Source organism: Methylobacterium sp. Leaf91 (assembly GCF_001422815.1).
Classification (GTDB): Bacteria; Pseudomonadota; Alphaproteobacteria; order Rhizobiales; family Beijerinckiaceae; genus Methylobacterium.
This window is the reverse complement of sequence record NZ_LMMP01000002.1, coordinates 57,672-171,502: the sequence shown is the minus strand read 5'-3', so window position 1 is coordinate 171,502 and position 113,831 is coordinate 57,672. Positions and strand designations below refer to the sequence as shown.

The following is a 113,831-nucleotide window of genomic DNA, read 5'->3' as shown; positions in this document are numbered from 1 at the left end:
ATCCCTCCGGTCCCGTGTGCCGCCATCACCGGTTCCTGAGGTGCTCTACGAAGTCTCCCAGGACGACGGGTCGGTCCTGGGCACCCTGGAACTGGCATGGCCGGCCATCAGGCGTGGCGTCGTGGTCGATCCGGCCCTGGTTGGGGCGTTCCCCGGCTGGACCGTGGTGGTCTACACCGGTCAGGAAGACGTCCTTTCGGACGCGATGGGAGCGGCGGCATGACCGTGAGGAACCGCGAAGTCCACATCATGATCGACGCGTTGCTGGCCCAGAACCGGCTGCCTCGCGGCGTTCAGGACAAGGCCGCCAAGCTCATTCTGCAGTTGAAGAACGATGCCGGCGGAAACGGGATCAACTTCGAAAGCATCGAAGGGGCCCGGGACCGGCACATGAAATCGGCCCGTATCGACCAGGGCCACCGGGCCATCGTCTACGACCGCGCCGGAGCCCTCATCGTCATGTGGGTCGACAAGCACGACGATGCATACCGTTGGGCGCGCAATCGGGTCGTCGACGTCAATCCGATCACTTCTGCCGTCCAAGTCACCGACATGAGCTTGGTGGAGGCTCCGGCGACCGCGATGCCGACGGCTGCCACGACGCCTGCCGCGGCTCCGCGAAAGCCGCTTTTTGATAGAGTGAGCGACGCCGACTTCCTGCGTCTCGGCCTGCCGGAAGCGCTGCTTCCCGCCATCAGGGGAATTCGCGCCGATGCCGAGCTGGAAGAGGTAGGGAAGGGCATACCGGCGGACGCTTACGACGCCCTCGTTTGCCTGGCCGCCGACTTCTCCGTGGACGAGACCATGGAGGAGCTCGGGCGGGGCAAGGGCAAATTTGTGACCGAGGAGGATTTCGCGTCCGCCCTTAAGACGGAGGAAAGCCGTAGAACCTTCTGGCTCGCCGAGGATGATGACGAGCTCCAACGGATGCTCGACGAGCCGCTGGAGTTCTGGCGCATCTTCCTGCACCCCTCACAACGTCGCCTGGTCGAGCAGGCATGGAACGGACCGGTTCTCGTTCGTGGCGGGGCTGGGACCGGCAAGACCGTGGTGGCGATGCACCGCGCTCGCCATCTGGTCCAAGCTCTCCTGACCAAGGGTGATGCCAAGGGGAAAATCCTCTTCACCACCTTCACCTCGAACCTCGCCGCGGACGTCCGCGCCGACCTCGGCAATCTCTGCTCCGCCGATCAGATGGCGCGTATCGAGGTCGTCCATCTCGATGGATGGGTGACGGATTTCCTGCGCAAGCAGGGCTATAAACGGGAAATCCTGTACTCGGACGATGGGCGTCAGAAGGAAGCCTGGGACCACGCCATCCGGTCCAAGGGCCAGGATATCGGTCTGAGTTCAGACTTCCTCCTCGATGAGTGGAGGCAGATCGTGCAAGCGAACGGCATCAAGGAACTAGGCGCCTACCTGCGGGTCCAGCGTGCCGGCCGCGGCACCCCCATCGACCGGCGGACGAAGGAGCGGGTCTGGGCGATCTTCTCCGCCTATCGGGCGCGTTTGGATGCCGAGGAACTATCGGAGCCGGAGGATGCCTACCGGGACGCTCGGGAGATCCTGCAGTCCAAGCCCGCGCTCCTTCCCTACCGTGCGGTCGTGGTGGACGAGGCCCAGGACCTTGGGATGCAGGCGTTTCAGCTGATCGCGGAACTCGCGCCGAAGGTCGATGGCGTGATGGCGCCCAGCGGCATCTTCATCGTCGGTGATGCACACCAGCGGATCTACGGTCGCCGCACGTCCATGACCAAATGCGGGATCAACGTCCGCGGCCGGAGCCGCAAGCTCCGCATCTGCTATCGCACCTCGGACGAGATCCGACGCTTCGCCGAGGCCATCGTCCAGGGCGTTGCGGTCGATGACCTCGATGAGGCTGCCGATGACCTCAAGGGGTATCGCAGCCTCTTCCACGGGCCGGAGCCCGAGATGAGCGTTGTGCGCTCCTCGGAAATCGCCATGTCCGAATTGGTCGCTTGGATCGCCCGTTGTAGAGAGAGCGGTATCGACCAGGGTGAAGTCTGTGTCCTCGGTCGCACGAACGAAACGGTCCGCGCCGCCGCCGAGGCACTTCGGAAGCTCGGCTTGCCGGTCGTGACGCTCGCACGGAAAACAGCTGACGACCGAGGAAAGCCCGGCGTGCGGATCGGGACCATGCATCGTGCCAAGGGGCTGGAATTCGCGGCCATCGCCCTCATCGACGTCAGCGACGGGGTCATACCGCCACGCTGGTTGCTGGACGCGGCTCCGGATGCCGCAATCCGACGTTCCCTGGTCGATGCGGAGCGTGCCTTGCTCCACGTATCCGCTACGCGTGCCAAGAAGCGGCTTCTGGTTCTGTCGGTAGGGAGAACCAGTGAACTGCTGCCTACCTCAATGACAATGGCTGCGTGATGACCTGAAGCGGGAGAATGCTTCTTCCGCATGTTCGCGAGATTCTGGCACAGAGCAAATTCGTTATCCGCACGCACCTCGAAACCCAAGCGCGATGGACCGCGGGGCCAAAGACATGAAACTCCGTGGAAGGCGACGTAGCGCTCCGCTCCGACACCTCCATCCGGGTGACTTCAGACACTGCGGTTTCCTCCGGGTTCCATCAATTCGAAACCGCCTTCAGGGCTTCCCGTCCCGCGTTGCGTATGATGGATATCGGTCGACGGTGCACTGGCCCCGCCCAGAGCCCTTGTTCGGCTAAGAAAGGGTCCTGTCCAGCCCGGGCCAGATCGCGACAGCTTTGCCGGCCAGGGATTGCGCACGCTCACGGATGGCTATCTCATCCCACTTCTCGACCTTCACAATGGCCGAGCTGAGGGCTAGGAGCGCATCCTCAAGGTCCGGTCGCTTGTCCTTCCATGGTCCATTAGAAAGGTGACTGTTCAACGGCTGGGTAACGAGGGTCAGGTTGCCTAACGTATCGAGGAGGGCGTCCCGTGCGGTCATGGCGTTTGCCAGCGCCGGGTCGGTGACGACCGCGTCATGGGATGGGGCATACTCCTCGTTCGGAAGCGGCCAGTGAGTGCGCCAGCCCTGGGGCATGACGTGCTCAATGGAAAGCCCCGGCGGGCGGCCGCCTTGTGCCTGAAATTTCGTCCGTGTGGCGAGCTCGATCTCCCATAGGATGTCCGCGATTCGCTCCTTGCGACCCATGTTGCGATAGATGGGAACAGTGGTGAGGGCGGCCGTAAACTCCGCGTCGTCAGGGAAGCGGACCGTGTAGGCGGCTGCATCTTCGAAGAATTTCTTGAACGATTGCAGCGATGCACCTTTGTCAAGAAAGATGGCGGACAGTCGCTCGAAGTTCTTGTTGTAGTTCTTCGGCGTCAAGCCGCATACTGCACGCCGCACGATGTAGGAGTAAATCAGTCTGTAGATGGCATGCTTTTCCGTGTCGTCGATTGCCGCGGCGGAGACCATAAAAATCGCCGGATAGATGACGGCGACTTCCCAGGTCGCGAGCTTTTCCCCCAACCAACCGAGCGCCGAACCGTCCGGACGTTCCAGAGTCCGGTATGTCGGCGCGTAGAGCGTCAGGGCGTCAAGCTCGTCGGCCACCGTCGTGAAACGCGGCGTCCCTCGGGGTCGTGCGAAATCCCGGTACTCCGCGTAAACCTCGCGGAGGGACGTCTCGCGACCGGTCTGTGCCGTAAGGGCGTGGCTCAGGAAATGGTCGATACGGGGACGGCGGGGTTTGGCCCGTGGGGCGTCCGCCTTCCAGAATGCCTCGTCCTCGAACACGGACCACTTTTCGTCGAAAAGATCCTGGACGGACTCGCCCTGGGCCTCGGCCCGATGGAAGATGTTGTTTCGAACTAAGTCCATCGCCAAGAGTGGCTCGGCCTTGGAATTGAGTGTCTCGAAGATGACCTGGGCGTCGTCGTCCTCGCCCAGCTGGATCACGACGAGCTTGAGATGCAGCAGCAATGCCTCCTGGAGCGCCTGTAGGCGTTGCTGCTGAATTTCTGCGACGTCGGGACCCTGCCTTTCCTGCTCATCCTTATCCTCATCCGCATCGACTATGCCGTAGCGAATATAGCGGTCGATCAGTTCGCGAAACAGCGCTACCGCACGCATCGGCTTGGGTGCCTGCCCCCAAATGAGGGTACCTTTCTTGTAGAAGTGCTGGGGATATTTCGCTTTGACGCTATCCCACATCTCGGTAAGCAGAAAGCGAAACAACTCCCGGTCCGCTGGGGTAGGAGAGAGCTTGAACTTCGCTTCCTTGTCCTTCTCACCAACTTTAGGGACGTTAAAGAGGTATCCCTGCAAGGTCACAGCCATATCCGCGAACCCTGCGCCATCGGCGGCGGCGCGCAGCGCCGCGATAAAGAGCTGGAAAGTCGTCAGGCGCTGCTGTCCGTCGACAACTTGCATTGTAGGCGTTTTCCCGACGGCGGTCGTTCCGGGCGCGAGGATCAGAGCTCCCATGTAGTGCTGGAATTTAGGCTTACCTGTTTGCAGCGCCTCCCCGGCCTTGGCGGCCACATCCTCCCAGAACTGTTTGAGGAGGTTGTCCCCCCAAGCGTATTGCCTTTGGTAAATGGGTACAATGTAGCAACGAGACTCGCCGAGCACGGTGATGACGGGATGATCCTTGACGTCCATTAGGCGCTCCGGCTCTCAGTTTTCTTACGACAGGTTTCGTTATTCGATACGGCGAAGGTCGTGCAGACGGTGGCGATAGGTAACGGCGCCAACTCCAGATCCTCCCGACTCGGGTTGCGTATCATGTTTCGTCGCAGATCACGGATGACGGTATAAATGTTTAAAGCCTCTGCGTGCAGACCGGATGGATAACATCCTGAAAGCTCACAGATAGGTCTCGATGGCTGGGTGCTGGCTCATTCCACTTTTTCTAAGAACCGCCATGGCCGCTTCCGCAACAGTAGTCTCCTGCGTCGTACGTCGCGGCCCCGGGAAGAAGGAGGTCGCGGCGTAGCGACTCCGAGGATATCGGTTAACGGATGCCAACACCTGCTACCCGTTACGAACCTCGGTAGTGTCTCAGTTTGAGTTTCGCAGCGACCAGCGAAGCGCTGTCTTTGCCGTGCAGCCGGCCGGACAGTACCCCCAACCATCCTGGACGTACCCGAGATGTCGCATAAGGTCGGCCACGATGGCGCCGGCAGATGCGGTGCCAAAATCATGTTTGTTATAGCGGTCGCCCAGCTCAGATTGAAGCATCTTATCAATTGCACACAGCGGCGGCATTCCTTCGGCGGACGCTTCCTGAACCGCCTTTCTTCCGGCCTCTGACCAAATCAAGTCAACCATTTTCAAATGAGTTGGATCACTAGAAGATAGGCCGCCCGAACTAAGTGGCAAATAATTCTTTTCTATTATATCAACTATATACTGGCCCGCCGGTTGTTTTTTGGCATTGTTGTACAATGCAAGTCGCCTTTCCGGCGTCCAGGCTTTTAGCTCGTCCAGCGTATATATCTTGGGTGCCATAGCAGTTTCTCATGCATCTCTTTTGGGCGGTGCGTGCTTATCGACCATTAGGGCATGGATCTCCTCGTAGGTCATCGCCACCGAACTCCAGTTCGAGTTCAAAGCGCGCTCATTGTCGAGCGGGTCATGCATGTCCCAATAAGATCCAAAAATTACTTCTGAGCCATCTGCACCCTTATAAAATACGCGGTAGCACGGCTTCTGACCCGACCCTGTTACGCCGATCTTCACAAACGCGTTGCCGTGCTGGTCCCTGCACTGCTGCGCTTTGTGCCGTGCCCCGGCGACGTAATTCCGCTGATTGGTCAGGTGCGGCCAGACGGTTGCAATTGTCGAGTCAGACGCGATCTTCGTGGGCATTATACTCTCCCTGCTTGGTGCCGAGCATACGCCCGCGAAAAGAGGATCGTGAGGGTACGGGCTGGGAACGTCGAGCGGCACGAGCGGAGCTCAAAATTCAAACCGAGACAATACTCGATCCTGAGGGGTCGGTCGCTTCAGGCGTCGAGCCGTTCGGCGCCGGCGTCGAAGAGGCCGACGGCCATCTGCTCGATCCGGTCGCCCCAAGCCAGGCGGTCAAGCCACCCCTTGGGGATGCCCGACGCGCCATACAGGGCGCCGGCGATCTGCCCCGCGACCGCAGCGGTGGTGTCCGCGTCCTCGCCGAGGTTAGCCGCGAGCAGCACGGCGTCCTTGAAGGTCGAGGTGCGGGAAACCGCCCAGAGCGCGGCGTGGAGGGACGCCACGACGTAGCCAGTGCCGCGCACCTCTTGGCGGGGCTGGCCGAGGCGGAAGCCGCGGACGCGGCCCGCGGCGGCCGAAGCGATGAGGTCCGGCAGGGAGCTACCGCGCACAGCCTGCGCGACCAGATCAGCAAGCACCTCGCAGGCGGCCACGACCTCAGGCGCGGCGTGGGTGGTACGGGACTGGTCCCGGGCGACACGCAGCATGGTTGCCCGGTTGCGCCAATGCCGAACCGCGACGGGCGCGAGCCGCATGATCGAACCGTTGCCGGCGGTGTCCGGCGCCGTCGACCCGGCGAAGGCGTTGCCGGTCCGCTCGAACCGGCGAAGGGCTGCGGCGGTCGTGGCCCCGATGTCGAAGCAGCCTCCAGTGCAGGAGTAGGTGCCCTTCCGGTGCCAGGAGACGAACCGGCGCATTAGATCCTCGGGGTCGAGGACTGGCGCAGCAAGGAGGCTGTCGCCTAGCGCGAGGGCCATCGCGGTGTCGTCCGTCCACTGCCCAGCCTCCAGCCCGAACGGTCCGCCCCCGACCATGTCGGCGAGCACGGACCGTTCGGGCTTGGGAGAGAACTCGATGGTCGTGCCGACGGCGTCACCGACCGCAAGACCGAGCATGGCGCCGACTGCGCGGTCCCGGGCATCGCCATCGTTAGGCCGCGGAAGGGCACGGTGCCGCCCCTGTCGCACCCAGGCTTCCTGAGCTCGGGTCTCGATGGCTCGCGGATCGCGCGCTTGGCGGACCGCGGCGATGGCGATCTCGTGGTCGGCGCCCATCTCGACCAGCAGCCGGGCGGCGACCATGCCAGCACGCCCGAGGCCGCCACGACAGTGTACCAGTACGCGGTTGCCCGCGGCGACCAGGGCGCGCAGCCGGGCCGAATGCCCGGGCCATTCGCGTTCGAAGGCTGCGTCTGGGACATCGCCGTCGCGGATTGGGAGGTGGTGCCACTCCATGAACCGGGCTCGCACCTCTTGTCCGATGCCGGCGATGCGGTAAATGTCGAGTTCGTCGGCTGGCATCAGGGTCACCACCGCCGAGGCGCCCCAGACGGCGACCGCGTTGAGGTCCTTCGCGAGGTTGCGGTCGTGGGCGCCTGTCAGGCTGGACGACTGCTTCTTACCCGGCGCGAAGGTGATGCCGATCATACCGTCCATGGTCCCGGCTGACAGTTCGGCGATGCGAAGTTCGTTGGTCATGACGCGTTCCCGTATGGCTGGTGACGGGGGAACGGTAGGCCCGGCTGGGTGCCTCGGCGGGTCGCGTCGGAATTTTCCGGATTAGGTATCGAGGGCGTGATGGGCGCGTTTGTTGGGTTTTATTGGACCTTCCCGGTGCGATGGGCCGGCTTCCTCGACCTGCCGGACGAGGCGGCGCGCGCCGCCGAGGCGAGCCGGACGGTCGCCTACCAACGCGCCCTGGCCCGCCGGTTTGTCGAGTGGGAGAACGGCAACCTCGCCCACGAGGTCGTATCCTTGGAGGTGAGCCCCGACCGGGGCACGTCGGCCATCGAGAGCGACGTCGTCAGCGCGGGGCACCTGTGCCGTAAGGCGGGCGCGACGCTCCTGCACGTGGACTTCCATAGGAACGGTGGGTGGCGACCGCATCCATTCCTCGGCGATGCGCTCTCGGCCCTTCAAGGCGCCGGGGTGCCGGTACTCGGTCTGCCGGCGGAAGGAATCATGCTCGACGGGCGGACCTTCGACCCAGCGGAGCACTTCTCGATTTGGCGGGTGCGCGACGCCGAGGAGAGGGACCGAAGGCGGCGTGAGGTGCCGGCCGCGCTCGCCGCGGCGCTTGCCGAGGTGCCCGAAGGCCGCGGACGCTGGAAGGCAGTAGCGTCCCTTCTGAACGCGCGGGGGGTGCCAACCTTCGGAGGTGGGACGACCTGGACGCTCGACAACGTCCGCAAAGCCACCAGAGATGTCGAAGCTGGCACCGCGGGTACGCCTCCGGGTTCGTGAGGAAGGGTCAAGCCACTCAAAAGGTAACGGGTAGCACCACCTGCCGACCGTTACGAAAGTCTGGCTTCGCCCAAGCGACAGACCTCTCAATCCTTGGTATTCTCGGCCAGCCGAACGCGGATCTCGCCGAGGGTGACGGGCCAGAAGCCGAAGCAGTAGACGCCGACGTCGGTGCTGGCGGTCGTGCCCGGCAGCGTGCCGTGGGAGTGCCCGTAGAGATGCAGGTCGCCGCGGTGCATGCGTGACCATACCCTGCAGGCATAGTGGAACTTGAACACGCCGGCCGGTGCTGCCGTCACTTGATCGAGCACCACCGTCTGGGCGACGTCTAGAGCCGCATCTGATCAGGTTGGGTCAAAAGCATTGTAGCCTGCGGCCACGAGGTAGTTGCGGCATTCGTCCGGTGTGAAGCGCGTGAAGGCCTGTTTGATGGTGTCGCAAAGTTCCGCGACCGTGCGAGCGGCCAGGGTACGCAAGCGAGCTTTGAGCTTGGCAAAGGGCAGTTCGATCGGGTTCATGTCCGGCGAGTACGCCGGCAGGTAGAGCAGCCGGGCGCCAGCCGCCTCGATGCGCTCGCGGATGCCGCTGACCTTGTGAGCCCGCAGGTTGTCGAGCACGACCGTGTCGCCCTGCTTCAAGGTCGGCACCAGGGTCTCCTCGACATAGACGCGGAAGCGGGCCCCGCTCATTGAGGGCATGCCAAAGCCAAACCGTGAGGGGCCCTGTCTCGATCCCGACCTTCACGGCGCCGGGTGCCCTACGCTTCAAAACGGCCGCGATAACCTCGGGATCTGTCCGCGACGTTCCAGCCCACACACGCTCGCCCGCCTCATCGACGACGCAGATCGCGGACTCCTTCATCGAGACGCCCAGTCCAACATAGCAGGTCATCTTGTGTCCTCCTCTTCGGGGGACGACAGGCTACCCCGAGAGCCACGCCCTCAATTATGCCATGTGGTTCACCTCCCAGCCCTCACGTCGCAGTAAGATATGCAGCCGCCGATAGCCGTAGCGCACCCGTACGGCAGCCAACTCCTTCAGTCGCATCGGCAGCGCGACCTGCGAGTCCGAGCGCTTCCTGTAGCGCTGAGATGAGCGGCCGAAGCCGGGGGCCAGATAAGCCCGACGCTAGCTGACGTCGCAGGTCACCTGCAGCTGATCGGTTACCTTGTGGCGAGCGGCGAGCCTTACCACTTTTGCTGACGCTGCCCTTCGGGTCGCTTCAGGACATCCTGCAACATCGCGCGGTCCAGCATTAGGTCGGCGACAAGCCTCATGAGCTTGCCGTTCTCGTCCTCCAGCTGCTTGAGCGGCCGAATCCCTGGCAAAACCATGCCACCGAACTGCTTCTTCCAGCGGTAGAACGTCGGAGCGGTTACTGCCATCTTCCGTCAGACCTCGTCCATCGATGCACCGCTCTCCGCTTGTGGCAGAGCAAAGGCGATCTGTTCATACGTGGAGCGTTAGCGAGGCATGGCATCCCCCCTTCACGGTTCAGGATGCCCAAAAAACCTGTGCTCAGTACGGACCAGTATGCTGGGTCAGGGTCATCAGGTGACATTGAGCTTGCCTCCATCTGCCGCTCCACGTCTCTAAACGCCCACAGAAAGGATATTGTTGTTAAAATTCATAATAGCATTTCCGATCCTCTGTTATGAGTATCCCGATTGTAAGACACTGACACAACTAATCCTCCCCTATTAATGCATGATAATCAATGGAACGTCGCCGCTTGTACCCCTACAAGTTTCCACATTTCGAGAAGCATGTTAAGTTCCACTATTAGTATCCGTATTCTCTGTGACCATGCAGTATCAGTCCCCAAACTTTCAAGAATTATAGAAAGTATATGCTTAACAAGCTCGACATCTAGTTGCTCGGTTTCCTCGCCGTTATCGCCATCGATCGTGCAGTCCAGCAGTTCAATTGCTGCGCGCACCTCATCAATGCAACTTCGATACGTGCCATCGATCGATTTCTCATCCATAGATGTAAAATGACGAAGCCCATCTATAAATGCCGCACGGATCAGATGACGAAGGTCTTCGGGATATCTTTCGTTCATGACTTTTGATCACCGTCTATTTATGGTTTCTATTGAGCTCGCTAGCTTTAGAATTTAGGTTTTCGTTCAACGTTTAATGTCTGATGTATCGACGATCGCAGACCTGTTAATATATAAAATTCGGCGACCGACAGACCAGTCGGAACCTATTATTAGTACTTCAGCAATATTTATATTAAAATAAGCTATTTTATAGCTTGTAGAAAGCTGCACCTTCACAGTGAAGTATCTGATCTATTGTCTGGCAATCCGGAATTCACCTGGCCACATCAGCTGCAACATTATTGAACAGCAGGAACCTAGAGTAATTGTTCTGGCGCATTATGGTGCCGGCCTAGCGGCAGGAGCCGCATGAGCGGTAGCCGCTTGTGCGAAAGTAGACACACATTGATATGCGAGTTAAAGGCGAACCGTGATCCAAAATACGAGTTGATGCTGCGCGGGTGTTTGTCCAACAGGTGAATACGAACTTCCGCAATTCCCACCATCGTCTGATCGAAATTACTCTGCGGTCATCCGTAGCGATTACACACCTGGATTCATCAGACCATAACTATCCGATTAGATCTTCATCATATGGTCCACGATTTCCGAAGTTTCTTCATGATTTTCTGAGCTTGAATTCGACGATCCGTTGGAGTGTTAGCGCTTTGCGCTGCCTGCAGAAGCAATATTTCAGCTTCGTCGAATGGAAGGTTCGCGCGTTTTAGTTCCTGACTAAGTATAAACAACTCGCTATCGCCATTCCCAGCCCTGGTGCCGTGCGTTGTCCAACGTTCCATTGCTCGATCAATCCTAGCCTGATCAACGGGCGGACGAGCAACATCCTGGCTATTGGATCGAGAAGATGTCACCTCTGTTTCAAAGACGCTGGTCTCGACTGGGATGGCGTGTTCAAGCCAGCTATCTACGTCGAGCGGCATCCTGCTAGCATCCTTGTGCTCCTTCCAAATTTTTCCTTTCGGGTCCCTTGGCTGGCACGGAAGGTAGAATAGCGACGCGGCATGGCGCTTCGACATATCGATTCCGTGTGCCTTCTGCCCAGGGCGCTTCTCGTCGCGCTTGGCGAGTGGATATCCAGAGTCCTTCACCACCTGAATGATCTGGTCGATAATAGACGTGTACTCCTTTGCCAACATTGAACGACTAGTTGGTATGTAAACCCGATACCGCGGCTCAGCCTTGGTTGAACTGAAGCTATTGAATGCCGCGATACGGAGCCCCGGGAAGATGGCCGCCAGTTCTTTGTGAGCTAGGTTACCAACATCGAAATCCAGCCAAACTCCATTAGCGTAAACAACGTTGTCGAGGCCCCGGCTTGTAGTCTCTGAAAACCCTGGATCAAAGATTGCAGGGCATATCAGATATTTGTCCTCCTTCGTAAGGTGTTTTTCTTTGTGTGACGTTTTCAACGCGGCGATAAATGTGTCGTCGTTCATTTCGGGCACAACGGCGACGGGATGAGTCGCCCTCATATGATCAAAGACTGACCCTCTACTTTTTCCTGTAACGCTATTTCTAAATCCTTCCTCTATAGTATTAACGTTACATGTTTTTTGCCCATTGCTATCCAGCCAAGGGGGGACGACCTCTTCGGTGTCGGCTGTGAAGTGACCCGCTTCGCCCATCATCATGGCGGCAAGCCGAGCCGTTTCTTCCTTCCTGCTGGACCGAAAAGCTTGAACCCGAGAAGTGACGTCAGCGAATTTACGCGTCCGACCACGCCGTGTTGCATAGCCAATCACGTCCAAGTCAACGTCCAGTTTCTCCACTGTTGAGCCAGGGAACAGCGTGTGTAGGTAGGTTGCTGACGCTAAGTCCGGAACCACGATCCGTTTAATACTTCTGCTATCCGGAACTCTCACTGAGCAACGGTTTACGGTCTGGTAAACTGATTCGTGATGGACCCCACAACGTACCTGTTCACCGGCGACGCCCAGCCACTCTAAAAATTTGAAATGATGCGGTGGAGGTAGTCGAGCAGAAAGGTAAACCACGTGATGGATATGCGAGAAACGATTCAGTCCGTGGGAGACTTGAGGGAGTTGCACAGCGGCATATCCCTCGAAGAGCGCAGCCGGGACGTCCTTATTAGCGACCCATGCGAACTGTTCTCCGTTCATCAGTCTCCCCGCAGCCGCGGCAATTAACCTAAGTGGCTTCCGGTCCTCTCGATCACGAAAGCGCTTGGACCAGTTTTCGGCGCTTGCATAATAAATGGTCATGAGGGTTCCGTTACGGTGTTCCTGGAACCGAAGCGCCTCAGTCAGTTCGGCGTTCTTGACGAAGGCGACGCCATCGCGCTTCCAGACACTGAAAAGCAGCGAGCGCTCGAAGTTTGCCCCCAGGAATGTTACATGCTTGAAATCGGCGAAGATCCTACTTCGAAGGACGCAGAAGATAGTTAGCTTGAGGCCATTGCTATGCTTTAGCCTATTGAAACTGGCGGAATTAACATAAGTCGTTAGATTCGGTGATAACACCTGTCTTGCCATTGGAGCGAGTTCTTTCGACAAGGCAGTATCAGAGGTGGATGCGAGTTTACTCAGCGCATTAGAATTTTTTACATGCAGCCTACTGTATGAAGGCCCCTGCGGCTCTAGCTCTACGTGATTCGTAAGATGCATATGCGTATCGGGCGCATTCGTCTCGAAAACCATGCATACCTGGGGAATCTCGTCTACAAATACGTTCCAATTAGCCCTGCCAGGAAAGTACGGTAGCCGCTCAAAGCTCGACCACGTAATGATGAGAACGCGCCCACCTTCCCGTCCAAGCTTAAGTTGCGCCAACACATTGCTTGTTACTCCATCCACCGTCCCGCTGTGCACTGCCTCGACATTGATTAAAGGCATAAGACCTTGAAGATCAACCTTTATTTGATTTATAAGCTCGATGGTGGGAACAATAATTAAGGACGCCTCGCTTTTCGTAGCAAGCAAGTGAGCTCTGCGTGTCATTGCCCAAGTTTTTCCTGCTGCAGCAGGAGCATTTACATAATGTAATATGTTCATTTCTCCTGCTTTCTTTCGATTTTTGTAGACAAGTAGCTACGATCTGCAGCGCTGGCGCTGTCAGTCATTTAGATCGCTATATCTATAAGTTTGCGGGGGTGGCTCTAGCTAAGCTAGAGTAATAATCTGAGCTCTTCGCCAAAATGCCTACTAAACCTTGTATATTATCACATACCGCGAATGTAGCACAGCCGCAACTACTTATTACCGAATTATTAAACGCCTTTTATCATACGTTTATACGTGCGTATCCATATGCTTCTTTAATCGTCCAGTTCGGCGTGAGTTTATATGGTCGGACACTGCGATTGCCAGCAAGATTGCGGTATCGATGACTTTTAAAATGCAGCTAATGCTCGGATGTATTTCTTTTAAGTGGCCCGAGCTTTTCTTCGCTCCACTGGTCCAACTCAATGAGCGGGTAAAGCACCATGCGGCCCACTTTCTGGAACCGGGGCCCACCCCCGGCAGACGCGAGTTTGGCGAGCGTGGACCTAGCCACGATTAGCCCGTGGCGCCGCGCGAGGTAAGCCGGAACCTCAGTGCGGCGGAGCCGAGGCTTTTCGGCCCCACAATCGAATAATTCTTGATTTGCCTCGTTGGCATTGCGGTGCGGTACATCCGGCATTTTTGTTTCCTAATACGAGCCGGTAAATCAGCAATTGCTGCTTTGGTTAGGCTCACGATGAAGACTGCTAGCCGCTCGGATGCGGCTCAGGTCACTTAAATGCCCTGAAGTAAGAATGCAATCTAACCTGCCGCTCTCACAAGCAAACAATGCTTGTTCACAAGTTAATTCCTGGCTATCAGATCCTTGTTCATCATGGCACTATGCACTGATGCGCACAGTTTCTCGCCATGAATCTTTCCATCGCTAACATCAACATATAGAAAGATTTTTTCGATAAAAAAGCCACACTTTTTATTGTCCTAAACTCTAAGAATTAGCTCTGAAGAACAACTAGTTGTGCGATGCTGGATAGTCCTACTCCTTTATCGCGCATATTGATGCGGCGTTCCGCCGCATTGGCTTGCGGCTGAAACTGTTGGGCCTTCCGCTGTCTAGGTCCGTTCGGACCAGCATTCAGTGTCCGAGGGCAACCCTCTGGATCGTATTCTAGGGGAGTAGAAATACTGCCCAATGCCGTTCTCTCCTAAAAAATATTAGGGCGACCCATGCTGCCAGCCCGCGAATAAATTCGCTCCGTAGGGCTACCTCGCCACGCTCCTAACGGACGCGAGCACATCCACCGATTGGCCAGGCTTATGCTAAGGGCCTGATCTCGAAGGTGGAACTCGAATGACAACCAACTCCGTTACCGATCTTGTAGGTGCGTTGACAGCGGACCTGAGGGTAACCGCTTCCACTAATCTCGAAGCGATCCAATTAGTCGCCAAGCGCATGAAACTGCTGGCGCTCAATGCGCTCATTGAGGCGACGCGTGCGGGCGAGAAAGGGGCGGGCTTCGGAGTTGTGGCGCAGGAGGTGCGGAGCGTCTCGGGCGAGGTCGAACAGCTTGCGGCCGAGCTCGGAGCTGGTCTCAGCGCTGGCGTAGACGAACTTACGCGGTCCGTGACGGACATCGTCGAGGAGGCACGGGCCACACGCTGCATCGATCTCGCCCTTAATGCCGTGGAGATCATCGACCGGAACCTCTATGAGCGCACCTGCGACGTGCGGTGGTGGGCGACCGATGCCGCAGTCGTCGAATGTGCCCTCGCCCCATCGGAAGCGTCACGGAACCACGCTTCACATCGGCTCGGGGTCATCCTCTCCGCCTACACAGTCTATCTCGATCTCTGGCTGTGCAGCCTGGACGGCAAAGTCATCGCCAATGGCCGGCCCGACCGGTTCGATGTGGTCGGCCTGGACGTGAGCCTGGAGCCGTGGTTCGCCTGCGCCAAGCCGCTGGCCTCCGGCGATGACTTCGCGGTGGCCAACGTGGCGCAGGTTGCCGCGCTCAATGGGTCGCAGAGTGCCACCTATGTCGCCTCCGTGCGGGAGGGCGGCGAGACGAACGGCAAGGCGATCGGCTTCCTCGCGATCCATTTCGATTGGGAGCCACAGGCGCGCACCATCGTCGAAGGTGTCCGCCTCGCGCCGGCGGAACGGGCTCATAGCCGAGTCATGCTGTTGGATGCGAACAACCGCATCCTTGCGAGTTCGGGGATGCGAGTCTCCCTTGGCGAGACCTATCCGCTTCGGGCAGGCAGCCTATCGCATGGGCACTATGTCGATGAGCGCGGCTGCCTGATCGCCTTCCACCTGACCCCAGGCTACGAGACTTATGAGGGGCTTGGCTGGCGTGGCGTCATCGAACAATTAGGACCTTAAGGTCGCCCTCCTCATGGGCACCGGTATCGGATCAGGGCGGCGAGCTGCTTGTCGCTTAAGGCCCTATGGAGGTGTGGCTTTCGCGGGACTTCCCGTAAGGCCCGCCACATGGCATCGGCGGCAACCATGCCCAAAAAGTCCGCTCACTTTGCGTTTCTCATTGCAGTCCGTCAGCCAGACGGGGCCGATCATATCTATGCGATTTTGGCGCGGTCAGTGGACGAGGCAATCAGAGTAGCTGCAGCACAAGAGCCGGAAGGGCCTGCACCACGGCACGTCGGATCGCTAGGCTCCCACACCGTCAAGCGGATCAAGCTGGAGATCGGCGAGGCACGGATCATCTGATGCTCCCTCGCGCAGCCAGAGCTTCGCGTGACCATCCTTCATCTCTGGGCCTATGGCTTGCATTTGCTGGATGCCGAGCAGGGGGCAAGATCTGATGCGGGAGCTCTATGCCAGCTCAAATGGCGACCGGTGGCACCTCGTGATTGAGGAATCCACCGGACACACGTTTGTCCGACACGCCGCCAACGAGGCCTCCGGGGGGCATACCGTAGACATGGCCCTGCCCATCTTCCTGAGTCTCGACAGGGGCGGCCCAGAGCATCAAGCGCTCTGGGCTATGATCCGTATCCTCGTCAGCAGTAGCGGATTGAGGCAGGGCTGAGCCCGCCATTGCATGGGTCGGTGTCGGGCTTGGAGGGCGCTCGACGCCCCTTAGGCTGCGGCAGCCTTGCGTGGCCGACCTGCCTTTTTGGGCTTCTCAGGAGCCGGAGCGGCCTCTTCTGCGATGGCCTCTTCCGGTGCGGCGGACTTCGCGTTGGCTACACCCTTGCGCTGCTGTCCAAGACCGAGCTGCTTAGCCAGGGCGGACCGTGCAGCGGAATAGTTGGCCGACGTCATGGGGTAGTCGGCCGGCAGGCCATACTTCGCCCGGTAGGCTTCTGGGCTCAGTCCACGGATCGTCAGATGTCGACGAAGCGTCTTGTAGGGCTTGCTGTCCTCGAAGCTGATCAGGCCGTCAGGCGTAATCGATTTCTTGATCTGCGAAGGGGTGGGCTTCTCAATACCGTCCGTGGGAGCAGAGGCCGATCCGCCGGCGGCCAAGCCGCGGATCGCGGCATGCACGCTGTTTAAGATGTTCGGAAGCTCTGACGTAGGGAGCGAATTATTCGAGACATATGCAGAAACAATGTCAGCCGCGAGCGCGATATAATCGCTCGCGATATTCTGCGGGGCATCAGTCATTTGGTACTTTCTCCGTGATCGATCTTTAGCTCCTAGATCACAGAAAGAAACAAAATCAACAGCCCGGATGTGTTATCAGGCACACAGATCGGAAGAATCCACCATGAGTAACAATCTCTTGCCGCCTGGGTTAGATACATCTCTCGATGCTGACGATTTACCGGGCTTCGCTTCGGACGATCAGGGAATGCCTTGCACCCCGAAGGTAGCAGCTCCGCTTACGACACGGACGAAAGGTTCCCGCGCGATCGCGCGGGAAGAGGCTCAGGCTGCAGCGAGGGCGGGAAGGGCTACAGATGCGGCCATTCTCCGTGCGCAGGTCCAGCGTGGCTTCAGGCCTCCGCAGGGCAAGGAGTTCAGCGTGGACGTGGAAGGTTTGATGCTGATCGGGCCCGCCGGCGGGATCGGCGTGACATCGCTTATGGCACGCACCATGGAGATCCTGACCGCCCCCGGCCGCCACGCGCCGGAAGTGCTCCTGCCGGCGGGGTGGCGCGACATGAAGCATTTGCAGGAAGGCTTCGAGGCGTTCGAGCCAAAATTTGGCGTGCTCGGCTTGCGCTTCAGCCGGGCACCAACGGGTTGGCGGATCAACCCATCCCCCTCGGGCTCGAAGTAGGCTAGGCCTACGTCACCTGCGACTTGATCTCCCGCCTCGAGCACCGGATCGACGATATGGTGACGTCCGTACAGGACGAGATGCGCAAGACGCGAGACGCCATGCTGCTGGCGTTCTTGGATCGACCGCCTCGGTAGCTGATCAATACCCACACCCTCGCCTAACCGCCTTAGGGTTAGCAATGCCTGAACGAGGCCGAGGATTTTGTATTCACTTCTGAAACCGGAGCGGCGAGTCATCCGTATCGGCGCGCATGACGAACGCGAAAGCCCGCCCGAGGCCTGTCCCCTTCTTGTCGGTCACAGCCAGCCGCCTCTATGCGGCTGACGCGGCTTGGGCTGCGGAGCTTGCGGCACGGTTTGGTGACGAGATGGTCAATGCAGTCTCGGACCAACCAGCGGGCCGTGGGGAAGAGGGAACCAGACTTCGCGCTCTCTACGATGCCCGAAGCCGCGCCCTGAGGGATTGGCTGCGCGTGCGTGGTCTGAACTAACCCCGCGAATCTACTTTCCTGATCTGCCTGCCGGAGGCGACGAACGACACACTGACGCTGATCAAGGCGGCGCGTGAAGGCGTGGCCCGCACTTGGCGCGAGGCACCGGGCGACCGGCCCTGGCGTACAGTAAGGCCGGCGTCATCACCACCGACCTCCAGCTGCTGGAGGAGCCCTGATCGGCCAGCTCGACCGCGAGCGGAGCGGGCCGCTGTTGGCCGCGATGGACGAGTGCAATCGGCGCTTCGGGCGCCGCGCCGTCGTGCCAGCGTGGGCCGGACTTGAGGCGAAGAGGACGTGGTCGACCAAGTTTGAGATGCGCAGCCCGCGATACACGACACAGGTTAGCGAGTTGCCTACGGCCCACGCGGTGATGTGAGAGCCTGGTGGCTCATCCACCGAGAGACCGCTACCGACCCTTTGCAGCCATTCCTGACCGTCTCCCGGAATGACCGCTCCGCCACCAAAGCTGCCGTGGAAGAGCTGACCGAGATCCGTGATCAGCCTAGACCATTCATTCGCCAAATCTGCCATTAGGGAACAGAAGCACGGTTATCATTAAGGCCGCGCAATTACACGCTGAAATAACTACGTCTTATTTTAGAATTATTAATAAATCAATTACTGACAGTCGACATCTATGACCATATAACCGCACTTATTTCCGCCCTGATTACTATGCGTCGTAAGCTTTGGCGATCCCTTTCCGGCGGCCTTGCACGCAATCCTTCCCAGCTTAGCGGACATGAGAAGATTGTGATCGCAGCCCACCCATTCATCAAAGTTGTATCTAGCCTTACACACATGTTCATGCTCACCAAAGCAGAGCACCATATCTGACGCGGAGGCATTGCTCACATAAGCTAGCGCGGTAACAGCGATTGCTATCAGTGCGGGTCTCATATTCAGGTTCCTTCAACTGCTCGCCCGAGAATGATTATTCGCCATTTATGCAAAATTTTGTGTCACAATTTTTCGTACCTTCCCCGGACGCGCCCGGCGGAACAGCACATTGGCGGCAGGTGACATATTTCACAGTACCTTTTGGGCAAGTAAAAGCTTCCGTCCACGTCCGCGCTATTGTGCAAGTCTGAGCAAATTTTATACGATTGTCGGCAGTCGCAGGCATGATGCTCGCTGCTATCAAACACAGGCCAGCAATTGTAATGCTCGAACCGTTTTGAGGCATCATAACCTCCTAGGAGTGTACCGTCCTATTAAAGCTGCTCTTATAAGCCCTGTCAAAGAGCAAAGCGTCGTGCAAAAATCAACATTCACGCCGCGCCTGTGAAGCAGCAGGCTTTCTGGGCAACGACACCGCAGCCGACCCGGGCAGGCGTTCCCGCTCCTGCCCCACGCGTCATGATATGCAATCGAGTCGTTGACTTATAATAATATATCCGTCTCCAGAGAACCGTAAGGCAAACTAGAAACGGATATAAATTTGATTGATCAAAAATTTTCATTAATTTTTGTGAATGTCTATGTTTATCCTCCGCGACCTGGCCCTGGCGTTGGCGTTGGCCTTGGCTCTCTCGGAGGCTTATCTGGCTTATCTGGCTTAACTGGGAGATGCCCCCTAAGTAATATTATTTTACTTGATGCTTTCGGCATACCGTCAACAAAAGTCGTTTCACGGCGAACTAGTATCGACTCAAGGGGGAGGCCCGGACAGTTTTCCGGATTAAGACCTAGTGAACTAAAATTTATATCGTATCCTATTGATTTACATTTATAAATATATTCAAGCTCATTTTCTAGAGAGTGAATTATAGATATATTGCTTTCTTCAAGTGATTTTTTCTGATTTTCACTGATATCAAAACTTTTTAGAATATGGTCAAGTATCTTGTCTCCTGATGTCGCTTCGTCTGATGCCGAAAGACTAAAGACGCTAGAGAAATTTTTTTCAAATTGGCCGTTCATAAACTCCGCAAAACTTACATCGTTTAAAGATGGCAACTGTGTGATAGATGACTTTACTGACATCTCGGCTGGTTTTGGCCCTGGCCCCCATGGCCATGGCCGACGTGGTTTATATTCGGATTGCTGAGTAACGTCAGAAGAATTCGTTGACATTGTATATCTCCCAGCGTGAGCGGGAATATTTACATATCACATTGCGCGCAAGTGTCGATATCTGAGATAGAAATAAAATTTTCTTCCGAAAGACGAATTACTATTTTTTGTCAACAAGCCTTGGTTGTACAATTTGGCCACAAGCGGAACGAGACCACGATATTCTAGAGTTCCTTGTCCTTTCTGAGAGATCAAATTCGTAATAGCAGGTTACAACAATCGTATTTTTTTGTAAGACAGATACCTCTTCGAATGCCCCATTTGTTGAATTGTTAGGTCCGTACCGAAGTAACCCTCGAAATTCGAAGCCTATATTCAACAAATCCGCCGCCGTGCATGGGACGAGCCGACCTACCGATAAAAATTTATCTGCTTGAGATGATTCGAGTATTAATCTATTGGGAGCACTAGGCACTACTTCAGCATTGATTGCGAGATTACTTTGCAATATATCAATCGTACACGCATTATCGTCGGCATATGCTGTCGTTGTGCAGGAAGAACTTAAAACACATATCGCGGCGATGTAGATGGCTATTCTCATTATTCTGCTCCATTGCTGAATTCAGATTAGTAAGAACGGGCGAATCATGGCGAGCAGTTAGCTTCATTGAGCTAACCATTTCTCGTTATTGCATAAAAATCATTTCATAGGCATTTATGTCAAATCCAGCTTATATCAAAATCAGGCACTTTAGCAATACGATATGTGTCGCTCCATTTCAGACGATAAGATTTATGAGCGGTGCGATCGGTCCTGTGACAACAACCGTTTTAGCCTGTGCAGAAATCTGATGCGCAATGTCCGGACTGGGTTGGATAGCAGTCACTCTGCGAGTGGCGCCTGAGGGCAGGAATCCACCCTTAGCAGTCATCCGACAGGTGGGGCCCAGCACTAAGTTCCAAGCTCACCCGCGCGGCGCTCGCCACCCGGCCGCCTTCGCCTCATCCTCCGAGCAAAACATGCGCTCGCCATCCTTTTCGCTGATCCGGGTCCGGTCGTAGTCGCGCGATCCGGGGACGTGGAAGACCTTCTCGCCTTTTCGGCTAATGTTCCCCTTGATCGCGCAGCCGCCGGCCTTGAGGGCCGGCTGCGGAGGCGTTGGGGCGGGGATAGGACCATCCGGGCCGCCCGGCGCCGCGAACCCCTTTGTCATGGCCCGTTCGCCCTTGCGCCAGTCCCCCGGCGCCGTGAAGGAGCCGGACCATATCCCGAGCTTCCCTGCCTTCGCGGTGTCCTCGGCAGCGACGTAGTCCTCGGAGTACCGGCGGTAGGCAATGGCGTGACCTTGCGCGACCAGCCAGCCGTTCAGGTCCTCCGCGCCCTTCCGGCAGACCGCGACGGTGCGCCCGTACTTGTCGGTATCCCTAGGATCGCAGGAGACGGGCGCAGAACCGATCCTGTCCGCTAATGCGAGGGCAGCGGCCTGTCCGCATCGGAAGGCCTTCCCTACCTTATCTTCGCATAGCTGGGCGCTTTCGGGCGCGTCGATGCCGTGAAGGCGGATGCGTGTACTGCCGATATCGAGGGTGTCGCCGTCGATCACCGAGGCCCGGCCGGTGACCGGCTCGGCCGCGAACGCAGGAGCCAGTGACAGGACGAAGACGAGGGCAGGAAGACGCATCGATTTCATCAATACCGGCTAGCGATCTGATCTGTTTGAATGATGGTGCACTGCAGCGCATATTCCTCTCATCAGACGGGGCGCAGGCCCTGAAACACCAGAGGGATTACTACCATGACCGTCCGTAAAATCATTCTTGCCGCTTTCGCCGCCATCATTCTGACCGGTACGGCAATGGCTGAGGATCGCGTCAACATCACGCCGACGCTCTACCGTGAACAGGCTCGCGTCACGGCATCGGTTCGTCCGGCTACCGAGCTGACGACCACGCCGTCCCTGACCCCGCGTGCCCCCGCGACCCGGCGCCTTGTGGCCGATGCAGAAGCCTCGGCCCGTTAAGACGGCTTCCCGGCCGGCTTGGTCCCACCACCAGGCCGGCCGCGATGCGATCCTTATTCTGCCGGATCGCGCCGCGCGCCTGTCGCCACCACCTTCATCATGGCGTCAGGCAGCGGGCGCTGTAGCTCAAGGGCGACCTCTGTCGGCGCCTCAAGCCACGTCCGCCATTCCTCCGGTGTCGTCAGCAGGACCGGCATGGCCTTCGGATGGACCGGGCCGACGATCCCATTCGCATCACAGGTGAGGAACGAGAACAGCCAGTGCTCGGCCTCCTCCCTGTCTGGGTTCTCGGCCTTGGTGCCGCGCACGCCGGTCCAGGGGCGCCAGATGCCGGCGAAGGCGAAGAGCGGCCGGTCGTCATTGAGGGCGAACCACGTAGGCGTTTTCTTCGGCTTGGTATCTGCATACTCGCTGAAAGAGGACACCGGGACGAGGCAGCGATATTCCGGCTTAAGCCAAGGCCGCCAGTGCGGGCTCTTCACGTTCCGGATGTTGGTGACGGGATGCTCCCCGTACTGCTTCGGTCCAGGGATGCCCCACCGAAACATCTCGAGGGCCCGCCTGCCATCCTCGATCCGCACGATGGGCGCCATCTGGTCGGGGAAGATGCCGGGCATCCTCGGCAGGTTGCCGATGCGGTCCTCCTCGACACCGAACGCCTCACGGATCTCCGCTTGTGACGTGACCAAGCTGTAGAGGTTGCACATCGTTCACGTCCTTAAGGAGATGATGACCGCCTCAACGGCATCATGGCCCCTAACCCTATGCACGTTGCCGGAGACCGTTGCGGTTGGCTGCAACCGCTATTCCCAATGCCGATACGGCAGGATGCAATCTGCATGGGTCATAAGACGCTAGCGGCCCGAAAAAAAACCGGCAATTGGCTCCAGCCACACTTCCCGGCTTGGCAGCTCGATGTCAGCAGCGATCATGTGTCCTAGGTCTTAACAGCGTGGTCACCCGGTGGTCACCGACCAACCTGCGTCAAAGCTCACCACTTCGATGCTGATGTCTAAGTCGCTGTAATGACGCAGTTAAAATGGTGCTGCTGGACAGGATTGAACTGTCGACCTCCTCATTACCAATGAGGTGCTCTACCACTGAGCTACAGCAGCCGATCGTCGCGACGCGTCGGCGACGAGCGGGGAGTTAGCGGATCGAACGCGGCTTGGCAATCACTTCTCGCCGCCTTTGATCGTTGCTGGTGAAACAAGCAGCCCTGTGTCCCTTTTGCACGCCGCGCGAATGATACCGGCGAGGCCGGATTCGGCGACAGCCTCGGCCGCGTCGGAGGGTGTGAACCAGCGATCCTCGCGCTCGCCCCGTTCCGGCCAGTGCTTCAGCTGCTTGCGGACCTCCAGAGGAAAGACCTTCACCTGGCAGAGTACGAAATCACGGCTCTTGAGCCGCTTCTCATAGAGGTAGAAGCCGAGCGGCCTCTTGCCGATCTCGCCTAGAAGCCCGGCCTCCTCATAGGCCTCGCGCGCAGCGGCCTCGTAGGGCTTGCGCCCCTTCATCGGCCAGCCCTTCGGGATCACCCAGCGGCGGCTCTCCCGTGAGGTGATCAGGAGAATCTTGAACCCACCATCCGACAGACGCCGGAACGGCAAGGCGCCGACCTGACGCCGGGGCTCCGTCTCACTCTCCACCAGGGCTGAACTCATGGAAGGGGAACGCCGCGATGCCGCATGGGTTCGATGGTTCCGCACGCGATCGGTTCGAGTTCAGCGGCCGGCCGCTTCCCTGCCTCGACGATCAAATTCGGAACTTTCGACAACCAGGTCATCGAGCACCCCTGCCCTGTGGCGTGAGGACCGGCACGCGGGAACGGGCAGGCGGAGAGAAAGGGAAGACCCGATGCGCCGCATGGCACGATGCCGGACGTGGCCGGCCTTTAACGGTAAATGAACGCTTACCTCAAGGTAAAACTTATCCGGCAAACCATATCGATAGCATAGGATAATAAGATGATATGGGAACGGAGCGTACAGCGCGATTGTGACAGTGCGACCACGACGGTCGGCAGACCGAACGGCGTCTCCGCTATGCCGGAGACGGCCTTCAGCCGGCGACGCTCAGGTTCTCGATCAGGGCGTTCAGGTCGGCCCGCATAGCCTGCACCTCCGGCTCTGACATGTTGAGCTGGCACATCACCGATTCCCGCACGAGCCGTGCCTCGGCCCGCAGGTCGCGCCCCTGCTGGGTCAGTTGGATCTCGACTTCGCGCTCGTCGCTCTGTCGCCGGTGACGGATCAGAAAACCTGCGGTTTCGAGCCGCTTGAGAACGGGCGTCAAGGTTCCGGAATCGAGACGCAGCCGGCGACCGATATCCGACACCGTGACACCGTCGGTCTCCCAGAGGACGAGGAGGACCAGATATTGCGGGTAGGTCAGCCCCATCCGCTCCAGCATCGGGCGGTAGGACCGGGTGATCCGGTGAGCGGCAGCGTAGAGGGCGTAACAGAGCTGATTATCGAGCAGCAAAGGGTCCGTCGTGGAGCCTGTATGCTCCTCCGGAGCGTCGACCATATACACCACGCGATCTATCCCCGGATCAGGCCGGCGCGATGCCCAAGCGGCGTCATCGGTTCCTCGCGCTTGGGTCTCGTACGTCGTACCGGGCCGTGACAGCCCACAACACGAAAGTCTCGCCATTTCATTCCGATTGCAAGCATTTACCCGATCGGTAAAGCGGACCCATGCTTCGATCGCGGCAGGCGGATGCGCCGGATCGGCCGAGCCGGGCAGCAGGATCGCCCCTCCAGTTACGATGTCGAAGGAATGACGCCGGAACAGCCTGTGACCGCCGCCTTTTTGGCCTGGGCGTGAGCGGGGGGAGCGGCCACAATGCCGTCCTCCCGCCTGTGACAGGATACCACGATGCAGCTTGTTCCTCCCGCTTACCGGCCCACCGGTCGTCCGATCGCCTTCGCCCTGGCTCTGAGCGTCGGATTGTCCCTCGCGCCGCTCCCAGCCATCGCTCTCGAAGGCCCGGCACCGGCCAAACCCGGTGAAGCGGCGGCCCCGGCCACGACGACAAAGCCCCGCGTGGTCATCGTCGCCACGGGCGGCACGATCGCGGGCGCGGGTGCGGATGCCGCCAACAGCGCCACCTATCAGGCGGCGAAGGTTCCGGTGGATAAGCTCATCGCCGCTGTGCCGGCCATCGCACAGGTGGCTGAGGTACGCGGCGAGCAGGCGTTCCAGATCGCCTCGGAGAGCTTCACCAACGCACAGTTGATTCAGCTCGCCAAGCAGGTCTCCGCCCTGGTCAAACGCGACGACGTGGATGGAGTGGTCATCACCCACGGCACCGACACCGTGGAGGAGACGGCCTATTTCCTCGACCTCGTGGTCAAGACCGACAAGCCCATCGTCATGGTCGCCTCCATGCGGCCCTCCACGGCGATCTCGGCCGATGGCGCCCTCAACCTTCTCGATGCCGTAGTGGTGGCTGGCGCGAAGGATGCCCGCGCCAAGGGCGTGCTCCTCACGATGAACGACGAGATCCAGGCCGGACGCGACACCACCAAGCGCGTCAACATCAAGCCCTCGGCTTTCTTCAGCCAGTGGGGACCCCTCGGCATGGTGGTGGAGGGCAAGACCTATTGGTTCCGCGCGCCGGTGAAGCGCCACGGCACCACCTCCGAGTTCGACATCGATTCCATCGATACCCTGCCGGACGTCGCCATCGTCTACGGCTCGGGCAACATGCATCCCGAGCCCTACACCTCCGCCGTCGCCACCGGCGCGAAGGCCATCATCCATGCGGGCACCGGCAACGGCTCGGTGGCCGGCTACCTCGTCGACACCCTGAAGGACATCCGCTCCAAGGGCGTGCAGATCATCCGTTCGTCCCGCGTCGGCGACGGCTTCGTCCTGCGCAATGCCGAGCAGCCGGACGACAAGTACGATTGGGTCGTCGCCCACGACCTCAACCCGCAGAAGGCCAAGATCCTCGCCGCCGTGGCCCTGACGAAGACGCAGGACACCAAGGAGCTTCAGCGGATCTTCTGGGAGTACTGAGCCTCCACCGCTCGCGCCACGTCTCAGCGCAGGAGGAAGCCCTCCGGCGCGAGAGGCGGCGGCGCGGGTTCACCCAATGCGTCGAGGACGATCCCCTCCACGACGCGGACCAGCGCGTCGAGAGGGAGATCGTTGGGCTCGGTGCCGAACGGGTCCTCCAACTCGTCTCCGAGGGCATCAAGGCCGAAGAACGTGTAGGCGACGAGTGCCGTCACGAGCGGCGTCACCCAGCCCAGCGTGCCCGCCAGACCGAAGGGCAGGAGCAGGCAGTAGATCCAGGCCGTCCGGTAGAGAAGCAGGGTATAGGCGAAGGGCAGCGGGGTGCCCTGGATGCGCTCGCACACGATCTGGACCTGGCCGAGAGCCGCGATCTTCTGCTCGAGGAAGCCGAACTGGATGTCGGTCAGAGCACCGGCCCGCTGTGTTCGTCCGAGATCGGCCGTGAGGTGCACGAGCACGGCGTCGGCGATGCTCGGGCGGTCGCGAAGGGGCGCGGCCTCCGCCTCGGACAGCCAGGGGGTTGCGGCCGCCACCTCGTCCTCGCGCCGCATTTGCGCGTGGAGGGCCTTGGCAAAGCCCATCACGCGTTTCAGTGCGCGGCTTCGCAACGCGTCGTGCCGCTCCTCGGGCAGGAGCGCCATCAGGAGCCGGGCGAACGCCCTCGCTTCGAGGATCAGCGTTCCCCAGGCTTTGCGCGCCTCCCACCAGCGGTCGTAGCAGGCGCCGTTGCGGAAGCTCAGGAAGATCGAGAGAGCCAGCCCGACCAGGGTGAAAGGCCCGATCCCCGCGCTCATCGGGAAAGGATGGGGCCAAGCCCGCTCGACAGCCACGACGACGATGGCCGCCACGGTGATGAAACTCACCTTCAGCGCGACCCGCGGCAGGATCGAGCCCTGGAGCGTGAAAAGCACCGCCATGAGATTGGGACGCGAACGGACGATCATCGACGACTTATGGTTTCGTTGGGGGGATCACCGGTCGAGGCCAAGGACCGGCATCCCCGAGCCTGCGTCACCCGGCGGCTCCCGGCAAGGCAAGCTCTCGTGACGAACGCGGACCAGCGACGAACCGCCCCAACGTCGTGCGTTCGAATGAGAGACACGAGGTTGGGACCGACAACGGTGGAACGAATCGCCACCAAAATTCGAAATGTTGAATACTTTCGACCTTCCCGCACCGCACAAGTGTTCAACCAATGACGCCGAGCCCTCAGGATTAGACGCAATCCTCACTGATCACTGGAAATGCCGGCAGTCCGGACATGAAAACTCGGGCTAACGCTGCACTGCAACAAGACGCGAACGCCGCGACTGGCGCTAGACCGGACCCTTGCGAAAACTGGACCGTATCTTTACGCTGCCTGCGCCAAACAAGACTTCCTCATCCACGGCATTATGCAAAATATCACTTGCGTTAGGGCCGGGATGCGGGAGGCGCTCTGAGGATAGACCGGTCGATGAAGAAAAATAAGGTGATCACGGCCGAGGAGGCGATCGCCCTCATCCGGCATGACGACGTCGTCACCACGACGGGGTTCGTCCAGAGCTGCATCCCGGAGGCGCTCCATGCCGCCCTGGAGAAGCGCTTCGTCGACACGGGCGCCCCGCGCGGCCTGACCCTGATCATGACCGCCGGCGCCGGCGACAGCAAAGGCCTCGGCACCGGCCGCCTCCACCACGAGGGCCTGCTGAAGCGTGTCATCGCCGCAAATTTCGGCCGCATGCCGAAAGTGGCCAAGGCCGCCCAGGACAACAAGATCGTCGGCTACAACCTACCCCAGGGCGTGATTTCGCAGCTCTACCGCGCCTGCGCCGCCGGCCAGCCCGGCCTCTTCTCCAAGGTCGGCCTGCATACCTATGTCGATCCGCGCCATGGCGGCGCCCGCGTGAACGAGGTGACGACGGACGAGATCGTCAAGCTCGTTGAGGTCGATGGCGAGGAATGGCTGTTCTACACCGCCACCAAGATCGACGTCGCCTTCATCCGCGGCACCTCGGCGGACCCGGCCGGCAACATCTCCTTCGAGAAGGAGGCTCTCACCCTCGACTGCCTGGCCCAGGCCATGGCCGCGCGAAACAATGGCGGCATCGTCATCGCGCAGGTGGAGCGCATCGTCGATGACGGCTTCCTGCTGCCCAAGGACGTGCGGGTGCCGGGCATCCTCGTCGATTGCGTGGTGCTGGCCGAGCCAGAGATGCACCGCATGAATTACGGCGTGCAGCACGACGCGGCGCTGGCCGGCCAGATCCGCGTGCCGGTGAGCGGCATGAAGAAGATGAAGCTCGACGCCCGCAAGATCATCGCCCGCCGCGCGGCTTTCGAATTGCCGCCGAACGGCGTGGTCAATCTCGGCGTCGGCGCACCCGAGGGCATCTCGGCGGTGGCCAACGAGGAGAAGGTGACGCCCTACATCACCCTCACCACAGAGGCCGGGGCCGTGGGCGGCGTGCTCGCGTCCGGGTCGAGCTTCGGCGCGGCGACGAATGCCGATTGCGTCATCGACCAGAACCAGATGTTCGACTTCTACGATGGCGGCGGTCTCGACATGACCTGCCTCGGCATGGCCGAGTGCGACCAGCACGGCAACGTCAACACCAGTGCGTTCGGCGGCAAGCTCAACGGCTGCGGCGGCTTCATCAACATCAGCCAGAACGCGCGGAGCGTGGTCTTCGCCGGCACCTTCACCGTGGGCGGCCTGGAGACCACGATCGAAGACGGCAAGCTGAAGATCGTCACCGAGGGACGCTCGCAGAAGTTCCTGCCGCAGGTGGAGCAGATCACCTTCAGCGGTCCCTATGCGCAGAAGCGGTCGCAGCCGGTGATCTACGTGACCGAGCGCTGCGTCTTCCAGCTCACCGACGAGGGGCTCGAACTCATCGAGGTGGCACCGGGCATCGATATCGAGCGCGATATCCTGCCCCATATGGGCTTCACGCCGATCATCAAGCACCCGGCGCAGATGGATGCCCGACTGTTCCGGGACGAGCCGATGGAACTGCTCTCGGACCTCCTCAACCTTAACCTGCCGGAACGGGTCAGCTACGACGCCGAGCGCAACATCCTCTTCCTCAACCTCGAAGGCTGGCACGCCCGCATCAAGAGCGACATCGACGACCTGCGCAAGGTCTTGGTCGATGCCTGTAAGAAGGCCGGCCAGCGGGTCAACTCGGTGGTCAACCATGACGGGTTCCGCATCAACGAGAACCTGTACGACGATTACGCCAGCATGATCCAATACCTGTCGGCGAACTACTATCTCACCACCACGCGCTACGCGACGAGCGCCTTCCTGCGTCTCAAGATGGAAGAAGCGCTCAACAATCGCGGCCTCGCCCCGCATGTCTTCGAGCGCAAGGAAGACGCTCATGCCTTCCTCGACGGCATGGACCGCAAGGTGCGGCGCGCCTCTACGGCCATCGACGCGGCGGCGTGAGAAATGCCGCCTCCAGGTAAGGCTCGGAGGCGGCGTACCGCTCGGGATGAACTGCAGCGTCATGCTGCGGCGACCGACCGCTCCGCCCACAGGGCGGATGCTCGGCCTTAAGCCTTTCTCAGGTTTCGGTTGCAATCACATCATCGACACCGCCCGCTCCTCTCGGGGAACGGGCGGGCAAGGTGATGGAGAACGCGTCCGTGGTTACGATCAAATCCTCGCTGCCTTTGGATGCGCATACGATCGACATTTATTCGTATGACGAGCAGGTCAGCTATTCCCATCAGGTCGAGACGGGTTTTCGCGGCTCGCTGAGCGAGGATATCTTCTTCGACATCGTCGGCTCCGGGTTCTCCTACGAGGCCGGCCCCTACCCCGTCACGGGCGTGACCAATGGCGTCACCCTGTTCTACGGCGCCAGTACCCTCCTGGAGATCCAGGGGCTCGCCATCACGGCCGAACAAGCCCTCTTCTATCGCGAGCAGGATGCCGGGAGCGTTCGGGCCGCGATTCTCTCGGGCGACGACACCCTCACCGGATCGAAATACGCCGATCTCCTCGATGGCTATGCCGGGGCGGATTCGATGACCGGTGGCGGTGGCGACGACGTCTACATCGTCGACAGTATCGGCGACCGGGTGTTCGAGCGTCCGATGGCGGGCAGCGACCGCGTCGAAGCCTCCATGTCCTTCTCCCTCGGTAAGCAGTTCATCGAGAACCTGACCCTGACGGGGAACGCGGCCATCAACGGCACCGGCAACACGCTCGACAACGTGCTTCTCGGCAACGATGCGGCGAACAAGCTCAAGGGTGGCGGTGGCGGCGACATCCTCGTGGGCGGCGCGGGTAAGGATACGCTCACGGGCGGCGTCGGCAACGACACCTTCGCCTTCTGGGCCATCTCGGACAGCCTTGCCGGCAAGACTTACGACACGATCACGGATTTTGCTTTGGGCCAGGACCGGATCGACCTCTCGGCGATCCAGGCGGTGACCGGTGCCGAGGGCGACCAGGGCTTCACCTTCATCGGCGATGCCGCCCTTGCCCAAGCCGGAGACCTGCATATGCGGGTGTCCGGAAGCTCCACGTTCCTCGAAGGCGATGTCGACGGGAATGGACGGGCGGATTTCCAGATCCTGTTGAAGGCCATCGTCGGCGGCCTTCAGGCGAGCGACTTCATCCTCTGATCCCGCGGGCGGTTCACGCCTCCGGCGTCGGCACGCCGATGCCGACATAGTGGAAGCCGTGGCGGGCCACGTCCTCGCCCCGGTAGACGTTGCGCAGGTCAACCACCACCCGTGCGGCCATGCTCTCGGCGAGCAGCGCCCAGTCGAGGGCGCGGAAGGCGTTCCACTCGGTGACGATGACGAGGGCGTCCGCCCCTTCGGCACAGGAATAGGGGTCGTCCGCATAGGCGATGTCCGGCATCAGCGCGCGGGCCCCCTCCATCCCCTCCGGGTCGTGCGCGCGGATGCGGGCGCCGGCATCCTGCAGGCCGGCGACGATGGAGAGGGACGGCGCGTCGCGCATGTCGTCGGTATTCGGTTTGAAGGTGAGGCCGAGGAGCGCGATGGTCTTGCCCCTCACCGAGCCGCCACAGGCGGTGACGATCTTGCGCGCCATCGCCCGCTTGCGCTGGTCGTTGACGGCGACCACCGCTTCCACGAGCCGGATCGGCGTGCCGCAATCCTGCGCGGTCTTCACCAGCGCCAGGGTATCCTTCGGGAAGCAGGAGCCGCCATAGCCCGGCCCCGCATGCAGGAATTTCGAGCCGATGCGATTGTCGAGGCCGATGCCGCGCGCGACCTCCTGGACGTTGGCACCGACCTGCTCACAGAGATCGGCGATCTCGTTGATGAACGTGATCTTGGTGGCGAGGAACGCGTTGGCGGCGTATTTCGTCAGTTCCGCCGTGCGGCGGCCAGTGACGAGGATCGGCGCCTGGTTGAGATAGAGCGGGCGGTAGACCTCGTTCATGACGCTGGCCGCGCGGGCATCGTCCGCCCCGATGACGATGCGGTCCGGCCGTTTGAAATCGCCGATCGCCGCGCCTTCGCGCAGGAATTCGGGGTTCGACACCACGGCGAAATCGGCATCGGGCCGCGCCTCGCGGATGATGCGCTCGACCTCGTCTCCGGTGCCGACGGGAACCGTGGATTTGGTCACCACCACGGTATAGCCGGTGAGCGCTGCGGCGATGTCACGGGCCGCCGCATAGACGTAGGAGAGATCGGCGAAGCCGTCGCCCCGCCGGGACGGCGTACCCACCGCGATGAACACCGTGTCGGCGGCGGCGACCGCGCTCGTCAGGTCGGTGGTGAAGGTCAGCCGGTTCTGGCGGACATTGTCGGCCACCAGCGTGTTGAGGCCCGGTTCGAAGATCGGGATACGCCCCTGCTCGAGCGCCTCGATCTTGGCCGGATCGTTGTCGACGCAACAGACCGTGTGGCCGAAATCGGCGAAGCACGCACCGGAGACCAGGCCGACATACCCCGCGCCGATCATCGCGATCTTCATCAGGCTCTCTCCTCGGCCGCCTCGATCGGGCGTCTCGACCAACCGTCTCTCGCCGCCGGCGGTGACAGATCCATGACGGATCGGGCGCTTGCCACCCTCGGCCCCACCGGACCGGGAGGATGGCGGACCATCACGTCGGTAGGTCTCGCTGCCTTCACCTCCGCCGGGCGGATCGATGGACCGGGGCTGTATAGCAGCCCCTCGCGGATGACAAACGAGAGGCCGGTTCGGTCACTCCGGGTCTCGGGGCGATCCCGGCGCGTGCGTCGCGGAGCGCAGCGTCCGCCGCCATGATACGATATCGGCCATGATCCTTCGCTTCATCCCGCCGGCCGCCGGCCGCAGACAGGTTTCGTCCCGCGCGACGCAGGTGCTCGCAGCCGCCGCGATGGCTCTGATGGGCCTCGTCTTCACCGTAGAGGCAGGCGCTGCCCGCCCCTTCGTCGATGCGGCCGGGCGCAAAGTGGAGGTGCCAGAGCGCGCGCGCCGCATCCTCGCCGCCGGTCCGCCGGCCTCGGTCCTGCTCTACACACTGGCGCCCGAGACCATGATCGGCTGGGTCCGCGCCCCCTCCCCCGACGAGGCCGCCTTCCTGTCACCGGAAACGCGTGGCCTGCCCGCTTATGGCCGGCTCACCGGCCGGGGCAATACCGCCAATGTCGAGGCCGTGCTCACTCTGAAGCCGGACCTCATCATCGACGTGGGCAGCACGGCATCGACCTATGCGTCCCTCGCCGACCGGGTGCAGGCGCAGACGGGCATCCCCTACATTCTCCTCGACGGCGGCATCGACCGGACGGGCGAGACCTATGCCAAGCTCGGCGATCTGGTGGGAGTGCAAGAGCGGGCCAGGGATCTCGCCGCCCATGCGGAGGCGATGATCGCCGAGGTGAAGGACCGGATCACCTCGATCCCTGCCGACAGGCGACCGCGCGTCTACTACGCTCGTGGGCCACGCGGATTGGAGACGGGGGTTTCGGGCTCGATCAATACCGAGCTCCTCGACCTGGCCGGCGCTCGCAATGTCGCGGAGGGCGGGGGCGCCACGGGGCTCACCACGATCTCGCCGGAACAGGTCCTGGCCTGGGACCCCGACGCCATCGTCACCCTCGACCCGGCTTTCCACCGGACCATATCCACCGATCCGCTCTGGAGCACGCTACGGGCCGTTCGCGCCGGCCGGGTCTACCAGACGCCGCGCCTGCCCTTCGGCTGGTTCGACTCGCCGCCGGGAATCAACCGCCTGATCGGCCTGCGCTGGCTCGCGGGCCGGCTGTATCCCGACCTCTTCCCCGAGCCGATGGAGAGCATCACGCGCGATTTCTACACGCGCTTTTATCATGTGGACCTCGACGCGGCGCAGCTGGAAACCCTGCTGAAGGATGCAGGAGCGGCCCGCCCGTGACAGCCTCCTCCCTGGCAGCCCGGCCCGCCTTGCGCCTCGCGGTGACGGGCGTACTCCCTCTCCTCGCGCTGGTGATGCTGGTCCTGGTGTCGCTGGCGACGGGCAAGTACTCCGTGCCCGTCGCCGATGTGGCGCGCATCCTCTGGGCGAAACTGTTCGGGCTGACCTCTTCCATCGATCCGACCGCGCAGATCGTCGTGCTGCAGGTGCGCCTGCCGCGCGTGGCGGCGAGCCTCGTCGTCGGCGCTGCCCTCGCTGCGGCGGGCTCGACCTACCAGGGCCTGTTTCGCAATCCCCTGGTCTCGCCCGATATCCTCGGCGTCTCGGCGGGGGCGAGCCTCGGTGCCGTACTCGGTATCTTCCTCTCGCTCCCCGTGGGTGCGATCCAGCTCCTCGCCTTCGCCGGGGGATTGCTCGCCGTGGGCGCGGTCTATGCGGTGGGCCTTGCGGTGCGGCGGCACGATCCGCTGCTCACCCTGGTGCTGGCCGGCGTCGCCATCGGAGCGGTGCTGGGCTCGGTGATCTCGCTGCTCAAGGTGCTGGCCGACCCCTACAACCAGCTCCCCGCCATCACCTACTGGCTGCTCGGTAGCCTCGCCTCCGTCAGCCTCGGCGATGTCGGCGCGATCCTGCCGGCAATGGTGCTCGGCCTGCTGCCGCTCGTCCTGTTCGCCTGGCGGATGAACCTGATGAGTCTCGGCGAGGAGGAGGCTCGTGCGCTGGGCGTGGAGACACGTTTGCTGCGGCCGTTGTTCATCGCCGCCGCGACGCTGGTGACCGCCGCCGCCGTCTCAGTCACCGGCGTGATCGGCTGGATCGGCCTCATCATCCCGCATGTGGCGCGTCTGATCGTCGGCCCGGATTTCCGCCGCCTGCTGCCGGCCTCCCTGCTGATGGGGGCGGGCTATCTCCTCGCGGTGGATCTCGTCGCCCGCACCGTCGCGCCCATCGAGGTGCCGCTGGGCATCCTCACCGCGCTCATCGGCGCACCGTTCTTCCTCTGGCTCCTGGCCACCGCGAAGGGGGGCTGGGCTTGAGCCTGGAGGTCCAGAACCTCGCTTTCGGCTACGGCGCCAAGCCCCTCGGCGAGGGCATCGACTTCACCTTAAAGGCGGGCGAGGTGCTTGGCCTTCTGGGCCCGAATGGCGGCGGCAAGACTACCCTCTTCAAGACCCTCCTCGGCCTGCTTCCGGCCCAGGCGGGGCGAATCCTCCTCGACGGCGAAGATGTGGCGACGTGGTCGCGGGCGCGGTTCGCGCGGAGCGTCGCCTACGTTCCGCAGGCTCATGCCGCCTTCTTCCCCTTCAGGGTTCAGGACGTGGTGCTGATGGGGCGGGCGAGCCGCCTCGGTGCCTTCGCGGCGCCCGGCAAAGCGGACGCGGCGATCGCCCTCGAGGCCCTGGCAACCCTCGGTATCCGGCATCTGTCCGAGCGGCGTTACACGGAGATCAGCGGTGGCGAGCGCCAACTCGTCCTCATTGCCAGGGCTCTCGCCGGGGAGCCGCGCTTCCTCGTCATGGACGAGCCAACCGCGAGCCTGGATTTCGGCAACCAGGCCCGCGTCCTCGACCAAGTGCGGCGCCTCAAGGAACGCGGCATGGGCGTCGTTCTCTCGACGCACGACCCCGACCACGCCTTCCTCTGCGATCGGGTGGCGCTCCTGCACGAGGGCCGGCTCCTGGCGCTCGGCAGACCGGAGGAAGCCGTCACGCCGGAGACCCTGCGCCTCCTCTACGGAGTCGACGTCGCCATCGTGCCCCTGCCGGGCGGCGGGCGCTTCATCTGCACGGCGATCCTGCCCCGCTGACGCGGCACACCTGTGGCCACCCGCGCGTTGCCCTGCCGACCTGCCGCGATGATGGGACGGGATGCCCGATGCCAGTGCTGGAGACCCCCGACGGCCGCTACATCGTCGTCAAGGGACGGCTCTGGCGGCGTACCAATCCGAACTTGAGCGAAGAGAAGCGGGAGCATCTCGTCAAGGCACTGATGGATGCGCGGCGGGCGGTGAAGGAGGCCAAGCGCTCGGGCGACGAGGCCGCTATGAAGCGCGCCCGCGCGGCGGTCGACGCCGCCAAGCACGGCCTCGGCGAGCGCGGCCCCGTCTGGTGGACGGACGGCACGCCCGACCAGAACCGCCGCATGGTCACGAACACGACCTACGCCGAATGGTATGCGGGGCTGGAGGCGGCATAGCGGAACCATCGCGTCATCCCACGATCGCTTCCGTCTGCATCGCCGATGGGAACACGAGATCCCGATTTGCGCGAGCCGGCGATGTCGGGAAGCGGAGCTTCAGCGCGCGAGAAGCTTTGCGCTGAAGCTGCCGACACTCAGGATCACGAGGGCGCAGAGCGCGAGGGCGGTGAACTGGCCGAGGCCCTGAAGCGCCGAGCCGAGGATCGCGACTCCCAAAGCCTGGCCACAGAAGAACGAGAAGGCGTGGAGCGAAACCGCCGAGGCGCGGGCCGTCGGTGCCACCTCGGTGACCTGCACCTGAAAGGTGTTGTGGAGCATGTAGAAGCCGAGGCCCAACGCCACCAGGGCCGCGCAATCCACCTGCCAGCTTGCCGCGCTGCCGATGACCAGAAGGGCGCCGGCGCAGATTACGCCTCCGCCGATCAGCATCCGCCGCATCCCGAGGAGGCGCAGGAGCACGGCGACGAAGGCCGAGTAGAGCAAACCACCGGCGGCGAAGCCCGCCAGTGCCAGCCCGGCCTCGCGGGGGCCGCCCTCCCCGCGCGCCTCGATCAACGGCGCGAGATGGGGAAAGATGCCGAAGACTGCGATGGCCTCCACGAAGACGGCGATGAACAGGACCCGCGCACGGGGGATCGCGACGATGGTGCGGTAGCGGGCCACCGCTTCGCCCAGCGCGAAGCGTTTGGGTGCCGCGCCGGCCGCCCATTCGAAGCCGAGGATCGCAGCCGCACAGCCGAGGGCCGCCACCGCCGCCGTGATGGCGAAGACGCCCTTCCAACCGACATCGGCCTCGATGAGACCGGCGAAGGTCGAGCCGGACAATTGGCCGAGGATGACAGCGACGAGGAACCGGCCAATGGCGACCTGTCGGCGCTCCAGCGGGATACGGTCGCCCATGAGGGCGAGCGCCAGGGGAATGACGCCGCCCGCCGCCGCGCCCGCCAGGATGCGGAGCCCGAACAGCACGGTGAGATCGGCCGAGACCGCGCATCCGGCAAGCGCCAGGGTGAGGATGCCGAGACAGACCGCGATGACCCGTTCCTTGCCCAACGAATCCCCGACCGGCCCGAGGATCGGCTGGATCAGCGCATAGGGCAGCGCGAAGGCCGTCGAGAGAAGTGCCACCGTATGCGGATCGCTCTGCAGATCGCGGGCGAGCACGCCGACGAGGGGCTCGATGGCCCGTCCGGCAAAGGTGCTGGCGAAGCCGGCGAAAGCCAGGATCACGATCAGGCGCGTGGTCGAGAAGGCCGTTGGCGCTACGGTCATACACACCCTCGAAACGGGGACGATCCGGCCGACCCTCGCACGAGCGTCCGCACGGGTGTTTTCCATACGCGGATCATGACGGCAAAGCGCGATGCGCCCGGTATCAGGCTTTCGCCGCCAAGGCATCGGCGAGATCGACGATCCGCTCGCGCCAGGCGAGGGGCCGGAGCCAGCGTTCGGGGATCGCCGAGGCGCCGTAGAGGGCGCCTGCGAGCTGGCCGGTGACGGCACCGACCGTATCGGCGTCCTCGCCAAGATTGACGGTCAGGATCAGCACGTCCTCGAAGGTCTCGGTGCTGCCGACCGACCGGAGCGCCGCCTCCAGCGTGTGGAACACGTAGCCGGACACGACGACAGATGATTACGTACCGCCCGTTGCGATACGTTATTCGGCGGGCATCGGCTCGGGTACGACGGGCCTTTTCGGTTGAGGGGCCACACGCTCCACCGAGGGCAGGACCTCGTCATCGACCCGCTCCTCCTCGGCGCGCTTGAGGATCTCTCGGGCCTCGTCGGCTTCGCGCTGGCGGCTCCAGAGGGAAGCGTAGACCCCGCCGAGATCGAGCAGGGTCGGGTGGTCGCCGCGCTCGACGATGACGCCCCGGTCGAGAACGATGATTTCGTCGGCATTCACCACCGTCGACAGGCGGTGGGCGATGACCAGGGTGGTCCGACCGCGGCTGACCTTGTCGAGGGCGTCTTGGATCTCGCGCTCGGTGAAGGAATCGAGGGCCGAGGTCGCCTCGTCGAGGACGAGGATCGGCGGGCCCTTCAGGATCGTACGGGCGATGGCGACGCGCTGTTTCTCGCCGCCCGAGAGCTTCAGGCCGCGCTCGCCCACCGGCGTGTCGTAGCCTTCCGGCAAAGCGGAGACGAACCGGTCGATCTGGGCGAGGCGGGCGGCCTCGCGCACCGCCTCGTCGCTCGCATCCCACTGGCCGTAGCGGATGTTGTAGCCGATCGTGTCGTTGAACAGCACGGTGTCCTGCGGGACCATGCCGATGGCGGCCCGCAGGCTGCCCTGCTCGACGGAGGCAATGTCCTGGCCGTCGATGAGGATGCGGCCGGATTGCGGCTCGTAGAACCGGAACAGTAGGCGCGACAGGGTCGATTTACCCGCCCCCGACGGGCCGACGATGGCAATCGTACGCCCGGCCGGCACCTCGAAGCTGACGCCGCGCAGGATCGGCCGTGCCGGATCGTAGGCGAAGCGCACGTCCTCGAACCGGACCACACCGGCCGAGACCGCAAGAGGTTTGGCGCCGGGCCTGTCGGCGATTTCCGGGTTGCGATGCAGGATCCGGAACATGTCGTCGATGTCGATCAACGCCTGTTTGATCTCGCGGTAGATCATGCCCATGAAGTTGAGCGGCATGGAGAGCTGGATCAGCATGGTATTCACGAGGACGAAGCCGCCGAGCGTGGTTCGCCCGGCCATGATGTCCCGCGCGGCGAGCCACATCACCACCGTCATGCCGATGGTGAAGATCAAAGCCTGACCGGCATTGAGCACGGCGAGCGAAACGTAGGTCTGGGTCGACGCTGTCTCGTATTTGGCCATGGAGCTATCGTAGCGTTCAGCCTCGCGGCGTTCGGCACCGAAATACTTCACGGTCTCGAAATTGAGCAGCGAATCGACCGCCTTGGTGTTCGCGTCGGTATCCGAGTTGTTCATCCGCCGGCGGATCTCGATCCGCCATTGCGTCGCCTTCCAGGTGAAGGCGAGATAGGCGGCCACCATGACGAAGACGACGAACGAGTAGAGCCAGTCGAACTCGTAGGCGAGGACGCCGATCACCAGCACGAACTCGACGATGGTGGGAACCAGCGTCAGCACCATCAGGCGCGAAAGCTCTTCGATGCCGCCGCGGCCGCGTTCGAGCACGCGGGTGAGGCCCCCGGTCTTACGCTCCAGATGGAAGCGCAGGGAGAGCCGGTGCATATGCTCGAAAGTCTGGAGCGCGAGGCGACGCACCGCATGCATCGCCACCTTGGCGAAGAGCCCGTCGCGCACCTGGGTGAGCAAGGCCATGATCACGCGTGACAGGCCGTAGAGCCCGATCATCAGCATCGGCGCCGCGAACAGGCCCGTGGGGAGCGTGGCGCCGAGGCCGTCCTTGTCCCCCACCGCCGCCACGAGGGCGTCGGTCGCCCATTTGAAGGTGAAGGGCGTCAGCATCGTCACGAATTTCGCGACGAGGAGGAGGCCAAAGGCGAGGAAGACGCGCCGCTGCAGGTCCGGCCGGGTATGGGGCCAGAGGTAAGGCCACAGGCGCCGATACGTGGCGAACAGGCCGGGACGCTCGGGCGGCGGCGTGCCGCCGTTCGCCACGGCAGTGGGATCGGTGGTCATTCAGACAGACTCGGGAGGATGAACCGGGAGTGGACGAACTCAGCCCCCGATATAGTCTCTCGAACCGTTCCAGACAGGCACCCGGCGGCGCAGGGCCGGGCTGCAGACTGCGCGGTACCGCGCCTCGTCTCAGCTACGACGCTTGTCCTCAGGCAGAGTCGACGCGCTCTCGGACGGCACGACGAAGATCTGGCCGGGATAGATCAGATCGGGATTACGGATCTGCGGCTGGTTGGCGTCGAAGATCACCGTGTATCGGGTCCCTCTTCCATAGACGCGCCGACTGATCTGCCAGAGGCTGTCGCCGCGCGTGATCCGAGCCGTGTTGATCTCCGGCACGAACACATTCTGCGGCGCGGCCGAGGGCTGGCTCGCCGGGGCCTGAGCAGATGTCGCGCCAGCCTCGCCGGTGGTGGGTCCCGGCTGCGACCGGCCGATCGTCATCGGAGACGCAGGCGCGCTCGGCGTGGCATCCTGCGGCGCCCCCTGAGCCAGACGCTCGGACGGGGATGGAAGGGTCCCGTATCCCTGGGCTCCGGCGAACTTGGCATGCGTCCTCGCCGCCAGCGCCGCGCTTGGCAAGGGCTTGTTCGGAAGAGCGGGTGGCGTCAGGGCCGCCACGCCGTTGGCCGGCGCCTCCTGCCCGATGCCGAGAGCGGGCTTTGCCGCGTTCGGCATGGCGAAGCCGACCTCGGACCGGTTCTTCACCTTGCCGGAGACCGGATCGACCTGATCGATGCGGATCCGATAATCCCCGGGGGCGACGCCGCGCCCGATCGTGAACGAGACACGTCCGTCGGCGCCGACACTGCCGGGGGCGATCAGCGTGTCGTTGATGTAGAGGCGCACGGTGGCACCGGCCGGCGCTTGTCCGGTCACGAAAAGGCGGCCGCCCTCCTCCGCATCGACGCTGACGACCTTGACCGGCACGGCATCCGGCTTGGCCGTTTCAGGCCTGGCATCTTCAGGCTTGCCAGCGTCAGGCTTGCCACTATCAGACTTGTCACTCCCAGACTTGGCGCTGTCGGTTCGGCCCGCGAGAGCCTTGCCGACGCTCCCCTTTGCGGCATCGGCGGAAGCCCGGCCCGCAGCGCCGGCCGGGGCCGGATCGGTGTCCTTCCGTACATTCCGCGCCACCTTGGCCGAAGCCGCATCCGTCGGACGATCCGGCTGCGACAGGACGACGGTAGGTTTGTCGGGCGAAGTCAGAGCGATGAGCGGTTTGGTGGTGCGGTCGGCGGACACCACAACCATGACGGTTTCCCGCGCCTGACGACCTTGTCCGTCGGCCCCGATGGAACTCAGTGTGATCTCGCTGCTACCGGCGGGGAGCGCAGGCGGGACGATGGCAAACTGGCCGGACGGGTCGATGAGCGCACGGGCAATCGGATGGTTGTCGCGTAGCATCTCGACCGTAGTGTTGGGCGTTCCGCGACCGGCGATCACGGTCTCGCCTGTCGGCTCGACGCGAATGATATCGAAGGTCGGGGCCTGCGCCTGGTCCTGCGCGGCGGATGGATTGCCCGTCTGTCCGGTGGCGCCCCGCCCCCCCGACGGCGACTTTCCCGGCGTCGTCGAAGCCCCCTCCTCGCGGCGCACGGGCGGCGTCACCGGCGAGCCGGCGGCCGCGGGCGATTCGGCCGCTCGCGATTCCGGCGTGCTGGTCTCATTCGACCGGGGCAGCGCCGCCGCAGCCACGGGCTGCTTGTCGCCCTGAACGCGCTTGACCATCTCGCCCGCGCCGAACAGCACGACGACCAGGGCGAATCCGGCCAGCAGGCCGCCGCCCGCGAGAATCAGGCCTCGCCGCCATTCCGCCGTCATGGCACCGCTCTCCTCAAATCCATCGACTTTGCGGCAGATAACATCGCCGGGTTTCGACTCTGGCTGTCGACAAAGCGTCGATTGATGGCGACATACTAGCCGACATGATCTCAACACCAAATCGCGCTTCCCCCCGAAAGGCGGGATCATTCACGAAATCAGCAGTTTGGCCCCTGGGCGGTGCCTGTCTGCCCCTCACCGTGGGAGGCTCGGCATGGCCGCGGTGAAGAATGTCTGCGTCTATTGCGGCTCGGGCTTCGGCGGCGATCCGGCCTTCGCCGAGGCCGCGGCGACGCTTGGCCGCGCCCTGGCGGATGCCGGGCTCGGCCTCGTCTATGGCGGCGGCAATGTCGGGCTGATGGGCACAGTCGCGCAGGCAGTGCTCGATGCCGGCGGCCATGTCACCGGCATCATCCCCGACTTCCTGAAATCGCGCGAGCGGATGCTCGACGACATCCAGGAGACGATCGTCGTCGGCGACATGCATACCCGCAAGCGCCTGATGTTCGAGCGGTCGGACGCCTTCGTGGCGCTGCCGGGCGGCATCGGAACCCTCGAGGAACTCGTGGAACAGCTGACCTGGGCGCAGCTCGGCCGGCACAAGAAGCCGATCCTGCTGCTCTCGATCGCCGATTTCTGGACACCCCTGCTGACGCTCCTCGACCATATGCGCGACCAGGGCTTCATCCGCGAGGGGCTGGAGCTGAACTACCTCGTGGCTAAAGACGCCGCCGAGGTCATCGGCCTGCTGCGCACCGAATCGACGGAGACCTCGCCGGAGGCGGAGGCTTTCGTGACCGAGCGGTTCTGACGGCTGAGCCACGCAGGTCGGGGGCCTTGATCCAAATCGGCATTTCGGCTCGAGGTTCTAATCCTTGGCGGCTTCGCGCAGCATCGCCTGTCGCAGGATCGCATTGAGCTTGGTCTGATAGCCGCGGCCGCCGGCTTTCAGCCAAGCCAGGACGTCGGCATCGACCCGTGTGGTAAGCTGCATTTTGATCGGTCGGTAGAACGGGTTGCGGACGGCACCCGCGAAGAAGGTCTCCGTGAGCGGTGGGATATCAGACCGGTCGATATCGTCATCCGGCAAGGCGGCCAGCGCTTCGATTTCGGCTCTCTCCGCAGCGGTGAGAGCCGGCGGATGATGAGGATCGAATTCATATCCGACGTGATCGTTATTGCTCATAGAACCTCCGTTCCCGTCAATCCGCCACCCGGGCCGAGATGATCCGGATTGTCTCCGAACCGTCCTCCTCGTCCGTGACGGTGCATGCGACCGCCAGAACCAGCAATCCGTCGACGAGACCGACCGTCAACCAGCGGCGCTCGCCGCCTTCGATCCGATCCTGCTCCATGAGCGCGTATGGATCGGCGAAGACGCGCGTGGCGATCGCGAAGGTGACGCGGTGCTTTCTGAGATTGCTCGCGGCTTTGACCGGGTCCCAGATGAAACGCAGCATCACCGCCTCGGTGTAACGACACTATTGTAATTACATCGAGGCGTCAGGTCGAGATGAACCAGCCTGTTCCGGACGCCGAAAGGCGGTCCGGACTGTTAGGGTCCGAACCGCCCGTCGCCGACCGCTCTGAATTCCTACCGCGTCGTCGGCAACAGCCAGTTCGGGAGCCACATGGCGATCCCGGGGACGAGGCAGAGGATCAGGATCGCCACGGCCATCAGGATCACGAAGGGCAGCGTGCCCCAGATGATGTCTTTCAGCGGGATGTCGGGGGCGATGTTCTTGATGACGAAGATGTTGAGGCCCACCGGCGGGTGGATCAGCCCCATCTCCATGGTGATGGTCATCACCACGCCGAACCAGACGAGGTCGAACCCGGCGGCCTTCAGCGGCGGCAGGATGATCGGCGCGGTCATCAGGATGATCGAGACCGGCGGCAGGAAGAAGCCGAGCAGGATCACGAGGCCGAGGATCGTCACCAACAGCACCCATTTGGACAGCTGCATCGCCACGATGGCGGCCGCCGCCGATTGGGAGATGTGCAGGTAGCTCATCACGTAGGCGTAGAGGAGCGACATGCCGATGATGAGCATCAGCATGGTCGATTCCCGCAGGGTCGCGGCGAGGATCGGATTCACGTCTTTCGGGCGCCAGACGCCGTAGATGATGGCGATGAGCCCAAGGGCCAGCAGGCCACCGAGGCCCGCCGTCTCGGAGGGCGTGGCATAGCCGCCATAGAGCGCCACCATCACGCCGGTGAGCAGGATCACGAAGGGCAGCACGCGCGGCAGCGTCGAGAAGCGCTGGCGCATGCTGTAGGTGTCCTCGGCCAGGATGGCCGAGGCGGTGCCGTGACGCTCATAGGCGTCTTTCGCGGCGGCGTATTCCGAGCGGAAGCGATAGACCGACCAGGCGGCGAACAGCCCGACCAGGAGCATGCCCGGCCCGATGCCGGCGAGGAACAGGCGTCCGAGCGACTGCTCGGCGGCTACAGCGTAGAGGATCATGGTGATGGAGGGCGGCAGCAGGATGCCGAGGGTACCGCCCGCCGCGATGATGCCGGCGGCGAAGCCCGGCGAGTAGCCGCGCTTCCTCATCTCCGGGATGCCCGCCGAGCCGATGGCCGAGCAGGTGGCGGGCGAGGATCCCGCCATGGCGGCGAAGAGCGCGCAGGCGAAGACGTTGGCGATGCCGAGGCCGCCCGGAATCTTGTGCATCCAGGCATGCATGGCCGAGTAGAGGTCCTGGCCCGCCCGGCTACGGCCGATGGCTGCGCCTTTCAGGATGAAGAGCGGGATCGACAGGAGGGTGATGGAGGCCATCTCCTCGTAGACGTTCTGCGCCACCGTATCGAGGGAGGCGCCGGGCATGAAGAAGAACATGAAGGCCAGCGCCACGAAGCCGAGCGCGAAGGCGATGGGAATGCCGGCGAGCATCGCGCTGAGCGTGGCGCCCGCATAGAGGAAGCCGATGGCCGCGACGCTCATGGGTGGGTGCCCGTCTTGAGGGAAGGTGCATTGAGATCGGCGCCGAGGCCGACCTTCGGATTGGCCCAGCCGGCCGCGCGCGGGCCGTAGGTCAGCGCCTCGATGATCTGCAATAGGAATTGCAGGCCGAGGAAGGTCATCCCCACCGCCATCAGCGCGTAGGGAATCCACAGGGGCGGGCCCCAGGAGGATTGCGAAACCTGGCCGTCTACCCAGGCCTCGTGCAGCAGGGTCCAGCTCTTCCAGGCGAAGAACGTGACGAACACGATGCTAATGATGTCGGCCATCAACAGGCGGGCGCGGTTCACACGGGGCGAGAGCAGGCCGCTCAGGGCCTCAATCGCCACGTGGCCGCGCTTGGCCTGCACGGCGGCGGCGGAGAAGAAGGTGGCCCCCACGATGAGGAACACCGCCATCTCGTCCTGCCAGTCGGTGGGCTCGTGCAGGGCGTAGCGCACGACCACGCTGTAGCTGAGCACGAGGCAGGCACAGACCAGGGCAATGCCGCCGAGCAGCATGATCACCCGGTTGATGGCCTTCATCCCCCTGTCGAGATGCCCGAGAATCCCGGGAATCCGGGGTTCGGGCGCGGCCGTGGCGGTCTCGGAAGCGGCCGAGGCCGCGTCGAAGGCGTGGCTCACGAGACCTGCTCCGCCAGCTTGAGGAGCTCGGCGCAGCTCGCGGACTTGCCCGCGAAGTCCTTCCAGGCGGTCTCGCGGGCGATGTCGCGCCACTGACCGAGGGTCTTCTCGTCGAGGTTCTGAACCTTGGCCCCGGCCTTGGTGAAGATCTCCTCGACCTTGGTGTCGTCCGCCTTGGCGCCGGCTTGGCCGAAGGGTTCGAGTTCGGCTCCGATCGCCATGATGAGATCCTGCTGGTCCTTGGGCAGGCGGTCGAACGCGATCTTCGACATCATGATCGGCTCGAGCATGAACCAGTAGGAGCGCTCGCGACCCGAGGTGAGAGACTTCGACAGTTCCTCCAGGCGGAACGAGATCAGGCTGGTGGAGGAGGTGATGACCGCATCGCAGGCGCCGGTCTGCATGGCGGCGTAGGATTCGCTCGACGGGATCGACAGGGTGGCCGCACCCGCCTGCTTCATCATCAGGTCCATTTCACGCGAGCCGCCGCGCACCTTGAGGCCCTTGGCATCCGCGGGCGCGTAAAGGGGACGCTCGCGGCTGGCGACGCCGCCCGATTGCCAGACCCACGACACGAGGAGGATGCCCTTCGAATCGAGGATCTCGGTGATCTTCCGGCCGACCGGCGCCTTCTTCCAGGCGATGGCCTGCTCGTAGGAACTCACCAGCGCCGGCATCAGGCCGATATTCATCTCGGCCACCTCGCCGCCCGCGTAAGGTGACGGGTAGAGCGACAGGTCGAGCGCGCCTTTGCGCATGGCACCGAACTGGGCGTTCGTCTTCATCAGGGACGAGCCCGGATAGACCTGCACCTCCAGCGCGCCCTTCGACCGCTCGGCCAGCATGGCGGCGAACTTCCGGCACATGCGATCGCGGAAATCGCCCTCATCGATCGTGCCGCCGGGGAACTGGTGGGAGAGCTTCAGTGTGGTGGCCGCCTGTGCCTTCAACCCCATCGACAGGATGGCGGGGGCGGCGAGGCCGGATGCGACGAGGGCGCGGCGTGTCAACGTCATGGCGTCTCTCCCATGCGGACCTTTGCGGTCTCGCTGTATTGCGGCGCAACATTTATACTGCAACGCCCATTCGATATACCAGCGAACTATGTCTTGTATATTTTGTCAACGCCCATGAATAATAGCGAATGCGAATTTCGATTGGAAACGCAAGGATAGAATCGCTATGAGCCGATCGCTCAGCCTCCGGCAGACGATCGAGACGGAGATCGTGGATGGCCGGTTGGCCCTCGGCTCACGCCTCGATGAAACCGAGCTTGCAGAGCGCTTCGGAGTCTCGCGCACGCCGATCCGTGAGGCTCTGCTGCAACTCGCGATGACCGGCCTCGTGGAGATCAAGCCGCGCCGGGGTGCCATCGTGAGCGCCCCCGATCCTGAGTTGCTCATCGCCATGTTCGAGACGATGGCAGAAATCGAGGCCTCATGCGGCCGGCTCGCCGCGCGCCGGCTGATTCCGGCCGACGAGAAGGCCCTGAAACAGGCTCTCGCAGCCTGTGCCGTAGCAGCGGCGGATGGCGACCCCGAGACCTACTACCAAGAGAACTACGTCTTCCATACAGTGATTTATCGGGCCTGCCGCAACGACTTCCTGTGCGAGCAGGCGCGGCTCCTGCACCGGCGCCTGACCCCGTTCCGCCGGATGCAGTTGCGAGCGCGCCACAGGCTCGGGCAATCCCTCGCCGAGCACGAAGCTATCGTCGCCGCCATCGTCGCCGGCGACGAGATCGCAGCGGCGGACCGACTGCGTGCGCACGTCATCGTGCAGGGTGACCGCTTTTCCGATCTAGTGGTCAATCTGCGCTCGATCAACAACGCAGCGTGAGATCGGCCTGATGACAACAGTCGATGTCTCTCATGAGGCTTTCGGGCGGGGGCAAAATAATCATTAGGGATTGCCCCCCATGGTTACGGCGCTCTTGCACAGACTCGCTCGTTACCCTGGACCGTTTCATGCGCCCCTCCATCAAGACAACGCTCATCGGCCTCTTCACCGCGCTCGCCATCATTACGACGGTGCAGGGTGTGGTTGCCTTGCGGAAGCTCGACGCCATCGGTGGCCGTATCGAATTGCTGGCCTCGAACGCGCTCCCCTCCGTCGATGCGGCCCATAGCCTGAGCGCGCTGGTCATGCGGACCCGCCTTTGGCAGTTCCGGTATCTGATGGCGGATGACGAGTCCGAGCGTGCCCTGAGCATCAAGAACGTCGGCGACATGATTCAAAACGCCGAGAAGGGCAGAGCAGCCTATCTTCCGCTCATCAGCTCGCCATCGGAACAGGCGTTGTTCGAGGACTTCTCCGCCAAATGGCAGGTCCTGCAGAAGGGTTGGAACGCCCTGCTCGAGATCGATACCAGCCAGCGCGCGTCGCTGACCGAGCGCTTTCGCGGCCCGATGAATGCCGAGTACCTCGCCGCGACCGCCGCCGCGCGCAAGCTCGTAGAGCTCAATGGGCAGGCCGGGACCGCCGCGAGCGTGGCGGCGCGCGAAGAACAGGCCGAGGCGGTCCTCACCACACGGACGATGCTCGCCATTTCCGTCGCCATGGCGCTGGCCGCCATGGCGTTCGCTCTCCTCGGCGTGTCACGTCCCATCGAGCGGATCACGGCGGCTATGCGTCGGCTGGCCTCCGGCGAGACCGATGTGGCGATCCCCGGTATCGGGCGGACCGACGAGATCGGCGCGATGGCCGGTACCCTCGACACGTTCCGGGACAATCTGGTGCGGACCCGTATCCTGGAAGCCGAAACCGCGCAGGCCCGTGCTGATTCAGAGACCCAGCGCAAGATCGCCGCCCTCGCGTTGGCCGATGGTTTCGAGAATGCGGTCGGCGATATCCTGACCCGCGTCTCGGCGGCGGCGACCCAGTTGCGCGCGACCTCCCAGAGCATGTCGGGCACGGCGACGCAGACCGCGCAGCAATCGGTGTCCGTGGCGGCAGCGGCGGAGCAGGCGGGCACCAACGTCACCATGGTGGCGGCGGCGGCCGAGGAGCTCGGCTCGTCCGTCATGGAGATCGGCCGTCAGGTCGATGGCTCCACTAGCTTGGCTCACCGTGCGGTGGAGGATGCGACGCGGACAGGTGCACAGATGAAGGATCTGAGCGATGCGGCCGCAAAGATCGGCGACGTCGTCGCGATGATCGCCACCATCGCGGGCCAGACCAACCTCCTCGCGTTGAACGCCACCATCGAGGCCGCGCGCGCCGGTGAGGCGGGCCGAGGCTTCGCCGTCGTGGCGGCGGAGGTCAAGGAACTCGCCAACCAGACCGCGCGGGCGACAGACGAGATCGGCAGCCAGATCAGCCGGATCCAGGGCTCCACCGGTCAGGCCGTCACGGCCATCGAGACCATCACGGCCCGCATCCGCGAGATCAGCACCGTTGCGACGTCGATCGCTGCGGCAGTCGAGGAGCAGGGTGCGGCGACGCAGGAAATCGTGCGCAACATCAACCAGGCCGCGGAGGGGACCGGCGAGGTGACGACCACCATCGCGGGCGTGGCGGGCGCCGCCGAGGAGACGGGCGCCGCGGCCTCCCAGGTCCTGGCTTCGGCCTCCGAACTCTCGCGCGAATCGGAGCATCTCAACGCGGAAGTGGCTCAGTTCCTCGCAACGATCCGCGCGGCCTGAGCAGCACCGCCCAACGTCGTTACGCCACGGCGTCCCGGGCCCCGGATAGAGGACCTTCGGGATTGCCCATCGCGGAATGCCGGGGTGATACCAAGTCCCGGTCCTTCACTCGCCGGCGCCGAAATTCTCGGCGATGACCGGGGTCTTCGAGCGGATATGGTCGCGCATGACCGTGGCCAGCGCCTCGCCATCGCGGGCGTGGAGCAGCGCGATCATCCGCTCATGCTCGGAGACGGCCCGACTCCATTGCTCGGCGGTTTGGTGGACAGCGTAGCGCGATCGCTGAATGCGGCCGGACAGGCTCGCATAGATGGTGCCCAGCACCGAGTTGCGGCTGGCCGCCATGATCGCCTCGTGGATCGCGCGGTTGAGCCGGAAATACGTGGCTTCCTCGCCGTCCTTCCAGGCCTTGACCATGTCGTGATGGTCCTGCTCGATGGCGGCGATCTCGTCGTCGCCGATCGTGCGGCAGGCGAGATCGGCGGCCGTCGCCTCGAGTCCGGCGATGACCTCGATCATCTCCTCGATTTCGGCCTGAGACAGGCTGGCCACCCGGGCGCCCCGGTTCGGCAGCAATTCGAGCAGCCCCTCGGTGGCGAGGATCTTGATCGCTTCGCGAAGCGGTGTGCGCGAGATGCCGAACCGCTCGGTAAGCTCGCTTTCATTCACCCGCGCGCGCGGTTCGAGCTCTCCCGACTGAATCAGATCCCGCATCCGGTCCACGACTTCGTCATGGAGGTAGCGACGATTGATCCCGATCGCCGAGTCGAGCTTTTCCATGGGGGCGTAGGTCTTGATGTTGGAGGGGCGATACTCTCCAGACGTGTAGGCGTCGGGCAACGGCCTGTCGAGGGAGTGCCCGATTAGTTGTTTTTATTGGCCTCACACAAATAACTTCTCTCCTGTGTGCAGCCTCCCTCCGGTCAGTGCACCTCCTCGTGCCAGGTCCGTCCATCCCGCTCGATCAGCGCGATGGCGGCGGTGGGCCCCCAGCTGCCGGCCGGATAGGCGCGGGGCGGCTCGGGCCGATCGGCCCAGGCCTTCAGCAGCGAATCGGCCCAGGCCCAGGCCACCTCCACCTCGTCGCGGCGCATGAACAGGGTGGCGTTGCCGCGCACCACGTCCATCAAGAGGCGCTCGTAGGCATCGGGATAGCGCTGCTTGAAGGTCTCTTCGAACGAGATGTCGAGATTGGTGGGGCGCAGCCGCATGCCGCCCGGACCGGGGTCCTTCGTCATCACTTCCAGCTTGATCCCCTCCTCCGGCTGAAGCCGGATGACGAGGCGGTTGGGCTCGCGCCCGAACGATTCGGCCGGGAAGATCGAGAAGGGAGAGGCGCGGAACTGCACCACGATTTCGGAGAGCTTCTGGGGCAGGCGCTTGCCCGTGCGGATGTAGAACGGCACGCCCGCCCAGCGCCAGGACTGCACCTCCAGCTTCAGAGCGACGAAGGTCTCCGTGCGGCTCTCCGTCTCGCCGCCGAGATCGGCGCGGTAACCCTGGACCGGCTTGCCGTCCACTGCGCCGGCCGCGTACTGGCCGCGCACGGTGACGGACTGGACATCGTGGGGCGTGATCGGCTTCAGCGCACGCAGCACTTTCAGCTTCTCGTCCCGTACCGAGTTGGCATCGAGTGTGAGCGGGCTCTCCATCGCCATCAGGCAGAGGAGCTGCAGCAGGTGGTTCTGCACCATGTCGCGCAGCGCGCCCGACGTGTCGTAATAGCCGGCCCGGCCCTCGACACCCACCGTCTCGCCCACGGTGATCTGCACGTGATCGATGACGTCCGCTGTCCAGAGACGCTCGAAGATCGTGTTGGCGAAGCGCAGGGCCAATAGGTTCTGCACCGTCTCCTTGCCGAGGTAATGGTCGATGCGGAAGATCTGCTCTTCGGGGAAGACCTCGCCGACCGCGTCATTGATGGCGCGGGCCGATTTCAGATCCTTGCCGATCGGCTTCTCCAGCACCACCCGCGATTTTTCGCCGATGAGGCCATGGACGGACAGGTTACGGCAGATGGAGCCGTAGAGGTCGGGCGAGGTGGCAAGATAATACGGCCGGACCTGGTCCGGCCGCTCCGCGAGCTTGGCGGCGAGATCCTCCCAGCCGTCGTCGCCGGCCCCGTCCACGGCCACGTAATCGAGGTGATCGAGGAAGGCGCCGAGCTTGTCCTCGACGAGATCTCGGGCCGGGACGAAGCGCTTGAGCGCATCGCGTGCGCGCTCGCGAAAGGCATCGGCGCTCATCTCCGAGCGCGATGCGCCGATGATGCGGCTGGTGCCGGGGATCTGGCCGTCCTTGTAGCGGTAGTACAGGGCCGGCAACAGCTTGCGCGTGGTCAGATCGCCGGTGGCGCCGAACACGACGCAATCGAAGGAAGCGACTGGGATGATGGTGGCCAAAGGGCGGCTCCCGTTCTGATATCCCCGATGACGGGGCTGTTGCCGTGGATCGCGTTCGTGAGGACCGACATCCGTCCCGTACCATGCAAGGCACCCGCCATAGCCGGGACCAAGCGCACGCCCAAGCTTCAACAGGCCAATCGGCCGATAAAAGGGCCGAGCTCCCGCTCAGCCCATATGGCGCTTGAAGGCATCCGCGTAATCGGGGTGCCAGCGCGAGAGCGCGGGCCGGTTCTCGATCACGTCGCCCGCCGTCCAGGCGATGCGACGTTCATCCTGGGCGCGGGTGGTCTCGTTGTCGGGGCAGAGGATGTAGAAGTCCCCGTGCCCCATCGCTTCGATCATGAACTCCACCGTCTGCTCCGGTGTCCAGGCGGCGTCGGGCTTCTCGGCCACGCCCCGCGCCCTGGTGAGGCCGGTATAGACGAAGCCCGGAATGAGGAGATGCACGCTGACCTTGGCCCCGTCGCGCCCGCGCAGGTCGTGAGCCAGGGCCTCGGCGACCACTTTCACGCCCGCCTTCGAGACATTGTAGGGCGTGTTGCCCGGCGGCGTGGTGATCCCCTGTTTCGAGCCGGTGACGATGATCGCGCCGGGTGCGCTCGCCTCGGCCATGGCGGGCGCGAAGGCCTGGATACCGTTGACCACGCCCCAGAGGTTGGTGTCGAGGATGCGCCGCCACGTCGCCTCGTCCGAGAAGAGGCGGCCGCCCGCTTCGATGCCGGCATTGAGCATGACGATGGCGGGTGGCCCGCCCGCCGCCTCGCGCAAGGCCTCCACGTCCTCGCGCCGGCCGACATCGGTGGGGCACGCCACAACCTGAGCGCCCGTCGCCGCAATCTCCGCACGCGCCGTCTCCAGCGTCTCGCCGGGCAGGTCGGCGAGGACGATCCTCATGCCCGAGGCGGCGAACCGCTTGGCGGCGGCGAGGCCGATGCCGCTCGCGGCCCCCGTCACGACGGCCGTGCCGCCACTCCGGATCGCGGGATGATGAATCATGGCCTGACCTCCTCGACGTTTCGGATTGGCCTGGAGGTAGGGCGAGGCGTCCCGATTTGTCAGGGCCTGCGGATGGGAATGGGTGGGAACTTGGTAACCATCCGGCCCGCATGATCCGGACCTCTCTGCTCACGAGGGTTGCCTGTGTCGTCGCGTTGCGTCGTGTTCCCGTCGATCCTGCGTGCCGGCCTGTCGCCGCTCGCGCTGATGCTGTGCCTCACAGGAGTTCGAGCCGAACCGGCTCCATCCCTTCCGGAGGCCCCACCCGCCACCGCCAAGCCTGCTGCCAGGGCCGAGTCCAGCCCGAAAACCGATGCGGCCCCGAAATCCGCACAAACATCGGGGAACGCGGCCCCGCAATCCGCCCCGCTGGCTCAGGGAGCGGAGCCGGCTCCGGCGGCGCCGAAGAAATCCCGGGAACTCCCTCCCCTCGTGGTGGCGCGGGTCTCTGACGATCCGGTGCCGACGCTTGCCCCCTCGACCTTCCTCGATACGTTCCGCATGGCGGAGCGCTACCAGGCCATCGTCGATGCCGGCGGCTGGGGCACGCTGCCCGCCGATCTGACGATCAAGCCGGGTGCCCGCGACCCGAACATCCCTGCACTCCGACAGCACCTCGTGCTCACCGGGGACCTGCCGGCCGGCGTGCCGAGTTCGGACCTGCTCGACCCCGTCCTCGTTTCGGCGGTGAAGGCGTTCCAGGCCCGCCACGGCCTGCCCGAGACCGGCATGATCGGCCGCCAGACAGTGACCGCCCTCAACGTGCCGGCGGCGACCCGCCAGCGCCAGCTCTCGGCCTCGGCCGCGCGGCAAATCGGCTCCAACTTTCCTTATGGCGACCGTTACGTGGTGGTGAACATTCCCTCCGCCGCCGTGGAGGCGGTGGAGAACGGCGTCGTCGTGCGCCGCTACGTGGCCGTGGTCGGCAAGCCCGACAAGGCGACGCCGAGGATCGAGGCGCGCATCACCGACGTGAACCTCAACCCGACCTGGACCCTGCCGGTCTCCATCATCAAGAAGGAGATCATCCCCAAGATGCGGAAAGACCCGGGCTATCTCGCCCGCGAGCGGATCCGCATCCTCGGCCCCGGCGGCGTCGAGGTCGATCCGACGACGATCGACTGGGCGGGCGAGAAGGCGGCGAATTACACGCTTCGCCAGGATTCGGGCCTCGATAATTCCCTCGGTCAGGTCCGCATCGACATGCCGAACAAGCAGGCGGTCTACATGCACGACACGCCGTCGAAATCGCTGTTCGCCCGCGAGGTGCGGTTCCACTCGCACGGCTGCGTGCGGGTGGCTCAGGTGAAGGAACTGGCGGGCTGGCTGCTGGAGGGTACGCCCGGCCCCAACGGCCCCGGCTCGACCTGGGGACCGATGGAGATCGAGGCCAACATCGCCACCAACGAGCGGGTCGACATCAAGCTGCCGAAACAGATCCCGGTGACCTTCGTGTATCTCACCGGCTACGCCACGCCGGATGGTCGCGCCCATTTCCGCGACGACATCTACGGCATCGACTCGCCAGCGGTACCGATGCGGGATGCGGTCATCACGGGCTCCATTACGCCGAAGAAGACGGCGCCGGTGGCACCCGCCAAGGCCATGGGCGACGCGCCGGTCCCGCCCGGCAGGATACCCACCCAGGCGGCGCGACCGGCCGCGAACTGATCGGATCAGCCGCGCTGCAGCAGCTCGATCCGAACCCCGTCCGGCCCATCGAGGAAGGCGGTGCGAAGCCCGGGGCGGACATCGGTGATGTCGATGACGAAGGCGACGCCGCGACGCTTCAGATCGGCGACCGTGCCGTCGAGGTCGTCGACCGCCAAGCCGATATGCTCGATACCCCGGTTAGGCGGCGTGGCAGAAGGGCCGGCTTCGGGTGCATGCTCGATGAAGAGGGTGAGCCCACCGAGGTCGAGGACGACGCGGGTCACGGTGGCGCCGCCGTCACGGGTGAGCTCGCGGGCGCCGAAGGTCTCCACGTAGAAACCGGCGGCCGACACCGCGTCCTGACTGCGAAGATGGAGGTGTTCGAAGCGGAAAGTCATGCGGTCCTCACTCTGTGCCGGGACTCGTCGCAGGCATCGAGCCCATGCTGTGTTCGAGACCTTGCCCGATCCCGGCGGATGCCCCAGCGGCTCAGGGATAGCTCGCAGAAGCCGCCGTCAACGGCTGGCAGGGGAGATCGCGATACAAGGCCCCGCCCGTGTCCGGGCGAGGCGGTCGGCGTGAGATGATCCTGCGGGATCAGGCCTTAGGAATCGAGGCCGGCATCCTCGTCGATATCCACGAGGAACACGATATCGGCGTCGTCTTCGCCGTCCTCGTCTTCGTCCTCATCGGGCTCTTCGGCGCTCTTGGCATGACGCATGTCGGGCTCGAACGGAGCGTCTTCCTCCGAATCGTCCTCGGCCAGAGCATCCTCGAAGATTTCGATCTCGTCCTCGGTGGCGGGACGGATCTTGAGCTCGGAGGTGCCGTTCCACAGCACCTTGCCGTCGCTCTTCATCGCCTGGATGTCTTCCTTGAAGCCGTCGCAGGTGAACAGGTCGCGAGCGGTTTCCTCGGTCCCGTTGATGACCGCGATGGCCACGCCATCGATATCGAGAGTGAACATCGCACAATCCTCGTTCTGGGCGCGCCGGAAGGCGGCCGCGTCGGTGTGGGAATCGTCAGCCCGACAGCCGCTCGTGTAGGGGCGAACGGGGCCGAGGCCAAGACCTCAAGCCAAGACCTCAAGCCAAGACCTCAAGCCAAGACCTTACACCAAGACCTCTCGCGTTGTCCGGGGCGGTGCTGCGCTCAGGCTCCACCGGCCGCCCGGCCGATCGCGCGCTTGACCACGCCCTGCACCTCGGGATTCGACAGGAACAAGTCGTGGTTGATGAGGCCGCCGCCGTAATCGGACGCATCCGCCACCCTTACGCCCAGGGCCTCCAGCCGCTCGCGGTCGGCCGCGCCCGCACGGACGACGCCGCCCGCGATGGCACCGGAGAGTTCCAGTGCGCGGTCGTTGGTCGAAGAGATCACCGTGATCTTCGAGACGTCCGGCCCCATTCGCTCCACCGCGCCGGTGAACAGGTCGATGTCGATATCGGGCGCCGCGAGGACGATGGCGCCGATCCGCGCCATCGCCGCCTCGCCGGCCTCGGCACGCAGCATACGGATGGTCTCCAGGGTCAGGAGAGTTCCCATGGAATGGGCAACGATGTTGATGCGCCCCCCGCTCGGTGAACTCGCCAGCGACTTCAGCAGGTCCTCGAACGCATCGCGTGACCACAGAGCGCTCTCGCGGTCGTAACCGTAATCGAAGGTGGCGGCCGCCGACGGCCAGGTGAACAGGCCCGATGCGCCCCTAAAATGTATGCCGTCGGAGAGTCGGGCTGCGCTGACTGCCGCCGAAGCGAAGCTCTCTCGGTAGCCGTGGACATAAATCAGCACGTCTCGCCCGAAGGCCGCCTGGGTGAAAGCCGCCGCCGCGCCCGCCCCGGTCTCCACCTGCGGCACGGCGGTCACCGCCCAATCGCCAGACACCACGGAGGAGACCTTGCCGATGAGCGACCGGTCCGGCGCTGAGAGGCGCACCTCGGCAAAGCTCAGGCCGCGGCCGCGCTCGGAACTGAAATACGGGCTCTTGGGCGGGTTGCCCACGGGCTTGCGCGTCGTTGCCACCAGCAGGATCGGGCTGACGTCGAGATTCGACTGGCGCTCGGGACCCGTCCCACCGGTGACGAGCCCGTCGGCGACGCAGCCGGCGAGGCCCGGCGTCAGGCTGGCAGCGCCCATGAGCGCGGCGGCGCGGAACAGCGAGCGGCGGGTCGGCAGGGATGCCCCAACAAGGTGGTTTCGGATCATGGCGTACTGACGGCCTCGTGACGGCCCGGCGCTTCAAGTCCCGGCCCCTCCTCCTACCGTGTCGGTGACGATCGTGACCATGGCAGGGCATGAGCGTGGCGGGGGCCGATGTGAATAGCGGGCAGAGGCCGGCCTGTGGCCGGTCGGGTACAGGCCGGCCAGCTCAAGGGGCACGTGCCCCCTCGACGAAACCGAGCCGGCCCGGCATGAAGGGCTCATGGCGCTTCCTCCCTCTCTCGACATCGACTCCCTGCGCGAACGGCTGCTCGCGGGCGACCGCGCGGCCCTGGCACGCGCGATCACGCTAGCGGAATCGAAACGGGCCGATCATCGCGCCGCAGCGCGCAGCCTCATCGATTCGGTGCTTCCCCAGACCGGCACGGCGATCCGGGTCGGCATCACGGGGGTGCCAGGGGTCGGCAAGTCCACCACGATCGACAATCTCGGCGCCAACCTCACCGCCGCCGGCCACAAGGTAGCGGTGCTGGCGGTCGACCCCTCTTCCAGCCGCACCGGCGGGTCGATCCTCGGCGACAAGACCCGGATGGCCCAGCTGGCGCTCGACCCGAACGCCTTCATCCGCCCCTCCCCCTCATCGGGCACCCTCGGCGGCGTCGCGGCCAAGACCCGCGAAACCATGCTTCTCTGCGAGGCCGCGGGATTCGACGTGATCCTGGTGGAGACGGTGGGCGTCGGCCAGTCGGAGACGGCGGTGGCCGACCTCACCGACTTCTTCCTCGTGCTGATGCTGCCCGGCGCCGGCGACGAGTTGCAGGGCATCAAGAAGGGCATTCTCGAACTTGCCGACATGATCGCGGTCAACAAGGCCGACGATGGCGAGGGCGAGCGCAGGGCCAACGCGGCAGCCGGCGAATACCGGGCGGCGCTCCATATCCTCAGCGCTCCGAGTTCGACCTGGACCCCGCCGGTGGTGACCATTTCCGGCCTCAACAACAAGCGTCTCGACGCCATGTGGGACAAGGTGGTCGACCACCGCAACAAGCTGACCGCCACAGGCGAAATCGCCAAGAAGCGCCGCGCTCAGGACGTGAAGTGGATGTGGGCCCTCGTCCACGAACGCCTGCACCAGCGGCTCGTCGGTTCGCCGGAAGTGCGCAAGCAGACGGCCGAGGCGGAAGCCGGCGTGGCGCGAGGCGAATCCTCCCCGGCCGCCGGCGCGGAGGCCATCGCTACCCTGATCGGGCTGTGACGCGGGGGCACCTCCTCGTCACCGGGTTCGGCCCCTTCCCCGGCATGCCGCGCAACCCGAGCGAGACGCTCGCTCGGCGGGTCGGACATCTCGGCCGGCATGGCATCGCCGGGATCCCGGTGCGCACGCTCATCCTGCGCACCGCCTATGTGGCTCTTTCCGAGTCGTTGAAGCCGGCCCTCGCCCAGAGCCCGGCCGCCGTGCTGATGATCGGCGTCGCCGGCCGCGCCAAACGGGTTCGCGTCGAGGCTCGCGCCCTCAACCGGGCAAGCCGGCTGTTTCGCGATGCATCGGGGCGGATTCCGACCACCCTGCGGCTCGACCGTCAGGGACCGACGCAGCGCGAAGCCCCCATCGCGGCCCGCGCCCTCGTCTGCCTGAAACGGCAGGGGATTTCGGCGATCCCATCCCGGAATGCTGGCCGCTACCTGTGCAACGCCAGTTACTTCCAGGCGCTGGCCGAGCCCTGCCCGGTTCTGTTCCTCCACATCCCACCCGTCCGGGCGGCATGGCGGCGATCCGCGTCGCCCGCGCGAAAACGGCGCGATCCCCTGGCGGTCCTTCCCAGGGCGGTATCCGAGGTGGGGCGTCTGCTGCTCATCGAAGCACGGGAGCGACACACCCCGTAAACCGCTCGCTCAAGAAAGTTGTCTTGCGATGGTGCGCTTGGCCGGTTCGCACGTTCTGTGACCATCGGATGCGGGCGCCACCTTGGGAGCGCCGCTCACGCATCTGCGATTCTGAAGGAGTTGACCCATGGTTGATACGGATCGAGTCGTCGGGACGGCCAAGGACCTCGGCGGCCGCGTGCAGAGCGCCGTCGGCGATGCCGTCGGATCGTCGCGGACCTCGGCGGAAGGCCGCTACCGCGAGGCGGAGGGTCGCGCCCAGGAGGTCTACGGTCAGGCCAAGGACACCCTTCGCGACGTGGCCGGCAACGTCTCCGACTATGCCGGCGACGCCTATGACCGCGGCGGCAGCTACGTTCGCGATGGCGCCCGCGCCGTGGAGAGCCGTGTCGAAGAGAACCCGCTCATCGCCCTCGTGATCGCCGGAGCCGTCGGATACGGCCTCGCCCTGCTCCTGCACGGCCGCCGCTGAACACCAGATTCGCTTGAAACGAGCCCGTCCCGTCGTGCCGACGGGGCGGGCTTTTCGCTGCGCGCTACTGCGCGGTCCAACCGCCATCCATGGGGATATTGGCGCCGGTGATCTGGCTCGCACCGTCGCTGCACAGGAACACGGCGAGGGCCGCCACCTGCTCCACCGTGACGAACTGCTTGGTCGGCTGGGCCGCCAGCAGTACGTCGTTCATGACCTGCTCCTTGGTCATGCCCCGTGCCTTCATCGTGTCGGGGATCTGCGCCTCCACCAGCGGCGTCCAAACATAGCCTGGCGAGATACAGTTCACGGTGATGCCATGGGTGGCGAGTTCGAGGGCGGCGGTCTTGGTCAGGCCGGCGATGCCGTGCTTGGCCGAAACGTAGGCCGACTTGAACGGTGAGGCCACGAGGGAATGGGCCGAAGCGGTGTTGATGATGCGGCCCCATCCCCGCGCCTTCATTCCGGGGATGGCGTATCGCATGGTGTAGAAGGCCGAGGAGAGGTTGAGCGCGATGATCTGCTCCCATTTCTCGGGCGGGAAATCCTCGATCGGCGAGACGAACTGGACGCCGGCATTGTTCACGAGCACGTCGACCGAGCCGAATGTGTCCTCGCCAAGGCGGATCAATCCCTCGATCTCGCCGGGCTTCGTCAGGTCGGCCGGGGAATAGGCCGCCTTCACGCCGAAATCGGTCTCGATCCCGGCGCGCTCCTTCTCGATATCCTCGGGCTTGCCGAAGCCGTTGATGACGACGTTGGCGCCCTCCTTGGCGAAGGCGCGGGCATAGGCGAGGCCGATGCCGCTGGTGGACCCCGTGACGATGGCGGTCTTGGATGTCAGGATCATGGAAGCCTCTCGGGTCATCTGGGCGATCAGGCGAGATAGTCGTGCAGCACCTGCCCGTAGGGCAAGGTGAAGTCGACGATCATGTGCCGGCCGCCGACGATGCGCTTCACCGGCAGGTCGGCGACCCGACAATTCACGTGCGGGATCAGGTCGAGGCGCGCCTCGCCGTCCCAGGCACCGTGAACGGTGATGTTCTCCAAGCGATAGCCGACGAGTTGGGCCACTTTCGGCGCGCCGGTCACGTCGGGAAGGAGCTTGAGGTTGACGTTGAGGCGGCCGAGGCCGGCCTTCACCGTGTCGAGCTCGTTCTCCAGGCTCTTGTGCTTGTAGGTCATGGTGCCCATCGCAACGCGCTCCTCGTCGTAATGGAGCGTGCCGGTGAGCGTGTCCTTCATAACCTTGAGGCGAGGCACGCCCCATTTCTTCGGGAAGCCCCAGATCTCGCGGCCAGCGGTGATCGGCGGCTCGTCGTCGAGATACATCTGGATCGAGAAGTTGCAGGCCTCGCCGTTATAGGTGGCGACGGCGCCCGATCCGCTCTCCTCGTAATCGCCGAACCCGGAGGAATCCGGCATCTTCATCCACTCGTAATAGACGAGGTTCTCGGGGTGGGGCTCCAGCGGCTCGGGCAGCGCCCGGCGCAGGGCCTCGGCATCGGTCTCGTAGGTGATGATGAGGTATTCGCGCCTGAGGAACCGATACGGCCCGCGCGGATAGCTCGGACTGAAGGCGGGCATCGAGGGAACTTGCAGGATCTCGTCACGGGTCATGGCGTATGGGCCTCCGGGATGAAGCGGTCGGGATGACGTCAGTCGCGGGCGTCCCGCGTCAGGTCGAACACGGCTACGCCGGTTTCGTCGTGCACTCGGTCGCACCAGGCTGGAGAGCGCAGAGAGCGGCGCATGTCACCGGCACCCGCCGCCCAATGCTCCAGCATGGTGGCGCGAGAGAACTCGTAATCCTTCGAGTTTCCCTCATAGGCTTTCCGCCGGTAGATCAGCTGCATCACGGTCGTGAAATTGGCGTGGGAGACCTGGCGCAGGTAGGCGACGTCCTCGTCGCTCATCAGCTCGGGCGGCAGCTTCTCGGCCAGCCGTCGGAACGCGGCTTTCGCACGGCGGGCTTCGAGGTTCTTGTCGGTGTTGAGCCGCGTGCGGCTCGAGAAGCGGATGTCTTTCTCGCGCTCGGCCGATTCGACCAGGGTGCGGGGCATCGGCCCGCGCGCGGCGAAGAGATCGACCTGATAGACCACGAGGTCACGGCTGCGCTCCTCGTCGAGGATGTATTGCAGCGGCGTGTTCGAGACGATGCCGCCGTCCCAATATTGCTCGCCGTCGATGGTCACCGGCGGGAAACCCGGCGGCAATGCCCCCGACGCCATGATGTGCTCGGGCGTGATGCGGTCGCAGCGATTGTCGAAATAAACGAAATTGCCGGTGCGCACGTTGACGGCTCCGATGCTGAGCCGGGTGCGCCCCTCGTTGATGAGGTCGAAATCAACCAGCCGCTCCAGCGTCGCCCTGAGCGGAGCGGTGTCGTAATAGCTCAGCGCCTCCGGGGCGCCGGGCGGATAGAACGTCGCCGGGGGAACGCGTGGCGTGAAGAAACCGGGGACGCCGAAAGTGGCGATCCAGTTGGCGCTGGCCTCGTTGAAGGCCGCACGCGCCTTCTCGCCGGGAAACCAGGGTGAGCCCATCACGCCGGACGAGACCTGCTCCCAGAACGCCCTCAGCCGCTCGACGCGGCGCTCGGGCGGATTACCGACGATCAGGGCCGCGTTGATCGCGCCGATGGAGATGCCCGCCACCCAGTCGGGCAGGATGTTCTCGGCCGCCAGCGTCTCGTAGATGCCGGCCTGGTAGGAGCCGAGTGCGCCACCGCCCTGGAGTACGAGGACGTGGGATTCGCCGCTGAGAAACGCTGTCACGGGCGCGGACCTCTCCATAGCGTCCCAGACGCCATACACACAGGCTGGAGAGTGGACGCCGAACGATGACGGCACCATGACCCAAGGCCAAGCTTAAGGCTATCGTCGTGTAGGGCGAAGGCCGGCTCTGAGAGCCAGGATGGTTGACAGGCGGTGTTCCTTCGCCAACACCCCCGGCCAATCGCGGCTTTTCCCGCCCGCCCCGGACGCCTTCCGTCGCCGTTGTCTCCGACACGGCATCCCGGCGCACCAATGGCGACGAACAAGGATCTCTGACCGATGTCGGTGACGCGCTCCTATCTCGATTTCGAGAAGCCGGTGGCCGAGCTCGAATCCAAGCTGGAGGAGCTGAGGACCATGGCCGCCCGCGACGGTGCGGTCTCCATCAGCGAAGAGGTCGGCCGACTCGAAGGCAAGGCCGCCGCCGCCCTGTCGGACATCTACGCCACGCTGACGCCCTGGCAGAAGACGCAGGTAGCACGCCACCCGCAGCGGCCGCATTTCATCGACTACTGCGCCGGGCTGATCACCGAGTTTACTCCCCTGGCAGGCGACCGCACCTTCGGCGAAGACCAGGCCATCGTCGCCGGTTTCGGCCGTTTCGAGAGCCGAGCCGTCTGCGTGCTGGGCCAGGAGAAGGGCTCCACCACCGAGAGCCGCCTGCGCCACAATTTCGGGATGGCCAAGCCCGAGGGTTACCGCAAGGCAGTGCGGCTGATGGAATTGGCCGATCGGTTCGGCCTTCCCGTCCTCGCCTTCGTCGACACGGCCGGCGCGTTCCCTGGCATCGAGGCGGAGGAGCGTGGGCAGGCCGAGGCCATCGCCAGTTCCACCGAGGCCTGTCTCGCCCTCGGCGTGCCCAATGTCGCCGTCGTCATCGGCGAAGGCGGCTCGGGCGGTGCCATCGCGCTTGCCACCGCCAACCGCGTACTCATGCTCGAACATGCGATCTACGGTGTGATTTCGCCTGAGGGTGCGGCCTCGATCCTCTGGCGCGACCAGGGCCGTGCGGCGGATGCGGCCACCGCCATGAAGATCACTGCGCAGGATCTGCTGCGCCTTGGCATCATCGATGGCATCATCCCGGAGGCGACCGGCGGCGCCCACCGCGGCCGCGAGGCAGCCATCGCCAATACGGGCAAGGCCGTGGCCAAGGCACTGGCCGAACTCGATGGTCTGAGCCCCGACGAGATTCGAGACCGCCGGGCCGCGAAGTTCCTCGATATCGGCCGTAAACTCTGATGCGTCGTTTTAGCGCATCCCTTCTGCGGAACCGTTGAAGAGTTTGTTAAATCCCGCCTCGGGACTGTTCGTGAAGCCCCGCTATGACGACGGGCCTAGGGCGCATCGCACAGAGAAATACCAGCGGAATCAAGTCGATTGCTCTCCGACTGGCATGCCTGAAAGTCGAGGCTCGACGACACTTTGCGGCAAGGTGTTGCCCACAATGAGGAAGCCACCGAAATCCACATCCTCACGAGCCGGCCATTTGCGTCTTCTTGCGGTAACAACCGGGTAAGTTTAACGACGCTATTGGGTTGGGGAGTGGCGTTCGACGGGCGAGATCCCGCGAGCGCATGAATGAGGACGGGGTTCCCCATGGCTTTGCGCCCGCTGGCTCTACGCCTGGCTACGGCTGCCGGTATCGTTGCGCTCGCTCTCTCCCTCACCGCTTGCCAGGACGGCTCGATGGGCGGCGGCGTCCCGTTGCGGGCCCTGACTCCCGTCCCCGCGAAAACCTTGGCGCTCATGGCGCAGAAGGGCATGGCGACGAACGACCCCATCCTGATCCGCGCTTTCAAGAAGGAAGCGGAGATGGAGGTATGGAAGCGTGGCGCGAACGGCCAATACGCGCTGCTCAAGACCTTCCCGATCTGCCGCTGGTCGGGCCAGCTCGGCCCCAAGACCAAGCAGGGAGACCGGCAGGCCCCTGAGGGTTTCTACACGGTGACACCGGGGCAAATGAACCCGAACTCGTCCTATTATCTCTCTTTCGATACCGGCTACCCGAACACGTACGACCGGGCCAACGGGCGGACGGGTAATTACATCATGGTGCACGGCACCTGCTCGTCCTCGGGCTGTTTCGCCATGACCGACGAATCGATGGGCGAGATCTACGCCCTGGCCCGCGATTCCTTCGCCGGCGGGCAGCGCGCGTTCCAGTTCCAATCCTACCCGTTCCGGATGACGGCGACGAATTTCGCCAAGTACCGCAACGACCCGAACGCGCCGTTCTGGAAGAACCTGAAGGAAGGCTCGGATTATTTCGAGGCCCTGCGCGAAGAGCCGCGCGTGAACGTCTGTGGCACACGCTACGTCTTCGGCGGACAGGATGTGGCGGCCGGCTCGTGCTCGCCGAAGGTGGATACGCTCGTTGCCGAAAAACGGGCGCGGGACAACCACGACATTGCCGAGCTCGTCGCCAAGGGCACGCCCGCGACGCGTGTCGTCTATGACGATGGCGGCCAGAATCCGGTCTTCCGGCCGCAGCCGCCCGCCTCGACGATGGCCTTCGCGAATTTGACGAAGAAGGAAGAGCCGGAGGCCCCCTACGACCCCAAGGAATATGCGCGCCATCATCTCGGTGAGGTGAGCCGGCCCGAGAGCCTGGCGGCCGGCGAGCGCGAGGTCGAGGTGGATGCCAAGGGACGGCCGGTGATGCTTGCCGCCGCCGAAGCTCCGATCCCGACCAAGGCCGCTGCGGCCGCCCTCAAGCCGGGGGCCGACAAGACCAAGTCCGGCAGCATCGTCGCGAAGACGGATGCGGCGTCCGAACCGCAGAAGCCGGCAGCGACGGCGCGCATCATGGTGGCCGATGCCGACGCGGATTCACCTGCCTACACAAAGGTTCTCGGCAGCCTCTTCACCGCGAAGGCTTCACCGACGCCCGCGACCCCATCGGCCAATGCCGCCACGATCCCGGCTGTCGCATCCGCGCCGGAAACGATCCAGACGGCACCGAAGGCTGGCAAAGCGCCCCATACTGGTCATGCGATCACGGTGCCGACAGTGACCGGCGCCGTGGGACAGAAGGCCAAGATCGCCGCCGACCCCGTGAAAACCGGCAAGGCCACGACGAGCGGTGCGCCGTCACCTGTTGCCAAGACGCCTCCGGCCAAGGATGCCGCGCTCAAGGAAACATCGGTGAAAGCCACGGCGGCCACACCGAAGCTCTGAACGGTAGCACTCTCTAACGGTCGTCGCACAAAAAAGGGCCCCGATCGGGGCCCTTTCACATTCACATCGCTGCTGCGATCACATCCGGTGCATGCGGCGGTGATGCATCATCCGGTGACGCATGTGGTGGCGGTGCATGCGCATGTGGTGACGGCGGTGCATCCGACGATGCATGCGGCGCTCAGCATGGTGCATACGCACGGGAGTGACGGTCTCGGAGGAGGTCACACCCATCGGGGCGCCGGGGGCGGCCGAAGCGCTCGTGGCGAGGCCGGCTGCGCCGAGGCTTCCGACCATGGCAAGCGCGAAGATCAATTTTCTCATCGGGCGTTTCCGTTCTCTTTAACCCGAGCTCCGCGCTCGGATTGATCTCCCAAGCTGGCGCCGGGGAGATGATTGCCGCACGCCGAGACGTGCGGCGGGTCCGGTTCGACCCGCCGCTGATAACACTCAAGTCAGAGTTTCGTTTCCTCGAAGGCCCGTACCCATTCCGCGCAAATGCCCGAACGGACGATATCGTCGAGGGTGAATTCGACGATCGGGATCGGCATCATGCGGCTTTTGACGAGATGGATCACGGTTCTGAGGCCCGACGTCTCGCGCAGGTCGGTCTGGGACACGTCGCCATTAATAATGACCTGGCAATCGTCGCCGATCCGGGTGAGGAACATCTTGATTTCGGCGGTGGTGGTGTTCTGCGCCTCGTCGAGGATCACGAGGCAGTTCTTGAAGGTGCGTCCGCGCATCACTTCGAAGGGGACCACCTCGATGTCGCCGGTCTTCATGGCGATCTCGTAGGCGGCGTCGCCCATTCGCTCCTTCATGGTCTCGGTGAGCGGGGTCACCCAAGGCGCGATTTTTTCCTCTAAGCTGCCTGGGAAGAACCCGAGCGAGCGGCCAGCGGGGACGTTGGGGCGGGTGATGATGACCTTGGAGATGCGGCGCTGGCGAAGCTGATCCGCGGCGCGGGTTCCAGCAATGTAGGTCTTACCGGTACCGGCCGGGCCGAGAACGATGACCTGCTTGTTGACGGCGAGAGCGTCCAAATACTCGGCCTGTCGCTCCGTGAGCGGTTGGATCGGGGCCAGGTTACGCTCGTCGTCGAACCGGGTGCGGTGCAGCCGCACCGGGCGGTCTTCTACCAGCTCAAGTCGCGTGCGCCGTCTTTTCATCGATCAACACTCCAACTGGACTTGCCAACTAGGGTTTAACTGATCTTCGACCTGCTGACGTCTTTTAACCTCGATAACTTTTCCTGCACGGCTACTTTTATCAACACTACGCCAATTCGAGAGCAGGTCTTTCAGTTCCGGATGTCGCCACGACGCCTGTGGACGACTGGCCTCGAAGATGATGCGGGCCCCGCATGCGCGACCCACGAATCACCTACGCACGCACCATGCCGCTCCCGTCGCGACAGGGGCGTGACAGCGCGAATTCTTGAGTGTGTGGCTGAATATCTCTCGGAAGACTCAGCGGCGACAGTTGAAGCGGGTCATGCGGATGGAGAGGGCGGGATGTCGGCGCATCCATCTCGACCATGACACTCCTGCCCTGCTGAAGGGCTGAACCGGCCGGACCACATCTCTTATCGAGCGTGGAGCCGGCCGGGTGCTTCAGCCGGGCTGGATGAAGCTGTCGAGAACCATCTTGCGGCCGGCCTTATCGAAGTCAACGGTCAGCTTGTTACCATCGACGGCTGCCACGTTGCCGGGGCCGAACTTGGTGTGGAAGACTCGCATACCATCCGAAAACGCGGAAGGCGCACCTGTCGACTTTGCCACGAGCTCGCCTTCGATCTGGCGAGGGCCACCATTGCCTCGTCCGGGCGGCGAGGACCGTCCGAAAGCTTGCCGATTCCCGCCTCCGAACTCCTGGTTGCCGGCAGTGTTGGCTTGCGCCCGCTGCCAGCCCGGCGTCGCGTAGGAGGAACCGAACGGCGCCGGGTTGCGGTCGAAGCGCGAGGCGCCGGCGGAGAAATGCGCCGGGGCGTCGACCACGTCGACGGCGTCGGCGGGCAACTCGTCGATGAACCGGCTCGGCACCGTCGAGGACCACAGCCCATGGATGCGCCGGTTCACCGCAAAGGACAGCTTGGCGCGTTTGCGGGCGCGGGTCAGGCCCACATGGGCGAGACGGCGCTCCTCCTCCAGCCCGGCGCGGCCGCTCTCGTCGAGCGCCCGCTGGTTCGGGAACAATCCGTCCTCCCAGCCGGGCAGGAACACGGTGTCGAATTCGAGCCCCTTGGCCGCATGCAGGGTCATCAAGGAGACCCGGTCCGCCCCTTCCTGCTCGCTCGCCTCCATCACGAGGGAGACATGTTCGAGGAAGGCAGCCATGTCGGGGAATTCCTCCATGGAGCGCACGAACTCCTTGAGGTTTTCGAGACGCCCGGCGGCATCGGCGGATTTGTCCTTCTGCCACATCTCGGTGTAGCCGGATTCCTCCAGAATGGTTTGAGCCACTTCCGAATGCGGCTGGGTACCGACCATCCGCGCCCACCGCGAAAAGCTCTCGACCAAAGCGCGGACGCCCGAGCGGGCGCGCGGCTTCAACTCGTCGGTCTCGATCAGGCTTCGAGCGGCCTGGAGCAGCGGCACGCGCTGCAAACGCGAATAGCCATGCAGGATTTGTAGGGTAGCGTCGCCCAGGCCCCTCTTCGGGGTGTTGAAGATGCGTTCGAAAGCGAGGTCGTCCGCCGGGTTCATGGTGACACGCAGATAGGCCAGCGCATCGCGAATTTCGGCACGTTCGTAGAATCGTGGTCCACCGATGACGCGGTAGGGCAGACCGAGCTGAACGAAACGGTCCTCGATCTCGCGCATCTGGGCCGAGATGCGCACGAGCACAGCGATCTCCGAAAGCGGATGCTGCTTGGCCTGCAGGCTCTCGATCGATTCGCCGAGTTGGCGCGCCTCTTCCTCCGAATCCCAGGCGCCCGACACAGTCACCTTCTCGCCGGCCACGTCTTCGGTGCGCAGGGTCTTGCCGAGGCGGCCTTCGTTCTTGGCGATGAGCCCGGATGCGGCGGAGAGAATATGACCGGTGGAGCGGTAGTTGCGCTCGAGCCGCACCACGGCCGCACCGGGGAAATCGTGTTCGAAGCGCAAGATGTTGTCGACCTCCGCCCCGCGCCAGCCATAGATCGACTGGTCGTCGTCGCCCACGCAGGCGACGTTGCGGTGCCCCTGCGCCAGAAGGCGCAGCCAGAGATACTGGGCGACGTTGGTGTCCTGGTACTCGTCGACCAGGATGTAGCGGAAGCGCTGCTGGTAATTCGCCAGCACGTCCGGGTTCTCGCGCCACAGCTTGAGGCAGAGCAGCAGCAAATCGCCGAAATCAGCGGCGTTCAAGGTCAGGAGCCGGGCCTGATAGGCGGTGTAGAGCGCGCCGCCCTTGCCGAAGGCGAAGGCCCCCGCCTCGCCGGGGGGGACCTGCTCCGGCAGGAGGCCGCGGTTCTTCCACCCGTCGATGGCCGAGGACAGGGCGCGGGCGGGCCAGCGCTTCTCGTCGATGTTCTGGTCGACGATGACCTGCTTCATCAGGCGCAGCTGGTCGTCCATCCCCAGGATGGTGAAATCCGATTTCAGTCCCACCATCTCGGCGTGCCGGCGCAGGATCTTGGTACCGATGGAATGGAAGGTGCCGAGCCAGGGCATCCCCTCGCCGGCCGGGCCGATGAGGGCACCGATCCGGTGCTTCATCTCGCGGGCGGCCTTGTTGGTGAAGGTCACCGACAGGATGTCGTAAGGCCGCGCCTTGCCGGTCGAAACCAGATGGGCGATTCGCGTGGTGAGCACCCGCGTCTTGCCGGTGCCTGCACCAGCGAGGACGAGGACCGGTCCTTCCGTCGTCTCGACGGCGCGGCGCTGCTCGGGATTCAGCCCTTCGAGATAAGGCGAACCCTGTGGCCTGAGGGAGGCCATGGCGCGCGCGGCGATAGAGGTCTGCGCGGCCTCGGCCGCCACGCCGGAGGCCGGCGCCGGCACAGGGGCCGTCGTCGCGTCGGGATGCTGTTTCATGTTGCTTCCCTGGACCAAAACGCGAACGACGTCGAGGGTTGGGACAAAAGGTCGGCCCCAGATGGGTGGCCGGGAGGGGAACCACGGTTTCCTCTCGGGCGTCGTCTCACCATACCGTGAACATCATCACCAGAGGACGTTCCATGCGTACCGCCCTATCCGCCATCTCGATGCTGACCGTTGTCGCCGGCCTATCCCCCGCCCTGGCCCAGTCGCCCGGCACGCGATCACTCAACGAAACCAACGACCGGCTCGCGACCCAAAGCGAGATTCGCGGCGTCCGGCATCAGCAGCAATTCGAGAACAATCAGATCCGCATGCAGATGCAGCGCAACGAAGTCACCCGTCCGGCCCCGATCGGCTCGGGACTGACGCCACGTCGCTGACCGGATCCGCTCCGGGAGGCATGCCCGGCAGCTGTTGACTGCAAGAAACGCCTCTGGCGCGGAACCGGTCACCTTGTGCTATGCCGCACAGGGTGGGGGCACGACCGGGCATGACGTCCGGTGAGACGACGTGCCCGCCCCATGGCAGTCCCGGAGACCGGGCCGGAGCGAGGCGGAAACCAAGACGGTGCGAGACATCCTGACCGCGCTGGCGGGCGCCGTCATCCTGATCCTCGTCGCGGCCCTGGCGGTCCCGCCCCTCGTGGCTTGGGAGAGCTACCGCACATTGGTGGACCGGACGATCGGCAGGTCGCTCGGTCTCGATGCGCGCACCGAAGGACGGATCGCCGTCAGGCTTCTCCCCTCGCCGCAACTGAGCGTCGATCGGCTGCGCATCGGCGGACAGGTCGACAAGCCAGCGTTGGATCTTTCGCTCGTCAAGGCCGAGATCGGTCTCACACCGCTGCTGACGGGTGAGGTCCGCTTCACCGAGACGCGGATCGGGCGAGCGGAAATCAAGCTCCCGATCAGCGACGACGACGCGGTCCGCCTTCCCGCCGATCTCTATCAGACGCTCGCCGACCAGGATCTCGCCATCGAGGACCTGTCCATCGGACAGGTCATCCTCACGACCGTCGTGCCGCTGAGCGGCCGCACCGATCAGGTGCGGGCCGAGACCGTGCATCTCTCGGCGCCCCAGCTCCTGGGCCCCTGGCGGATCGAGGGGACGAGCGGCGCGGTCGCCTTCCGGATCGCCACCGGCGAACCCGCCGAGGACGGCAGCGTCGCCGTGAAGTTCTCCGGCGGCGGCGATACCCGTCCGCGCTTCGAGGCCGACACTCGTATCCGACTCGAACCTGTGCCCGGCGAGGCTCCCGCACAGGGTAGCCAGCTGCGTGCGATGATTCCGAAGGCCGAAGGATCGGCGCGGGTCGTGGTCGGGCCGCCGGTTCAGGTGGCGGGCGCCTACCTGCCGTTCTCCCTGGGCGGCACGTTCAAGGCGCGGGGACCGGTGGTGCGGTTCTCCGACGTGAAGGCCGAAATCGATCCCGGCGGTCAGGCCATGCGACTGGCCGGAACCGGACGAATCGATCTGCGCTCCTGGCGGGCAGCACTGACCCTGGAGGCGCGCCGCCTCGACCTCGATGCCTTCCTGATTTCAACGGCCGGTCAGGCCATGCTGGCGCGCGGGATGCCCCGCGCCGGATCCGAACTGCCGATGATGGTCGATCTGGACCTCGCCCTCGAAAGCATCGGCCTCGGCCTCGACGAATGGACGAATCTCCAGCTGTCCGGCACGTTCGACCGGACGGGAGGCCTCGCGCTTCGGCGCTTCTCGGTGACGGCGCCGGGCAACACCGCCCTCACCGCATCCGGAGAGGTCGATACGCAACCGGCCCTGCGCTTCACGGGTAACGTCTCCCTGGATGCCGCCGCTTCCGACGGGTTCGGGCGGTACCTGCGCAAGTTCGGCCTCGGCGGCCCGGCTGTCGCGGTGATGGACGGGCGCCCGATTCAGGTATCCGCGGACGTCTCGACGGCGAGCCCGTCCTCGTCACTGCGAAACCTCCGGCTCTCCCTCGGCGAGGCGCGGATCACCGGCAACGCCCGCTATACCCAGGCCGAATCGGGCGGGCGCGGGCGCTTCGATGCTCAGCTTTCGGCGCAAGGAATCGATGTCGCAGCTCTGCCTTCCTTCGGCAGCGCCTTGTCCGGCCTTCACGACCACGACCTCGGCCTGACGATCCAGGCGCGGGACGTGCGCTACGGGCCGGCCGGGGCCCATTCGGGCAACGGAACCATCGCCGCCAGCATCCAGTCGGACGGAGCGAGCCTGAACGTCGGCAGCCTCGACGTCACCGACCTCGCCGGCGCCAACGCCAAGCTGTCGGGCCGGATCGCGCCGGATGGGTCAGGCCGTATCGCGGGCCGGATGTGGGCGCCGGTAGCCGCCCCCCTCATCGCCCTTCTCGACCGGACGTGGATGGCCGAGGCTCGGATGATCCCCGGCTTCCTGCGGGCGGGCAGCCTCGATCTCGCCGTGACCCTGGAGCGCGAGGCGGGTGCCGCCGACACCCTGCGCACCAGCGCCAGCGGAACAGCCGCAGGCGGCAGCCTCGGCCTCGACCTGCTCTCGCGGGGCGGGCGTATCGACAGCCTGTCCCTCGATCTGACGACGCCGCTCGCCGGACGTTGGTTCGAGCGCGAGGACATGGCCGCCCTGCGCAAGCCGGCGGCCCTGCACATCAGCGGAGCACGCGGTCAGCCCGCGCCCGACGGCTCGGTTCCGGCCCTCGGCCTCGATATCTCCGGCACCATCGCCGACCTCACGCTCGCAACGGTGAAGCCGGTCGTGCCCGGTCCGGGCCAGACCCCGCCGGAAGCCGGCGAGATCCTTTTGAAGACGCCGGATCTCGCGCCCTTCCTCGTTCTCGCCGGGAGCACGGATGCCCTACCCTCGCCGATGCCGGCGGAACTGCTCCTCGGTCTGTCGCGGGCCGGACGCGATGCCCATGCCGACGTCACCGGGCGGATCGCGGGGGCCACGGTCCTCGCCAATGTCAACCGATCGCCCGCCGGCGACATCTTCGGCAGCGTCGCGCTCGGCCGGCTCTCGCTGCCCTGGCTCGCCGCTTCCCTGATCGTCCCGCCCGACGCGAAGAAACCGGAAGCCGGAGACGGCGCACGGTTCGGCGCAGCGCCGGCTGTCAGACCGCCCATCGACCTTGACGTCAGGGTGGATAAGCTCGATCTCGGCCGGCGCTTTACCGCCGAAGGGGCGGCTTTCGGTGCCCGGCTCGACAACGGCGTCCTCACGATTCGCGACGTCAACGGACGTCTCGCCGGGGGACGCCTCGTCGGCAACATCACGTTGTCCCGGCAGGGTGGCGCGGCAGCGATCTCCGGGGAAGGCAGCCTGAGCGACGCCGCCATCGCGGACCTCGTCGGTCCGGGACCGATCTCCGGCCGGGCCAGCGCGACCCTTCGCTTCGGCGCTTCGGGCCAGAGCCTCGCGAACATGGCGAACAATCTGGGCGGAAGCGGCGATCTCAGCCTTACCAATCTGGTGCTTCCCGGCGGCGATCCGGGCGGGATCGAGCGCGCCCTGGCCAAGGCGCTCGCGGAAGACGATCCGCTCCGGGAGGGACGGCTCCAGGCCCTGGTGGCCGAGGAACTCGCCACCGCGCCCATGGCAGTGAAGGGAACGGTGAAGGCACCCGCGACCCTCTCGGGCGGCTCACTGCGTGCCGCGCCCCTCACCTTCGATCTCGGCGGACCGCGCTGGGCCGGTACCCTCTCCGTCGACCTGACGACGGGGCGGTTCGATGCACGCGGGACATTGACGGGTGGCGGCGCTCCGAAGGGCTGGACCGGAGGGATTCCCTCGATACAGCTCGCCTATTCCGGCCCGCTCGCGAAGCCCGACCGCAGTGTCGATACCGGGCCCCTGACCACCGGCCTCGCTGCCGTAGTCCTGCAGCGCGAACTCGATAAGATCGAAGTGTTCGAGGCCGATCAAATCGAGCGCCAGCGGCGTCGCGCCAGGATCGAGATGGACAAGGCCCGTGCCGCCGCCATCAAGGCGGCGGCCGAAAAAGCCGCAGCGGAGAAGGCGGCCGCCGAGGAGGCCGCCCGTCAGACGCGCATTCGCGCACTCGCACCGAACCTAGACGATGCCGCTCGCCGCGCCGCCGATGGCGTACCGGCCCCGGATGTCCTTCCAGGCCGGGTTGTCGAACCGCCCGCACCGCAGCCCTGATCGCGGCCGGTTTCAGGAACGAAGACGATCAGGGAACAGGCAGCGCGGCCCGGGCCGCCACGATTGCGTCGGTCAGCACGGCATTGGCGCCCTCGGCTTTGAGGGTAGCGAGGGGAATGACCTCCACGTCGGCGCAGGCCTGGACGACATGGGCGAGGTCGAACTGGACTGCGAGGCCACCCGCCTTCGCATCGAGCCAGACAGTCATCGCAGGCGGCCCATCGCCATCTGGCATCGATACCGCCTCCCGGCACTCGTCGTCGTCGGCATCCGCCTTCGCCTGACCGGTCCTGGGGCGATAAGCCTTGAGGTAGAGGTCGAAGAGCCGCTTGGAGGACAGGGACACCATCCTGCTTCCATCCATCTCGGTCTGGAGCGCGACCTTGCCGGTGAGAGCGGGCGGAAGCAGCGCGGTCCAATCGACGGGAGCACCGGAAACGAGGTCGTAGACGATCGCCGAGGTGCCGGTATTGGGATGTACGCCGCCGCAGAAGGCGCTGTCCGTCATCGTGTAGCTGAGGAAGCGGGGGCCCCGCATCGTCACGTCGATATGCCGGCCGTAATCGGCATGTTTGCCTCCCTGCGCCAGACACTCGGCCGCGGCTTTACGCGCCGCTCCGTCTAGGCGCTGAACGGCGGTGTTGATCCGCCGCTCGGCGTCGTCGACGGGGTTGGCGATCCGCGGCATCGCCGACAGATCCTTGGCGAGGTCGGGGGGAACCTCGAGGGCCACCGTCCTGTCCGCTGCCGCGCCCGGCACCAGCGTCGCCAGGAAGCACCCAGCGGCGGCAGCGGTTCGGATGAAGGCCGTCACGGCTGCAGGCTCTCGCTGCCACCAGCCAGCCCCGCCGCCCGGAGGGCGAAGGCATAGATCAGGGCCACTTCTTCCAGCCGGTCGAAGCGTCCCGCCGCCCCGCCATGGCCGGCTTCCATGTTGATCCGCATCAGGACGGGGCCTCCGCCGGTCATGGTGGCGCGCAGGCGCGCCACCCATTTCGCCGGCTCCCAATAGGTCACGCGCGGGTCGGTGAGTCCGCCGAGCGCCAGGATCGCCGGGTAGTTCTGCGCCGAGACGTTGTCGTAGGGCGAGTAGGACAGGATGCTCTCGAAATCCTCGACGCTCGCGCCCGGATTGCCCCATTCCGGCCATTCCGGCGGGGTCAGCGGCAGGTCGCCGTCGAGCATGGTGTTGAGCACGTCGACGAAGGGCACGTCTGCGACGATCCCGGCGAAGAGGTCCGGCGCGAGGTTGGCCACAGCCCCCATCAGCATCCCCCCAGCCGATCCGCCATGGGCGACGATGCGCCCCGACGTCGTGTATCCGGCGTCCGCCAGGGCGCGACCGCAGGCGACGAAGTCCGAGAAGGTGTTGGGCTTTTTGGCCCGCTTGCCGTCCATGTACCAGTGCCAGCCCTTCTCCGTTCCGCCGCGCACATGGGCGATGGCGTAGACGAAGCCGCGATCCACCAGCGACAGCAGGTTGGTGCGGAACGCCGCCGGCATCAGGGTGCCATAGGAGCCATAGCCATAGAGTAGCAGCGGAGACGAGCCGTCGAGGACGAGGTCACGACGGTGGAGGAGCGAGATAGGCACGCTCTCTCCGTCCGGTGCCGTGGCGAAAATCCGGCGTGTCACATAGGCGGCGGGATCGTGCCCGCTGGGGATGGTCTGGCGCTTGCGCAACTGACGGGCGCGGGTCGAACAATCGTAGTCGTAGGTCTCGGCCGGCGTCGTCATCGACGAATAGGTGAACCGGATCACCGCCGTCTCGAATTCATGGCCCGGCTGGAGGCCGAGGGAATAGGCTTCCTCGGCGAAGGCCACGATGTGCTCGTTGCCCTGCGTATCGCGGACGACGATGCGGGGCCGCGCATTCTCGATCTCGAGACGCACGAGATGCTGGGCGATGACATGCTGGTGGCGGATCATCACACCGCGCCGGTGTGGAATCAGATCGGTCCAATTGGCGCGGCCCGACGCACCGATGCGGGTGGTGACGATCTTGAAGTCCTCAGCCCCGTCCGCATTGGTTAGAATGAAGAGGTGGTTCCCCCAATTCTCCACGGAGTAGATGAGCAGCGGCTCCCGCGGCTGAACGCATAGCAGTGTTGCATCCGGCGACCGGCGATCGAGGAGATGCACTTCCGAGGTTTCGTGGTCACTTGCCGTGATGGCCAGGTAATCGCGCGATTGGGTCGTCTCGATATGGACGAAGAAGCCAGAATCGCGCTCCTCATAGAGCATGCTGTCGGCGGACTGGTCCGTCCCGACGACGTGATGCATGACGCGGGCGGGACGATGGTTCTCGTCCACGGCTACGTAATGGAACGACAGGCCATTCGCTGCCCAGACCACTTCGCCGGTGGTCGATTCGACGCGGTCCGGAAGATCCTGTCCCGTGCCGAGATCGCGGACGCGGATCGTGTGAAGCTCGGACCCCTTGGAATCCGCGCTCCAGGCAAGGCGAGCATGGTCGTCCGAATGCACCGCCGCCGCGAGCTCGAAGAAGGCGAGGCCCCTCCCCTCCTCGTCACCATCCAGCAGGACCACTTCGCCCTCCTCAGCCCCACCCGTACCGGCGGTCTCCGCCCCATGACCGGGGATCACCACCACCGTGCGCGGCCGGCGGCAGACGAGGGGATGCTGCCCACCCTCGCGATGCCGGGTGTAATAGGCGAATGCACCGTCCGGCTCGGGTACGCCGCTATCGTCCTCGCGGATGCGCCCGCGCATCTCCGCTACCAGCGTCTTCCGCAAGGGCTCGAGATCGCCGAGCGCGGCTTCCGTATAAGCATTCTCAGCATTGAGATGTTCGCGGATATCCGATGGAAGGGCACTAGGATCCTTCAGGACGTCGCGCCAGTTCTCGGCTTTTAGCCAAGCATAATTGTCGGAAATTGATCGGCCATGCACCGTGAATGTGTGCGGGCGCACGTCAGGGACAGGCGACTTGCTTTCCAGGTGGAAAAGATCGTCCATGGATACACCTGCAAGGTTGCCAAACATCGTCGGCTGAATAGCGTAGCGGCGATCAATTCGGCTCGTGATCGCCTTCGATGTCTGCATGTGTCCCAGCTGAACGCTGTGGGCAAGGTGGAGCGGAAAGTCTTTTCCTGCCGTCTTCGGCCGAACTGTGCCAGACCGGTCAACCGATCGGGAATGCGCGGAATCAGAATGCGTCCAATCATGCATGCATAAATGACGTCAAACTTGCGCCAATGCATGATCACGCTGAATTGAACTATTGTTCAAAAATCTTGATTCGGCATATCCAGAGGTTTGACTTATGTCTTGCAGGGCCAACTTGAATATCATAAAATGACTGACATGGCGATTACCATCTCCCATCATCATGGAACACCGCTGCGTGACGCCACGATGCCGAAAGTCAATGCCGTGGTTTGCCAAAACGCCTCTTGGCTCCTCGCCCGCATACTTAACAGACTGTTACCGGCATCGTGCTTAAGGGAACCGTTTAGACAATGAGCGACATTGAGAATTCGGCCGACTTCGTTGAACTGACGGTCGACATCGTCTCGGCCTATGTGAGCAACAATCCTGTGCCTGTCGGTGAGCTCGCACAGCTCATTACAAAGATCCACGCCTCGCTGACCCAGGTCGCGAGCGGTGAAACCGAGGCCAAAGTCGCAGCCGCCCCGCAGCAGCCTGCCGTTCCCGTCAAGAAGTCGGTGACTGCCGACCACATCATCTGCCTCGAGGACGGCCGCGTATTCAAATCGCTTAAGCGCCACCTTCGCGCGAAGTACGATATGAGCCCGGAACAGTACCGGGCGAAGTGGGGCTTGCCGTCGGACTACCCGATGGTCGCCCCGAACTACGCCAAGGCTCGTTCGGACCTCGCCAAGGCGATCGGTCTCGGCCAGACCCGGAACGGGACCTACGACGAAGCAGCGTAAATCGACCGGCCGGGCATTCGCGAAATCTCGCAGCCCGGCCATTTCCCGTTCCGCAGGAGCGGGGACTGTTCGTGCCCGTGAGCGGCGCTGAACAAAAGCCGCTTGCGCTAGGATATTTTTCCTTTATTTTTCCCTGGGCCAACGCGGCACCCGCTGTCACGCGCTAGGGAACATATCATGAACACATCCCGGATCGGCCAAACACGCAGCACCAGCCGTCGACCATTGTCGGTCAGTGTTCCGACGGAACTCAGCCGCGATGCGGCCCGCCTTCTCACGGCCCTCGACGTGGAGGGGGCCTACGCGTTGTCGGACCCTTTGGCCGAGGGAGACATCATCGTCCGCAACGGTGGCGACGGGATCTCGGTAAGTCGCGGGCGCTACCTCGCGCAGGCCGGTCAGACCCTCCTGTCCTGCGATCTCGCCGAACAGGCGGATGGGCGTCGTGCCAGGCTGACCATCAGCGCCGCGGGCCGGGCCAGGCTACGGCGGGAACGGGCCGGCCGGGACACCCCCTATCTCGCACAGCATCTCGATCTCGAAGGCCGCGGGGAACCGAGCCGACCGGTTCGCGACACATCGGAAAGTCCACTTGCCTGGATGGCCCGGCGGCGGGATCGGGACGGGACGCCCCTGATCGACGCCGCCTGTTTCGAGGCGGGCGAGCGGCTGCGACGCGACATGACCATGGGGGCAATGATGCCCCGGATGGGTTCGGACTGGAGCGGGGTCAAGGTGGATGGTGGGGGCCCGCGCGATCCCTCGGCTGGGTCGGACGCCATGCTGGCGGCCCGGCAGCGAGTCCGAGCGGCACTCAGTGCGGTAGGCAGCGACCTGTCCGGATTATTGATCGATCTCTGCGGCTTCGTGAAAGGCCTGGAGATGATTGAAGCCGAGCGCCGTTGGCCGGCGCGTTCGGCCAAGGTCGTCATCCGTATCGCCCTGGCGCGGCTGGCGGAGCATTACGGGCTGGAGCGGGAAGCAGTAGGGCCTAGCCAGTCACGCCTGCGCCTATGGCGTGACCGCGCCTGAAGGGCTCAGGCGGCCAGTTGCGCGGCATCCCGGTGGATACGCTCGGCCATGGCCCGAACTCCGTTGGAGCGCTTCGACGTCAGGTGGGCACCAAGGCCGATCTGCTTGAAGACCTGGAAAACGTCGACTTGGGCGATCTCTTTCGGCGTCTTTCCATCGTGCAACGCCATCACCAGGGCGATCAATCCCTTGGTGATGAACGAGTCGCTGGTTCCTCTCAAATGCAGACGCGGAGGCTGCTGCGAATGATCGACGTTAGAATCGACCCAAACCTGGCTTTCGCAGCCATGGACGCGATTCTGCTCGGTGAGCAGTTCATCAGGGAAGGGAGGCAAGGCACGGCCGAGTTCCATCAGATACTCGAGCTGGTCCGGCCCGTCGTCGAGGATTTCGAAATTGTCGATGATCGTTTCGATGGGCGGAAGCATAATGGCGGGCTGAACTCTTACGAATGCCGACACGGCGCGCTGTGAAGGCGCGGCCCGTTGCAGCCATATAGGAAGCGGGGGCTACCCAAGCGACCCTCGCTGGCGCGAAAGTCCGTTATTCCGAGGGATGGACCAGAGCTTCGGGCAGTTGAAGCTCCATCGGATCCGAATGCGTTCCGGTGCCTCGCACCGCGATCTCGGCCTGTGCGGCATAGGCCGCCACCAGCCGGGGGCCAAGATTGGGCACATCCGCCACGCTGGCCGCCGGCTGATCGCCGCCGGAAACGATGGTGAGCCGAACCGGAGCGCCAGCCGTGGCATCGATGGTGATCGAGATCGTGCAGGACACGGAATCGGACGTGGCGTCGAGGCATTCGGCGACGACCTCGGCGACGATCATGCCCAATGCGTTGGCTGTCCTCGGCTCGACGAGGCTGGTGCCGCGCCCTCCCACCGTCACGCTGATCCGCCCGGCCCGCCGCAACTGGCCGAGGCCGGATGCGAGCCGGTGGAGGTAATCGCGCAGGTCGATGGACGCGATATGTGGCGCCTCATGCAGATGCTGCTGGACGAGGGCGATCGCGCGGACGCGCTGGCCGAGCGCCTCGAAGCTGCCGCGGCAAGGTGCCGGCGCGGCGCGACCGTAAAGGCCGATCAGGCTTACCATCACCTGAAGGTTGTTTCTGACCCGGTGATACACTTCCGCGAGAAGGGCCTCCTTCTCGACGAGCGCGTGTTCGGCATGCTCTTCGGCGCGCTTGCGGTCGGTGATGTCGAAGCACGAGGCCAGGTAGCCCTGGAACGTCCCGTTCTCGGTGAGGGGGCGGGCGTTGTTCAGCAGCCAGCGATAGGCACCGTCATGGCGGCGCAGGCGAAACTCGATGGAGTATGGCGCGCGCGATGCGAAGGCCTCTTCGACCAGCGCCGCATGCCGATCAAAATCGTCAGGATGCAAGCCACGTCGCCAGCCATGACCGAGCTCGTCGTCGCGGGACCGGCCGGTGAAGTCGAGCCAGCATTCGTTGTGATGGATCGCCCCGCCCTCGGTATCGGAGCGCCACATCATCAGAGGCACGAAATCCGCGAAGCGACGGAAATCGTCGCACGGCACGGCCTCGTCGATGTTTGCCTCGGTCGACTGTGTCTCCGCGGCCATGGTGCTCCTACTCTAACCGCTGCGCGACGCTCGCCCGACAATATCTATCGGCGCCGGTCAACGTATCGGACATGGCACCGTTCCTACGGCTTGGGTCTGCCGATGCACATAGATCGATAAACTAGCAAGCCTCGTGCAAACCCGGCTCCGGGCCGGAGGCGGCGACGTCAGAGCATGCTGGGCAGAATCCGGTCCGGCGGACGATGTCCATCCATGAAGGTCTTGATGTTGATGATGACCTTCTCGCCCATATCGGTCCGGCTCTCATGCGTCGCCGAGCCCATGTGAGGCAGGAGCACGACCTTGCCGGAACGCGCCAGCTTGACGAGGCGCGGACTCACGGCCGGCTCCTGCTCGAACACGTCGAGGCCGGCGGCGGATATCTCGCCCGCTTCGATCAGGCGTGCGAGGGCCGTCTCGTCGATCACCTCACCGCGGGCCGTGTTCACCACGATCGCCTCCGGCTTCAGCAGCTTCAGACGGCGGGCCGAGAGGAGGTGGTAGGTCGCGGGCGTGTGGGGGCAATTGACCGAGACGATGTCCACCCGCGCCAGCATCTGGTCGAGGGATTCCCAATAGGTCGCGTCGAGCTCGCGCTCGATCTGCGCCGGTGCCTTGCGCCGGTTGTGATAATGGATCTGCAGGCCGAACGCCTTCGCGCGTCGAGCGAGGGCCTGACCGATCCGCCCCATGCCGACGATACCGAGGCGCTTGCCGGTGATGCGGCGGCCGAGCATCCAGGTCGGGGACCAGCCTTCGTCCCAATTGTCGTCCGGAATGATCCGGGCGCCTTCGGCGACGCGGCGCGCCACGGCGAGGATCAGCGCCATCGTCATGTCGGCCGTGTCCTCGGTGAGGACGCCGGGGGTATTGGTGACGGTGATGCCGCGCTCCAGTGCGACCGCCACGTCGATATGGTCGACGCCATTGCCGAAATTCGCGATCAGGCGAAGGTTCGGGCCGGCTTGGGCGAGGAGACCGGAATCGATCTTGTCCGTGACGGTGGGAACGAGGACGTCGGCTTCGCGCAAAGCGGCGGCCAGCGCCTCGCTGCTCATCGGCTTGTCATCGGGGCTGAGGCGAATATCGAACAATTCGCGCATGCGTGCCTCGACCACCTCAGGCAGGCGACGCGTGACCACAACGAGTGGCTTGCGCTTCAACGACGACATGCACCCTCCGCGAACGTTTCTGCTAGGCCGGTCTCTGCAGTGAGCCGGAGTTCATGCCGAGGCTTGACCTCGCATTAACCACGCATCGGCCAGACAGGTCCCATAGCTCCGACGCCTTGGCTGCCGGTTCCCGAGGCTTCTCTACCAGAGAGGGCACGGAACACAACGTACCCCCGCGCCCGAAGCATCGCGCGGGATCGCTAGACGAGGATTCACGATGCCGATCGTGGCCATGACGATCATGGAGACATGGCCGTCCGGGAAAATGACGATCGCGAACCTTTGGGAAGACCGATGATGCGCCTGCCTGGATTCCTGTTCTTCACCTGCCTGACGCTGGCCTCCTCATGGGCGGCGCTGCCTTCGAGGGCGATCGCAGCCCCTGCAGGCGCGGGCGATGCGAATCGCGGCCCCGCGACAGGCCTGCCCCTACCCCGCTACGCAAGCCTCAAGACGGATCGCGTCAACCTGCGCGAGGGACCTTCGAAGGATCACCGCACGCTGTGGGTGTTCCAGCGTGCAGGCCTGCCCATCGAGATCGTCGCCGAGTTCGAGACTTGGCGCCGTATCCGGGATTCCGAGGGGACCGAGGGCTGGGTGCTGCACTCCCTCCTTTCCGGCCGGCGCACCTCCATCGTCATGGCAGCCAAGGGAGGAGATTCTGCGATCCCGCTCCATGCGCGGGCGGAAGAAGGGGCGAGCGTGGAGGCGAAGCTCCAGCCCGGCGTCATCGGCAGCGTCAAGAGCTGCACCGGAAGCTGGTGCCGGGTCATCGTCGCGCTGCCCCAGAAGAGCGGCGACGTGGACGGCTATATCCGCCAGGACCGCCTCTGGGGGGTCTACCCCAACGAGAAGATTGACTGAGCGGGAACGCGCAGTTCGGCGGATATGAAAAAGGCCCGGCTGAGCCGGGCCTTTTTCATGATGGCGGGCAGGAGGTCGTAGAGGTTCAGGACTGACGCGCACCGTGCCGGCGGCGCAGGCGGACGATAACCTCGACCCCGGCGATCTCCATGCCTTCGGGCGCATCCGGGAGCGAATCGACGGTGATGCCGCAATCGGGCATGTCCAGCACCTGTCCCTCGTCTTCCAGGAAGAAGTGGTGGTGCTCACTCGGGTTGGTGTCGAAATAGGCCTTCGACCCGTCGAGAGCCAACTGGCGCAGCAGGCCAGCCTCGGTGAACTGGTGGAGCGTATTGTAGACCGTTGCCAGCGAGACCGGCACCTTGGCGCGCATAGCCTCGTCATAGAGCATTTCCGCCGTGAGATGGCGGTCGCCGCGCCCGAACAGGAGCCAGCCGAGCGAGAGCCGCTGGCGGGTCGGACGGAGACCGGAGCGGCGCAAACGGTCGCGCAGGTCGGACAGGGGACATCCCCGACGACCGGCAGCCGAAGCGGCGTCGAGGGGAGCGCCACGAGCGTTCAGCATGGCTTGCAGCGGCAGCGAGTTGGACATCGGCGGTACTGACATCTCACGTAAATAACACAATACAGCGGGAACTCTATACGAACCTCCCCCCTCGTCGCAACCCGAGCTGGTTGATGGGTGGCCACGCGGTGTGAACATGAGGCTTGTTTAAAGTCATTCCATTGAACACGACGAAAACGAGGTGTTTTGAGGCTCAAAGCCGCTGTGTTAACGAAGCGCCGCTCGCGAGCTCGGATCGTGTCGTGGCCCTGGATGGCCATGCGCGTCCGATGTTTCGAGGGCGATGTCCGGCGTTTCGATCGCGCCCTCCACCAAGGACCGACACACCGATCATGTCTTCCGATCCCGAATCGTCCGCCGCCGCCGGTTCAGCACAGACCGCCCCCCGCGCCTCCCACTACTCCCATGAGGAGTTGCTGGCCTGCGGTCGGGGCGAGCTGTTCGGTGCCGGAAACGCGCAGCTTCCCTTGCCGCCAATGCTGATGTTCGACCGCATCACCTCGATCGGGACCGAGGGCGGCGCCTTCGGCAAGGGTCATGTCCTGGCGGAATTCGACGTGCGGCCGGACCTCTGGTTCTTCGGTTGTCACTTCAAGAACGACCCGGTCATGCCCGGCTGTCTTGGCCTCGATGCTCTCTGGCAGCTCGTGGGCTTCCATCTCGGATGGCTCGGTGCCCCAGGGCGCGGCCGGGCGCTCGGCGTCGGAGAAGTGAAGTTCAGCGACCAGGTGCTGCCCACCGTGAGCAAGGTCGTCTACGGGATCGACATCAAGCGCGTGCGCCAGGGCAAGCTCGTTCTCGGCATCGCCGATGGCTGGCTGGAGGCGGACGGCGCCCGGATCTACGACGCCAAGGATCTGAGGGTTGCCCTGTTCCAGGCACAAAGCTAACCCCGCTGCCGGTGCATCTCGGGGCCGACCGCCATCGCGGTGGTTGAGAATGCCCCGACATCATCCTACCTGACACGCGTCGGTGCGACGGCGCTTCGGCGAAAGAGAAGAGCGTTTCCATGCGGCGTGTCGTGATCACCGGGATGGGCATCGTCTCGTCCATCGGCAACAACACCCAGGAAGTCCTTGCCTCCCTGCGCGAGGCCAGGTCGGGCATCGGCCACTCGGCCTCCTATGCCGAACTCGGCTTCCGCAGCCAGGTCGAGGGACGACCGAGCATCGATCCTGAGGGGATCGTCGACCGGCGCGCCATGCGCTTCCATGGCGGCGGCACGGCCTGGAACCACATCGCCATGGATCAGGCGATCAGTGACGCCGGCTTGGAGGCTGGGGACGTTTCCAACGACCGCACCGGAATCATCATGGGCTCCGGCGGGCCCTCGACGAAGGCGATCGTCGAATCCGCCAACCTCGCCCGGGAAAAGGGCCCCAAGCGCGTCGGCCCCTTCGCCGTCCCCAAGGCGATGTGCTCGACGGCCTCGGCGACGCTGGCGACCTTCTTCAAGATCAAGGGCGTGAACTATTCGATTTCGTCCGCCTGCGCGACGTCCAACCACTGCATCGGCAACGCCGCCGAGGTGATTCAGGGCGGGCGTCAGGACATTATTTTCGCCGGCGGCTGCGAGGATCTGGACTGGACGCTTTCCGTCCTGTTCGACGCCATGGGCGCCATGTCATCGCGCTACAACGACACCCCTGCCCGCGCCTCCCGTGCCTATGATGTCAACCGCGACGGTTTCGTGATCGCGGGTGGTGCCGGCGTCCTTGTTCTGGAAGAACTGGAGCATGCCAAGGCACGCGGCGCTCGCATCTACGGCGAGCTCGCGGGCTACGGGGCGACCTCCGACGGCCACGATATGGTGGCCCCCTCTGGCGAAGGCGCCGTGCGCTGCATGAGGCAGGCGATGGAAGGGCTCAAGGGCGCGAAGATCGATTACATCAACCCCCATGCCACCGCGACGCCGGTGGGCGATCTCAAGGAGATCGAGGCGATCCGCGAGGTCTTCGGGCGCGGCGACGATTGCCCACCGATCTCGGGCACCAAGTCGCTGACTGGTCATTCGCTGGGAGCCACCGGCGTCCATGAGGCGATCTATTCTCTCCTGATGATGCAGAACGGCTTCATCTGCGAGAGCGCCCATATCGACGAACTCGATCCGGCTTTCGCCGACATGCCGATCCTCAGGCAGCGCCGCGACAACGTTCAGCTCGGTCACGTCGTGTCGAATTCCTTCGGCTTCGGTGGAACCAATTCCACTCTAGTCCTGAAGCATATCGACGCTTGAACGGCTAAGCTTATCAAGCTCTACTTGGGTCATACTGTCCATATATCGGCCATTTTCTCGGAACCGCGAATTCGACTTCGCGTTTCCGGGATGGAGCCGAAAGTCTGTGATGGTGATGATCCTGATTTCCTTGAGTGCGCTGGCTGGCCTCGGTGTCGCGGCCACGGCCTGCATTCGGGCTAAGCAGGCGCTCTTCGACACCGCACTCGACGAGACGCGCGGCTATTTCTGATCGCTCGCCCTCCTCACAAGCCCAACGCGATAGTCGATCCGTACGAGGCTGGCACCCGAGTCCCGGTTCGCTGTGGGATTGGACAGTTCATCGATGCCCGCGCTAAGCGTCCTCGCAATGGCCGGAACTGTCTGACATTTCGGCGCGAGGGATGCGAGGATACGGATGACGGGTTTGATGGCAGGCAAGCGCGGCCTGATTCTAGGGGTCGCCAACGATCATTCCATCGCCTGGGGCATCGCCAAGTCCCTGCATGAGCACGGGGCCCAACTCGCGTTCACCTATCAGGGGGAAGCTCTCGGCCGCCGCGTGAAGCCACTGGCCGCCTCCCTCGGCTCCGATATCGTGGTCCCCTGTGACGTGGAGGACATCGCCAGTGTGGACGCGCTGTTCGCTACCCTGGACGAACGCTTCACCGACGGGATCGATTTCGTGGTCCACGCCATCGGCTTTTCCGACAAGGGCCAGCTCAAGGGCCGCTATGTCGACGTGACCAGCCGCGAGAATTTCTCGCGGACCATGGTCATCTCCTGTTTCTCATTCACGGAGATCGCGCAGCGTGCGGCCAAGCGGATGCGCAAGGGTGGCGCGATGCTAACGCTGACCTATGGCGGTTCGACCCGGATCATGCCGAACTACAACGTCATGGGGGTCGCCAAGGCCGCGCTCGAGGCATCCGTGCGCTATCTCGCGGGCGATCTCGGCCCGGAGGGAATCCGCGTCAACGCCCTCTCGGCCGGCCCGATGCGGACTCTGGCCGGCGCCGGCATCGCCGATGCGCGCCTGATGTTCAATCACCAGCGCGCCCACGCTCCCCTGCGGCGCACCGTGACCCTCGAGGAAGTGGGTGGATCAGCGGTGTATCTGCTCTCGGACCTTTCCGGTGGCGTCACCGGCGAGGTCCATTTCGTTGATTCCGGCTACAACATCATCTCGATGCCCCGGCCCGACGTGCTTCAGGCACAAGACGAGGCCGGCGTCGCCGACGCCTGATCCTCCACCCGGCTCAGGCGCTGGCCGGTTCGGGCGGGTTGCTCTCCACCAGCCCGAGAATGTCCTCCCAGCGGGACACGAAGGCGGCGACGCAATCCGGATCGAAATGGGTTCCGGCATGCTCTTCGAGGTGCCGGCGCGCCGCCTCGGGAGTCCAGGCCTTCTTGTAGACCCGCTCCGAAATCAGCGCATCGAACACGTCGGCGACGGCGACGATGCGGCCTGCTAGGGGGATCTGCGTCGTGCTGAGCCCCTGCGGATAACCGCCGCCATCCCAGCGCTCGTGATGGGTCAAGGCGATGTCGGAGGCGAGTTGCAGCAGATGCGAGGGGCTGTCGTACAGCATGCGATAGCCGCGGATCGCGTGGTGCTTCATCTCCTCGCGCTCGCTGTGGCTCAGCGGTCCCGGCTTCATCAGGATGCTGTCGGGGATGCTGATCTTACCGATGTCGTGCATGGTCGAGGCCAGGGCGATATCGTTGGCGTCTCCCTCCGACAATCCGAGGCCCTCGGCGATGGCGATAGCGCAGCCGGCGACCCGCGTGAGGTGGTCCCCCGCCTGATCGTCGCGGAACTCGGCCGCCAGCATCAGGCGGCGGATGATCTCGCGTTCCCGTGAGGCAGCCTCAGCGCCGGCACGGTCGACGTCACGGCTCATCGCATCCGATTGCCGGTCGAGTACCTGGCGAGCCAGAGCGAGTTCGAGCAGGTTGCAGACCCGGATCTGAAGGTCGAGTGGATCGATCGATCCGGTCATCACGTCGGTGGCGCCGGCCTCGACAGCCGGGCGCCGCAGGGCGGGAGAAGACCCGAGAAACAGGATTGCCGTGCGGGCGTGCCCCCCGTAGGCGCGCAGGTCCCGGATCACCGCCGGACCATCGATTCCGCTGTCGGGATCGTGCATCACGATGACGAGATCGGCCGGTTGGAATAGCTCGTCGCTCGCGGCAGCTTTCGCCCCGGTGACCAGCCGGATGGCGCAATCGAGACTTCGCAGGTTCAGGACGAGATGGACCGGCGCAGAGGCGCAGACGATGGCGATAAGGGCCGAAGCCGTCTCTACGGATGCGGGCATGGCAGGCATCAGAACACGGTCTCTCCCGACCTTCGAAAGCAGCGGCGGCTGCCGGACGATCCGGAAGACGGAACGCACGCGGGCGAGTCCGCGACGGACGCACGTTCCATCGCCGGAAGCACGGATACAAGGCTCATAGACGGAAATTGCGGCTGAGGATCGCGCCTCAGTTCTCTGACTTCGCGGCCCGCCTCCCGTGTCGCTTCTTGAGCGCTCTCCGCCGAAGTGGGTGCCGGTTCGGCGAAAAAGAGCGCGGCACAACAAAGGCCTGGAGATGTGCCCCGACCCAACGTGGTCGGGCGCAGCTCTAGCGCCGGCCGGTCGATCCGAATCCACTTTCTCCGCGCCCGGATGGGGGTTCGGATTCGTCTGGATCGAGCGCGTCGACGATGGTGAAGTCCGGCCGTGTCACGCGGGTGAAGACCAGTTGCGCGATCCTGTCGCCGGGATGGATGACGATGGTCGCCCTCGGGTCGGCGTTGCGGTTCCAGGCCGAGACCATCAGAGGCCCCTCGTAATCCGCGTCGATGACGCCGGTCCCGTTGCCCAGCACCAGCCCCTCGCGATGTCCGAGGCCGGAGCGCGGGAAGACGAGGCCGCACCAGTTCGGGTCGCGGATCAGTACGCTGAACCCCGCAGCGATCAGCACGGGGGGAGCCTGAGGGGTAAGGAGCAGGGGCTCGTCGAGACAGGCATGGAGGTCGAGCCCCGCCGCCGCTGACGACCCCCAGCGCGGAAAACCCCATTCCCGCAGGCGGTTGTCGCGGATGAGCAGACCGACTGTCGGGGCGGCGGACTCGCCGCTCACGCCGCCCGTGCCGCGATGACGTCGGCGAGCGCGACGATGCGGGACGCCTCTACCGCATGGAGCCGCTCGATCATCCGGCCACGGAACGCGATGGCCCCGCGCGTCCGGTTCTCCGGCTCGGCGAAGACAGCGATGATTGCGCGCGCCTCCTCGATCTCATTCTCCGAGGGGCCGAACAATTCGTTGGCGGTGGCGATCTGGCCGGGATGGATCAGCATCTTGCCATCGAACCCGCTATCGCGACCCTGCTCGCATTCGGTGCGGAATCCGCTCTCGTCTCGGAATGCATTGTAGATGCCGTCGATCACGTCGATCTCGTAGGCCCGTGCCGCCATGACCACGTTCATCAGCCAGGGCATCAGGGCCGGACGGCCCGGTACTCCGAGCCGGACCCTACTGGTCTTGGCGAGATCGTTCGGCCCGACGAGCAGGCATGACAGGCGCGTATCCACGTCGCGGGCGGCGCTGGCGATCTCGTTGATGTGCAGGATGGCCAGAGGCGTCTCGATCATGGCCCAGACACGGGTATGGTCCGGAGCTCCGAGCCGGCGCAGGCGAGAGCCGATCGACACGAGGGCATCGGGGCCGGAGACTTTCGGAATCACGATCGCGTCCGGTCCCGCCGGCGCGATGCGGGCGAGGTCGGCCTCACCCCATTGGGTGTCGAGGCTGTTGATCCGCACCGCGACCTCGCGCCGGCCATAGGGCCGGGAGGCCACGGTGGCGGCGACGGCGTCCCGTCCCTCCGCCTTCATCTCGGGTGCGACGCCGTCTTCGAGGTCGATCATCACGACGTCGGTGGGCAGGCCGCGCGCCTTTTCCAGAACCCGCGGATTGGAACCGGGCATGGCAAGGACGCTGCGACGCGGACGGATGTCGGTCATGGGGCGTCGATTTCCCTGAAGCCGTGGCGTGATGCACGGCCGGCGATACCGCTCGCCCTCTCCGGTTTCAAGCTCTCACACTGTGGCGGGACCGTCCGAGACCCGATGCTCGGGCGCCGCTCGGATTTCGTGCAGGCCGGTCCGGTCTCGAAACCAGAACACCCGCTTGAACGGATTCGCCCCGGATTCCGGATACGAGGATGCCAATCTTCGAGCGAGCAAAACCGCTTCGCTCCGGGTCTGAATGGCATGGGCCAGCGTCTTCCAGGAGCTTTCGCCGTCACTGCCAATTCTTCGGACGTAGATCGAATGCGCCATGATTGACCTCCGCTGAACGAAAACTGGATGAACAATAGTTATCATTCAAGTCGCCCCGGCGGATTGTGGTGGCGCCAAATTCCTCGAAGGTTAACAGATTTTAATATAATCTCAGTTATTTTTAGCCCCGCCCCACCACGGGCGAAAAGCGCTAGAGCAATAGTGGCAAAGCATTAGCGGTGGGTCGAACACAAAGCCAAGCTCCGGCGGAACCGTCATCGGGTTCGGCATTTAAGTTCATATCGCGTGGTCCGTTTCGACCTGGGGGGTCATGTGGGCCAGGCGAAAAGACCCGTGCGCGAAAACTTCCCGTCATCCTCACCCGATCTCTCGAAACTGCTCTTTGACGAGGCCGCCGACGTCGATACCACCCAATGCGTTGGAAGGTCCGTTAGCATTTGATAGCGTACGCTGGTGGAAACCGCTCATGATCGGTGCCGACGCCATGTTCCCGAGACCATCGGCACCCGCCGCAATCGATGACCGACACTGCCCGACACAGGAAGCCGCGAGGCTCGCCGCCCTGCGCTCCTGCGGCATGATCGGCGCGGGCTCCGATGCCGGCCTCGACCGCATCGTCAGACTGACCGCGTCGAGCCTCAGGATGCCGATCGCTTGGGTTTCTCTCATCGACGAGGAGTTCTCGTGGCTCGTAGCCCGGATCGGCGTCGACCTGCAGCGGATGCCGCGGCATGGCCTTCCCTGCGAACAAATCATCGCGCGTTCCGATGTCGTGGTCGTCAACGAGGGTGACGGCACGCCGGGCCACCGGGATGGCGGCCTCTTTCGCGATCTGCCGGATGTCCGCTTCCACGCGGGCGCCCCTCTGATTACAGGCGACGGCCACCGGATCGGCTCACTCTGCGTGCTCGATACCGAGCCGCATGCAGATTTCGACGAAGCAGACCGGGACAGGCTCGCGGACTTCGCCGGCCTCGTGATGGACAGACTGGAAAACCATCGGACGCAATCGGCCAACGCCGCGGTGTTCGGGTTCGCCAAGGCTGCCGAATATGCCCTGTTGGTCGTCGATGGCGCGGGTACGATCGCCTTCTGCAATCCCGCGGCTGAGATCCTGTTCGGGCATGGTGCGGGCGAGATGCTCGGGCGGCCCATCGAAATCATCATTCCCGAACCGCTCCGGGCCGCTCACGCGGCGGGATTTCGACGGATCGCCGCCGGGAACGCGTCACATCTCGCTGGCCGCACCATCGAGTTGATGGCCCTTCATCGCGATGGCAGCACGTTCCCCATCGAATTCTCGATGTCGCTCTGGCAGGAGCCCGGCGGGATCGGGATGGGAGCGCTCATCCGCGACATCAGCGAGTGGCGCGCCCGCGACGCCAAACTGCTCCAGCTGGCCCATCACGATAAGCTGACCGGCCTCACCAACCGTGCTCTTTTCGACGAGCGCCTGGATGGAAGCCTCTCGACGGACCGCTACGCCACGGTGATGCTGCTCGATCTCGACGGCTTCAAGGAAGTCAACGACAGTCTTGGGCACGCCGTCGGAGACGCGTTACTCCAGGCTGTGGCGATACGGCTGTCGTCCTGCGTCACGCCCGAAATTACGGTGGCGCGTTTCGGCGGGGACGAATTCGCTCTTCTCCTGCCGGGACAGGGCAACCCGCTGAAAGCGGAAACCCTCTCCGCGAGAATCCTCGAGATCTTCCAGACCCCGTTCCCTGTGGCGGGACACGTCTTCCATGTAGGCCTCAGCATCGGAGCGGCGATTGGTGGTCCCGGCGCCGCCCGCGACGAGTTGATCGCCGATGCGGATCTGGCGCTCTATCAGGCCAAGCGGGACGGGCGGCGCTGCTTCCGTCTGTTCGAACAATCCATGCGTAGTGCGGTCGTCGCCCGCCGGGCGCTGCACGACGAACTGACCCGGGCAGTGGAGCATTCCGAACTGGTGCTGCACTACCAGCCGCAGGTCGATCTGGATTCCGGTCGGATCATCGGTGCGGAAGCCCTGCTGCGGTGGGCGCATCCCAGCCGCGGCCTGCTGTTACCTGCCACCTTCATCGACGCCCTCGAAGCCCATCCCCTCGCGGCCTCCGTCGGCCACTGGATCGTCGACGATGTGTGCCGGCAATCCGCCATCTGGCGCTCTCTCGGCCTCCCGCCCCTGCGGATCGCCGTGAACCTGTTCGGCGCTCAATTGAGGAAAGGCCGGCTGGCGGGAGAGGTGATCGCTGCGCTCGAGCGTCACGCCGTGCCACCGAGCCTCCTCGAGATCGAGGTGACGGAACGGATCGCCCTGCAGGCCGACGACACCCTGCTGAACCCGTTGCGCGACTTGCACCGTCACGGGGTCTCCATCGCGTTCGACGATTTCGGCACCGGCTATGCCTCGCTCAGCTCGCTCAAGCGCTTCCCGCTGACACGGCTGAAGATCGACCGTGGCTTCATCCGCGACATCCTCACCGACCGCCATGACGCCGAGATCGTGCGGGCGGTACTCGGCATGGCTCAGAGTTTTGGCCTCGACGTCATCGCCGAGGGAATCGAGACGATCGAGCAGGATATGATGCTGCGCATGATGGGCTGCCGCGAGGGGCAAGGCTATCTCTATGGCCGGTCCATGTCAGCCGAGGCGCTGGCCGCCCTCGTCACGAATACGCGGATGGAAGGAAGAACCGGACCGAAAGCGGCCTGACGGAACCTTGTATCAACCCGCATTGGACCCAGCGGTCACGCGGAGAGGCGTCGATCGCGCGGCTCGGGCTCAGAGGGGGCGAGTCGCGCTGGCCTTCTGGAGAAGCCAGCCCTTGGCGCGCTGGATCAGGGCCGGGCGAACCCGCGACACATCCTCGTCGTCCAGCAGGGGAGAGGTGGACAGGGCGGCGAGATACGCCGCTTCACTGCCGCGGCAGGATTTCACGGCGGATTCAGCGGCGAACGTCCGGCTCGTCAGGACGGCCTGCAGGCCGAAATGGCGTTGAAGGCATCCGCGCCAGGACGAATGCAGGGTGGCGACTTCGGAATCCTGAGTTGAGACATGAGGATTCTCGGCCGACGCCTGGGATATGCAGGACAACGGGACCAGGGCAGCCAGCAGGATGCCTGCGGACACGCGGCTCAGCTTTGTCATGAGGAGAGTTTCCCGAACCCGGTCACCCTCGCCCATCCAAGCTTAACAAGTCGCTAATTCATCGCCTTTGAAGCGATCCCTCGACGGGATGCTGCCGCATCCGGGACCATGCTCTCTATCTGTTGGCCGTCGTCACCGGCGACGCGGCGCGGCCGAGGGAAACCCAGGCCATGGAGCTCTGGCTTTCGCGCTTGATGAAGGTGTAGCCGGTCTGGCGCCAGGGAAGGACATTGTTGGTCTTGTTGTCGAGGACGAGATCGCCGCGGTCGGTGATCAAGGTCAGGACGGCATGTCCCTCCCCCTTCTCGTCGATGACCACGGTCATCCGCATGGCCCGGCGCGGCAGGCCGGCCTCGGCGAGAAACTTACGCTTCAGAAGCTGAAAATCCTCACAATCGCCAGCGCCGGATTCCGCGAGGTCCCAGCGGTCGGCGACGCCGAGTTGCTCCATGTCGGTGACGGCGCGGATGGACTTGTTCACGCGGCGGTTCACCGAGACGATGGTGTTCCAGATTCCGGGGGTCAGGGTGATCGTGGCCGGCTCGGCGGCATTGACCGCGCATTCAGCGGTATAAGTCTCGCAGAACGTGACCCAGGCGCTGATGGGGCGGGCTGCGCCGGCGGTCGAGATGGCGCTTGGCACATTGGGCAGAGAGGCCAGCGTCTGAGCGGAAGCGACGTCCGGCACGGCGGCGAGGGACGCGAACGCGACACCCGAAACCAGGCTCAAACGCCCGATCGCCCGCCTAAGGGAGACGACCGCATCGTGGAACTTCGAAATCGCGATCCGCATGGCCGCCGCTCGTCCCGTTAATCTGTTGTTAACGAAAGTCTCACGGCCACGGGGGAACGGCAATCGGCGGGTTAAGAAAAGGTTAACGCTGTGGATTTCAGGGTATCGCGGCGAAAGCCGGGGGACGTTGCACGGGCGCCACGAGGGTCCGCACCGACTGCGCGCCGCACACTACCCGGCTGAGCCGTGGCAGGGTGCGGCGGCCCGAGACGCCCTACGCGTCGGGGATGTCCTGGCTGATGCCGAGGGCGGCGAGTCCTTCGTCGAGGAGGTCACCGGCATCGGGCGAGCCCATGATCTCGCGCAGGGCGCCTTCGCCAACGGCTTCGCGTTCGCGGGCGAAGCGGACCGCCTCCCCCCATTCTTCGGCTTCCATGTCGCCACGTCCGACATAGAGAAGAGCCAGGAGGTTGGCCCGCTCGTCATCGTTGAGACCGTTGATCATGGAGCGGATCTCCGATTCCGTGGCATCGTCGGCGCTCGACGTGAGGACGTCGGTGGCGCCGTCATCGATCGGGTTGGACCCCGAATCGGGATCGGTCGGTCCTTCCTTCACGTCCAGCGCCCTGACCCGGAGAATGATCTCGGTGACCTTGTCGACGGCGATATCCATGAGACGATCCTGTGATGCGCACCGCCGGCGGCGGCGTTTCCTGGCCGGACGCGACGGCCCTCGTGGGGCGCCGTCCTTGAGCAGCGTCAACCCGCCAGAGCCGCCACGGTTCGCGTGACGCGCTGGATCGCCGGGCTCGATGGCTGCCGAGGCGCCTGGGCGGGCGTCCTCCTCGATCTGGATGATCCCGGCCGCTACCGCGCGATGCGGTTCACCCGCGTCGCCGATCTCCTCGACGGTCCGGAGGCGCCGGTCTGCATCGGGATCGACGTCCCGATCGGCTTGCCGGACCATATTGAAGGTAGGGGTCGCGTGGCCGACAGCGCGGCCAGGGCCTATCTCGCGGGCGGGAGATCTAGCGTCTTCCCGGTGCCGCCGCGTGCGGCGGTTCATGCCGGCAGCTACGAGGAGGCCAAGGCCCTGTCCCGCGCCGCCAGTACACCGCCCTTCGCGCCCTCCATCCAATGCTGGAACATCACCCGCTACATCCGCGAGGTCGATGACCTCCTTCTCTCTCGACCTGAAGCCCGCCACGTGATCCACGAGGTTCACCCGGAGGTGGCGTTTCGCCGCCTCAACGGTGACCGGCCCCTCACATCCGCCAAGAAGGGACCCGAGCGGCAGGTGGGGCTGGCGGAACGCCGCGCGCTTCTGCGAAACGCCGGCCTTCCCGCCCCGCTGGTGGATGTGGCGCGACCACGGGGTGTAGGGGCCGACGACCACCTCGACTCCCTCGCCGCTTTGGTGGTGGCCCGCGACATCTTTCTCGGACGCGCCATCCCCCTGCCCGATCCGCCGGGACGCGACCGGCACGGTCTGCCCGTGGTGATCTGGGCTCCCGCTGGTCATGGTCCGATTCCCTGTTAAACCTTGACCATGATTCACCTTCCGACGACCGAAGTACCCGGACGCTCTTCAAACGAAGAGACTCTCATTCATGGGTTTCGCAGGGAAGAGATTCTCGCCGCTCCCCTTCGCGACGCAGCACGTGCCCTGGTCTTCGACCCGCAGGACCGGCTGCTCCTGATCGCGTACGAGGCGCAACGGCCGATCGATCCCTCGAAGCCGGAGGATAGAACCTTCTGGTTCATGCCGGGTGGGGGTTTGGAACCCGGCGAAAGCCACGCGGAAGCCTGCCTCCGGGAACTGGGCGAGGAAATCGGGGTTTTCGATGCCGAGATCGGCCCACAGGTTGCCGCCTGCAATGGGCCGTTCTTGCTGTTCCCGCTGCTGCGCGATGCCCGCGAACGCTATTTCGTGGTGCGTTTGCCGAATGACGAAGTGGATACCACACGCCTCGCCGAAACCGAGGACAGCACGGTCCTCGGTACGCGCTGGTGGACGCTCGACGAGTTGGACGCCACCGGCGAACGGATCGAGCCGGCGGACCTCGCTCGCATCGCCAGACGCATCGCGAACGGTGAGCGGCCCGATCCACCTGTCATGCTGGCTTGGCATAAGGTGTGAACCCGCACCGGGCCATCCACCGGAAGCTGGGCTAGGCCAGGCGTCGGAACCAAGTATGGCACGGGCCGTGGCTGCCAAAGCTACGTGTCGATAACCGGGCCGCTACGGCTGCCCTCAACAACAACGCTCAAGGAAGGCAAACGCATGTTTCCAGAAAAGCTGACCACAGGATACCGGTCGTTCCTCGATGGACGCTTGTCGGACGAGGCCAAACGCTACGCCGCACTGGCCAAAGGCCAGAATCCGGAAGTCCTGTTGATCGGCTGCTGTGACAGCCGCGTTTCGCCGGAAGTCATCTTCGATACCGGACCGGGCGAACTCTTCATCATCCGCAACGTGGCGAACCTCGTTCCCCCCTTCGAGGAGGGCGGCGAGTATCATGGCACATCGGCGGCCATCGAATTCGCCGTACAGGCTCTGGAAGTGAAGCACATCGTCGTGCTGGGCCACGCCACCTGCGGCGGCATCAAGGCCTATGCCAACCCGCCGGGCCCGCTATCCACGAGCGACTTCATCGGCAAATGGGTATCCCTGGTGAAGGGAGCCGAGGAGAAGCTCAAGGTTCAGAAGGGGCCGGATCACCTAACCCGCCTCGAATACGCGACCGTGGCTCAGAGCCTCGAGAATCTGCTGACGTTCCCCTTCGTCCGCGAGCGCGTCGCCGACGGCCGCCTGGCGCTCCATGGCGCGCATTTCGGCATCGCTCATGGCGAGCTTCGCCTGCGCAATCCCGAGACGGGGGATTTCGAGCCCGCCGTCGATGGTGGGGGGAAGCCGATGACGCCCGCCTCCCTGATGCATAGCAGCGAAGTCTGAGCAGATTCGCCCCCGTATCTGAATGGATACGGGGGCGGTCGTTTCAGCCAAGTCGATCAGCCAAGTCGATTCACGAAGAAACGCCGGGCCTCGCCAGCCCGGCGTTTCTCGTTGCAAAGGATAGCGCCGCCGCCCCGAAGAACGGCGATGGGTCCCGAGACTTCAGCGAGCGCCGGGAAGACGCTGCGCCATCTGGTAATGCTGCTGCAGCACCGGAAGCGCCTGCTCGGCATGGGCGCGAAGCGCAGGGTTCGTGCCAGTCTGGGCATAGGACTGGTACATGCCGATCGACATCTCGTGCGACTTTACTTGGACCTGGCCGTAGAGGCGGTCGAAGCGCGGGCCGGCCGGGGCAGCGGCGAGTTCCGCGAGCATCGCCTGCTGCTCTGGGTTGACCGGGACCATGGTGGTGCCGGCGGTGGTATCGACGTCGCCGTTGAAAGCCTGGCTACCAGCGGCGGCGCCACGGCTCGCGCCGCTACCGATTCCCTCGACGGCACCGACCGGGCCACCGCTCAGCGTACCGGCGACGACGCCGGTGGCAGCGCCCGTGGCCGCGCCGACTGCACCGCCGGCAATCGCCAGCGGGGCGCCGATCAGACCACCGGGGCCGCCGTTACCGGCAAAGGTGCGTTCGCCGCCGGCCAGGGCCACGTTGGCGGCGCGGTGGTCGCGCACGGCGTCACGGGCGAAACGGATCACCTGAGGGTTGCGGCTCTTCGACAGCGCGAGCTGGCTGGACTGAACCTCGAACGCATTGGCCTGCATCGCCTGCAGGCGGAAATCACCGGACATGGTCTGTGCGGCGGCGGGGGTCGCCATGGCGACGGCAATAGCGGAGAACGCAACGTACTTGTTCATGATGAGAACCTCTGGATAGGATCTGAAAACGTCTGGGCGGCGGTCAGGATCGCAGTTATGCAGATCGGCATGACCAACAACGCCACGTTTGGCGGACAACGATACGTCAACCGTTGGGTTCCAAACAAATGTCGTTCCGCATGCGGGCATTCTACTGACGTTCATCATCATAGAACCAGGATGCACACCGTCTTATAGCCAAGCTTTATCGATACACCCGGCACCTACGATGAGCCCCCCACGGCGCGCCATCTTCCCCTACGCCGCAGAAAAAGCGTGGGTTCACGGGGAGGCGGAGTTTTCCCGAACGCGAAACCGCTCTAGCCTGCCGCCCCGATGACGTTGATGTGGATGGAGGCTCCCGGCGATGAAGACCCTGCTCGTTCCGGTGGCGCTCCATGACGCCCTGCCCTCGGTATTCACCACGACGCTTCTGGTCGGACGTCGATTCGGCAGCTTGATCGAGGGAATTTCCCTGCGGCCGGCGCTCGCCGAATACGTGCCGGTGGACATGGTCGGCGGCATGACATGGCTCCGCGACGAAGAAGCCGACAAGGCCGAGGCCGAGGCCGCCGGGAAGCGCTTCGTCGATTTCCTCGTCGACGCCGGTATTCCCGTGGCGACCGAGGGTCCGTGCACCCCGGAATTCGTGGCCAGCGCCGGAACACGCTACCGCTGGCGGCCGGACGTACCGGCGGGCGATGCATTCCTCGGCCATCACGCCCGTCTGTTCACCGCCACCGTGGTCGGGCGCCCGGGCACGGGCGACGGCGCGCCGCGCATGACGACGTTCGAAACGGCGTTGTTCGAGAGCGGCCGGCCGATCCTGCTGGCGCCGCCCACTCCTCCAACGAGTGTCGGCGACGCGATCCTCATCGCCTGGAACGGGTCGAGCGAGACCGCCCGGGCGGTGGCCTTCGCCATGCCATTCCTGCGGAAGGCGTCCCGCATCCGCATCATCAGCGCGGAGGGCGGCATGGTACCGGGTCCGAGCGCGGAGGATCTGGCCAAGGCGCTCGCCTGCGAGGGAATCTTCGCAGACCACAAGGCCTTCTCCGAGGGTCGGCGTACACCCGGAGAGATCTTCCTCAATGAGGCTCGGGATTTCGGCTGCGATCTTCTGATCAAGGGCGCCTACACGCAGAGCCGCCTGCGCCAGATGATCTTCGGGGGGGCAACCAGCCATGTCCTCGCCCATGCCACCATGCCGATGCTGATGGCGCACTGACAGCATCGGTCGCTCCCTGATAGCGCGCAATTGATTTGTGCGCATACGAACCTGATGCCACCCTGCGCGTTGTCGAAGCGCTTTCCGCCGCAATGGGGGAAGCGTTCGGCCCGGTTCAGAGAACCGGGACGGCTCCACCGCGAGGCATTTCATGACACGACGGATCATCACGGTCGGCACGCTGTGCCTCGGCCTCCTCTCGGGCCTGCCGGCAACGACTTACTCCGTCCTCGCCGATCCCGCGGTGGTTCGCGTACGGGGCACGATCGAGGCCGTCGAGGGCGGCCACGTGACGATCAAGCCCCGGATCGGACAATCCGTATCGGTCAAGTTCGCCGACGCGATGAAGGTAGCGGCTGCCAGCAAGGCCGAGATCGGCGACATCAAGCCCGACAGCTATGTCGGCACCGCCGCGACGCCTCAGGCCGACGGGACCCTCAAGGCCCTCGAAGTCGCCGTCTTCGCTCCGAGCATGCGCGGGACCGGCGACGGTCATTATCCGTGGGATCTCGAGAAGGAAAACACGATGACGAACGGCGCAGTGGGCGCGCTCACGGGCACTGCCGGCCGCACGATCACCGTGACCTATAAGGGCGGCGAGAAGACCATCACTGTCCCCGAGGACGTACCGATCGTCGCCCTGAACCCGTCGGACAAGTCCGTCATCAAGGTCGGCGCCCGCGTGGTGGCGATCACCAAGGCGGATGCAACCGGCGCGGTCGTGGCCGACCGGTTGATCGTCGGCGAGAACGGTACCGTCCCGCCGATGTGACCCGCGCCTCAGCGCGACTTTGATCGTCCGGGGCATCGGCGCAGCCCCGGCACCGAGGTGTGATCCCTGCCGCCTGCCTCGGTTACAACGGCGCCGAACTCCCACGCCTGAGGGTACGCCATGCTCAAGTCCTTTCTGACGACGCTCACCTTGACGCTCGCCATGACGGCCACCGCCGCGCGGGCCGATGACATCACGCGCTATCGCGGGACCATCGAGAAGGTCGACGGGGCGGTCGTCACCATCAAGCCGCGCGTCGGGGAGTCGCTGACGGTGAGCATGGCGCCGGATGTGAAGGTGCTGGCGGCTTCCACCGGCAGGCTCTCCGACATCAAGCCCGACAGTTACATCGGCACGGCGGCGATCCCGCAGCCGGATGGAACGCAGAAGGCACTGCAGGTCACCGTCTTCGCCTCGTCCCTGCGCGGCACGGCCGACGGCCATTATCCGTGGGATCTCGGCTCCAACTCCACCATGACCAACGGCGCCATCGGAACGATCTCCGGCACCGAGGGTCGTAGCCTGCTGGTCAAGTATCAGGGCGGAGAGAAGAAGGTGACCGTACCGGAAGACGTGCCGGTGACCCAGGTCGATCCGGGCGACAAATCCATCGTTGTCGACGGCGCGAAGGTCGTCGCCTTCACCAAGAAGGGCGCCGATGGAAAGCCTTCCGCCGTGATCCTGATCGTCGGCCGCAACGGGACCGTTCCATCGATGTGACGGCGTTGTGCCCTCCCCTCTCTTTGGGGGGAGGGTACCGGCGGAGCAAATGGGAGTGGGCGGGGTACGTGAAACGCCGTTCGAAATGCATGTCAAAGGTCGAACACGCGATGTCACCGTCTGCCGCCGGCCAATCGCGCGTTGTGGTGATCCACCCCCTCCTTGTGCGCGTGACACATTGGATCAACGCGATCGCGGTGTTCTGTATGCTGTTCAGCGGGTGGGCGATCTATAATGCCTCTCCGCTCTTCCCCTTCGTGTTCCCGAAATGGGCGACTCTCGGCGGATGGCTCGGCGGGGCGCTCGCCTGGCACTTCGCCGCCATGTGGCTGTTCGCCCTGAACGGCCTCGTTTACGCGCTCTACGGCCTGCTCTCCCGTCACTTCGTGCGTTCGTTCCTGCCGGTGAGCCCGGCGGCGTTCTGGCGCGACGCCACGGCTGCCCTGAAGCTGCGCCTGACCCACCGGATCGGCCAGTACAACGCAGTGCAAAGGCTCGCCTATCTGGTGGCGTTCCTCCTCGGCATCCTGCTCCTCGCCTCGGGGCTCGCGCTGTGGAAGCCGGTTCAACTGCAGGGGCTGGCCAATCTCTTCGGCGGCTATGAAGCGGCACGGCGCGTCCATTTCCTCGCCATGTCCGGCCTCGTCGGCTTCATCCTGCTCCATCTCACACTGGTGATCCTGGTGCCGCGGACCCTCGTGGCAATGATCACCGGCCGCGCCCGTATCCCCGTCGATCCGGTGGAGGTACGCTCATGAGCCGTGATGAGAACGAGGCGAAACGCCTGAGCGGGCTCCGCCGCGAGATCCAGCCGGAACTGGTGAAGCTGGAGCGCCGCCTGTTCCTACGCTCCGGCCTGTCGCTCGGTGCCCTGTCGCTGCTCTCGGGCTGCGACCTCTCCACCGGCGCCAACGGCACGGTGATCGATCGGGCGCTCTGGGCGATGTCGCGGGCCAACGACCGAGTCCAGGCCTGGCTGTTCGATCCGAACACCCTCGCACCGACCTATCCGGCGAGCATGATCGACACGCCGTTCCGCTTCAACGCCTACTACCCACCCGACAATATACCCGAGATCGACGAGGCGACGTGGAAGCTCGATGTCGGCGGCCTCGTGGCCGACAAGACACCCTGGACTCTACAAAGGCTGCGCGCCCTGCCGCAGGAGAGCCAGATCACCCGGCATATCTGCATCGAGGGCTGGAGCCAGATCGGCCAGTGGAGCGGCGTACCGTTGAGGTCTTTTCTCGAACGGGTCGGTGCCGACCTCACCGCGAAGTATGTCGGCTTCAAATGTGCCGACCGCTATTACGGCAGCCTCGACATGCCGAGCGCCCTCCACCCGCAGACCGTCCTGGCACTGGATTTCGGCGGTGTGCCGCTGCCCCTCGAATATGGCTATCCCCTCCGCGTGCGCGTGCCGACGAAGCTCGGCTTCAAGAGCCCCAAACACATCGTATCGGTCTTCGCGACCAATGATGATCCCGGCGGCTATTGGGAGGATCAGGGCTACAATTGGTTCAGCGGCATCTGACCCCGGGGCCCGGCGCACTGGGGCCGACGGTTGGTCCAGACATCGTCTCGGGCTCTAAAAGCACAAGCCTGCTCCAGCTTGATGAAGATGGGGGAGGATCTTTCCAGAAGCACCTGGACTTTGAAAATCCCTCTCGTTGACCCGGGAGGGTGAGAATAGGCACACTACATCCCAGCCGTAGAGAACGTCGTTTCTCCGCGAAATGCTTGCCAGGACTATCCTGTCCGGGCGCTGAGCTTCGATGGGATATCCGTGCCGAGCCACTTCGAGTCGCCCCCCGCCGATATCAACGCCTGTCCGGCAGCGATGAACGTCGCCGCCGCTGCAGAGCGGTCTGCAAGGCGGGCGCCGAGCGGAGCGAAACTACGGCAGCGTCGCGGGCGCTGCTAGCGGTCCATAAATCCAGATCCCGTCCCTGCCGCCGCCCCCTCGAGGCCGAGGCCGGCCGGATGACGGTCCTCCCACATAGAAGACGACGCCCGTAGGAGCGAGTGATGGTTCTCGGAGATCAGGTCGTGTTTGCGAGGCTCGATGTCGCCGAAGCACTCGGAATCTGGCGCCATGCCACCGGACGCATCGTCGATGTCTTTCCCGCCGCCGGTGGCGCCCAGGCCGTGGACGTCCACTTCGAAGGCCACGGCCTGCTCGTGGGCTACATCGCGACGCTGTTCCAGCGCGTCGGCTGATCCCAGACTCTTCGATCACGACAGGGCTCGTCCGAGCCCGCCCAGGACGCGAGACATATGACTGCCGGTGCCCAAGCCTCGCGCCGTTCCGGCGATCATCCGAATAGCAACATCCTGCGCCCGCCTCTGCGCAACGTGAGCCGGACCACGGCCGAATCCGACGTCTGGAACGCCATGCGCGCCGAGGCCGAGGCCGCGCTGATCGAGGAGCCGCTCTATGCCGGGATCATCCAGGCCACGGTCCTCGACCAGCCGAGCCTGATCCACGCCTTCGCCTACAGGCTCGCCCACCGCCTCGGCGACGGTGATCTCGCCCGCCTTTCCACCCGCGACCTCTGCCTCTCGGCTTTCCAGGCCGATCCTTACGCGGGCGACCATGCGGTGCGCGACCTCGTCGCCATCCGCGAGCGCGACCCCACCTGCCGGCGCTACCTCGACCCCTTTCTGTTCTACAAGGGCCTTGCCGCCCTGGAGGGCTACCGCGTCGCCCATTGGCTCTGGCACCAGGGCCGCGTCACCCTCGCGCTGCATATCCAGAGCCGAATCTCCGAGGTGTTCGGGGCCGATATCCACCCGGCCGCGCGAATCGGCTCGGGGGTGTTCATCGACCACGCCACCGGGGTCGTCATCGGCGAGACCACGGTGATCGCCGATGACGTCTCGATCCTGCAATCGGTCACCCTCGGGGGCAACGGCAAGGAGAGCGGCGACCGGCACCCCAAGATCGAACGCGGGGTTCTGCTCAGCGTCGGAGCCAAGGTGCTGGGCAACATCCGCGTCGGCGAAGGCGCGAAGGTCGCCGCCGCCGCTGTGGTGCTGCACGACGTTCCCGCCCACACCACTGTGGCGGGCGTGCCGGCCCGCGTCGTCTCACGGATCGTCACGGCCGAAGATCCCGCACAAAGCATGGATCAGTTCTTCGGCGACGGGATCTAGCGAAACGATTTTTCAGCTCTTGGTTTTCGTTGAACCCCCTCGGGGTGGATTAAAAATCTCTCGATTTGGCGAATGAGAGATCAGCATTGTCATATAAGTCAGCGAATAGAATATCTGATCTAAGATACCCAAAAAATATAGAAATTAATTCCGTTGACCCGTTTCTGTAACAAGAGTTAGACACAGCCCATCCCTGCAGCGACGCTTTGTCTGATGCAGCGGATTATGGGCAAGATCAGCCCAAGATCATTCAATGGCGAAAGCGGACGCGCGACTGGTGCGGTTCCGATGCGGTCTTGCCGCGTCGCGGCTGATCGCTGCCTCCTGCCGGAATACGGAGATAAACCCCGATGAGTGGACCCGGTCTGAGCGTGAGCGCCTCGGCGGCACGCAATCTCGCGACGGCAACCGTCACTTCGGTCCAGAACGCGGCCAATACCCCACGCTGGTTCCATCGCCTGCTGCCCTTCGTCGACGTCGCCGGCGGCGTCTACCGGGTCAACCGCCGCGCCGTGGTGCTGGCCAAGCCCGGCCGCATCGAGCTCGCCAATGACGGCGGCACCCGCACCGTGCGCCCGGCCTCTCTGCGCAGTGTCCCGCTGTTCAGCCGTCTCGGCGACAACGAGCTGTCGGCGTTGGCCTCCAAGTTCACCGTCTCCCAGCACAAGGCGGGCGAGATCATCGCCGAGGAGGGCTCCACCGGCCGCAGCCTCACCGTCGTGGCCGAGGGTACGGTCGAGCTGACCCTGTCGGGCCCGTTCAAGAACCGCCTGCGCCAGGGCCTCGCCACCGGTGGCGACTATTTCGGCGACAGCGACCTTGTGAGCGAGAACGCCCCCGCCCCCGCCGTGAAGGCGCTCTCGGCGGTGACGCTCCTCACCCTCGACCGCTCCGCCATCGAGGACGAGGGCATCCGCTCGCGCATCTCTCAGTTCGTGGAAGAGCGTGACCGCCTCAAGGGTCACACCAACAGCGAGGGCGAGCAGGGAATCGAGCTTCTGGCGGTCCATACCGGCGAGCCGCGCCTGCCCACGACCTTCGTCGATTACGAAGTGAACCCGCGCGAGTACCACCTCTCCACGATCCAGACGATCCTCCACACCCATACCCGCGTCACCGATCTCTATTCCAACGAGATCGACCAGCTGCGCGAGCAGATCCGCCTCACGGTCGATGCCGTGAAGGAGCGGGAAGAGTGGGAGCTCTTCAACAATTCCGAGTTCGGCCTGCTCCACGAAGTCAGCCAGCGCCAGCGCATCCCCACCCGTGGCGGCCCGCCCACCCCGGACGATCTCGACGAGTTGCTGACCCTGGTCTGGAAGAAGCCCGCCTTCTTCGTGGCCCATCCCCGCGCCATCGCGGCCTTCGGTCGTGAAGCCACCCGCCGCGGCGTGCCCCCGGTGGTGATCCACCTGTTCGGCTCGCCCTTCCTCACCTGGCGCGGCGTTCCGATCGTGCCGAGCGACAAGCTCCCCATCGACATCGACCCGGTGTCCGGCGCCCAGACCACCTCGATCCTGCTGCTCCGCGTCGGCGAAGGCGAACAGGGCGTGGTCGGCCTGCAGAAATCCGGCGTCACCGGCGAGATCGAGACCGGCCTGTCGGTGCGCTACATGGGCACCAACGACCATTCCATCGCCTCGCACCTCGTGACCCGCTACTTCTCGGCTGCGGTGCTGGTGGAAGACGCCATCGCACGCCTCGATAACGTGCTGCTGGGCAACTACCATGACTACGCCTAACGCGCCGGGCCTCCCCACGGGGTTGTTCGGTGACACGGCGCATGCGGATCTCGTCGGGCGCCTCGCCCGCGAGATCTACGGTCAGGGTCAGGCGGCGTCCGCGCCCCTGACTCCCACCCTGCCGCAGACGCCGCAAGCGCCGCAGGCCACCCCACAGCTGCCGCAAGCCCTGGAGAATGCGCCCCAGGGTTTCGGCCACCCGATCGCCCCCCAGGCCTTCGCCCCCAAAGCGGATCTCGGCACGCCGTCGATCCCCTCGGGCTCCGCGCCGTCGGGCCTCCAGCCCGACGCCTCGGCGCTGGCCGCCCGCTCGTTCGGAGCCCCTCCGGTCGGCCTTCCCGGCCTCACCGGTCCGGGCTTCGCGCAGCCCTCGGCGTTTCCCTCGGTCCATCCCGAGGCGCAGGCTCCCCGTGGGGGCCTGCCCGAGTTCTTCGTGCCGAGCGTCGCCGATGTCGCCGCCTTCCTCCCAGGCGGCCACGATCTCCACGCCACGATCGCCAAGGACCACCCGCGCGCCAATGCCTTCGCGCATGGGTTCGCGCCGTCCCTGGTGCCGGAAGCGCCCGGTCATCGGGGCCAGAACGCCTCGCGTCCGGACGCCTCGCAGGAGACAGTCTCCCGCGCCGGCCGGACTTCTCCGAATGCAGGCCGAAAGGTGGAGATCGCCGACGAGCCGTTCTCGCCGGGCGAGTACTACTTCCTGACCGACCGCAGCCGGACGGGCAACGCCGCGCCCGCCCCGTCGACTCGCCACGAGCCTCGCCCCGGCCATGCGCCCCATGTCTCGTCGCAGGGCTCCAGCCCGGTGGCGGCCCCCTTCGACGTGGAGCGGGTGCGCAAGGACTTCCCGGCCCTGCACCAGAGCATCAACGGGCATCCGCTGGTCTGGCTCGACAATGCAGCCACCACCCACAAGCCGCAGAGCGTCATCGACGCGACGTCCGAGTTCTACGCCCGCCACAACTCGAACATTCACCGGGCCGCTCACACCCTTGCGGCGCGCTCCACGGACTTGTTCGAGGGCGGGCGCGAGAAGGTGCGTCGCTTCATCAACGCCGCCTCGACGGACGAGATCATCTTCCTCCGGGGCACCACCGAAGCGATCAACCTCGTCGCCAACTCCTACGGTCGCGCCAATATCGGCCCGGGCGACGAGATCATCATCTCGACCATCGAGCATCACGCCAACATCGTCCCCTGGCAGCTCCTCACCCAGGCGACCGGGGCGACCCTGCGCGTGATTCCCGTGGACGATCGCGGCGAGATCATCTTCGAGCAGTTCGCGACCCTCCTGTCGGGCCGCACCAAGATCGTCTCGGTCACCCATGTGGCCAACGCTATGGGCACCATCAACCCGGTCCGTGAGATCATCGCCCTGTCGCATGCCTACGGGGTGCCTGTGCTGGTGGATGCGGCGCAATCATCGCCGCACATCCCCCTGGACGTGCAGGCGCTGGACGCCGACTTCCTCGTCTTCTCCGGGCATAAGGTGTTCGGGCCGACGGGCATCGGCGCCCTCTACGGCAAGCGCGCGCTGCTGGAGGCGATGCCCCCGTGGCAGGGCGGCGGCCACATGATCGAGGACGTCACCTTCTCGAAGACGGTCTACAAGGGCGTTCCCGAGAAGTTCGAGGCGGGCACGCCGGACATCGCGGGAGCGGTCGGGCTCGGCGCGGCTCTGGACTACCTCGAGAGCGTCGGACTTCCCGGCATCGCGGCCTACGAGCACGACCTGCTCGAATACGCGCAAGCCGGGCTCGCCGAGGTGAAGGGCCTGCGCCTGATCGGGACCGCGCGACAGAAAGCCAGCGTCATGTCCTTCGTCGTCGACGGGCATGACAACGAAGCGGTGGCCAAGCACCTCGACGCCCGCGGCATCGCCGTGCGCTCGGGCCACCATTGCGCCCTGCCGGCCCTGCGCCGCTTCGGCGTCGACCAGTCGGTGCGCGCCTCGCTGGCCTTCTACAACACCCGCGCGGACGTAGACGCCTTCCTGAAGGGGCTCCACAGCCTGCCGCGCCGATAGCGTCGGGATCCGAGAACGCGATGCGACATCATTCGGCCCGGTCGGTTCTCCGACCGGGCCGAATGATGTGCGTTTCATAACAAGCGGCGCTGATCCCGACCAATGGTCGTCCTCGGCGCATTCGGCGGACGCCCGCCGCCGCGCAGTCGGCCGGTGTCACCTGCCGGATGCCGCAGCGGTGAAGCGGTGGAGCAGCATCCCCACAACCATCGCGGCAACGAACCCAATGACCTGAGGCAGGCCCAGGGTCAGGCCGACGAGGGCAGGGCCGGGGCAGAGGCCGACGAGGCCCCAGCCGATGCCGAACAGAACGGCGCCCGCGATGAGGCTCGCCGTGATCGGGCGGTTGCGGGGAATCTCGAAACGCTGCGCGAGAACGGGTTTGCGCATCCGCGACACGAGCAGGTAGCCGAGCGCCGAGACGGCGACCGCGCCGGCTAGCACGAAGGCGAGGCTCGGATCCCAGGCGCCGGCCACGTCGAGGAAGCCCAGGACGCGTGCCGGGTCCATCATGCCCGACAGAGCGAGGCCGAAACCGAACAGCAGGCCGGCGAGCAGCCCCACCGAGGCGCGCAGGATTTCCATCACCATCCTCCATGTCGGACGAGGAACACCGTCCCGGCGGCGGCGGCCATGAAGGTCGCCACCGCCGCGATGGAGCGGGGCGACAGCCGGGCGAGGCCGCAGACGCCGTGGCCGCTGGTACAGCCCCCGCCCAGCCGCGTCCCGTAGCCGACGAGGAGGCCGCCGAGGACGACCAGGCTCCACGGCGCGTCGAGCTGCACGACGGGCCATGCACCGAAGGCGAGGCGATACAGGACCGGGCCGAGGAGCAGGCCGGCGAGAAAGGCCCAACGCCACGGCGTGTCCCGGCTCAACGGCATCACTGCCCCGGCGGTAATGCCGCTGATTCCGGCGATGCGACCGTTGAGGATGAGGAGCAGGGCGGCGGAAGTCCCGATCAGGGCACCACCGGCTAAGGCAGACAGGAAGGTACTCATGCCCGGCCACCGGCCCACCCGGAGGCGATTTGGCGGGAACCTCGCAATCCCGGCCTGGAACGACCGGCGCCGGCCGGTGACGGATCTGTTGCCATGGGTTTGAAAACTCGATGAGAGGCGGCTCGCCGTCTCAAGGAGAGGTCGAGCCGGCGAGCGCCGCTGTCAAGACAGTATTCCCGGGCTCGCTTGCCGATCGCCCCCAGGCCTGGAGATACAGGAGCCTCATCTCCGGAATCCCCGTTTCATGGTCCGCCGAGCCCCGCACCCGCCGGACCGTCCCTGCTCGTCGTGCCGGCCTCAGGCGGCCCGGACGGTCGCGAGGAACCGCTTGACCTCGGCGGTGAGGTGCTCGAATTGATGCGAGAGTTCCGATGCGGAGGTCAGAACCTGGTTGGCCGCGGCTCCGGTCTCCTCGGCGGCGCTGGCCACGCCCGAGATGTTGCTCGTCACTTCGCTGGTGCCCGTCGCGGCCTGGGACACGTTGCGGACGATCTCCTGGGTCGCGGCTCCCTGCTCCTCCACCGCCGCGGCGATCGTCGTGGCCACGGCGTCGATGTCGCGAATGCGCGTGGTGATGGTGGCGATCGCCGAAACCGCCTGCCCGGTCGCCCCTTGCATCTGGGTGATCTGCTCCGAGATCTCCTGCGTCGCCCGCGCGGTCTGGCCCGCCAGCTCCTTCACCTCCGTGGCCACCACCGCGAAGCCGCGTCCGGCCTCTCCGGCGCGGGCCGCCTCGATCGTAGCGTTGAGCGCCAGCAGGTTCGTCTGGCTCGCGATGTTCGAGATCAGGACGACGACGTCGCCGATGCGGGCAGCGGCCTGGCTCAGGGTCTGGACGAGGACCCCGCTCTGATCGGCCTCAACGACGGCACGCTGGGCGAGATCGGCCGACCCGCTCACCTGGCGGGCGATCTCCTGGACCGAGACGCCGAGTTCTTCGGCGGCGGCGGCGACCGTGTTGACGTTGGTGGCGGCTTCCTCGGCGGCGGCCGCCACGGTGGTGGATTGGCTCGCGGTCTCGGTGGCGGTGGAGGTCATGGTCTGCGCCGTCGCCTGCAATTCCGTGGCCGAGGACGAGACCATCCCGACGATCCCACCGATCGCCGCCTCGAAGGAATCCGCCATCTGGAGCATCCCGAGCTTGCGCTGCTCTTCGGCCGCCAGACGGGCCTGGACGGTCTCGGCTTCCAGGACGCGCGCCTGGATCATGCCGTCCTTGAACACCTGCACCGCACCGGCCATCGTTCCCACCTCGTCTCGGCGGTCCTGGAGGGTGACCTCCGTGGTGACATCGCCCAAGGCCAGCCGGCCCATGATGTCGGTGAGGCGTCCGATCGGCCGGGTGACGCCGACGATGACGACGAGGATCGCGACGATCATTCCCAGGCCGAGGCCGAGGCCGTTGATGAGGACCAGAGCGTGACGTGTCGCATTGGTCTGCGCGGTCAGGTCGTCGGCGGCATGGGCCACGAACTGCTGGAGATCGTCGGAGAGCTTGGCAATGGAACCGGTGATTTGCGAGTAGATGGGATCGATCTTGTCATGGGCGACTGCCAAGGCCCTGGCGCGATCGTTCTTACGCGCTAGATCACGCACGTCTGTGGTCTGTCGGATATAGTTTTCGATCATGGTCGATTGCTCGGCCAGCCGCGCGGTGAATGTGGGAGCCTGCTCGTGAAGGAGCTTGAAAATGGCTCTGAGCCTTTCCGCAGCAACGTCGAAATTCGCGGAGGCCTCGTCCATCTGCTTCGGGTCCGTCTCGGCGATCAGCCGATAGACGTTGTAGTTGAGTTCGACGACGTGTCGGTTGGCTCGCCGCAAACTGGCAACCGCACGAGTCTCCCGCACGATGAACGAAGTGTAAGCATCATCGATTGCTGTCATGCGCGCTTCCGCATACCAGACGCAGCCGCCGACGATCATACCAATGAGCGCGATGACTGCACAAATCTTGTGAAGTATTTTGAAGCTTCCGAGATTCATATCAGTACCTACAATTGATATTGATATGAGATATCCCAAAAGAATGTATCTTTTATTACTATAGGCCCTGACGCTAACAATATGACTGGATGTTAAGCGATCCTTCACCTTGCCCGGCGGTCTGTCGGCATCCTTTGCGAAGTGGCGGATGGCAAGGAGGCGGCCCTTGGATCTCCCAGTACCTCGCCTTCTGGGGCCGTTCCCGGCGAGGAGGCCGTTCACCGCGAAGCGCCGGTTGCTTCGGCAAGAGCGGACAGGACAGCATTCATCGGGTGAATCCGGCCCCTCCCAATAGGCACATCCGAAACGCCCAGCACCGAGGATGCCGCACTTGACTGCTCGTGACGAACTCGTTGCCATGACCCGGAGGATGCGACGCAGTTCGCGGTGAGCTCGGTCGGCGGTCCCAACACGTCGGCGGCCGATTGGGGCCGGACGGGGACATAGCCGAGGAGGTGAGCGATCCGACCGCTCAGAACATTCCGTTCGGATTGGCGGAAGAATCCGGCAGGATCTGCAGCACGTCCCAGTGCTCGACGATCCTGCCGCCTTCATCGAGCCGGAAGATATCGATGGCCGCATAATCGTGGTCGCCCGGCCAGTGCTGCAGGCAATGCAGCACGACCAGATCGCCCTCGGCGACCGCCCGCTTCACCTCCACGCGCTTGCCCGGGCATTCGCGCGCCATGCGCTCGAAATAGGCGATGAAGCCGTCCTTGCCATTCGCCACATGCGGGTTGTGCTGGATGTAGTCGTCGCCCGCATAACGCTCGATGGCTTCTCGCGGCCGACACTCGTCGAACATCAACCGATAGAAGGCGATCACATTCGCTTTGTTCTGCTTCAGGTCGGTCATGTTGTCCCCTGAGCGAGGCGGATTCCAATCGAGAAAGGAGGCCCGCCTTTCTCGATACCATCCATCATGCCCTCGCGACCATGACCAGCCACCCGGCACGGCCGTCAGTGACGTTCGGCCGACGCCGCCATCGCCCGGTCGAGGACCCGCGCGACATGGAGCGCTTCGAGCCCGAGACCGTCATGGATCTGGTGGCGGCAGCTGGTGCCGTCGGCCACGACGAGATCGTCCGGGCCGGCCTCGCGCAGGGCCGGGAACAGCGAGAGCTCGGCCATGGCGAGCGACACGTCGATGGTCTCCGCGCCGTATCCGAAAACGCCCGCCATGCCGCAGCAGCTCGACTCGATGACCCGCACGTCGAGCCCCGGCACCGCGCGCAGCACCGTCTCCACCGCGCCCATGGCGGCGAAGGCCTTCTGGTGGCAATGGCCGTGCAGGTGGGCGACCCGGCCGCCCTGGTCCGCCAGAGGCAGGGCGATCCGCCCGGCATCGAGATCGACGGCGAGCAGCTCCTCGAATAGCAGGCTCGCCTTGCTCAGCTCCCCAGCCTCCGGGCCGGGAAGCAGGGAAGCGAACTCGTCGCGGAAGGTCAGCAGGCAGGAAGGTTCGAGCCCGACGATCCGGGCGCCCGCTCGGATGAACGGCAGTAGGGTGGTGAGCGTGCGGCGGGCCTCCTCGCGGGCCCGGTCGGTCTGGCCGGAGGCGAGGTAGGTGCGGCCGCAGCAGAGGGGGCGGCGTCCACGGTTGGGGAAGACCCGATGCAGACGGTAACCGGCGGCGATCAGCACACGCTCGGCCGCCTCCAGGTTCTCCCGCTCGAAGGCGCGGTTGAACGTGTCGCCGAACAGGACGATGTCGCGGAAGTCCCCGGTCACGTCGCCGGGATGCGCCGGCTCGCCCTGCTCGACCCAGGGCCTGCGCCAGCGCGGCAGGGTGCGGCGCGCCGAGAGCCCTGCCACCCGCTCCGACAGTTTAGCCAATGCGGGAAGGCGATCGCGCAGGTTGAGGAGCGGCGCCAGCCAGGCGGCGGTGCCGGCATAGAGCGGCAGGGCCGCCACCAGCCGTTCCTTCAGGGGTAGGCCGTGGCGGGCATGGTAATGGTGCAGGAACTCGACCTTCATCTTCGCCATGTCGATGCCGGTGGGGCATTCGCGGCGGCAGGCCTTGCACGAGACGCAGAGATCCAGGGTCCGCTTCATCTCGGGGCTGGTAAAGGCGTCCTTACCGAGTTGGCCCGAAATCGCCAGCCGCAGGGAGTTCGCCCGGCCACGGGTGAGGTGCTGCTCGTCTTTCGTGGCCCGGTAGGACGGGCACATCGCCCCGCCCGCGAGCTTCCGGCAGGTACCGTTGTTGTTGCACATCTCGACTGCGCCGCCGAAGCCGCCCCATTCGGACCAGTCGAGGGCGGTCTTCGCCGGCTGGCTCACGGAATAGCCCGGCTGGAACCGCATCAGCGAGCGGTCGTCCATCTTGAGCGGCCGGACGATCTTGCCGGGGTTGAGCCGGTTCTCCGGGTCGAACGTGTCCTTCACCTGTTCGAAGGCGCGGGTCAGGCGTTCGCCGAACATCGGCGCGATGTATTCGGAGCGCGAGATGCCGTCGCCATGCTCGCCCGAATAGGAGCCCTTGAAGCGGCGGACCTGTTCGCTCGCGGCCTCCGCGATGGCGCGCATCTTGGCGACATCCCCGCCCTGCTTCATGTCGAGGATCGGGCGCACGTGCAGACAGCCGACGGAGGCATGGGCGTACCAGGTGCCGCGCGTGCCGTGGCGGGTGAACACCTCCGTCACCGCGTCGGTGTAATCCGCGAGATGCTCCAGCGGCACCGCGCAATCCTCGATGAAGGAGACGGGCTTCGCATCCCCCTTCATCGACATCATGATGTTGAGGCAGGCCTCGCGTACCTCCCAGACCGATTTCTGGCGCACCGGTTCGGGAACCTCCACGACGGCGTCCACATGGCCGTTATCGGCCATGCACGCGTCGAGACGCCGAAGATCGGCCAGGAGCGCGTCCCGGTCGTCGCCGGCGAATTCCACCAGGAGCAGACTATTCGGCGTGCCACGGGTGATGTCGGCCAGCGTCGCCCGGAACAGCGGGATGTCGGCGCCGAGCACCAGCACGTTGTTGTCGACGAGCTCCACCGCCACGGGATCGAGATCGACGATCGCCTTCGTCGTCTCCATGGCGGAGCGGAACGAGGGAAAGTGGCAGACGCCCATGACCCGGTGCGTCGGCAGGCGCGACAGCTTCAACGTCACGCTGGTGGTGGCCGCCAGCGTGCCCTCCGAGCCGACGAGGAGATGGGCGAGGTTCGGCCTCGCCTCGATCAGCGCATCGAGATTGTAGCCGCCGACCCGGCGCTGCACGCGCGGGTACATGCGCAGGATCTCGTCGCGCTCGGATTCGGCCAGGGCCCGCATGGCGGCGGCGAGCTCGCCGGCCCGCCGCGAGCCGGTGACGCCCGTCGCCTCGTTGCCGGTGAGACCGAAGCCGAAGGGCTCGCCGTCATGGAACAGAGCTTCAAGCCTGAGCACGTTGTCGCTCATCTTGCCGAAGCGCAGGGAGCGGGCGCCGCAGGAATTGTTGCCGGCCATGCCGCCGATGGTGCAGCGGGTGGCGGTGGAGGGTTCCACGGGAAAGAACCAGCCATCGGCCTTCACCCGCGTGTTCAACCGTTCCAGCACCATGCCGGGCTCGACGGTGATCGTTCCGGCTTGCGCGTCGTAGGCGATGATTCCATTGAAATGGCGCGAGCAATCGACCACGAGGCCGCGCCCGATGGGCTGGCCGTTCTGGGACGTGCCGCCGCCCCGCATGATCACCGGCACATCGTGCTCGGCCGCGATCTTCAGGGTGGCGGCGATATCGGCGGCGCTGCGGGGCAGGACCACCCCCGCCGGCATGATCTGGTAGATCGAAGCGTCGTTGGAATAGCGACCCCGGGTGAAGGCATCGAACTTCGCCTCACCGGCGAGGGCCTCTGCGAGACGGCGCGGCAGGCCGGCGCCCTGGCGGTTGGCGGCGCGCGGACTGACCGGCCCCGGCCCGGCGACGGGCGAAGGGGCGCGGTTCGGGCCGGTGGCGGGCTCAGCCGTTGCGGTCATGATCCATCGTCCTCGTGGGAGTGCCGTCGGCCGGCTTCAAAGCGATGCAGATTCCGATAGGGTGGCGGGATCGTCCCGACCGGCTAGAATGGCCCGCACGGATTGCATGCAAAACAGGGCCGGCAGATGATCGATTTGTATAGCGATACACAGACGCGGCCAACGCCCGGCATGCGCGACGCCATGGCACGCGCGGAGGTCGGCGACGAGCAATCCGATTCCGATCCGACGACCCTGGCCTTGTGCGAGCGCGTCGCTGACCTGCTCGGCATGGAAGCGGGGGTGTTCATGCCCTCGGGCACGATGTGCAACCTCGTCTCGATCCTGGTCCAGACCCGCCCCGGCGACGAGATCGTGGTCGACGATCAGTCCCATATCTACAACACCGAGGCCGCCGGCTCGGCGGCCATCGGCGGCGTCTCGGTGAAGGCCTTGGCGACCCCGGCCGGCATCTACACGCCCGAGGCGTTCGAAGCGGCGATCCGCCCGCCCGCCCGCACGGCGCCGCGCTCGGCCCTGGTCTCGGTGGAGCAGACCACGAGCTTTTCGGGCGGCTCGGTCTGGCCGCTCACCGACATGCGCCGCATCCGCGACCTCGCCGATCGCAAGGGCATGAAGGCGCATATCGACGGGGCGCGCCTCCTCAACGCCGTGGCCGCCACCGACATCTCCGCCAGGGATTATGCCAAAGGCTTCGACAGCGCCTGGATCGACCTGAGCAAGGGCCTCGGCTGCCCGGTCGGCGCCGTTCTGTGCGGCTCGTCGCACTTTATCGTCGAGGCGTGGCGGTGGAAGTACCGGCTCGGCGGCGCCATGCGTCAGTCGGGCATCCTCGCTGCGGCCGGCCTCTACGCTCTCGATCACCATGTGGACCAGCTGGAACTCGACAATGCCAATGCCGGCGAGTTGAAGGCCCGCATCGCTGGCGCGCCCGGCCTCGCCATCCCGCCCGATGCGGCCCAGTCCAACATCCTGTGCTTCTCGGTGGAGCCGCTGGGCATCACCGCAACGGCCTTTGCCGAAGCCTGCCTCGCCGAGGGCATCCGCATCCGCGCCATCGGGCAGCACCAGATCCGCGCGACCACCCATCTCGACGTCGATCGGGCCGGAATCCTGGAAGCGGCGGAAGTGATCCAGGCCCAAGCCGAGCGATTTCACGGCGAGCGCCGCTGAACCGCCATCACGACGCGGCAGAGGCATCGTCCGGCGGAGGTGCAGTCTCCCGCCCTTCCGCCGCGCGGCGCTTGTTTCGCAGGTGCCTGAACAAAATATCGCTGAGCTCGCTGCCGGCGCGCCGGCGCAACGCATCGAGAATTTCCTCGTGCTCGCGCATCGCCTCGCCCCAACGGTCGCGGTTCTCGTCCAGATTGGCGGAGTAACGCACACGGCGCAGGCGCCCCGCAAAGTTGGCGTAGCTCGTCCGCAACGGCTCGTTATCGGCCGCCTGAACGATCCGGTCGTGGATCGCCTGATTGCAGGCAAAATAGCCATGCAGATCGCGCCGCATGTAGCTGCTGTACATCTCGTGATGGAGACGCTCGATCTCCGCATAGGCTTCCGGCGTGATCTTTTCGCAGGCTAGGCGCCCGGCCAAGGCCTCGAGACCACCCATCACGTCGAACAGGTCCACCAGTTCCTCGGCGCCGAGCTGGCGCACCCGCGCGCCCCGGTTCGGCAGAAGCTCGATCAACCCTTCGGAGGCCAGCACCTTCAGCGCCTCTCGCAAGGGCGTGCGCGAGATGCCGAAATGCTCGCAGAGCATGCGCTCCGGCACCCGTGCGCCAGCAGCGAGATTGCCCTCGACGATGTAGTCCCGCAGGCGGGCCAGAAGCTCGCCGTGGAGGGATTTCACGAGTGATGGGAACGCGGGGAAACGCGCTCCGTCGATCGCGGCGAGGCCGGCATCGGCCTCCGGCTCTGTGACAGGGTCAAGCACCATAATGCGAACTTAGCAGCCGAAAGCGCGGAGGTCGAGGATGGATGT

The 113,831-nt window shown here is 64.5% G+C and carries 99 protein-coding genes, 1 tRNA gene and 4 pseudogenes (1 of these 104 only partly in view); 46 read left to right on the top strand and 58 right to left on the bottom strand.

Annotated features, from left to right (window positions below):
- Both ASF32_RS03465 and ASF32_RS03460 read left to right on the top strand, forming a co-directional pair.
- A protein-coding gene (locus ASF32_RS03465) for a DEAD/DEAH box helicase (RefSeq protein ID WP_056423699.1) crosses the window boundary here: on the top strand, positions 1-223 show its 3' end. The gene continues 6,128 nt to the left of window position 1, outside the view; the window shows 223 of its 6,351 coding nt (coding positions 6,129-6,351); its start codon lies beyond the left edge, outside the window; its stop codon occupies positions 221-223.
- Positions 220-2,397: a UvrD-helicase domain-containing protein gene (locus ASF32_RS03460; protein WP_056423697.1), complete on the top strand. Its 2,178-nt coding sequence runs from the start codon at positions 220-222 to the stop codon at positions 2,395-2,397. Before ASF32_RS03465 ends, ASF32_RS03460 begins: the two co-directional genes overlap by 4 nt.
- Positions 2,398-2,694: 297 nt before the next feature.
- Here the strand turns inward: ASF32_RS03460 and ASF32_RS03455 are convergent, their stop codons facing one another.
- The 4 genes from ASF32_RS03455 to ASF32_RS03445 all read right to left on the bottom strand — a co-directional run bounded on the left by ASF32_RS03455 (position 2,695) and on the right by ASF32_RS03445 (position 7,394).
- Positions 2,695-4,605, bottom strand: a complete 1,911-nt coding sequence (locus ASF32_RS03455; RefSeq protein WP_056423695.1) for a DUF262 domain-containing protein — start codon at positions 4,603-4,605, stop codon at positions 2,695-2,697.
- A 399-nt stretch (positions 4,606-5,004) separates the two neighbouring features.
- The gene (locus tag ASF32_RS25080; protein WP_156467666.1) at positions 5,005-5,454 is read right to left on the bottom strand and encodes a hypothetical protein; all 450 of its coding nucleotides are present in this window, start codon (positions 5,452-5,454) and stop codon (positions 5,005-5,007) included.
- A gap of 9 nt (positions 5,455-5,463) precedes the next feature.
- Positions 5,464-5,814 (bottom strand): hypothetical protein, encoded by a 351-nt coding sequence (locus ASF32_RS03450; RefSeq protein WP_056423693.1) that lies wholly within the window; start codon positions 5,812-5,814, stop codon positions 5,464-5,466.
- Positions 5,815-5,951: 137 nt separating this feature from the next.
- Complete coding sequence (locus tag ASF32_RS03445; RefSeq protein ID WP_056423692.1) at positions 5,952-7,394, bottom strand: ADP-ribosylglycohydrolase family protein; 1,443 nt, start codon at positions 7,392-7,394, stop codon at positions 5,952-5,954.
- A gap of 99 nt (positions 7,395-7,493) precedes the next feature.
- Between ASF32_RS03445 and ASF32_RS03440 the strand changes: the two genes are divergently transcribed.
- Positions 7,494-8,159, top strand: coding sequence for a hypothetical protein (locus ASF32_RS03440; protein WP_056423691.1), 666 nt, complete (start codon positions 7,494-7,496; stop codon positions 8,157-8,159).
- An 86-nt stretch (positions 8,160-8,245) separates the two neighbouring features.
- Here the strand turns inward: ASF32_RS03440 and ASF32_RS03435 are convergent.
- From ASF32_RS03435 to ASF32_RS25065, 5 genes and pseudogenes are all read right to left on the bottom strand, one after another.
- Positions 8,246-8,485 (bottom strand): annotated as a pseudogene (locus ASF32_RS03435) (hypothetical protein); the annotation flags it as partial.
- An 18-nt stretch (positions 8,486-8,503) separates the two neighbouring features.
- Positions 8,504-8,875, bottom strand: a pseudogene (locus tag ASF32_RS03430) (transposase); the annotation flags it as partial.
- Positions 8,876-9,113: 238 nt separating this feature from the next.
- Positions 9,114-9,604: pseudogene (locus ASF32_RS25075) on the bottom strand (transposase); the annotation flags it as partial.
- Between the two features lie 269 nt (positions 9,605-9,873).
- Positions 9,874-10,224 (bottom strand): hypothetical protein, encoded by a 351-nt coding sequence (locus ASF32_RS25070; protein WP_156467665.1) that lies wholly within the window; start codon positions 10,222-10,224, stop codon positions 9,874-9,876.
- 572 nt (positions 10,225-10,796) lie between these two features.
- On the bottom strand, positions 10,797-13,184 hold the full coding sequence (locus ASF32_RS25065) for a hypothetical protein (RefSeq protein WP_156467664.1): 2,388 nt from the start codon (positions 13,182-13,184) through the stop codon (positions 10,797-10,799).
- 1,354 nt (positions 13,185-14,538) lie between these two features.
- Here ASF32_RS25065 and ASF32_RS03410 point away from each other — a divergent pair.
- A complete protein-coding gene (locus tag ASF32_RS03410; protein WP_056423685.1) occupies positions 14,539-15,573 on the top strand; it encodes a methyl-accepting chemotaxis protein in 1,035 nt (344 codons plus the stop codon).
- A 717-nt stretch (positions 15,574-16,290) separates the two neighbouring features.
- Here the strand turns inward: ASF32_RS03410 and ASF32_RS03400 are convergent.
- Entirely contained in the window at positions 16,291-16,821 is a 531-nt protein-coding gene (locus ASF32_RS03400) for a MucR family transcriptional regulator (protein WP_056423681.1), read from the bottom strand.
- Between the two features lie 379 nt (positions 16,822-17,200).
- On the opposite strand from ASF32_RS03400, the gene ASF32_RS25060 reads away from it, so the two are divergent.
- Both ASF32_RS25060 and ASF32_RS25055 read left to right on the top strand, forming a co-directional pair.
- Positions 17,201-17,440, top strand: coding sequence for a hypothetical protein (locus ASF32_RS25060; RefSeq protein ID WP_162239884.1), 240 nt, complete (start codon positions 17,201-17,203; stop codon positions 17,438-17,440).
- A 514-nt stretch (positions 17,441-17,954) separates the two neighbouring features.
- Positions 17,955-18,312 (top strand): annotated as a pseudogene (locus ASF32_RS25055) (DUF4113 domain-containing protein); the annotation flags it as partial.
- 1,109 nt (positions 18,313-19,421) lie between these two features.
- On the opposite strand, the gene ASF32_RS25050 reads toward ASF32_RS25055, so the two are convergent.
- Together ASF32_RS25050 and ASF32_RS03390 are read right to left on the bottom strand one after the other, a co-directional pair.
- On the bottom strand, positions 19,422-20,012 hold the full coding sequence (locus tag ASF32_RS25050) for a hypothetical protein (protein WP_156467662.1): 591 nt from the start codon (positions 20,010-20,012) through the stop codon (positions 19,422-19,424).
- 908 nt (positions 20,013-20,920) lie between these two features.
- Entirely contained in the window at positions 20,921-21,637 is a 717-nt protein-coding gene (locus tag ASF32_RS03390) for a thermonuclease family protein (protein WP_056423677.1), read from the bottom strand.
- 114 nt (positions 21,638-21,751) lie between these two features.
- Here ASF32_RS03390 and ASF32_RS03385 point away from each other — a divergent pair, with 114 nt between their 5' ends.
- The gene (locus ASF32_RS03385; RefSeq protein ID WP_056423675.1) at positions 21,752-21,976 is read left to right on the top strand and encodes a hypothetical protein; all 225 of its coding nucleotides are present in this window, start codon (positions 21,752-21,754) and stop codon (positions 21,974-21,976) included.
- Positions 21,977-22,029: 53 nt separating this feature from the next.
- Here the strand turns inward: ASF32_RS03385 and ASF32_RS03380 are convergent, their stop codons facing one another.
- The 4 genes from ASF32_RS03380 to ASF32_RS03365 form a co-directional block, all read right to left on the bottom strand.
- Complete coding sequence (locus ASF32_RS03380) at positions 22,030-22,683, bottom strand: SOS response-associated peptidase (protein WP_056423673.1); 654 nt, start codon at positions 22,681-22,683, stop codon at positions 22,030-22,032.
- A 333-nt stretch (positions 22,684-23,016) separates the two neighbouring features.
- Positions 23,017-23,091, bottom strand: a tRNA-Thr gene (locus ASF32_RS03375).
- Positions 23,092-23,151: 60 nt separating this feature from the next.
- Entirely contained in the window at positions 23,152-23,640 is a 489-nt protein-coding gene (locus tag ASF32_RS03370) for an NUDIX hydrolase (protein WP_056423671.1), read from the bottom strand.
- Positions 23,641-24,037: 397 nt separating this feature from the next.
- Positions 24,038-24,505, bottom strand: a complete 468-nt coding sequence (locus ASF32_RS03365) for a MarR family transcriptional regulator (RefSeq protein WP_056423669.1) — start codon at positions 24,503-24,505, stop codon at positions 24,038-24,040.
- Between the two features lie 351 nt (positions 24,506-24,856).
- Between ASF32_RS03365 and ASF32_RS03360 the strand changes: the two genes are divergently transcribed.
- Complete coding sequence (locus ASF32_RS03360; RefSeq protein WP_156467661.1) at positions 24,857-26,002, top strand: type II asparaginase; 1,146 nt, start codon at positions 24,857-24,859, stop codon at positions 26,000-26,002.
- 23 nt (positions 26,003-26,025) lie between these two features.
- Here the strand turns inward: ASF32_RS03360 and ASF32_RS03355 are convergent, their stop codons facing one another.
- A complete protein-coding gene (locus ASF32_RS03355) occupies positions 26,026-26,946 on the bottom strand; it encodes a bestrophin family protein (protein ID WP_056423667.1) in 921 nt (306 codons plus the stop codon).
- A gap of 512 nt (positions 26,947-27,458) precedes the next feature.
- Here ASF32_RS03355 and ASF32_RS03350 point away from each other — a divergent pair.
- A complete protein-coding gene (locus tag ASF32_RS03350) occupies positions 27,459-29,435 on the top strand; it encodes a CoA-transferase (RefSeq protein ID WP_056161468.1) in 1,977 nt (658 codons plus the stop codon).
- A 200-nt stretch (positions 29,436-29,635) separates the two neighbouring features.
- The gene (locus ASF32_RS03345) at positions 29,636-30,622 is read left to right on the top strand and encodes a M10 family metallopeptidase C-terminal domain-containing protein (protein ID WP_244477874.1); all 987 of its coding nucleotides are present in this window, start codon (positions 29,636-29,638) and stop codon (positions 30,620-30,622) included.
- A gap of 13 nt (positions 30,623-30,635) precedes the next feature.
- Here ASF32_RS03345 and ASF32_RS03340 read toward each other — a convergent pair whose 3' ends face one another.
- The gene (locus ASF32_RS03340; RefSeq protein ID WP_056423663.1) at positions 30,636-31,952 is read right to left on the bottom strand and encodes a UDP-glucose/GDP-mannose dehydrogenase family protein; all 1,317 of its coding nucleotides are present in this window, start codon (positions 31,950-31,952) and stop codon (positions 30,636-30,638) included.
- Positions 31,953-32,340: 388 nt separating this feature from the next.
- Here ASF32_RS03340 and ASF32_RS03335 point away from each other — a divergent pair, with 388 nt between their 5' ends.
- The 4 genes from ASF32_RS03335 to ASF32_RS03320 all read left to right on the top strand — a co-directional run bounded on the left by ASF32_RS03335 (position 32,341) and on the right by ASF32_RS03320 (position 35,553).
- Complete coding sequence (locus ASF32_RS03335; protein WP_056423742.1) at positions 32,341-33,357, top strand: iron ABC transporter substrate-binding protein; 1,017 nt, start codon at positions 32,341-32,343, stop codon at positions 33,355-33,357.
- Positions 33,354-34,394, top strand: a complete 1,041-nt coding sequence (locus tag ASF32_RS03330) for an iron ABC transporter permease (protein ID WP_056423660.1) — start codon at positions 33,354-33,356, stop codon at positions 34,392-34,394. Before ASF32_RS03335 ends, ASF32_RS03330 begins: the two co-directional genes overlap by 4 nt.
- Positions 34,391-35,164: an ABC transporter ATP-binding protein gene (locus tag ASF32_RS03325; RefSeq protein WP_056423658.1), complete on the top strand. Its 774-nt coding sequence runs from the start codon at positions 34,391-34,393 to the stop codon at positions 35,162-35,164. Before ASF32_RS03330 ends, ASF32_RS03325 begins: the two co-directional genes overlap by 4 nt.
- A 68-nt stretch (positions 35,165-35,232) precedes the next feature.
- Positions 35,233-35,553 carry a hypothetical protein gene (locus ASF32_RS03320; protein ID WP_056423656.1) on the top strand — a complete coding sequence of 107 codons (321 nt, stop codon included), beginning with the start codon at positions 35,233-35,235 and terminating at the stop codon, positions 35,551-35,553.
- Between the two features lie 99 nt (positions 35,554-35,652).
- Here ASF32_RS03320 and ASF32_RS03315 read toward each other — a convergent pair whose 3' ends face one another.
- From ASF32_RS03315 to ASF32_RS03300, 4 genes are all read right to left on the bottom strand, one after another.
- Positions 35,653-36,828 carry an MFS transporter gene (locus tag ASF32_RS03315; protein ID WP_056423654.1) on the bottom strand — a complete coding sequence of 392 codons (1,176 nt, stop codon included), beginning with the start codon at positions 36,826-36,828 and terminating at the stop codon, positions 35,653-35,655.
- 103 nt (positions 36,829-36,931) lie between these two features.
- A complete protein-coding gene (locus ASF32_RS03310) occupies positions 36,932-37,177 on the bottom strand; it encodes an ADP-ribosylglycohydrolase family protein (RefSeq protein ID WP_056423652.1) in 246 nt (81 codons plus the stop codon).
- A gap of 36 nt (positions 37,178-37,213) precedes the next feature.
- Entirely contained in the window at positions 37,214-39,181 is a 1,968-nt protein-coding gene (locus ASF32_RS03305) for an ABC transporter ATP-binding protein/permease (RefSeq protein ID WP_056423650.1), read from the bottom strand.
- Between the two features lie 129 nt (positions 39,182-39,310).
- On the bottom strand, positions 39,311-41,005 hold the full coding sequence (locus ASF32_RS03300; RefSeq protein ID WP_056423649.1) for a LysM peptidoglycan-binding domain-containing protein: 1,695 nt from the start codon (positions 41,003-41,005) through the stop codon (positions 39,311-39,313).
- A 214-nt stretch (positions 41,006-41,219) separates the two neighbouring features.
- Between ASF32_RS03300 and ASF32_RS03295 the strand changes: the two genes are divergently transcribed.
- A complete protein-coding gene (locus tag ASF32_RS03295; RefSeq protein WP_056423647.1) occupies positions 41,220-41,816 on the top strand; it encodes a TIGR00730 family Rossman fold protein in 597 nt (198 codons plus the stop codon).
- A 57-nt stretch (positions 41,817-41,873) separates the two neighbouring features.
- Here ASF32_RS03295 and ASF32_RS03290 read toward each other — a convergent pair whose 3' ends face one another.
- The 5 genes from ASF32_RS03290 to dctP form a co-directional block, all read right to left on the bottom strand.
- Positions 41,874-42,191, bottom strand: a complete 318-nt coding sequence (locus ASF32_RS03290) for a BrnA antitoxin family protein (protein WP_056423646.1) — start codon at positions 42,189-42,191, stop codon at positions 41,874-41,876.
- A gap of 16 nt (positions 42,192-42,207) precedes the next feature.
- A complete protein-coding gene (locus ASF32_RS03285; RefSeq protein WP_056423644.1) occupies positions 42,208-42,468 on the bottom strand; it encodes a BrnT family toxin in 261 nt (86 codons plus the stop codon).
- A gap of 131 nt (positions 42,469-42,599) precedes the next feature.
- Positions 42,600-43,952, bottom strand: a complete 1,353-nt coding sequence (locus tag ASF32_RS03280; RefSeq protein WP_056423642.1) for a TRAP transporter large permease — start codon at positions 43,950-43,952, stop codon at positions 42,600-42,602.
- On the bottom strand, positions 43,949-44,593 hold the full coding sequence (locus ASF32_RS03275; RefSeq protein ID WP_056423640.1) for a TRAP transporter small permease: 645 nt from the start codon (positions 44,591-44,593) through the stop codon (positions 43,949-43,951). Before ASF32_RS03275 ends, ASF32_RS03280 begins: the two co-directional genes overlap by 4 nt.
- Positions 44,590-45,609 (bottom strand): TRAP transporter substrate-binding protein DctP, encoded by a 1,020-nt coding sequence (gene dctP / locus ASF32_RS03270; protein ID WP_056423638.1) that lies wholly within the window; start codon positions 45,607-45,609, stop codon positions 44,590-44,592. Before dctP ends, ASF32_RS03275 begins: the two co-directional genes overlap by 4 nt.
- 166 nt (positions 45,610-45,775) lie before the next feature.
- On the opposite strand from dctP, the gene ASF32_RS03265 reads away from it, so the two are divergent.
- Both ASF32_RS03265 and ASF32_RS03260 read left to right on the top strand, forming a co-directional pair.
- Entirely contained in the window at positions 45,776-46,432 is a 657-nt protein-coding gene (locus ASF32_RS03265) for a GntR family transcriptional regulator (RefSeq protein WP_056423636.1), read from the top strand.
- Positions 46,433-46,560: 128 nt separating this feature from the next.
- Positions 46,561-48,237 (top strand): methyl-accepting chemotaxis protein, encoded by a 1,677-nt coding sequence (locus ASF32_RS03260; protein WP_056423635.1) that lies wholly within the window; start codon positions 46,561-46,563, stop codon positions 48,235-48,237.
- A gap of 105 nt (positions 48,238-48,342) precedes the next feature.
- Here ASF32_RS03260 and ASF32_RS03255 read toward each other — a convergent pair whose 3' ends face one another.
- From ASF32_RS03255 to ASF32_RS03245, 3 genes are all read right to left on the bottom strand, one after another.
- Positions 48,343-49,017, bottom strand: coding sequence for a GntR family transcriptional regulator (locus ASF32_RS03255; protein WP_056423634.1), 675 nt, complete (start codon positions 49,015-49,017; stop codon positions 48,343-48,345).
- A 143-nt stretch (positions 49,018-49,160) separates the two neighbouring features.
- The gene (gene zwf, locus ASF32_RS03250) at positions 49,161-50,639 is read right to left on the bottom strand and encodes a glucose-6-phosphate dehydrogenase (RefSeq protein WP_056423632.1); all 1,479 of its coding nucleotides are present in this window, start codon (positions 50,637-50,639) and stop codon (positions 49,161-49,163) included.
- Between the two features lie 168 nt (positions 50,640-50,807).
- Positions 50,808-51,638: an SDR family NAD(P)-dependent oxidoreductase gene (locus ASF32_RS03245; protein ID WP_056423630.1), complete on the bottom strand. Its 831-nt coding sequence runs from the start codon at positions 51,636-51,638 to the stop codon at positions 50,808-50,810.
- 144 nt (positions 51,639-51,782) lie between these two features.
- Here ASF32_RS03245 and ASF32_RS03240 point away from each other — a divergent pair, with 144 nt between their 5' ends.
- Positions 51,783-53,309 carry a L,D-transpeptidase family protein gene (locus tag ASF32_RS03240; protein ID WP_056423627.1) on the top strand — a complete coding sequence of 509 codons (1,527 nt, stop codon included), beginning with the start codon at positions 51,783-51,785 and terminating at the stop codon, positions 53,307-53,309.
- A 5-nt stretch (positions 53,310-53,314) separates the two neighbouring features.
- Here the strand turns inward: ASF32_RS03240 and ASF32_RS03235 are convergent, their stop codons facing one another.
- The 3 genes from ASF32_RS03235 to ASF32_RS03225 form a co-directional block, all read right to left on the bottom strand.
- Complete coding sequence (locus ASF32_RS03235; RefSeq protein ID WP_056423625.1) at positions 53,315-53,689, bottom strand: VOC family protein; 375 nt, start codon at positions 53,687-53,689, stop codon at positions 53,315-53,317.
- A 206-nt stretch (positions 53,690-53,895) separates the two neighbouring features.
- Positions 53,896-54,258, bottom strand: a complete 363-nt coding sequence (locus ASF32_RS03230; protein ID WP_018045358.1) for a hypothetical protein — start codon at positions 54,256-54,258, stop codon at positions 53,896-53,898.
- Positions 54,259-54,443: 185 nt separating this feature from the next.
- Positions 54,444-55,496 carry an alpha/beta hydrolase gene (locus tag ASF32_RS03225; RefSeq protein ID WP_056423623.1) on the bottom strand — a complete coding sequence of 351 codons (1,053 nt, stop codon included), beginning with the start codon at positions 55,494-55,496 and terminating at the stop codon, positions 54,444-54,446.
- Positions 55,497-55,713: 217 nt separating this feature from the next.
- Here ASF32_RS03225 and meaB point away from each other — a divergent pair, with 217 nt between their 5' ends.
- The 3 genes from meaB to ASF32_RS03210 all read left to right on the top strand — a co-directional run bounded on the left by meaB (position 55,714) and on the right by ASF32_RS03210 (position 57,807).
- On the top strand, positions 55,714-56,706 hold the full coding sequence (meaB, locus tag ASF32_RS03220) for a methylmalonyl Co-A mutase-associated GTPase MeaB (protein WP_056423616.1): 993 nt from the start codon (positions 55,714-55,716) through the stop codon (positions 56,704-56,706).
- The gene (locus tag ASF32_RS03215; RefSeq protein WP_056423614.1) at positions 56,703-57,335 is read left to right on the top strand and encodes a peptidase C15; all 633 of its coding nucleotides are present in this window, start codon (positions 56,703-56,705) and stop codon (positions 57,333-57,335) included. Before meaB ends, ASF32_RS03215 begins: the two co-directional genes overlap by 4 nt.
- Positions 57,336-57,462: 127 nt before the next feature.
- Positions 57,463-57,807 (top strand): CsbD family protein, encoded by a 345-nt coding sequence (locus ASF32_RS03210; protein WP_056423612.1) that lies wholly within the window; start codon positions 57,463-57,465, stop codon positions 57,805-57,807.
- 64 nt (positions 57,808-57,871) lie between these two features.
- Here ASF32_RS03210 and ASF32_RS03205 read toward each other — a convergent pair whose 3' ends face one another.
- Genes ASF32_RS03205 through ASF32_RS03195 form a run of 3 tightly spaced genes read right to left on the bottom strand, consistent with a single transcriptional unit; the run spans position 57,872 to position 60,602 of the window.
- Entirely contained in the window at positions 57,872-58,657 is a 786-nt protein-coding gene (locus ASF32_RS03205; RefSeq protein ID WP_056423611.1) for a 3-hydroxybutyrate dehydrogenase, read from the bottom strand.
- A gap of 26 nt (positions 58,658-58,683) precedes the next feature.
- A complete protein-coding gene (locus ASF32_RS03200) occupies positions 58,684-59,427 on the bottom strand; it encodes an acetoacetate decarboxylase (protein ID WP_056423609.1) in 744 nt (247 codons plus the stop codon).
- A 38-nt stretch (positions 59,428-59,465) separates the two neighbouring features.
- A complete protein-coding gene (locus ASF32_RS03195; protein WP_056423605.1) occupies positions 59,466-60,602 on the bottom strand; it encodes a patatin-like phospholipase family protein in 1,137 nt (378 codons plus the stop codon).
- A 261-nt stretch (positions 60,603-60,863) separates the two neighbouring features.
- On the opposite strand from ASF32_RS03195, the gene ASF32_RS03190 reads away from it, so the two are divergent.
- Together ASF32_RS03190 and ASF32_RS03185 are read left to right on the top strand one after the other, a co-directional pair.
- The gene (locus ASF32_RS03190) at positions 60,864-61,826 is read left to right on the top strand and encodes an acetyl-CoA carboxylase carboxyltransferase subunit alpha (protein ID WP_056423603.1); all 963 of its coding nucleotides are present in this window, start codon (positions 60,864-60,866) and stop codon (positions 61,824-61,826) included.
- Positions 61,827-62,198: 372 nt separating this feature from the next.
- Positions 62,199-63,764 (top strand): murein L,D-transpeptidase family protein, encoded by a 1,566-nt coding sequence (locus tag ASF32_RS03185; protein ID WP_244477897.1) that lies wholly within the window; start codon positions 62,199-62,201, stop codon positions 63,762-63,764.
- A 78-nt stretch (positions 63,765-63,842) separates the two neighbouring features.
- Here the strand turns inward: ASF32_RS03185 and ASF32_RS03180 are convergent, their stop codons facing one another.
- The 3 genes from ASF32_RS03180 to ASF32_RS03170 form a co-directional block, all read right to left on the bottom strand.
- Positions 63,843-64,088 (bottom strand): hypothetical protein, encoded by a 246-nt coding sequence (locus tag ASF32_RS03180; RefSeq protein WP_056423601.1) that lies wholly within the window; start codon positions 64,086-64,088, stop codon positions 63,843-63,845.
- A gap of 131 nt (positions 64,089-64,219) precedes the next feature.
- Positions 64,220-64,936, bottom strand: a complete 717-nt coding sequence (locus ASF32_RS03175; protein ID WP_056423599.1) for a PhoH family protein — start codon at positions 64,934-64,936, stop codon at positions 64,220-64,222.
- 444 nt (positions 64,937-65,380) lie between these two features.
- Complete coding sequence (locus ASF32_RS03170; RefSeq protein WP_056423597.1) at positions 65,381-67,786, bottom strand: UvrD-helicase domain-containing protein; 2,406 nt, start codon at positions 67,784-67,786, stop codon at positions 65,381-65,383.
- Positions 67,787-67,929: 143 nt separating this feature from the next.
- Between ASF32_RS03170 and ASF32_RS03165 the strand changes: the two genes are divergently transcribed.
- Together ASF32_RS03165 and ASF32_RS03160 are read left to right on the top strand one after the other, a co-directional pair.
- On the top strand, positions 67,930-68,172 hold the full coding sequence (locus ASF32_RS03165; protein WP_056423595.1) for a hypothetical protein: 243 nt from the start codon (positions 67,930-67,932) through the stop codon (positions 68,170-68,172).
- 187 nt (positions 68,173-68,359) lie between these two features.
- Positions 68,360-71,932: an AsmA family protein gene (locus ASF32_RS03160; RefSeq protein ID WP_056423593.1), complete on the top strand. Its 3,573-nt coding sequence runs from the start codon at positions 68,360-68,362 to the stop codon at positions 71,930-71,932.
- Positions 71,933-71,960: 28 nt separating this feature from the next.
- Here the strand turns inward: ASF32_RS03160 and ASF32_RS03155 are convergent, their stop codons facing one another.
- On the bottom strand, positions 71,961-72,746 hold the full coding sequence (locus ASF32_RS03155; protein ID WP_056423591.1) for a hypothetical protein: 786 nt from the start codon (positions 72,744-72,746) through the stop codon (positions 71,961-71,963).
- Complete coding sequence (locus ASF32_RS03150) at positions 72,743-74,911, bottom strand: S9 family peptidase (protein ID WP_056423590.1); 2,169 nt, start codon at positions 74,909-74,911, stop codon at positions 72,743-72,745. Before ASF32_RS03150 ends, ASF32_RS03155 begins: the two co-directional genes overlap by 4 nt.
- Before the next feature lie 503 nt (positions 74,912-75,414).
- Between ASF32_RS03150 and ASF32_RS03145 the strand changes: the two genes are divergently transcribed.
- Both ASF32_RS03145 and ASF32_RS03140 read left to right on the top strand, forming a co-directional pair.
- Positions 75,415-75,849 carry a MucR family transcriptional regulator gene (locus tag ASF32_RS03145; protein WP_056423588.1) on the top strand — a complete coding sequence of 145 codons (435 nt, stop codon included), beginning with the start codon at positions 75,415-75,417 and terminating at the stop codon, positions 75,847-75,849.
- Positions 75,850-76,026: 177 nt separating this feature from the next.
- A complete protein-coding gene (locus tag ASF32_RS03140) occupies positions 76,027-76,881 on the top strand; it encodes a DUF6456 domain-containing protein (protein ID WP_056423585.1) in 855 nt (284 codons plus the stop codon).
- Positions 76,882-76,886: 5 nt separating this feature from the next.
- Here the strand turns inward: ASF32_RS03140 and ASF32_RS03135 are convergent, their stop codons facing one another.
- The 3 genes from ASF32_RS03135 to ASF32_RS03125 form a co-directional block, all read right to left on the bottom strand.
- The gene (locus ASF32_RS03135) at positions 76,887-77,309 is read right to left on the bottom strand and encodes a SufE family protein (RefSeq protein WP_056423581.1); all 423 of its coding nucleotides are present in this window, start codon (positions 77,307-77,309) and stop codon (positions 76,887-76,889) included.
- Between the two features lie 115 nt (positions 77,310-77,424).
- Positions 77,425-78,465, bottom strand: coding sequence for a PAS domain S-box protein (locus ASF32_RS03130; protein ID WP_056423579.1), 1,041 nt, complete (start codon positions 78,463-78,465; stop codon positions 77,425-77,427).
- A 167-nt stretch (positions 78,466-78,632) separates the two neighbouring features.
- Positions 78,633-79,637 (bottom strand): D-glycerate dehydrogenase, encoded by a 1,005-nt coding sequence (locus tag ASF32_RS03125; protein ID WP_056423577.1) that lies wholly within the window; start codon positions 79,635-79,637, stop codon positions 78,633-78,635.
- 294 nt (positions 79,638-79,931) lie between these two features.
- On the opposite strand from ASF32_RS03125, the gene ASF32_RS03120 reads away from it, so the two are divergent.
- Positions 79,932-80,501 carry an SH3 domain-containing protein gene (locus tag ASF32_RS03120; RefSeq protein ID WP_156467660.1) on the top strand — a complete coding sequence of 190 codons (570 nt, stop codon included), beginning with the start codon at positions 79,932-79,934 and terminating at the stop codon, positions 80,499-80,501.
- A gap of 85 nt (positions 80,502-80,586) precedes the next feature.
- Here ASF32_RS03120 and irr read toward each other — a convergent pair whose 3' ends face one another.
- Positions 80,587-81,093: a Fur family transcriptional regulator Irr gene (irr, locus tag ASF32_RS03115; RefSeq protein ID WP_056423575.1), complete on the bottom strand. Its 507-nt coding sequence runs from the start codon at positions 81,091-81,093 to the stop codon at positions 80,587-80,589.
- A 305-nt stretch (positions 81,094-81,398) separates the two neighbouring features.
- Here irr and fabA point away from each other — a divergent pair, with 305 nt between their 5' ends.
- From fabA to fabI, 4 genes are all read left to right on the top strand, one after another.
- Entirely contained in the window at positions 81,399-81,956 is a 558-nt protein-coding gene (fabA, locus tag ASF32_RS03110) for a 3-hydroxyacyl-[acyl-carrier-protein] dehydratase FabA (protein ID WP_056423573.1), read from the top strand.
- A gap of 119 nt (positions 81,957-82,075) precedes the next feature.
- Positions 82,076-83,302 carry a beta-ketoacyl-ACP synthase I gene (gene fabB, locus ASF32_RS03105; RefSeq protein ID WP_056423571.1) on the top strand — a complete coding sequence of 409 codons (1,227 nt, stop codon included), beginning with the start codon at positions 82,076-82,078 and terminating at the stop codon, positions 83,300-83,302.
- 109 nt (positions 83,303-83,411) lie between these two features.
- On the top strand, positions 83,412-83,534 hold the full coding sequence (locus ASF32_RS26795) for a hypothetical protein (RefSeq protein WP_280136531.1): 123 nt from the start codon (positions 83,412-83,414) through the stop codon (positions 83,532-83,534).
- 165 nt (positions 83,535-83,699) lie between these two features.
- Positions 83,700-84,527 (top strand): enoyl-ACP reductase FabI, encoded by an 828-nt coding sequence (fabI, locus tag ASF32_RS03100; protein ID WP_056423568.1) that lies wholly within the window; start codon positions 83,700-83,702, stop codon positions 84,525-84,527.
- A gap of 13 nt (positions 84,528-84,540) precedes the next feature.
- Here fabI and ASF32_RS03095 read toward each other — a convergent pair whose 3' ends face one another.
- The 3 genes from ASF32_RS03095 to ASF32_RS03085 form a co-directional block, all read right to left on the bottom strand.
- Entirely contained in the window at positions 84,541-85,602 is a 1,062-nt protein-coding gene (locus tag ASF32_RS03095; protein ID WP_056423736.1) for an HD domain-containing phosphohydrolase, read from the bottom strand.
- Between the two features lie 307 nt (positions 85,603-85,909).
- The gene (gene dut / locus ASF32_RS03090; protein WP_056423567.1) at positions 85,910-86,410 is read right to left on the bottom strand and encodes a dUTP diphosphatase; all 501 of its coding nucleotides are present in this window, start codon (positions 86,408-86,410) and stop codon (positions 85,910-85,912) included.
- Positions 86,407-87,294 carry a CoA ester lyase gene (locus tag ASF32_RS03085; protein WP_056423565.1) on the bottom strand — a complete coding sequence of 296 codons (888 nt, stop codon included), beginning with the start codon at positions 87,292-87,294 and terminating at the stop codon, positions 86,407-86,409. The genes dut and ASF32_RS03085 overlap by 4 nt, the downstream gene beginning before the upstream one ends.
- Before the next feature lie 745 nt (positions 87,295-88,039).
- Between ASF32_RS03085 and ASF32_RS03080 the strand changes: the two genes are divergently transcribed.
- Positions 88,040-90,271: an EAL domain-containing protein gene (locus ASF32_RS03080; protein WP_056423564.1), complete on the top strand. Its 2,232-nt coding sequence runs from the start codon at positions 88,040-88,042 to the stop codon at positions 90,269-90,271.
- 69 nt (positions 90,272-90,340) lie between these two features.
- Here ASF32_RS03080 and ASF32_RS03075 read toward each other — a convergent pair whose 3' ends face one another.
- The 3 genes from ASF32_RS03075 to ASF32_RS03065 all read right to left on the bottom strand — a co-directional run bounded on the left by ASF32_RS03075 (position 90,341) and on the right by ASF32_RS03065 (position 92,112).
- A complete protein-coding gene (locus ASF32_RS03075) occupies positions 90,341-90,706 on the bottom strand; it encodes a hypothetical protein (RefSeq protein ID WP_056423562.1) in 366 nt (121 codons plus the stop codon).
- 115 nt (positions 90,707-90,821) lie between these two features.
- A complete protein-coding gene (locus ASF32_RS03070) occupies positions 90,822-91,499 on the bottom strand; it encodes a transglutaminase-like cysteine peptidase (protein ID WP_056423560.1) in 678 nt (225 codons plus the stop codon).
- Between the two features lie 214 nt (positions 91,500-91,713).
- Positions 91,714-92,112, bottom strand: coding sequence for a DUF3775 domain-containing protein (locus ASF32_RS03065; RefSeq protein WP_056423558.1), 399 nt, complete (start codon positions 92,110-92,112; stop codon positions 91,714-91,716).
- A 114-nt stretch (positions 92,113-92,226) separates the two neighbouring features.
- On the opposite strand from ASF32_RS03065, the gene ASF32_RS03060 reads away from it, so the two are divergent.
- From ASF32_RS03060 to ASF32_RS03050, 3 genes are all read left to right on the top strand, one after another.
- Positions 92,227-92,979, top strand: a complete 753-nt coding sequence (locus ASF32_RS03060) for a DUF429 domain-containing protein (protein WP_056423557.1) — start codon at positions 92,227-92,229, stop codon at positions 92,977-92,979.
- A 9-nt stretch (positions 92,980-92,988) separates the two neighbouring features.
- Entirely contained in the window at positions 92,989-93,579 is a 591-nt protein-coding gene (locus tag ASF32_RS03055) for an NUDIX domain-containing protein (protein ID WP_082490354.1), read from the top strand.
- A 144-nt stretch (positions 93,580-93,723) separates the two neighbouring features.
- The gene (locus ASF32_RS03050) at positions 93,724-94,395 is read left to right on the top strand and encodes a carbonic anhydrase (RefSeq protein ID WP_056423555.1); all 672 of its coding nucleotides are present in this window, start codon (positions 93,724-93,726) and stop codon (positions 94,393-94,395) included.
- Between the two features lie 162 nt (positions 94,396-94,557).
- Here the strand turns inward: ASF32_RS03050 and ASF32_RS03045 are convergent, their stop codons facing one another.
- Positions 94,558-95,259 carry a DUF4142 domain-containing protein gene (locus ASF32_RS03045; protein WP_056423732.1) on the bottom strand — a complete coding sequence of 234 codons (702 nt, stop codon included), beginning with the start codon at positions 95,257-95,259 and terminating at the stop codon, positions 94,558-94,560.
- A 364-nt stretch (positions 95,260-95,623) separates the two neighbouring features.
- On the opposite strand from ASF32_RS03045, the gene ASF32_RS03040 reads away from it, so the two are divergent.
- The 9 genes from ASF32_RS03040 to ASF32_RS03000 all read left to right on the top strand — a co-directional run bounded on the left by ASF32_RS03040 (position 95,624) and on the right by ASF32_RS03000 (position 104,900).
- Entirely contained in the window at positions 95,624-96,484 is an 861-nt protein-coding gene (locus tag ASF32_RS03040; protein WP_056423553.1) for a universal stress protein, read from the top strand.
- 151 nt (positions 96,485-96,635) lie between these two features.
- Complete coding sequence (locus ASF32_RS03035; RefSeq protein ID WP_056423551.1) at positions 96,636-97,256, top strand: hypothetical protein; 621 nt, start codon at positions 96,636-96,638, stop codon at positions 97,254-97,256.
- 120 nt (positions 97,257-97,376) lie between these two features.
- Positions 97,377-97,976 (top strand): hypothetical protein, encoded by a 600-nt coding sequence (locus tag ASF32_RS03030; protein WP_056423549.1) that lies wholly within the window; start codon positions 97,377-97,379, stop codon positions 97,974-97,976.
- Between the two features lie 110 nt (positions 97,977-98,086).
- On the top strand, positions 98,087-98,734 hold the full coding sequence (locus ASF32_RS03025; protein WP_056423730.1) for a cytochrome b/b6 domain-containing protein: 648 nt from the start codon (positions 98,087-98,089) through the stop codon (positions 98,732-98,734).
- Positions 98,731-99,510: a molybdopterin-dependent oxidoreductase gene (locus tag ASF32_RS03020; RefSeq protein WP_056423547.1), complete on the top strand. Its 780-nt coding sequence runs from the start codon at positions 98,731-98,733 to the stop codon at positions 99,508-99,510. The genes ASF32_RS03025 and ASF32_RS03020 overlap by 4 nt, the downstream gene beginning before the upstream one ends.
- A 494-nt stretch (positions 99,511-100,004) precedes the next feature.
- On the top strand, positions 100,005-100,196 hold the full coding sequence (locus tag ASF32_RS03015) for a hypothetical protein (RefSeq protein ID WP_056423545.1): 192 nt from the start codon (positions 100,005-100,007) through the stop codon (positions 100,194-100,196).
- Positions 100,197-100,253: 57 nt separating this feature from the next.
- Positions 100,254-101,132, top strand: coding sequence for a serine O-acetyltransferase (gene cysE / locus ASF32_RS03010; RefSeq protein ID WP_056423543.1), 879 nt, complete (start codon positions 100,254-100,256; stop codon positions 101,130-101,132).
- 350 nt (positions 101,133-101,482) lie between these two features.
- Entirely contained in the window at positions 101,483-102,874 is a 1,392-nt protein-coding gene (locus tag ASF32_RS03005) for a family 2B encapsulin nanocompartment shell protein (protein ID WP_056423541.1), read from the top strand.
- Positions 102,861-104,900 (top strand): family 2A encapsulin nanocompartment cargo protein cysteine desulfurase, encoded by a 2,040-nt coding sequence (locus ASF32_RS03000; RefSeq protein WP_056423538.1) that lies wholly within the window; start codon positions 102,861-102,863, stop codon positions 104,898-104,900. The genes ASF32_RS03005 and ASF32_RS03000 overlap by 14 nt, the downstream gene beginning before the upstream one ends.
- Before the next feature lie 156 nt (positions 104,901-105,056).
- On the opposite strand, the gene ASF32_RS02995 is transcribed toward ASF32_RS03000, so the two are convergent.
- The 5 genes from ASF32_RS02995 to ASF32_RS02975 form a co-directional block, all read right to left on the bottom strand.
- On the bottom strand, positions 105,057-105,485 hold the full coding sequence (locus ASF32_RS02995) for a DUF6691 family protein (RefSeq protein ID WP_200919031.1): 429 nt from the start codon (positions 105,483-105,485) through the stop codon (positions 105,057-105,059).
- Positions 105,485-105,901 (bottom strand): YeeE/YedE thiosulfate transporter family protein, encoded by a 417-nt coding sequence (locus tag ASF32_RS02990; RefSeq protein WP_056423536.1) that lies wholly within the window; start codon positions 105,899-105,901, stop codon positions 105,485-105,487. Before ASF32_RS02990 ends, ASF32_RS02995 begins: the two co-directional genes overlap by 1 nt.
- 297 nt (positions 105,902-106,198) lie before the next feature.
- Positions 106,199-107,884, bottom strand: a complete 1,686-nt coding sequence (locus ASF32_RS02985) for a HAMP domain-containing methyl-accepting chemotaxis protein (protein WP_056423534.1) — start codon at positions 107,882-107,884, stop codon at positions 106,199-106,201.
- A 472-nt stretch (positions 107,885-108,356) separates the two neighbouring features.
- Positions 108,357-108,740 carry a nuclear transport factor 2 family protein gene (locus ASF32_RS02980; RefSeq protein WP_056423532.1) on the bottom strand — a complete coding sequence of 128 codons (384 nt, stop codon included), beginning with the start codon at positions 108,738-108,740 and terminating at the stop codon, positions 108,357-108,359.
- 104 nt (positions 108,741-108,844) lie between these two features.
- On the bottom strand, positions 108,845-111,847 hold the full coding sequence (locus ASF32_RS02975; RefSeq protein WP_056423530.1) for an FAD-binding and (Fe-S)-binding domain-containing protein: 3,003 nt from the start codon (positions 111,845-111,847) through the stop codon (positions 108,845-108,847).
- Positions 111,848-111,973: 126 nt separating this feature from the next.
- Between ASF32_RS02975 and ASF32_RS02970 the strand changes: the two genes are divergently transcribed.
- Entirely contained in the window at positions 111,974-113,020 is a 1,047-nt protein-coding gene (locus ASF32_RS02970; protein ID WP_056423528.1) for a threonine aldolase family protein, read from the top strand.
- A gap of 7 nt (positions 113,021-113,027) precedes the next feature.
- On the opposite strand, the gene ASF32_RS02965 is transcribed toward ASF32_RS02970, so the two are convergent.
- Positions 113,028-113,786 carry a GntR family transcriptional regulator gene (locus ASF32_RS02965; RefSeq protein ID WP_156467659.1) on the bottom strand — a complete coding sequence of 253 codons (759 nt, stop codon included), beginning with the start codon at positions 113,784-113,786 and terminating at the stop codon, positions 113,028-113,030.
- Between the last annotated feature and the right edge of the window lie 45 nt (positions 113,787-113,831).

What these genes read in the sequence shown, in the direction of transcription:
- ASF32_RS03460 (WP_056423697.1), top strand. Translation starts at nt 220, where the DNA reads ATGACCGTGAGGAACCGCGAAGTCCACATCATGATCGACGCGTTGCTG.
- ASF32_RS03455 (WP_056423695.1), bottom strand. Translation starts at nt 4,605, where the DNA reads ATGGACGTCAAGGATCATCCCGTCATCACCGTGCTCGGCGAGTCTCGT.
- ASF32_RS25080 (WP_156467666.1), bottom strand. Translation starts at nt 5,454, where the DNA reads ATGGCACCCAAGATATATACGCTGGACGAGCTAAAAGCCTGGACGCCG.
- ASF32_RS03450 (WP_056423693.1), bottom strand. Translation starts at nt 5,814, where the DNA reads ATGCCCACGAAGATCGCGTCTGACTCGACAATTGCAACCGTCTGGCCG.
- ASF32_RS03445 (WP_056423692.1), bottom strand. Translation starts at nt 7,394, where the DNA reads ATGACCAACGAACTTCGCATCGCCGAACTGTCAGCCGGGACCATGGAC.
- ASF32_RS03440 (WP_056423691.1), top strand. Translation starts at nt 7,494, where the DNA reads ATGGGCGCGTTTGTTGGGTTTTATTGGACCTTCCCGGTGCGATGGGCC.
- ASF32_RS25070 (WP_156467665.1), bottom strand. Translation starts at nt 10,224, where the DNA reads ATGAACGAAAGATATCCCGAAGACCTTCGTCATCTGATCCGTGCGGCA.
- ASF32_RS25065 (WP_156467664.1), bottom strand. Translation starts at nt 13,184, where the DNA reads ATGACACGCAGAGCTCACTTGCTTGCTACGAAAAGCGAGGCGTCCTTA.
- ASF32_RS03410 (WP_056423685.1), top strand. Translation starts at nt 14,539, where the DNA reads ATGACAACCAACTCCGTTACCGATCTTGTAGGTGCGTTGACAGCGGAC.
- ASF32_RS03400 (WP_056423681.1), bottom strand. Translation starts at nt 16,821, where the DNA reads ATGACTGATGCCCCGCAGAATATCGCGAGCGATTATATCGCGCTCGCG.
- ASF32_RS25060 (WP_162239884.1), top strand. Translation starts at nt 17,201, where the DNA reads ATGCTGATCGGGCCCGCCGGCGGGATCGGCGTGACATCGCTTATGGCA.
- ASF32_RS25050 (WP_156467662.1), bottom strand. Translation starts at nt 20,012, where the DNA reads ATGTCAACGAATTCTTCTGACGTTACTCAGCAATCCGAATATAAACCA.
- ASF32_RS03390 (WP_056423677.1), bottom strand. Translation starts at nt 21,637, where the DNA reads ATGCGTCTTCCTGCCCTCGTCTTCGTCCTGTCACTGGCTCCTGCGTTC.
- ASF32_RS03385 (WP_056423675.1), top strand. Translation starts at nt 21,752, where the DNA reads ATGACCGTCCGTAAAATCATTCTTGCCGCTTTCGCCGCCATCATTCTG.
- ASF32_RS03380 (WP_056423673.1), bottom strand. Translation starts at nt 22,683, where the DNA reads ATGTGCAACCTCTACAGCTTGGTCACGTCACAAGCGGAGATCCGTGAG.
- ASF32_RS03370 (WP_056423671.1), bottom strand. Translation starts at nt 23,640, where the DNA reads ATGAGTTCAGCCCTGGTGGAGAGTGAGACGGAGCCCCGGCGTCAGGTC.
- ASF32_RS03365 (WP_056423669.1), bottom strand. Translation starts at nt 24,505, where the DNA reads ATGGTCGACGCTCCGGAGGAGCATACAGGCTCCACGACGGACCCTTTG.
- ASF32_RS03360 (WP_156467661.1), top strand. Translation starts at nt 24,857, where the DNA reads ATGCAGCTTGTTCCTCCCGCTTACCGGCCCACCGGTCGTCCGATCGCC.
- ASF32_RS03355 (WP_056423667.1), bottom strand. Translation starts at nt 26,946, where the DNA reads ATGATCGTCCGTTCGCGTCCCAATCTCATGGCGGTGCTTTTCACGCTC.
- ASF32_RS03350 (WP_056161468.1), top strand. Translation starts at nt 27,459, where the DNA reads ATGAAGAAAAATAAGGTGATCACGGCCGAGGAGGCGATCGCCCTCATC.
- ASF32_RS03340 (WP_056423663.1), bottom strand. Translation starts at nt 31,952, where the DNA reads ATGAAGATCGCGATGATCGGCGCGGGGTATGTCGGCCTGGTCTCCGGT.
- ASF32_RS03335 (WP_056423742.1), top strand. Translation starts at nt 32,341, where the DNA reads ATGGCTCTGATGGGCCTCGTCTTCACCGTAGAGGCAGGCGCTGCCCGC.
- ASF32_RS03320 (WP_056423656.1), top strand. Translation starts at nt 35,233, where the DNA reads ATGCCAGTGCTGGAGACCCCCGACGGCCGCTACATCGTCGTCAAGGGA.
- ASF32_RS03315 (WP_056423654.1), bottom strand. Translation starts at nt 36,828, where the DNA reads ATGACCGTAGCGCCAACGGCCTTCTCGACCACGCGCCTGATCGTGATC.
- ASF32_RS03305 (WP_056423650.1), bottom strand. Translation starts at nt 39,181, where the DNA reads ATGACCACCGATCCCACTGCCGTGGCGAACGGCGGCACGCCGCCGCCC.
- ASF32_RS03300 (WP_056423649.1), bottom strand. Translation starts at nt 41,005, where the DNA reads ATGACGGCGGAATGGCGGCGAGGCCTGATTCTCGCGGGCGGCGGCCTG.
- ASF32_RS03295 (WP_056423647.1), top strand. Translation starts at nt 41,220, where the DNA reads ATGGCCGCGGTGAAGAATGTCTGCGTCTATTGCGGCTCGGGCTTCGGC.
- ASF32_RS03290 (WP_056423646.1), bottom strand. Translation starts at nt 42,191, where the DNA reads ATGAGCAATAACGATCACGTCGGATATGAATTCGATCCTCATCATCCG.
- ASF32_RS03280 (WP_056423642.1), bottom strand. Translation starts at nt 43,952, where the DNA reads ATGAGCGTCGCGGCCATCGGCTTCCTCTATGCGGGCGCCACGCTCAGC.
- dctP (WP_056423638.1), bottom strand. Translation starts at nt 45,609, where the DNA reads ATGACGTTGACACGCCGCGCCCTCGTCGCATCCGGCCTCGCCGCCCCC.
- ASF32_RS03265 (WP_056423636.1), top strand. Translation starts at nt 45,776, where the DNA reads ATGAGCCGATCGCTCAGCCTCCGGCAGACGATCGAGACGGAGATCGTG.
- ASF32_RS03260 (WP_056423635.1), top strand. Translation starts at nt 46,561, where the DNA reads ATGCGCCCCTCCATCAAGACAACGCTCATCGGCCTCTTCACCGCGCTC.
- ASF32_RS03255 (WP_056423634.1), bottom strand. Translation starts at nt 49,017, where the DNA reads ATGGAAAAGCTCGACTCGGCGATCGGGATCAATCGTCGCTACCTCCAT.
- ASF32_RS03245 (WP_056423630.1), bottom strand. Translation starts at nt 51,638, where the DNA reads ATGATTCATCATCCCGCGATCCGGAGTGGCGGCACGGCCGTCGTGACG.
- ASF32_RS03235 (WP_056423625.1), bottom strand. Translation starts at nt 53,689, where the DNA reads ATGACTTTCCGCTTCGAACACCTCCATCTTCGCAGTCAGGACGCGGTG.
- ASF32_RS03230 (WP_018045358.1), bottom strand. Translation starts at nt 54,258, where the DNA reads ATGTTCACTCTCGATATCGATGGCGTGGCCATCGCGGTCATCAACGGG.
- ASF32_RS03225 (WP_056423623.1), bottom strand. Translation starts at nt 55,496, where the DNA reads ATGATCCGAAACCACCTTGTTGGGGCATCCCTGCCGACCCGCCGCTCG.
- meaB (WP_056423616.1), top strand. Translation starts at nt 55,714, where the DNA reads ATGGCGCTTCCTCCCTCTCTCGACATCGACTCCCTGCGCGAACGGCTG.
- ASF32_RS03210 (WP_056423612.1), top strand. Translation starts at nt 57,463, where the DNA reads ATGGTTGATACGGATCGAGTCGTCGGGACGGCCAAGGACCTCGGCGGC.
- ASF32_RS03205 (WP_056423611.1), bottom strand. Translation starts at nt 58,657, where the DNA reads ATGATCCTGACATCCAAGACCGCCATCGTCACGGGGTCCACCAGCGGC.
- ASF32_RS03200 (WP_056423609.1), bottom strand. Translation starts at nt 59,427, where the DNA reads ATGACCCGTGACGAGATCCTGCAAGTTCCCTCGATGCCCGCCTTCAGT.
- ASF32_RS03195 (WP_056423605.1), bottom strand. Translation starts at nt 60,602, where the DNA reads ATGGAGAGGTCCGCGCCCGTGACAGCGTTTCTCAGCGGCGAATCCCAC.
- ASF32_RS03190 (WP_056423603.1), top strand. Translation starts at nt 60,864, where the DNA reads ATGTCGGTGACGCGCTCCTATCTCGATTTCGAGAAGCCGGTGGCCGAG.
- ASF32_RS03180 (WP_056423601.1), bottom strand. Translation starts at nt 64,088, where the DNA reads ATGAGAAAATTGATCTTCGCGCTTGCCATGGTCGGAAGCCTCGGCGCA.
- ASF32_RS03175 (WP_056423599.1), bottom strand. Translation starts at nt 64,936, where the DNA reads ATGAAAAGACGGCGCACGCGACTTGAGCTGGTAGAAGACCGCCCGGTG.
- ASF32_RS03170 (WP_056423597.1), bottom strand. Translation starts at nt 67,786, where the DNA reads ATGAAACAGCATCCCGACGCGACGACGGCCCCTGTGCCGGCGCCGGCC.
- ASF32_RS03165 (WP_056423595.1), top strand. Translation starts at nt 67,930, where the DNA reads ATGCGTACCGCCCTATCCGCCATCTCGATGCTGACCGTTGTCGCCGGC.
- ASF32_RS03150 (WP_056423590.1), bottom strand. Translation starts at nt 74,911, where the DNA reads ATGGACGATCTTTTCCACCTGGAAAGCAAGTCGCCTGTCCCTGACGTG.
- ASF32_RS03145 (WP_056423588.1), top strand. Translation starts at nt 75,415, where the DNA reads ATGAGCGACATTGAGAATTCGGCCGACTTCGTTGAACTGACGGTCGAC.
- ASF32_RS03140 (WP_056423585.1), top strand. Translation starts at nt 76,027, where the DNA reads ATGAACACATCCCGGATCGGCCAAACACGCAGCACCAGCCGTCGACCA.
- ASF32_RS03135 (WP_056423581.1), bottom strand. Translation starts at nt 77,309, where the DNA reads ATGCTTCCGCCCATCGAAACGATCATCGACAATTTCGAAATCCTCGAC.
- ASF32_RS03130 (WP_056423579.1), bottom strand. Translation starts at nt 78,465, where the DNA reads ATGGCCGCGGAGACACAGTCGACCGAGGCAAACATCGACGAGGCCGTG.
- ASF32_RS03125 (WP_056423577.1), bottom strand. Translation starts at nt 79,637, where the DNA reads ATGTCGTCGTTGAAGCGCAAGCCACTCGTTGTGGTCACGCGTCGCCTG.
- ASF32_RS03120 (WP_156467660.1), top strand. Translation starts at nt 79,932, where the DNA reads ATGATGCGCCTGCCTGGATTCCTGTTCTTCACCTGCCTGACGCTGGCC.
- irr (WP_056423575.1), bottom strand. Translation starts at nt 81,093, where the DNA reads ATGTCCAACTCGCTGCCGCTGCAAGCCATGCTGAACGCTCGTGGCGCT.
- fabA (WP_056423573.1), top strand. Translation starts at nt 81,399, where the DNA reads ATGTCTTCCGATCCCGAATCGTCCGCCGCCGCCGGTTCAGCACAGACC.
- fabB (WP_056423571.1), top strand. Translation starts at nt 82,076, where the DNA reads ATGCGGCGTGTCGTGATCACCGGGATGGGCATCGTCTCGTCCATCGGC.
- ASF32_RS26795 (WP_280136531.1), top strand. Translation starts at nt 83,412, where the DNA reads ATGGTGATGATCCTGATTTCCTTGAGTGCGCTGGCTGGCCTCGGTGTC.
- fabI (WP_056423568.1), top strand. Translation starts at nt 83,700, where the DNA reads ATGACGGGTTTGATGGCAGGCAAGCGCGGCCTGATTCTAGGGGTCGCC.
- ASF32_RS03095 (WP_056423736.1), bottom strand. Translation starts at nt 85,602, where the DNA reads ATGCCCGCATCCGTAGAGACGGCTTCGGCCCTTATCGCCATCGTCTGC.
- ASF32_RS03085 (WP_056423565.1), bottom strand. Translation starts at nt 87,294, where the DNA reads ATGACCGACATCCGTCCGCGTCGCAGCGTCCTTGCCATGCCCGGTTCC.
- ASF32_RS03080 (WP_056423564.1), top strand. Translation starts at nt 88,040, where the DNA reads ATGATCGGTGCCGACGCCATGTTCCCGAGACCATCGGCACCCGCCGCA.
- ASF32_RS03075 (WP_056423562.1), bottom strand. Translation starts at nt 90,706, where the DNA reads ATGACAAAGCTGAGCCGCGTGTCCGCAGGCATCCTGCTGGCTGCCCTG.
- ASF32_RS03070 (WP_056423560.1), bottom strand. Translation starts at nt 91,499, where the DNA reads ATGCGGATCGCGATTTCGAAGTTCCACGATGCGGTCGTCTCCCTTAGG.
- ASF32_RS03065 (WP_056423558.1), bottom strand. Translation starts at nt 92,112, where the DNA reads ATGGATATCGCCGTCGACAAGGTCACCGAGATCATTCTCCGGGTCAGG.
- ASF32_RS03055 (WP_082490354.1), top strand. Translation starts at nt 92,989, where the DNA reads ATGATTCACCTTCCGACGACCGAAGTACCCGGACGCTCTTCAAACGAA.
- ASF32_RS03050 (WP_056423555.1), top strand. Translation starts at nt 93,724, where the DNA reads ATGTTTCCAGAAAAGCTGACCACAGGATACCGGTCGTTCCTCGATGGA.
- ASF32_RS03040 (WP_056423553.1), top strand. Translation starts at nt 95,624, where the DNA reads ATGAAGACCCTGCTCGTTCCGGTGGCGCTCCATGACGCCCTGCCCTCG.
- ASF32_RS03035 (WP_056423551.1), top strand. Translation starts at nt 96,636, where the DNA reads ATGACACGACGGATCATCACGGTCGGCACGCTGTGCCTCGGCCTCCTC.
- ASF32_RS03030 (WP_056423549.1), top strand. Translation starts at nt 97,377, where the DNA reads ATGCTCAAGTCCTTTCTGACGACGCTCACCTTGACGCTCGCCATGACG.
- ASF32_RS03025 (WP_056423730.1), top strand. Translation starts at nt 98,087, where the DNA reads ATGTCACCGTCTGCCGCCGGCCAATCGCGCGTTGTGGTGATCCACCCC.
- ASF32_RS03020 (WP_056423547.1), top strand. Translation starts at nt 98,731, where the DNA reads ATGAGCCGTGATGAGAACGAGGCGAAACGCCTGAGCGGGCTCCGCCGC.
- ASF32_RS03015 (WP_056423545.1), top strand. Translation starts at nt 100,005, where the DNA reads ATGGTTCTCGGAGATCAGGTCGTGTTTGCGAGGCTCGATGTCGCCGAA.
- cysE (WP_056423543.1), top strand. Translation starts at nt 100,254, where the DNA reads ATGACTGCCGGTGCCCAAGCCTCGCGCCGTTCCGGCGATCATCCGAAT.
- ASF32_RS03005 (WP_056423541.1), top strand. Translation starts at nt 101,483, where the DNA reads ATGAGTGGACCCGGTCTGAGCGTGAGCGCCTCGGCGGCACGCAATCTC.
- ASF32_RS03000 (WP_056423538.1), top strand. Translation starts at nt 102,861, where the DNA reads ATGACTACGCCTAACGCGCCGGGCCTCCCCACGGGGTTGTTCGGTGAC.
- ASF32_RS02995 (WP_200919031.1), bottom strand. Translation starts at nt 105,485, where the DNA reads ATGGAAATCCTGCGCGCCTCGGTGGGGCTGCTCGCCGGCCTGCTGTTC.
- ASF32_RS02990 (WP_056423536.1), bottom strand. Translation starts at nt 105,901, where the DNA reads ATGAGTACCTTCCTGTCTGCCTTAGCCGGTGGTGCCCTGATCGGGACT.
- ASF32_RS02985 (WP_056423534.1), bottom strand. Translation starts at nt 107,884, where the DNA reads ATGAATCTCGGAAGCTTCAAAATACTTCACAAGATTTGTGCAGTCATC.
- ASF32_RS02980 (WP_056423532.1), bottom strand. Translation starts at nt 108,740, where the DNA reads ATGACCGACCTGAAGCAGAACAAAGCGAATGTGATCGCCTTCTATCGG.
- ASF32_RS02975 (WP_056423530.1), bottom strand. Translation starts at nt 111,847, where the DNA reads ATGACCGCAACGGCTGAGCCCGCCACCGGCCCGAACCGCGCCCCTTCG.
- ASF32_RS02970 (WP_056423528.1), top strand. Translation starts at nt 111,974, where the DNA reads ATGATCGATTTGTATAGCGATACACAGACGCGGCCAACGCCCGGCATG.
- ASF32_RS02965 (WP_156467659.1), bottom strand. Translation starts at nt 113,786, where the DNA reads ATGGTGCTTGACCCTGTCACAGAGCCGGAGGCCGATGCCGGCCTCGCC.